This is a genomic window from Pseudomonas sp. PAMC25584 (assembly GCF_058135675.1).
On record NZ_CM176870.1, the window covers coordinates 804,628 to 914,855 of the forward strand.

A 110,228-nucleotide genomic window follows, 5' to 3' on the forward strand; every position below is an offset into this window, starting at 1 on the left:
TGGTGGGGATTGTGATGATGTCCCAGGTCGGCAGCTTCGCGCTGATTTTGCTGGCGGCGGCGTTGATCGGGATCGGTTCGTCGACCTTTCACCCGGAGGCGTCCCGCGTGGCGCGGCTGGCGTCGGGCGGGCGTTATGGCCTGGCACAGTCGACGTTCCAGGTCGGCGGCAACGCGGGCTCGGCGTTCGGCCCGTTGCTGGCGGCGGCGATCATCATTCCGTTCGGCCAGGGCAATGTGGCCTGGTTCGGTCTGTTCGCGGTCTTTGCGCTGGTGCTGCTGTATGCGATCAGCCGCTGGTATCGCACGCACTTGAGCCTGTTCACGCTCAAGGCCGGCCAGGCGGCGACGCATGGGCTGTCGAAGCAACGCGTGATGGCGGCCCTGGTGGTGCTGGGGCTGCTGGTGTTTTCCAAGTACTTCTACATGGCGAGCATCACCAGTTACTTCACGTTTTACCTGATCGAGAAGTTCGACCTGTCGGTGGCCAGCTCGCAGTTGCACCTGTTCCTGTTCCTCGGCGCGGTGGCGGCGGGGACGTTCTTTGGCGGGCCGATTGGCGACCGGATCGGGCGTAAGGCGGTGATCTGGTTTTCGATCCTTGGCGCGGCGCCGTTCACGTTGTTGATGCCCCATGTGGACCTGTTCTGGACCAGCGTGCTCAGCGTGATTATCGGCTTCGTCCTGGCCTCGGCCTTCTCGGCGATTGTGGTGTACGCGCAGGAGTTGGTGCCGGGCAATGTGGGGATGATCGCCGGGGTGTTCTTCGGGCTGATGTTCGGTTTTGGCGGGATCGGTGCGGCGCTGTTGGGGCACGTGGCGGATAGTCGCGGCATCGAGTACGTGTACCGGCTATGCGCGTTCTTGCCGCTGTTCGGGCTGCTGGCGATCTTGCTGCCGCGCACGAAAAAGGCTTGATACGGTTGGGCAGATATCCCTCTCGCCCAACGGTTGCCAGCGAGGCTGGACTACGGTTGTAACGGGGTGCGCGTGGCGCGCTTTAGGTGTTCGCGCGCCCGTGACAGGCGTGAGCGCACGGTGCCGATCGGAATGTCGAGGGCGTCGGCGGTGTCCTGATAGCTGCCGTCGGTTTCCAGCGAGGCGTACAGCGTTTTGCGCATCTCGGTGGGCAGGTCCTTGATGGCGACCAGGGTTTTTTCCAGGCGGCGGTTGACCTCGAACTCCCAATCCAGGTTCTGGCTGTCTTCCTGGCCGTGCCACAGCGCTTCATCGAATTCGCAATGCACCGGTTTGGCATACATGCGCCGGAAGTGGTTGCGGATCAGGTTCTGCGCAATGCCGCACATCCAGGTGCTAAGGGTTGCCTGGCCGCTGAAACGCTCCCTGTTGCGCCAGGCCTCCAGGTAGGTCAACTGCAGAATATCGTCCGCATCTTCCGGGTTGAGTACGCGCTTGTGTATGAAGCGCCGGAGCTTCTTTTGCTGATCGTCCGTCAGGTGGAGCATGAATTGAGGCGAGCCGCCAACAAGGTGAGCTAAAGCACCAATAGGGATATCCATGATTTTTTCCTCAGGGTGGACGCGATCGAAATGGTTTCGATGGGAACCCCTTTAGCACCGGCTGTGCCAAACAGAAAAAATTCACAACGTGTTGATTTATATAAATAAATATTTTTTGCTTGGAGGGTTTTGTGCGGTTTTTTGCAAAAGCCTGGGTAGGGTTGTGCCGGTAATTTCAAAACCGCGCATAGAGGAAATTTGTTGGAACCGTAAAGCCTGCGTTTGCCACATAGGGACACAAACTCTACGTCCTGGCCCGCCCCATGAAAGTCGAATCGCTCAACGATGTGCAACTGATCCAACGCGTGGAACAACCGCGCGTCAGCGCTGGCCAAGCAGCGGCTGCGGCGACAGGGCTCGACGACATCGCCCAGATTTTCAATCAGGAAGTTGCGCTTAACAGCCAGGCGTTGAACCGCCGCGCGATGGGGGTGGCCGTGCCTGCCGTCGAGCAGCTCGCGCGGATCTACGATCAATTGGGCCACCCGGCCCAGGAGACCATGGCGTCAATGGCGCGCCGGGTGCGTTCACAACTGATGCACAAAGTCAGCGCGGACAAGTTGCTGGCGCTGACCGGCGGCGACCCGGCGCGCGCATTCGTGGTGCTCAAGCATGTGGCGGCGCAAGCGCAAGCCGAAGTGCGCGTTAGCGAAGAGGCCTTGGCGCAAGAGGCGATTGATCGGTTGCGGGTGCGCTTCAAGGGGGAAATCCAGGCCGGCCTGAACATTGCCTTTGCGCTGGAGCAGGCCGCTGGCAATCCGCAAGAGCGCCAGGCCGTGCGTTCGCTGTATTACGCCAGTGTGGTCACGCGCCAATCCCTGGCAACGATGATGCAATCGTTGTTAGGCCTGTTCGGCGGTGACCGCTTCGCTGACGGCCTCAATGTGATGCGCCGGGCCCTGGCTGATGACATCGCCGCGCATTCGCCCTCGGTGCCCACGGCGCAGTTGCGCACGTTGCTGCTGGGGCTGCAAAGCTGCGCTCAGTTGGGCGGGGCGTTAGCCAATTGCCAGGCATTGCTGCAGCGCCTGAGCACCGATGAGGATTCGGTGAGTCTGTTGCAGCGCCTGCTGGGGTACACCGCCACGGGTGTCGATTCGGGCGAGGTATTGCGCCTGGCCGAAGACCTCGGTGGCGAGCTGGCGATCGGCCAACTGGTGTCCCTCAACGGCCTGTACCCGGTGATCCAGCGCCTGCCTCAGAGCTTGTGGCGTGACAGCCGCGGGCGCCAGGAGGCCTTGCACAAATTCTTGTTGGTGATGGACGAGTTCACACGGGTGGAGCGGGGCGACGCCCATATTGCCAGCGAATTGAGGGGCAGCGCATGAAGGTGCTGGCGACCATCAACGCTGTGCTGCTCAAGGTGGCGCGGCGTGCCGAGGTATTGGGCGCGGTGGTGGTCATGGCCATTGTGTTTATCTTTATCGTGCCGTTGCCGACCTGGCTGGTGGATATTCTGATTGCGCTGAATATCTGTATTTCCTGCCTGTTGATCGTGCTGGCGCTGTATTTGCCCGGGCCGTTGGCGTTCTCTTCCTTCCCCTCGATTTTGCTGCTGACCACCATGTTTCGTCTGGCGCTGTCGATTGCCACCACGCGTTTGATTTTGTTGGAGCAGGACGCGGGTGACATCGTGGAAGCGTTCGGCAACTTCGTGGTGGGCGGTAACCTGGCGGTGGGGCTGGTGATTTTCATGATCCTGACGCTCGTCAACTTCCTGGTGATTACCAAGGGCTCGGAGCGGGTGGCCGAAGTGGCGGCGCGCTTCAGCCTCGACGCGATGCCGGGCAAGCAGATGTCCATCGACAGCGACCTGCGTGCCGGTTTGATCGACGGCGGCCAGGCGCGTGACAAGCGTGAGCAGTTGGGCCGCGAGAGCCAGTTGTTCGGCGCAATGGACGGCGCGATGAAGTTCGTTAAAGGCGATGCGATTGCCGGGCTGGTCATTGTGGTGATCAACCTATTGGGCGGTTTTTCCACCGGGATGTTCCAGCACGGCATGAGCGCTGGCGACTCGATGGCGTTGTATTCGGTGCTGACCATCGGTGACGGCCTGATTGCGCAAATTCCCGCGCTGCTGATCTCGCTGACCGCCGGCATGATCATCACCCGTGCGGCACCGGATGGGCGCAAGGGTGCCAGTAACATGGGCGCGGAAATTGCCCGGCAGATGACCAGCGAACCCAAGAGCTGGATGATCGCGTCGGTGGGCATGCTGGCTTTTGCCGCCTTGCCGGGCATGCCTACGTTGGTCTTCATCCTCATTTCGATGATGACGGGCGGCCTCGGTTATTACCTGGCGCGTCAACGCCAGCGCGAGGAAGAGCCGCAAGCGGAAGCCACCGATGTGGTTCGCCCTGAAGACAACGGCGACGAAGATTTGCGCGGGTTCGATCCGTCGCGTCCCTACCTGTTGCAGTTTTCACCGGTTCTGCAAGGTTCGCCCGAGGTCACGGAACTCATCCACGGGATTCGCCAGGCGCGCAATGCGATGGTCGCCAACATCGGCCTGACGCTGCCACCGTTCGAGGTCGAACTCGTCGCCTCGCTGGCCGACGATGAGATGCGTTTTTGCGTCCACGAAGTGCCGATGATCAAGGCGTCGGTGGTCATGCTGGTGGCGGTGGAACGCAAGGCGCTGGCAGATGAGCCGGCCCACGCGGTGCAGGGGTTGGCCGAGCGCGACGAGCAGGACTGGCTCTGGCTGCCGCCCGACGATCCGCTGCTGGATGACCCGCAGTTGGAACGCTTCAGCGCAACCAGCCTGATCATCGACCGCATGAAGCAGGCCATGATGCTCAGCGGCCCGCAGTTTCTTGGGATTCAGGAGAGCAAGGCGATCCTCGGCTGGCTTGAGCACAACCAGCCGGAGCTGGTGCAGGAGCTGCAGCGGATCATGCCGCTGTCGCGCTTCTCGGCGGTGCTGCAGCGCCTCGCGGGTGAAGGTGTGCCGTTACGTGCCGTGCGCCTGATTGTCGAGTCGTTGATCGAGTACGGTCAGCATGAACGTGAGCCGGACGCCTTGGCGGACTACGCGCGCATTGCGCTTAAATCGCAGATTTTCCACCAGTACAGCGAGGCGGACGGCCTGCATGCCTGGCTGTTGTCGCCGCAGACCGAAAACGTGCTGCGCGAGGCGCTGCGCCAGACCCAGACCGGGGTGTTCTTCGCCCTCGACAACGACAGCAGCGCTTCGTTGGTCAACCTGCTTAACCAAGCGTTTTCCGTGCGGCCCAAAAGCAAGAGCGTGATGTTGGTGGCCCAGGACCTGCGCAGTCCCTTGCGCACGTTGCTGATTGAAGAGTTCAGCCATGTACCGGTGCTGTCGTTTGCTGAGCTGGGGAGCGCCTCCAAGGTCAAGGTGCTGGGGCGCTTTGACCTGGGCCAGGACGAGCTGATGCGAGGAGCGGCGGCATGAGCGCAACCTGCATACCCGCGCCAGGGAGGACGTGCTGATGTTTGAGCTGCGCGTGCTGGAAGGTTTGAATCAGGGCGCTGCGTTGCCGTTGTTTGGCGAGCAGTGGAGCCTGGGTTGCCACGCTGACGCGGATCTGCTGCTGACCGACGCGGGAGTGGTCGAGCATCACGCGTGGCTGCGGCTGATCGACGGGTTCTGGTCGGTGCAGGCTGAAGCCGGGCTGTTGCAAAGCAGCAGCGGGCAGGCGCTGGCACAGATCGCCGACCTGGCGCTCAATACGCCTTTTTCGCTGGGCAGCATTCGCCTGTGCGTCGCCTTGGTCGATCAGCCTTGGCCCCGGGCGGCAGCCCCGCAGGCACCCGCGGCAGCCGAGCCGCGCCGCGAGGTGCCGGCAACGCTGGTGTTGTCGGCCATCCCGCCGTTTCAGCAGAAGCGCCTGATCAGTCTGGTGCTGGCGTGCGCGGTCATCATCGTGGCGGTCGGCATGGCGTCCACCGGCGAGCATGAGGCCCAGGCATCGTTGATGCCCGTCGTGCCGCAAAAGCCCGACCTCGCCTCGCCGTTCGAAGTGCGCCAGCAGTTGCTCAAGATGCTCGGCGAACGCGAGCTGGACCATCGGATCAGCTTGCAGGTGATCAATGGGCAGATCGCCCTCAATGGCGATGTGTCCCAGCAGGAGGTGGAGCTCGTCGCGCGCATGCTCAGCCGTTTTGGTGAACAGTTCGATACCGCCGTGCCGGTGATCAGCCGTGTGCGGGTACGTGACAACGTCCTGCCGTTCAAAATTTTGCAGATCATCGGCGGGCCGAGCGGCCATGTGGTGCTGGAACACGGCGATCGCTTGTTCGTCGGCGATGAAGTGGATGGCCTGCGGTTGGTGCTGATCGACAACAGCAAGGTGGTGTTCGACGGCGCGCAACGCTATGAGGTGCACTGGTGAGCGGCACGGTGCAGGAGCGTCTCGACGCGTGGCAATTGATTCAGTCCCAGGGGCTGGCCCGTTTCGCGCCCGTGTCGATGCGCGGTCGTATCCAGCGCGTCAACGGCATGCTGCTGCAGTGCCGGCTGCCCCAGGCGCGTATCGGTGATCTGTGCCAGGTCGAAAAAAATCCCGGTGATTACATGCTGGCCGAAATCATCGGGTTTGATCAGCAGGATGCGGTGCTCAGTGCCCTGGGCAATCTGGAGGGCGTGCGCGTCGGCGCCGCAGTGGAGCGCCTGGGTGTGCCGCACCGGGTGCGGGTCAGTGATGAACTGTTGGGCCAGGTGCTGGATGGTTTTGGTCGCCCGATCGCAGGCGAGGGGCCCAGTGCGTTCGTCGAGGCGGATACGCCCGACGCGACCGCGGTGTTGTGCGAGGCGCCATTGCCCACGGAGCGCCCGCGCATCAGCCGCGCGTTGGCCACTGGCGTGCGCTCGATCGATGGCCTGCTGACGTTGGGCGAGGGCCAGCGCGTCGGGCTGTTTGCCGGCGCCGGTTGCGGCAAAACCACCTTGTTGGCCGAGATCGCCCGTAACGTGGAGTGCGATGTGATTGTGTTCGGCTTGATCGGTGAGCGGGGACGGGAATTGCGTGAATTCCTCGACCACGAACTGGATGATCAATTGCGTGCCAAGGCCGTGTTGGTGTGCGCCACGTCCGACCGCTCCAGCATGGAACGTGCGCGGGCCGCGTTCACGGCGACCGCACTGGCCGAAGGTTTCCGGCGCAAGGGCAAGCGCGTGTTGTTGCTGATCGACTCCTTGACCCGTTTCGCCAGGGCCCAGCGCGAAATCGGCCTGGCCGCCGGCGAACCCTTGGGCCGTGGTGGTTTGCCGCCCTCGGTGTACAGCTTGTTGCCGCGCTTGGTGGAGCGCGCCGGGTTAACGCGCGAAGGCGTGATCACCGCGATCTACACCGTGCTGATCGAGCAGGACTCGATGAGCGATCCGGTGGCCGATGAAGTTCGTTCGCTGCTCGACGGCCATATCGTGCTGTCCCGCAAGCTGGCCGAGCGCGGCCACTACCCGGCGGTGGATGTGTTGGCGAGCCTTTCGCGAATTTTGAGCAACGTTGCCGAGCCTGGGCACATCCAGGCCGGTACGGCGTTGCGTCGCCTGTTGTCGGCTTACCAGCAGATCGAGCTGATGCTCAAGTTGGGCGAGTACCAGCCCGGTAACGATGAGCTGACCGATCTGGCCGTGGACAGCCGCCAGGCGGTGGATGGTTTCTTGCGCCAGGACTTGCGTGAGCCCTCGCCGATCGCCACGACCCTGGATCACTTGATGGAGCTGACTGCCTATGTCCCTTTCTGAAGTCTTGTCGGGTGAAATCGACACCTTGCGGCGTTTGCGTCGCTACCGCGCAGACCGCGCCGAGCGTGCGCTGCGCGAGGCCAAGCGAGCGCAGCAAGCGCTGGTCGCGCATATCCAGCAGGCCCAGGCGACGCTTGAGCAAACGCGCCTGGAAGAAGCCCGGCAATGCGCGCAGCTGTTGAGTGAACACCAGGGGCAGGTGTTGACCTTCAAGGCGCTGAAAACCTGGAGCGCCAAGGAGCACGACTTGTCGGCCGGCACCCGCCGCGAAGAAAGCCAGTTGAAGGACCTGCAAGGGCAGCGCGAAGAGCAGGCGGCGCAGGTCGGCAGTGCGCAAAAACAGGTGACGTTGTGCCTGCGCCAGGTGGAAAAAATCCAAGAACTCTCCCATTTACTGACGCAGGAACCGCTATGAACCACGTTTCCGTCATCCCGCCTGAACGCCTGAACCTGCGTGAGTTTCGGCTAGATCGTGTACCGGTGATCGACGCCGTGGTGCCGTGGGAGGACCGGCGACTGTTTGCCCAGTTGTTGAATGATGACAGCCACGACGCGGGCCAATGGCCGTCCCTGGCCGGAATCAAGGCTTCAGGCGATATCTCCCTGGTCGATGCGTTGAGCGAGCGATTGGTTTCGCGGATTGACGGCGCTTCGCAGTGGCCGCTGACGGCGGTCTTGTACTTGCCGCACCTGGGGCGGATTGACAGCCGCATCGGTCGAGAGCAGGGCGTCTGGACGATTGAATTGCAGGCGGAGCGCGAGAGCACGACACGCTGGCTCAGCGGGGTACGGCAGCAGTCTGAGCAAAGGCTTGCCGAGAGCCTGGCGCGGCCGGTCAGCCTGCGCTTAACCCACACGGCGCCGGCATGATGATGCCCGCTCTGGCGTTGCCCACGGTCAAGGGCGATGTGGCGGCGGCCCGGCAGCGCTTGGGGCGTGGATTGCGTATGCCGTATCAGGTTGGCGAGCTGCGTGGCGAGTTACGGCTGGAGCCCGGCACTGCCCCCGTGGGCATCCAGCCGCTGTGTTTCGAAACCGCCTGCGGCGTATTGGGGTTCAGTGAGCCGGGGCCGCAATTCAGCTTGCTGGGCGAATGCCCGGTGACGTTGGCGCAGGCGGGCAACGATCCGGACTCCTGGTTCTGGGCCTTGTTTCAGCATCATTTGAGCGCCCAGGTGCGGGCGCTGTTGGGGCATCTGCGGCTACTGCCCTCTGCGCGGCCTTTGAACTTCGGTTGCCGGCTGTGCGTGACGCTCGGCGCGTCCCACGTCGTGGGCTATTTGTGGCTGTCGGCGCAGAGCTTTCTGGCGTTGTGCGAGGCGGGGGCATGGCGCCGCATGGCCAGCCCGATGCCGGCGCGTTTTCAGTTGGCGCTGCCCGTGACGATCGGGCGCCTGCGCGTTCCCCTCAGCCAATTGCGCGGCCTGCGGGCCGGCGACGTGCTGGTGTTCGAGCAAGCGTTTTTCCAAGCCCATGGCGAGGGTCATGTGCAGGTCGGCGGCCACCGTCTGTGTGTGTTTATTGATGATGAATCTGGGCCTATCTGCCTGACCCTTACTTCGATCGAGGAAGCGCCTTTGGAAGAGGATTTTGCAACACCGCCCTACTCGGGGCATGAAGACGACACGCCGGTGATGGATGTCTTTGGGCATGAGCCGTTCGATGAGCTGAGCATGGCGCTCAATGTGCGATGTGGCACGCTCAACCTGACCCTCGGCGAGCTGCGCAACCTGGCGCCCGGCGCGGTGCTGGGCATTTCCGGGTATGCGCCGGGCATGGCCGGGTTGTATTACGGCGACCGCCCGCTGGGCGTGGGGCAATTGGTGGAAGTGGACGGGCGCTTGGGGTTGCAGATGTCTCGTGTGATCTTTTCCCGATGAGTTTTCAAGGGATAGACCCGATTGTTCTGGCCATGTTCGTGGGCGCATTGTCGTTGATGCCCATGCTGTTGATCGTCTGCACCGCGTTCTTGAAGATCGTGATTGTGCTGATGATCACCCGCAACGCGATCGGTGTGCAGCAGGTGCCGCCGAGCATGGCCATCAACGGCATCGCGTTGGCGGCGACCCTGTTCATCATGGCGCCCGTGGGGTATGAGATCGCGGAGGTCGTCAAGGTAACGCCCCTGGACTTGAGCAACGTGAGCATGCTTCAACAGACCGGGCTTGAAGCGGTGCAGCCGTTGCGGGCTTTTATGGTCCGTAACAGTGACCCGGACATCCTCACCCACCTGCTGGAAAACACCGCGCGCATGTGGCCGCCGGCCATGGCGCAGGAGGTCCAGCGTGAAGACCTGATCCTGCTGGTCCCGGCGTATGTGCTGTCGCAGTTGCAGGCGGGGTTCGAGATCGGGTTCCTGATCTACATCCCCTTTATCGTGATTGACCTGATTGTCTCCAACCTGCTGCTGGCGCTGGGTATGCAAATGGTCTCGCCCATGACCATTTCGCTGCCGCTCAAATTACTGCTGTTTGTGATGGTGTCCGGCTGGTCGCGGCTACTGGACAGCCTGTTCCTTTCCTATCTCTGAGCTGCCTATGGAACCGATCGTACTGTTCAAGCAGGGCATGCTGCTGGTGGTGGTGCTGACGGCGCCGCCGCTGATTGTCGCGGTGATCGTGGGCGTCCTGACGTCGCTGATCCAGGCGTTGATGCAGATACAAGACCAGACGCTGCCCTTCGGTATCAAGCTGGTCGCCGTTGGCATCACGCTGGTGGTGACCGGGCGTTGGATTGGCCTGGAGTTGGTCCAGTTAATCAACCTGACGTTCGACATGATCGCCCGTTCGGCCTTGAGTTGAGGCGTGCCCATGCTGCTCTATCTTGATTTTATGCCGAGCCTGCTGATTGGCATGGCTCGCATTTACCCCTGCGCTTTTCTCGTCGCGGCGTTCTGTTTCCAGCACATTCGCGGCATGCCCAGGCACGCCGTGGTGATGGTCATGGCGTTGATGCCGGCGCCGGGTATTCATGCGGCGCTGGCGGGCCAGGAGCTCTCCGCGATGATGTTGGGCGCGCTGGTGCTTAAGGAGGCGATCCTCGGTTTTTTGCTGGGCGTGTTGCTATCGATGCCGTTCTGGATGTTCGAGTCGGTCGGGGCGCTGCTGGATAACCAGCGGGGGGCATTGGCCGGTGGCCAGCTCAACCCATCGCTGGGTCCCGACGCTACGCCGATAGGGCATCTGTTCAAGCAACTGGCGATTTTTTTATTGATGGTCAGCCTGGGCCTGGGATCGCTGACCCAGGTGATCTGGGACAGCTACCTGATCTGGCCGCCTACGGTGTGGTTTCCGTTGCCGGCGGCCAATGGCTTCAGTGTGTTTGTCGAACTGGTCGGCGACACCTTCACCCACATGATGCTGTACGCCGCGCCCTTTATCGCCGTGCTGCTGTTGCTCGAGTTCGGCGTCGCGCTACTGGGGATCTACAGCCCGCAACTGCAGGTGAGTACGCTGGCCCCGCCGATCAAGTGCCTGGCCGGCATTGGTATTTTGCTGCTGTATTTCGCGCTGCTGCAGGACTTGATCGTCGGGCGCATGGCGCTGCTCGGTGACCTCAAGCACTTCCTGGGCCTGCTGTTCAAGGGGCCTTGGGCATGAGTGACTCGGGGGAAAAAAAACACCCCGCCAGTGCCAAGAAACTGCGTGACCAGCGCAAGAAAGGCCAGGTCGCCCAGAGCCAGGACGTGGCCAAGTTGCTGGTGCTGACGGCCTTGAGCGAGATCGCTTTGTTCACGGCCGACACCAGCATGCAGCGCTTCCAGCAGATGATGGAGCTGCCGATAGCGCGAATCGGGCAACCGTTTGTGCGTGCCCTGGAAGAGGTGCTGACGGAGGCGTTGGTGGTGTTTTTCTCCTTCGGCCTGATGATGGTCGGGGTCGCGATCGGGGTGAAGTTGATCAGCAGCTGGATGCAGTTCGGGCTGCTGTTCGCCCCCGAGTCCCTGAAGCTGGACTTCAATCGTGTGAACCCGCTGACCCAGCTCAAGCAGATGTTCTCCGCCCAGTCCCTGATGAACTTGTTGATGGGCATCGGCAAGTCATTGCTCCTGGGCTTGATCCTCTACGTGGTGATTCGCCCTTCACTGAGCGCCTTGATTAATCTTGCCAACAGCGACCTGCAAACCTACATCCTGGCGCTGATCGCACTCTTTCGATATTTGTTGCATGCGTGCCTGGGGCTGCTGCTGGTGCTGGCGCTGATCGACCTGACGTTGCAGAAGTACTTTTTTGCCAAGCGCATGCGCATGACCCAGGTCGAGGTCGTCAAAGAGTACAAAGACATGGAGGGCGACCCCCACGTCAAGGGCCAACGACGCTCGTTGGCCTATCAGTTGGCCCAGGAAGAACCCAAGGTCAAGCTGCCCAAGCTGGAAGAGTCCGACATGCTGGTGGTCAACCCGACGCACTTTGCCGTCGCGTTGTATTACCGCCCTGGCAACACACCGCTGCCCAAACTGGTGGCCAAGGGCACGGACGCAAATGCGCGCAAGTTGATTGATCGAGCCAAGGCTGCCGATGTCCCGGTGATTCAGTGCGTGTGGCTGGCGCGCACGCTGTACGAGGAAAAACTGGGGGCGAGCATTCCTCGCGAGACCTTGCATGCCGTGGCGTTGATCTACCGGACCTTGCGCGAGCTTGACGATGAGGCCAAGCGTGAAACCCTCGAGTTGCCGGAGTTGGAGCAGCGCTGATCAGCGGCTGGCGAACCCATCCAAGGCTTCAAGGTTGGCCAGCGACAGCAACCGGCTGAGGATTTGCTCCACGGCCTCACGCTGGGCGGGCAGGGCGTGCCAGATGGTCAGTGCGCCCTGGGTATCGAGGTAGATATAACAGCCGTCAAACGCCATTGCCTGATCGAAGCGGCGCTCCAGCACGCGTTGCAGTTGCCCGGTTTGCAAGGCTGCCTGGGTGATTTTCAAGGCCAACCCCGGGCGGGCGTTGGCAGGCTGTGTGTGCAGGGAGATGCCTAGGCACAACGGCAGGTGAGCGGCATCGCCGCTCACCAGGCTATCGAAGAATGCCCGCCGATGCCGCTCATCGTCAGGCACCCTCCCGGCGTTCATCGCTCCAGTGACACCGTTTGATAGTCCGAACGCTCCCCGGACGGGCCGGGTTCGACGCGCATCTGTGGCGGCCACCAGATCACCATCTTATCGCTGGTCGATTGTGGGCGTGAGCAGGAGTCCCCTTTGCAGGTCGGGGTGCAACCGCTGATGAACAACACGGCAGTCATCAGGGTGGCGCACAACAGTCTTGGGTTCATGGCGTGGTCTTCCGGGTTGGCGTGAGCAGGGATGGGCGCGGCACACTCAGGTGTTCATCCTTCACCACGGGGCGCATGGCGATAAACACTTCGGCTTCTTCACCCGGCTTGAGCCAGGCGCGCGGCCAAACGGTGACCGCAAGGGTCTGGCTGTTGCTGCATTCCTTTTCATCGATGCGCACATTGCGCTTGTACTGGTTGCGCAGCACCACGACGGCCACGTTGAACTGCGGGCCGGTGTACCACTGGCTGCGCTCGCTATTGAGCGCCAACAGCTCGCGAGGGGTACACAACGTATTCAACGCCAGCGGCATCGCTGCGGCCTTGAAGGCCTTGGGCACTTGGCCGCTGACCAGATGCGCCAGGGTGCTGGTGATTTCGTTGCGGTTGATCACCGGCTGATGCGGCTCCATGCGTCGTGCCAGGGGTTTTAGCGCGGCTTGCAACTCGCTTTGGTCAGCTTGAGGCAAATACCGTGATGGGTCGGACTGATCGCCGATCACGCGCGGGGTGAGAATGAACAACCGTTCGCGCCGGTTGTTCTGGCGTTCCGTCGAGGAGAACAGCGCTTTGCCGAGCAACGGAATATCGCCCAGCAAGGGGATCTTGTTTTGCCTGTCCGCACTATTCGTCACATGGAAGCCACCCACCACCAGTGAGCGTTTTTCCGCCATGACGGCCTGGGTGCTGATCTTGCCTCGACGCACATCGGGGCCGAAGCGTTCGGGGTTGGACTCGTCGAAGTTACCGTCTTCGATATCCACCGCCAGATGGATCTGATGGCCGCCGCGGCTGGTGATGACACGGGGCACGACCTGGAAGCTGGTGCCGACGGTGATGGGCAAGATGGTCGCGTTTTCGCTGCCGGCCGTCAGGTATTGGGTGCGGTTGAAATCAATCACCGCCGGTTGGTTTTCCAGGGTGAGCACCGACGGGTTGGAGACCATGGTTGCCAGCCCGCGAGCTTCCAGGGCGCGCACGTCGGCGTAAAAGCGCTCGCGATTTTCGATCGACAATTGTGATGAGGTGCCGGGTGCCATGTTGACGGCGCCCCGGAAGCGACTGTTTTGAAACCCCCAGTTGACGCCGAATTCGCTTAATTGCGAGCGTTCGATGTCGAGGATGATTGCGTCGATTTCCACCAGCTTGCGCGCCACATCGAGCTGACTGATCAGGTCGCGGTACATCCCCTGACGCTCCGGCAGGTCATAAATCAGAACCGCGTTGTTGCGCACGTCGGCCTCGACGCGGATTCGGCTGGGGTTGACCGGCGCCCGGGAAGTCACCGATATGCCGGCGTCCACCGGCCCGGTGGGCGCGGGGGTGCCGAGCATTTGCCCCAGCAGCGGGTTGCTCAGACGCGGGAACGCAGGCGCCAGCGGCGCGGGCTGGGACTGCGCTGCGGAGCGTTGAGCCATGCCGGTGAGCATCGTGGGATTACGCGGGTCCAGCAGCCCGCGCAGCATGGTGGCGACGCCTGGGAGGGTGATTCTTTCGTTGCGGTATTCAATTTGGCGGTCTGCGGCATTGGCGAACTTGAGCGGGTAGTTCAACACGCTCTGCTTTTCGTCCGGGGAGCGGCGCTGGCTGCTGAACTGCTTGATCTGTTCGATATAGCGCCGGGGACCGGAGACCAGGACGACGCCGTCCTCCGGCAATTCACCCCAGCCAAAACGACTGTCGAGCAGGCCGATATCGGTCAGTGCTTGCTTGAGGTCGGCAATGGTTTCGGACGACACCTCCAGGCGTGCGGACTCCTGCTGATCAAGGGTGCTGATGTGCAGGGTGTTGTTGTAGAGATACCACTGGAAGCGGTGCTCTACGCCGAGCCTGTCGAGCAGCGACTGCGGGGTATTGGCGCGTATCTTGCCATTGACGTTGCCCTCCAGCAGGCCCTCGATCTGAAGTTGGGTGCCAAATGTCTGGGCAAAATCCTCGAGGACTTCACGCAGTGGCTTGTACTGGGCTTCATAGGCGTATGCCGTGTTCTTCCATTCTGCGGGGATGGCGGCGAGGGCGTATTGCGCCGGGGCCAGCAAGCAGGTCAGGGCGATCAGGCACCGCCAATCGGCGCGTCTGGATGAAGTTTCAGGCGGGTCAATGCGCAAGCTGTCGCGCTTGTGGTTCTTGTTGTGCATAGAGGCTTCTCTGATTAGTACAGCAACGAACGTAGGGAGGTGGGGTTGCGTTGAGGCGCCGCTCTGTGAAGGCGCGCGACGGTGGCGCGCCAGGTATCGCGTTGGTTGAGCAGGGACTCGAGACAGCGCTGCAGTCGCTGTTCGTCGTGCCTGTCATGCAGGCAATGCAGCAGCCAGAGCGCACCGCTGGCTGGCGCCTGAGCGAGAGCGCCCTGAAAGTGATCCAGGCTGACCTCGCCCACTCGCAGCCAGGTCATCAGCAGTGATTTGTCTGGGCGAAGTGGGGTCAGCTGAACACTTAGCAACAGGCTGTTCGAACAATGACGCAGGACAATTTCGTCATTGTTTTCGAATAACCTTAACTCTCCAGTGCCACGTCTCAAGCACTCGGCCAGCAGCGCGTTCAATTTACTGTCCGCTGTCCAGGCCGGACTTCAGGAGCATATGTTTGACGCGGGTGTGTTCATTGAAGACGTATTCGGAGGTTCGATGCTTGGCGACGAGATCGAAAAAAAACGCCATGTCTTCGTCCGCCCCGGAATTGCTTTCTACTGCTTGGTTGAGGTCTCTTTTAACCACCCGTGCGTCGTTTAGAAGCCGATGGGTATAACCGTCGTAATAGTTCATGGAATTACTCCGTTGGGATGTCCTCCTTGTTGGTTTGTATGTCGAATTGGTTCCATGGCTGGCCATTTATATTTCATTAAGTGTGTTTAAAGCCCATCGTTTGAATGGCTGTCGTCAGGCTTCAGGAAGAGGTTGACCAAGGACGTCCAGTCGATCCGAAAGTCCCCCTCTTCGGTATTCAATATGAGCGATTGCGGTTTGATCGTATTGTCGGCGCGCAGTGTCCAGTGCGTACTGCCGCGGTTGGCCAGGCAGGCCCGCACCGCCTCCAATTCGAGCGGATGGCAAACCAATGCGGCCTTGACCGCTGGCACATGGCTCGCCAGCAACTGCTTGATCAGGGCCGCCATGCGTTGGGGGGCGGGGGTGTCTTCAAGCAGCAGGTGAATGGCCTGGTTGGCGATGGCGGTGGCGTATCGTTCAAGGTTGTCACACAAGGCCTGACGCTCGATTTCCCAGCGTTTGAGTTGCGCGTTGGCACGTTGCCATACTTGCAGGCTGGCTTTTTCGAGCAGCTCTTCACGCTGGGCGTGTGCGGCCTTCAGCAATTGCCTGGCCTCGGCCTTTGCCTGATCCACCACACTGCTGGCCTGTGTGTAGCTCGCCAGTGTTTCGCAAGAGATCATGCTCCCCGGCAGGGGCGGCGCGCCCCCTGGCGAGTTGATTTTATATCGACATAACATCGTTAATCTCCGTGCCCCTCTGAGGCCGCAGCACTGCCGTTCCTGTTCATCGCGCCAATACGCCACACCACGGCATGCCAAAGGGTGTCGAGGCGGCTATGGGAGTCACCGAGCGAAAGCGCCTTTTCTTCCAGATCCAAAATACGCCGGCGAGGAAAGCGCAACCTGACGCGCTGCCAGGTGGCCGGCGTGACCCAGGCGCGGAGCAATTGCAGCGGGTCATTGTCGGGCTGCACCATATCCAGGGGCAGGGCCTTGGACAGTCTGTTGCACCACTGCCGATGGTTGTCATCGAGTGCTGTTGCATAGGCGGGACGGCAGATGCCGTCAATCAGTGCGAGCCCCAGGTCGAGTTGATTCGCTGAGGCGAGTGCCAGTTGCAGGAGTGCGGGATCGGGCATTGGCGGCAGGCAAGGGGCCACGCCATAAGGTGTGCCCGCGACGACCTGCCGGCTGCGATGCAGCTCAGTTAGCGCGGCGTGTTGATCGAGGGTTTTCCAGTCTTCGTGGGCACACAACCAAGGCGTGGACCACCATTGGGCCCATGAGAGATTACTCATTGCGTGCATGGACAGGCGCATCCAGGGATGGGCCGTCCGGCAGCGCGTGTGCGGCTCGTTGTGTGCGTCTATGCCAGAACACGCCCCCCGCAACCATCAGCGCCAAGGCGATCAATGCGAATATCACGCTGGCCCGCCAAAAACCGATGTCATCTCCTGGCACCAGGAAAGGCCCGAAGTAAGCCAGTTTTTGCTGCTCCAAATAGGCGGTTGCAGGCACGAAGACGACAGTCAGTTTTTGCGGGTTTTCCACCGCTGCGGTCATCCCCGGGATACTGCTCGCAACCATCCTGCGCACACGGGCCCTGATGTTGTCGGGGTCGAGTCGGGGGTCGTGTTTGATGAACACCGAGGCGGATGCGGGTTGTACGGGTTCTCCCGGAGCGACGCGTTCGGGCAGCACCACGTGTACGCGAGCCACGATGACCCCATCGATGTTCGATAACGTGGTTTCCAGCTCTTGGGACAAGGCATAGATGTAGCGTGCGCGCTCTTCAAGCGGCGTAGAGATAACGCCTTCTTTGCGAAAGGTGTCGCCCAACGTCGCGCGCGCGACCCGAGGGAGGCCGGCGGCCTCCAGGGTTCGCACGGCGCGGCCGATATCGGTGGCGTTGACCACCACGACAACGCCATCTTTCGCGGGAACTTTGGTAGCGCGGATATGTTTGTCCGCCAGTTCCGCAACGACCTCATTGGCCTCCTGTTCGGTTAACTGGCGATGAAGTTCGACACGGTCACTGCAGGCATTGAGCAAGAATGAGAGCGACAGGATGACGAGGATTAGCAGCGGGCGAGTCATCTTGGCCTACTGCAAGTTGCTGATTTTATCGATGCACTGCGCGGTTTTACCGACGCTCTTCGATAACATATGCGTCAGCAGGAGTGCATCGGAAAGTTGGCCTGGATATTTTCGCGCCTCCTCCAGTTTGTTCTTGCTGCTCAATGCACGCAGGCTTTTGGTCATACGCTCAGTCACGGAATTCAGCTTGCCTGCGGCCTCGGAAAGCATGTTCTGTGGCATCGCATGATTGATCGCCGTACTCGGGAGTGAGGAAGGCGTGAGCGTTGAGTTGAAAAAGTTTACATCGGTGGCCGAGGTAGATGCCTCCAGTGTTCCGGAGGCGCCAGGGAGTTGATGGGTTTCAGTCGAGCGGATGCTTCCTATCATCATGTTGCCCCTGTTAGATAAGGGTTAGAAGATGAGCGTGTTTAGGGTTGTTGCTGACAACGCTCGTGGCGGTGTGACCTTCCCGGCATAGCCTGTCGGGAAGGCCAGCAAAGGTTCAGCTATTACAGACGGAGCATGTCAGAGGCTGCTTTAATACCGCTGGTATTAGCGTTCTCTGCCGCTCTAAAAGCGTTTTTTACGCCGTCTTTGCGCTTCTTTGCTTCTGCAGCATCTATACCCGCATCTGCTTGTTCAGCAGACATGTCGCCACCGTTAGCGCCAGCATAGGAGGCGCCAGAATACGAGCCAATCGAACCGATAGTCATGTTTTTTTCTCCGTACTTAACGTTAGTCTCACTAGAGTCAGCGATATATAAAAGACGCGGTTGCATACCTATATCGCTGTTCCATAACGTATGTGGCTCAAGTGGTTCATGCGTTCCATGTGTTGCGGGAGGGTATGTTTCAAAAAATGTAATTGCGTACAGTCGGGGCGTGGGGTCTCAGCTTAGTGATATTCCCAAATGCTTTATTCGGTGGTAGAGCGTTCGCTTGGCGACGCCTAACGCTATTGCCACACTGTCCACACAGTGGTCGTGTTGACGAAGCGACTCTTCAATCAGCGATTTCTCCATTTGTTGTAATCGCGTCTTTAGGTTCATTTCAAGGTCATGTCGGTTTATTACCGCTGCTGAGAGCGGTGGCAGGCCCAATACGAAACGCTTGGCCGTCGAGCGCAGCTCGCGCACGTTGCCTTTCCATGGATGGCACAGCAGTTGTTGTAATAACTGCTTGCCGGGAGGCGAAGGTGCGGCGAGCCGGAAGTGCTCGGCCTCTTGCTCAATCATGCTCAGGAACAAGGGAATAATCCGCTCTCGTCGATCCCGCAAGGCCGGAAGGTGGATATTGACGACATTCAGGCGAAAGTAGAGGTCGCGTCGGAAGGTGCCTTGCTCGACCATGTCGTGCAAGGCTTGCTGGGCCGATGCGATTACACGCATGTCTACCGGGATAAATCGTGTGGAACCCAGGCGTTCGACCCCGCGCGACTCCAATACACGTAACAGCTTGGCTTGCAGTGACAGCGGCATGCTGTCGATTTCGTCGAGGTAGAGGGTGCCCAGATGGGCGGCTTCGACAAACCCCGCCCGCGATTGCATGGCGCCCGTATAGGCGCCGCTGTTGACGCCGAACAATTGGCTTTCGGCAAGGGTTTCCGGGATGGCTGCACAGTTAACTGCAACGAAGTTTCCTTTGCGACGGGACAGGTGGTGTATGCGTTGCGCCAACGTATCTTTACCTGTGCCGGTTTCTCCCAATAGCAGAATGTCGATATCGAGAACGGCCGTGTTGTTGACCGTCATTTCGATGACCGGGCAATCGCTAAACGCCATGTCCGTTATAGGAGCGTTTTCGCAGAGCGTCGACATAGTGTTGTGCTCCGATACTGTTGCCACTTCAGGAGGGCTATTAACCTATGGGCCGGCACGCAGTTAAACAGGAAACCTTAGTGTTGTCATGATGCGCTGCTTGAGCAGTAGAGGCGGTCGGGTATTTGAATCGCAAGAACTTTAAAGTTGCAAGGGCTGCTTGGGGTAGTTGCCCGTTGTTAGCGTAAGATAAATCTTAGAGTGATGAAGAATAGTTGGGAAGTTTGATGGGTGTGCAGATATGTTGCGGTCTGTGTTCTAAAATTCTTGTTGTTTTATAATGTGTGGCGATGTTTCGCATCTATTGATGCATCGCCCTTTATAGCGCGGCTTCTACCGCAATCAACGTTTGCACGTTAAATGAACCGGCTAGACAGCCCTCTACCTGCACAAAAACTCACCCGGGCTGGCCCTCCTCACTCCGCACATTGATAGCCATTAAAAAAAACAGCCCTTTGGCACCGATAACATCGTTTCTCGGGCGCACGGCTTTTCAATATATTGGCCGCCAGATCCGGTTAATGACTCACCATTCACCACACTCAGTGCGAGCCGTCTTAATGAACAATAAACCTGACAGCGCAAGGCTTGAAAATGCCGGAGCGGGGACCCGAGCGGTCTGGGCAGGGGAGCAAGTCAGGCACCCCTACAATGCCACTCAAACACCTATCGTGGTCAGTGCCGCTTACGGTTACGACGACATCGACGTCTGGTACGACGTTGCTCTGGGCAAGGCTCCGGGCTTTATCTACAGCCGCATGAGCAACCCGACGGTCGAGACCCTCGAAGCAAAAATCCGCGAGTTGGAAAATGCCGAGTCCGCCGTGGCCTTCAGCAGTGGCATGGCGGCGATCAGCAGTGTGCTTTACACCTTCCTGGCCCACGGCAATCGTGTGGTGTCCACTAAGGACAGCTATGGCGGCACCAACAAGATTTTCGAAGAGTTCCTGCCGCGCATGGGCGTGGCGGTGAGCTTGTGCGAGACGTTCGATCACGAGGAGATCGAGCGTGAAATCGCCAAAGGCTGCCAGTTGGTGTACCTGGAAACACCGACCAACCCGACCCTGAAAATCCTCGATATCCAGCGTCTGGTGGCTGCGGCCAAGCGCGTCGGTGCCGTGGTGGTAGCGGACAACACCTTCGCCACGCCGCTGAATCAAAACCCGCTGGCGCTGGGCGTGGACGTGGTCATCCACAGCGCGACCAAGTTCCTCAGTGGCCATGGCGATGTGCTCGGTGGCCTGGTATGTGGCAGCGAATCGTTGATGGAAAAGGTGCGTCATTACCGCGAAATCAACGGTGCGACGCTCGATCCCTTCTCGGCCTACATGATCATCCGCGGCATGAAAACCCTGGTGCTGCGTCTGCGTCAGCAGCAACACAGTGCCCGCGCCCTGGCAGAGTTCCTTTGCACCGAACCGTTGGTGGCGTCGGTGAATTATCCCGGCTTGCCCCGCCATCCGAACCACGCCGTGGCGTGTGCGCAAATGTCCGGTTTCGGCGCCATCGTCAGTTTTGTCCTGGTCGGTGGCATGGACACGGTCAAGGTGCTGTTGCCGCGCCTGCGCTTTGCTCACTGCGCGGGCAATCTGGGTGCGGTGGAAACCATTTACGGCCCGGCTCGGACCACCAGCCATGTGGAAAACACGCTGGAGGAACGTCTGGCCCTGGGGATCTCCGAAGGGCTGGTACGCGTCTCCGTCGGCATCGAAGACACCGATGATTTGCTCGACGATCTGCAGCAGGCGTTTGCCTTTGTCAGGCATTCACGGGATGAACAGCTACCAGCAAGCAATCAGCCCTCAATCAATGAACCGTGCACTGAGGTAGCCAGTTGAAGTTTTAACGTTACTCCCTCACGACAGGGCCGTCAGTGAGGCGTTCATGAAGCGGAATAATAATAAAACCCAGTGGCGACATTTTTTGACTCTGCCCCGTAACTCTACGCAGACGTTAAGGCGTGCCTTGCCACCTTTCATGAGAACAACCATGTCCATAGAAGAGCAACAACTCAACCCGCGTGCCGGTTTCAAACAGGAAATGCAGACGCGCCATATTGTCATGTTGGCATTGGGCGGCGTGATTGGTACCGGGCTGTTTCTCACGTCCGGATACACCGTTAACCAGGCCGGTCCGTTAGGTGCGGTCATTGCTTACATCATCGGCGCACTCATGGTCTACATGGTCATGATGTGCCTGGGCGAGTTGGCGGTGCAGATGCCGGAAACCGGCTCCTTCAGCACCTACGCTACGCGCTTTCTCGGCCCGGGTACCGGCTACACCGTGGCCTGGCTGTATTGGCTGACGTGGACCGTGGCCATCGGCTCGGAATTCACCGCCGCCGGTATCCTCATGGTGCGCTGGTTCCCGGACACGCCGGTGTGGATCTGGAGTGCGCTGTTCGCTGGCGTGGTGTTCCTGACCAACGTGATCTCGGTGCGTTTGTTTGCCGAGACCGAGTTCTGGTTGTCCTTGATCAAAGTAGTGACGGTGGTGGTGTTCCTGATCATCGGCGGCGGGGCGATTCTCGGCCTGTTGCATATCGATCAGGCGCACAGCACTGGCCTGGGTAACTTCACCCGCGAGGGCTTGTTCCCCACCGGTTTCATGTCGATTGCCATGACCCTGTTGGCGGTGTCCTTCGCCTTCTCCGGTACGGAGTTGATCGGTATCGCTGCCGGTGAAACCAAGGACCCTCAGCGCAATGTGCCGCGGGCCATTCGCACGACCGTGTTGCGTCTGGCGATCTTTTTCGTCGGCACCATCTTCGTCCTGGCGACGCTGTTGCCCCGCGAGCAGGCCGGTTTGGTGGAGAGCCCGTTTGTCACGGTGTTCACCTACATCGGCATTCCTTACTCCGCCGACATCATGAACTTCGTGATCATCACGGCGCTGTTGTCTGCGGCCAACTCCGGGTTGTACGCGGCCTCGCGGATGCTCTGGACCTTAAGCGACCAGGGCCACCTGCCTAAGCAGTTCTCTAACCTGACCCGCATGGGGACGCCGTTGAATGCCATCGTATTGAGCATGTTCGGCGGCGGTGCCTCGTTGCTCAGCAGCGTGTTTGCCGCTGACACCGTCTACCTGGCGCTGGTGTCGATTTCCGGGCTGGCGGTCGTGGTGGTGTGGATGAGCATCGCCGCGAGCCAGATCGCATTCCGCCGTCACTATGTGGCCAATGGCGGTGATGTCCGCGACCTCAAGTTCCGCGTCCGGGGTTATCCGTGGGTGCCTCTGGGAGCGCTGGTCTGCTGCAGCCTGGCCTGCGTCGGGATCGCTTTCGACCCCGAGCAGCGGGTGGCGCTGTACTTCGGTTTGCCATTCATCGCCTGGTGCTACTTCGTGTATTACATTACCCGCAAGAGCCGCGAGCGACGCTTGTCGCTTGCCCCCTTGGCACAACCGTCCGATGCATTCTAGACAGGGTGGGCAAGCGTGCTCGGTGCGGGGGGCGTCAATGAGGTCCAGACCATGAAGCAAAAGCCGTTACCCCCATTGAACTGGCTGCGGGCATTCGAGGTGTCTGCCCGCTGTCTGAACTTTACCCACGCCGCCGAGGAACTGTTTTTGACCCAGGGCGCGGTCAGCCAGCAGATCCGCCAATTGGAAAGCCATCTGGGGGTGGCGCTGTTCAAGCGCTTGCCCCGTGGCTTGGGGCTGACCGAGGAAGGCCAAGCCTATCTGCCGGTGGTGCAGGATGCGATCACTCGGCTGGCGGTGGGGACCAACGAGATTTTTGGCCAGCACAAACGCCGGCCGATCAAGGTGCGTGGCAGCCTGGCGTTTTTCGTCCATTGGCTGGCGCCCAAACTGGTCGACTTTCGTCAGGCCCATCCCCATGTCTACATCCGCTATATCAGCAACATTTGGGTCAAGGAGCTGGATGGCGAAGACGATATGGAAATTCGCTGGGGTCATGGTCAATGGCCCGGCCTGGTCTCGCAACGGCTGACCTGGGACACCTTGTTTCCGGTCTGCTCGCCCGCCCTGATGGCGCGCTCGCCGCTGAAGGTCGCGGCCGACGTGGCCCAGCATCCGTTGCTACATGTTCTGGGTTACGAAGAGGGCTGGGGTTACTGGTTGAACATGGTCGGAGCGGACACCGTCGATTCGTCGACCGGCATGCAGTTCGACACGCTGATCTGCACCTTGCGCATGGCCGAGTTGGGGCAGGGGATTGCCCTGGCCCGCTCCTCGATGGTCGACGAGATGCTCCAGGACGGGCGTCTGGTTGAACCCTTCGCCCAGCGCATCGAAGCCAGCGAATCGTTTTATCTGGTACGCGGTTCGGGGGCCGACCAGCATCCCGACGCGGTCATGTTTTCTACCTGGCTGGTCGAGCAGGCACATCGTTACAAATGAATGGCCGGGGTCAACCATGCACTATGTGAGTACACGAAGTTCGGCCATCCAGGTCGATTTCGAAAAGGTCGTGTTATCCGGCATTGCCGAGGACGGCGGACTGTTCGTGCCCTTCGAGTTGCCGCTGTTCGAACCCCAGGACATGGCCAATTGGTCGATCTTGCCGTATGACGAACTGGCCTTTCGGGTCATGAGTCCGTTTGTGGGTGGGGCCATCCCTGACGTGGATCTCAAGCGCATGCTTAAAGAGGCGAGCCGCCGCTTCAGCCATCGCTCCGTGGCGCCCTTGCATCAGGTCGACCGCAACGAGTGGGTGCTGGAGCTGTTCCACGGGCCTACCCGTTCCTCGAAGGATTTTGCCGCCCAGTTGCAGGCGCAGTTGGTGCAGTATTTTCTGCACAAACGCCGGCGACGCGCGGTGGTGCTCGGCGCTACCAACGGTGATACCGGGCTGGCGGCCATCGAGGCGTTCAAGCACTGTAACGACACCGTCGTGGTGGTGTTCTATCCGGCGTCCGGCGTACCACAGAATCAGTTGCAGCATCTGCAGGCGGTGGCTCACCCGAATGTCCACACGTTCGCGGTCAACGGTAGCTTCGATGAGTGCCAGACCATCGTGAACCGGCTGTTCCGGCAGTGGCCATGCACGCAGCATGAGGCAGTCAGTTTCAACTCCAGCAACTGGGTCAGTGTGTTGGCGCAACTGGTGTTCTATTTCCACGCCGTGCTGCAACTGGGAGGCGCTCAGCGTCTGATTGGTTTCAGCGTGCCCGCCGCGAGTTTTGCCGAGGTCTATGCCGGTTACATTGCGCAGAAAATGGGCCTGCCGATCACCCAGATGATCGTTGCGACCAATCAGAACGACGCATTGCATCAGTTGTTTCTGAAGAACCACTACTCCAGGTTGCGAACCAACAAGACGCTGTCGCCGGCCATGGACCTGTCGATTTTTTCCAACCTTGAACGTTTCCTCTGGGAGCTCTACGGGCATGACGATCAGGCGGTGAGCGCGCTGATGGCCGCGTTCGAATCCAGCGGCGAGATGACCATCGCCAACGAGTGCTGGTTGCAGGCGCGGATGATCATCGACTCCTACGCGGTCAGCGATGACGAAACCCTTCAGGAAATGACCTCGCTGTACCGTGACACCGGTTACGTCATTGATCCTCACACCGCCACCGGCGTCCTGGCAGCTCGACTGTACCGGCGCAGCCTGGTCGCGCCGATGGTCACCCTGGGGGAAATTTCACCGGCCAAATCAGCCGTGCTGCTCGGCGAACTGGGGATCGGCGCGCCGGCGCCACACAGCCCGCTCGCGGAGCCGGGACCGGCACAGCATTACCGGATTCAACCGGACGACCTCGACACCATCCATCAGCTGCTCGGCGCGCTGTGACGGCGTTGCCACAGGAGGTCAAGTGAAGCGCATTCTGGACCCGCTCGATGAACGTATCATCGCCGAGCTGCGGCTCAATGCCCGGGCGGCCCACGCCGAGCTGGCGACCAAGGTCAATCTGTCGCGCAATGCCGTGCGCCAACGGATCGAACGGCTCGAGCGCGACGGTGCGATACAGGGTTATACGCTGCGCACGGGGGAGGGGCGACAAGCCTCTTCGAGCATCAATGCGGTGATTTTTGTCTATCGCTATGACCGCATGCGCGGCGCGGATGTGCTGCAGGCCTTGCGGGCAATACCGGAAGTCATCGCGTGCGATGTCATGAGCGGCGAGTTCGACCTGATGCTGCGCGTCGGCGCTGCGAGCCCGGAGCGAGTGCATAAGGTCTGGAATGAAATCTCCGCGCTGCCGGGAGTGGAAAATACGGTGACTTCATTCGTTTTATCGTCTGTCGTCTAGCCGGTTTTTTGCTGTGAAAAAGTCAACCTCGGTTGGCTTTTTTTATGCCCGGACGCTTTGCCCAGGCACTGGTCAAAACGCCCATGAAATAGAGCAAATTGGCATATTTCACTGCCGAGGGCGTGTGCCTAATCTAGTGCCAACAACCCATCACCCAGATCAAGGGCAATAAGAATATGACTGAATACAAACTGGCGCTGGTCGGCTTCGGTGGTGTCAACCGGGCGTTGGCTCAGCTGATTGCCGAACGTAACGACAGCTGGAAAAACGAACTGGGTTTTACCCTGAAAATCGTCGGCGTCACTGATCTGTTCCTCGGTTCGGTGATCGGTCGCGACGGCTTGGATGCCGCGCTGCTGGCCAATCTTCCGGCGGTCAAGGGGGCCTTCGCGCAACTGCCGGGTGGCGAAGCCGATGCCCTCAACGAAGCGGTGATCAAAGAGTCCGGTGCGGACATCATTGCCGAAGCGACCTTTACCAACCCGGTGGATGGCGAGCCGGCGACTTCGTTCTGCCGCTGGGCGCTGGAGAACGGCAAACATGTGGTCACCACCAACAAGGGGCCGATTGCCCTGCACGGTGGCGAGCTGAAAGACCTGGCCCAGCGCAATAACGTCGCCTTTGAATACGAAGGTTCGGTGATGAGCGGCACACCGGTGATCCGCCTGGCCAGGCAGTTGCTGGCGGGCAGTTCGGTTGTCGGTTTCGAGGGGATTCTCAATGGCACATCCAACTTCGTCCTGACCCGCATGGAAGGCGGCCTGGGTTTTGCCGAGGCGGTCAGCGAGGCACAGGCATTGGGGTATGCCGAAGCCGACCCAACGGCGGATGTCGAGGGGCACGATGTGCGTCTGAAGGTGGTGATTCTGGCCAACGAGCTGCTGGACGCCAAGCTGAACGTCAACGATGTCAGTTGCAGCGGGATTGCCTCACTCGGCCTTGGCGACATCGAAAAAGCCCGGCAGGACGGGGCACGCTGGAAGCTGATCGGCGCGGCTACGCGGCATGCCGATGGTTCGGTCAGTGCCAGTGTCGAGCCGCGCCGGTTGAACCATGATCATCCGCTGGCCGCTATTTGCGGCGCCACCAATGCCGTGTCGTTCGCCACCGATCTGCTCGGCGCGGTGACGGTTTCGGGGCCGGGAGCTGGGCGCACGGAAACAGCGTTTGCGTTGCTGTCGGACATCATCAGCATCCATCAGTCTGTTGCGCACAACTAGGAGAACGCCTGTGAATCTATCGAGTCTTGCGCGGGCTGCCGTGGCGCCGCACATCGAAGTCTTCAACCCCTTTGACGGGACCGTTGTCGGGACCGTCGCGGATGTTTGTGCATCGCAGGTTCCGCAGTTGCTGGTGCAGGGTCGCAGCGGTGCGCAAGCCTGCGCCGCACTGCCGCGTCATCGTCGGGCACGCATTCTCGAACAGGCCGCCTTGCACATCGAACGCGATGCCCCGGCATTTGCCCGGCTGATTGTCGAAGAAGCCGGCAAGACCCTCAAGCAGGCGGAAAAAGAGGTCAAACGCTGCGTCAACACCCTCAAACTGTCTGCCGAAGAGGCCAGGCGCAATGCCGGGGAAGTGGTGCCGTTCGATGCCTATGAGGGCTCCGAGTCGCGCCAGGGCTGGTTCTCTCGCGAGCCGCTGGGCCTGATCGTCGCGATCACCCCGTACAACGATCCATTGAATCTGGTGGCGCACAAGCTCGGTCCGGCCATTGCCGGCGGCAACGCCGTGATTCTCAAACCGTCTGAGCTGGCGCCGTTGTCGGCGATCAAATTGGTCTCGTATCTGGTTGAGGCCGGGTTGCCCGAGTCGGTGGTCACCGTCGCCACCGGCGGCGCGGAACTGGGCAAGGCCTTGGTCGCCTGCCGTGAGGTGCGGATGATTTCCTTTACTGGCGGCTTCGTCACCGGCGAGCAAATTGCCCGCACGGCCGGCCTGAAGAAGCTCGCCATGGACTTGGGCGGCAATGCGCCGGTGATCGTCATGGCGGACTGCAACCTTGCGGCCGCCGTCGACAGTTGCCTGTCCGGGGCCTTCTGGGCGGCGGGACAGAACTGCATCGGCACTCAGCGCCTGCTGATCCAGGCCTCGATCTACGAGCTGTTCCGCGAGCACTTCGTCAGCCTGGCGCAGAAACTGGTGACCGGCGACCCATTGCTTGCCAGCACCGACATCGGCCCGATGATTACCCCCCAAGCGGCGCAGAATGCCGAGCAGGTGGTAAACGAAGCGTTGAAGGAAGGTGCCCGGTTACTTTGCGGCCACCGGCGCCAGGGCCCGTGCTACGCCGCCACCGTGCTGGAAAACGTCGATCATGCCAGTCGCCTGTGGCGCAACGAAGTGTTTGCCCCAGTGGTCGTGTTGCAGCCTTTCGAAACCTTCGAGGAGGCCATCGCGTTGGCCAATGAACCCGAATACAGCCTGCACGCGGGGATCTTCACCAATGACCTGGCGACGGCGATGAGTGCGGCGCGGCGGATCGAGGCGGGTGGCGTGATGATCAACGACTCGTCCGACTATCGTTTTGATGCGATGCCGTTTGGCGGCTCCAAGTACGGCAGCCTCGGCCGGGAAGGCGTGCGCTTTGCCTATGAGGAAATGACCCAGCCCAAAGTGGTGTGTCTGAACACCTTGGGTTAAGCGATTCACGGCAAATAAAATGAGGTCGTTTGGCATTGGGAAGGTCTGGTCACCCGCCCAATGCTTTTTTCTAGCATTAGCCATGCATTATCTGCCGCGTCGCACGGGCACCTCCCGGTGGTTCTTGTTATCCTGGCTGCCCTCTTTCATGGACGAATACCGAGACAAGCCATGGCTAACCTCACCCCGTCACGCCTCGGGAAGATGCTTCAGGGGCTGCTCTTTGCCCTGATTGGTATCAGCTTGTTGGGCATTGCTGTCAATCTCACGCTTGAACGACGCGAATTCCTCGCCCACGCACAGACCGCCGATGGCATCGTCAGTCGCTTGAATGCCGGTGGTTCGCATCCTGAGATCGCCTTCACCACCCGCAGTGGTGAAAAGATTTCCTACCCCCAGGGCGGCTTTATTTTTGGCTATCAGCAGGGTCAGCCGGTGCGGGTGTATTACCTGCCCGAGCAGCCGGCCAGTAGCGCCATGGTCGATACCCCTGCCGCACTGTGGGCCACTCCCGGGTTACTCGGTTGTATAGGGCTGCTGTTCACCCTTGCCGGCCTGTTAAGGGGCATCCGTCCGCGCGGTCGCGGCGCAGTTCATTCACATAAAGGACTTTGAACGATGAGCTACAACATCCCGATCCCACTCAATGCCAGTCGCTGGCAGTATCAGACCGCAAGCGGTGGCGGTCTGACCGTAGCCCTGGTGGCCGGCAGTGGCGGTTCGATCATCCTGCGTTCGCCCCAGGGCGAGAACGTCAGCTACCGCTACGGCGGCGTCGGAGTGGGGATCGGATTTGGCGCGCGCCTGCCGCGTTTCGGCAAGATCAATATCCAGGTCAAGGGTAAGAGCGTAGCGGCAGCCGGTGCGGCGGAGGCTTTTCCCAGCACTGGCATGGTGTTTGTCAGCGACGCCCTGGTCGGCCGTGACCTGACCAGTGACGACATCACCGGGCCTTGCCTGTATACCGAAGTGGGGGCGGGGCTGGTGGTCGGCGGTTCGGCCATGGCGCTTTTGTTCGGGCTTGATCCCAAGCTGCTCGCGTTGGCGGCGGTTCTAAGCTCCAACCCGGCGACCTCGCTCATTGCCTCCGCCACGGTCAACCGGCAGTTGCTGCAGTCGGCCAAGGGCGCGGTAGTCATGGCCGGCATGAACGCTGGCGTGCAGGCCGGTGGTGGCGCCGTGATCAGCATGGGCTATCTGTTCTAGTCGCGCAGAGCGGGTCGATATAGCGCCCACAAAAAAGCCGCGAATAAACGCGGCTTCTTTGATTCCGACAACGCTTAGACGTTGAAGCGGAAGTGCATCACATCGCCATCTTTGACGATATATTCCTTACCTTCCAGGCGCCATTTCCCGGCTTCCTTTGCACCGGCTTCACCCTTGTACTGGATGAAGTCGTTGTAGGCGATCACTTCGGCGCGGATAAAGCCTTTTTCAAAGTCGGTGTGGATCACGCCGGCAGCCTGTGGCGCGGTGGCGCCGACCTTGACGGTCCAGGCGCGGACTTCTTCGACACCGGCGGTGAAGTAGGTTTGCAGGCTGAGCATTTCGTAACCGGCGCGGATCACGCGGTTCAGGCCAGGCTCTTCCAGGCCCAGGGCCTCGAGGAACATGTCCTTTTCTTCGCCGTCATCGAGCTCGGCGATTTCCGCTTCGATCTTGTTGCACACCGGCACCACGATCGCGCCTTCTTCGTCGGCGATGGCCTTGACCACGTCGAGCAGCGGGTTGTTCTCGAAGCCGTCTTCGGCGACGTTGGCGATGTACATCACCGGCTTGGTGGTCAGCAGGTGGAAGCCCTTGACCACGGCCTTCTCGTCAGCGCTCATGGTCTTCATCAGGCTGCGTGCCGGCTTGCCCACAGTGAAGTGAGCGATCAGTTGCTCCAGCAGGCCTTTCTGGACCACGGCGTCCTTGTCGCCACCCTTGGCGTTACGCGCAACTTTCTGCAGTTGCTTCTCGCAGCTGTCGAGGTCGGCGAAGATCAGTTCCAGGTCGATGATCTCGATGTCGCGTTTCGGGTCGACGCTGTTGGAGACGTGAATCACGTTCTCGTCTTCAAAGCAGCGGACCACGTGGGCGATGGCATCGGTTTCGCGGATGTTGGCCAGGAACTTGTTACCCAGGCCTTCGCCTTTCGACGCACCGGCCACCAGGCCGGCGATGTCGACGAATTCCATGGTGGTCGGCAGGACGCGCTTGGGGTTGACGATCAGCGCCAGTGCATCCAGGCGCGTATCCGGCATCGGCACGATACCCGTGTTGGGTTCGATGGTGCAGAAGGGGAAGTTCTCCGCCGCAATACCGGACTTGGTCAGCGCGTTGAACAGGGTGGATTTGCCGACGTTGGGCAGGCCGACGATGCCGCAATTGAATCCCATGGTGTTTCCCCTCGGAAAAGAGTCAGGCCTTCTGGCTGTGCAGGTTTTTCATCGCGCGGTTCCATTCCCCGGCGAGGATATCCGGCAGCACGCCGAGGGCAAAATCGATGCAGGCATCGAGTTTTTCCTGTTCGGCGCGTGGCGCACGACCCAGGACGAAATTTGAAACCATACTGGCAACGCCTGGGTGGCCAATGCCGAGCCGCAGGCGGTAAAAGGTATTCTGATTGCCCAACTGCGCGATGATGTCGCGCAGGCCATTGTGCCCGCCATGCCCGCCGCCTTGCTTGAGCTTGGCAACGCCGGGTGGCAGGTCCAGTTCGTCATGGGCCACCAGGATCTCTTCGGGTTTGATCCGGAAGAACCCCGCAAGCGCCGCGACAGCCTGGCCGCTGCGGTTCATGTAGGTGGTGGGAATCAACAGACGAACATCCTGACCCTGATGCGAAAAGCGTCCGGTCAGGCCAAAATACTTGCGATCGGCCACCAGGTTTACACCTTGGGCGTGGGCGATGCGCTCAACAAAAAGGGCCCCCGCGTTATGCCGGGTCTGTTCGTATTCGGCGCCTGGATTTCCCAGGCCAACGATCAGTTTAATGGCAGTCACGACAGGGGCCCTTCCTTTGGAGTTGTGGATAACATTGCCGACCTGAGTGCGGCGAAAGTGGACGACAAGAGATCATTTACTCAAGAGTAAACGCCGCGTTATCGCCCGCTTTCTCGCTACGTTTCGGTCCGCGATGTTTCCTCAAGCTCCGGCAATACAGAGTGAATTACTCTGCAGCGCCTTCTTCAGCTTCTGGAGCAACGCGTGGAGCGTGAACGTTGGCAACCGCTTTGTCATCACCGTGAACCAGTGCGACAAACTCAACGCCTTTAGGGGCTTTGAGGTCGGACAGGTGGATGATTTCGCCGATTTCCATAGCCGACAGGTCGACTTCGATGAACTCAGGCAGGTCTTTCGGCAGGCAGGTCACTTCGATCTCGGCAACAACGTGCGAAACTTCGCCGCCTTTCTTGATCGGAGCTTCTTCACCAACAAAGTGCACAGGCACGATGGCGGTCAGTTTCTGGCCGGCAACGACGCGAACGAAGTCAGCGTGCAGCACGTGGCCTTTAGCTGGGTGACGTTGCAGCGCCTTGATGATGACGTTCTGCTTGGTGCCGCCGATGTTCAGCGAGATGATGTGGCTGTAGGCCGCATCGTTTTCCAGCAGTTTGGCAACTTCTTTAGCCAGCATGCTGATGGATTCAGGGGCTTTTTCGCCACCGTAAACTACAGCTGGAACCAGGCTTGCGAGACGACGCAGGCGGCGGCTCGCACCTTTCCCCAGGTCGGAACGCACTTCAGCATTCAGAATAAATTCGTTCATGTTGTATCTCCAAAATAACCACATTCGCCCCAGCGTTTGCGACCAGCGCTAAAGGCGATATGGGCAAAAAAGCCCCGCCCCAACAATATGCTGGGGCGGGGCGCTTTTCGTCAGTGAGGTGATCCGTTGGTTTGACCCTTAACGGAACATCGCACTGATCGATTCTTCGTTACTGATGCGGCGAACCGCTTCGGCAACTACCGGTGCGATATCCAGTTGACGGATACGCGAACAGGCTTGAGCAGCAGCGGACAACGGGATGGTGTTGGTCACCACCAGTTCGTCCAGCATTGAGTTCTCGATGTTCTCGATCGCTCGGCCCGACAGCACAGGGTGCGTGCAGTAGGCGAAGACTTTTGCCGCACCGTGCTCTTTCAAGGCTTTAGCCGCGTGGCACAGGGTGCCGGCGGTGTCGACCATGTCATCAACCAGAATACAGGTACGCCCTTCGACATCACCGATGATATGCATCACTTCAGAGTGATTGGCTTTCTCGCGGCGTTTGTCGATGATCCCGAGATCAACGCCCAAGGATTTGGCAACAGCCCGTGCACGCACGACGCCACCAATGTCCGGGGACACGATCATCAGGTTTTCAAAGCGCTGGTCTTCGATGTCATCCACCAATACGGGGGAGCCGTAGATGTTATCTACCGGAATATCGAAGAACCCCTGGATTTGGTCAGCGTGCAGGTCAACCGTGAGAACACGGTCGATGCCTACCACGGTGAGCATGTCAGCCACGACTTTCGCGCTGATAGCCACACGTGCGGAACGCGGACGGCGATCCTGACGGGCATAACCAAAGTAAGGGATTACAGCTGTGATTCGAGTCGCTGAGGAGCGGCGGAAGGCATCAGCCATCACGACGAGTTCCATCAGGTTATCGTTGGTCGGAGCGCAGGTCGGCTGAATAATGAAGACGTCTTTACCGCGAACGTTTTCATTGATCTCGGCGGTAATTTCGCCGTCGGAGAACTTACCGACAGAGATGTCACCGAGAGGGATATGCAGCTGACGAACGACACGTCGAGCCAGATCGGGGTTGGCGTTCCCCGTAAAGACCATCATCTTGGACACGCGCAGTACCTAGAGGCTGAGGGTAACCTGGATGAGTAAAGGAAAATGGCAGGGGCGGCTGGATTCGAACCAACGCATGGCAGGATCAAAACCTGCTGCCTTACCGCTTGGCGACGCCCCTGTATCTGTTGCAACGAGTACCCAGTACTCGGTTCCTTTTAGAGCAGACTTTGCAGCTTGCGATGCAACATCGAAACGTTGCTTCCTTTTGCCACAAACCCTGTAAGGGTCTCTGTAAGAAGGGCCGAGACTTTATCAGCTTCAGCTTTGTTTGGGAAGCCCCCAAACACACAACTTCCAGTGCCGGTTAATTTTGCTTCGGTAAATTTACCTAACAAACTCAAAGCGTTACGTACTTCTGGGTAACGCCTTGCTACAACCGGTAAGCAGTCATTTCGACTGTTTCCCTTGGGAACGGGGCGCACTTTAATGGGAGGAGAGTTACGTGTCAACAGCGGATCTGAAAAAATTTCTGCTGTACTTACAGATACTTGCGGGACAAGCACGACATACCACGGCTCTTCCGGGTATTCAGGGGTGAGTTTTTCCCCCACACCCTCGGCAAAAGCAGCGTGCCCGCGCACGAAAACCGGGACGTCGGCACCCAGGGTCAGGCCCAGCGTGGCCAGGCGATCGAGGTCCCAGCCGAGCTGCCACAAGTGGTTCAGACCCAGCAGTGTGGTCGCGGCATTCGAGCTGCCGCCACCGATGCCGCCGCCCATGGGCAGGACTTTATCGATCCAGATGTCGATGCCGAGCGTGCAGCCGGATTGTGCCTGAAGTTTTTTCGCGGCCTTCACGATCAGGTTGCTGTCGTGGGGCACGCCTTCGAGTTCGGTGTGCAGTCGGATCACGCCATCGTCGCGTAGGGCGAACGTCAGTTCATCGCCGTAGTCGAGAAATTGAAACAGCGTCTGCAACTCGTGGTAGCCGTCTTCGCGGCGACCCAGAATGTGCAGCATCAGATTGAGTTTGGCCGGGGAGGGCAGGGTCAGTTTCTCTACGCTCACGTTATTGCCCCAGCTTGCGCGGTTGCCAGTCCTTGATCACCAGCGTGACGTCAAGGTCGGTGCCGTGCAGTTTGATCCGTTCAGGCAGCCAATAACCGCTCTGCTGCACGTAGCTCAGGTATTCGACCTTCCAGCCGTCCTGTTCCAGGGACGCCAGGCGGCTATCGCCATTGAGGCTCAGGCGGCTTTTGCTGTCAGGTGCGGGCAAGCCGCGTACCCACCATACCAGGTGCGACACCGGCAACTTCCAGCCGATCTGCTCTTCCAGCAGCGCCTCCGGGGAGGCGGCTTCGTAGCGACCCTGGTTGGCCACTTCGAGGCTGACTTGCCCCGGTCGGCCGGTCAGGCGGGCGGCGCCTCGACCCAACGGGCCGGACAAGCGGATATCGAAGTAATCCTGGCGTTGCAGCCAGAACAAGGTGCCGCTGCCGGAATCTTTCGGCGCACGCACCCCGACTTTTCCTTCGATCTGCCAGCCATCAATGCTGCTGAGCTGTGCCTTGTGCTGTTTCCATTGCGCCGGGCTGCCCTGGCCTTCAACGGATTCGCGGGCGCCAAAGCCCGCACAACCGGCGAGCAAGGCGATGAAGCTGAAAACAATAAAGTGGCGCAAGAACATAAACTTAAAGGGTCTCGGAACCGGTCAGGCGCTTGATGGTGCTGCGCAGGATGGGGCTTTCGGGTTGTTCCTTGAGGAACTTTTCCCAGATTTGTCGGGCTTCGCGCTGTTTGCCGTTGGCCCAGAGCACTTCGCCCAGGTGTGCAGCGACTTCCTGGTCGGGGAAGCGCTCCAGCGCCATGCGCAGCAGGCGCTCAGCCTCGTCCAGGTTGCCCAGGCGGTAATTCACCCAGCCCAGGCTGTCGAGTACGGCCGGGTCTTCCGGGTTGAGCTTGTGGGCCTGTTCGATCAGCACCTTGGCTTCGGCGTAACGCGTGGTGCGGTCGGACAAGGTGTAACCCAGGGCATTGAGCGCCATGGCGTTTTCCGGATCGCGCTTGATGATCAGGCGCAGGTCCTTTTCCATCTGTGCCAGGTCATTGCGTTTTTCCGCCTGCATCGCGCGGGTGTAGAGCAGGTTCAGATCGTCGGGGTATTGCAGCAAGGCTTGTTGCAAGACTTTCCAGGCGCGCTCGCCCTGATGGTTGGCCGACAAGGTCTCGGCCTGGATCAGGTACAGCTGGATCGCGTAGTCCGGTTCAGCCTCGCGGGCCGCAGCCAGGCGTTTTTCCGCCTCGTCGGTACGACCGTTGCTCATCAGGATGTCGGCCTGGCGCAACTGGGCGGGCAGGTAATCGTTGCCGGGACCGACCTGGGCGTATTCGAGCAGGGCGGCCTGGGGGTCGTTGTTTTCTTCGGCGACGCGGCCGAGGTTCAGGTGCGCCGAGTCCACGTGGCTTTCGCGCTCGATCAACTCTTCCAGGTAGCCCTTGGCCTCGTCCCAGGCCTTGGCTTCCAGGCACACCAGCGCCAGGGAGTAGCGCAATTCGTCATCGTCCGGGTATTGCTGGACCAGGTTGGCGAACTGCACTTTGGCGTCCTCCATGCGGTCCTGCTCCACCAGCGTGCGCGCGTAAGTCAGGCGCAGGCGCTTGTCGTCCGGGTATTTCTTGATGCTTTTTTCCAGCAGCGGAATCGCTTCTTTGCCGCGATTGAGGTTCTGCAGCAGGCGGGCGCGCAGCAAGATCGGCGCAATCTCGCCTTCTTCCGGCGGGTTCTGTTCGAGCAGCTTCAGTGCGGCTTCGGCTTCGTCGTCCTGTTGCAGCAGCAAGGCCTTGCCGAACACGAGCTGGCTGTTCTTCGGGTGTTTTTGCAGCAGGCGGTCGAAACTCTTCATCAGCCCGTTGCGCGTGTCCGGGTCGGTGTCGGCCGCCGACAGCGCAAGAAAGTCGAAATGAGTGTCGCCCTTGCCCTGCAGGACTTTCTCCATATAGGCCATGGAGTCGTCATAGCGCCCGGAGCGCGCCAATTGAATGGCCGCCGCCCGTTGGGCTTCCAGATCGTCCGGCGCGTTTTTCGCCCAGATCAGCGAAGTGTCCAGTGCGGCCTGATCGGCCCCCAGGTACTCGGCGATGCGAAACGCCCGCTCCGAGATGCCCGGATCTTGCGTATTGATGGCCTGGGTCACGTAGTTATCCAGCGCAATATCGAAACGATTGCGCTGGCCGGCCAGTTCTGCGGTCAGCAGGCTGTACACCGTTTCTTCGCTGAACGAGGAGTAAACCTTGGGCTTTTCAGGGGCTGGGGTGCTCTCTTCCACCGGCGGTGTACCGTCCGGCGACACGGGGGCCATGGCCTGGCAGCCGTTGAGGAAGACAAAAGCAAGGAGCAACGCGGAGGATCTATTCATATAGGAAGAGGACGACTTACCTGCGGTCGGATCATCATGACACAAGCCTTCGGCCAAACATAACCGAGTCTCAATGGATGCCTTTATAGGCACGACGCATAGGGACAATAGACGACGGTGGTTGTTCTGAATCTATCGAAGTAGGACAATTGTCGGCTTTCCGACATCATCAGCGATATTGAATGGCCTTCCTTGCACTCGGTATTAACCACAAAACTGCCTCCGTAGACGTGCGCGAGCGCGTGGCGTTTACGCCTGAGCAGTTGGTTGAGGCCTTGCAGCAGCTCTGCCGACTCACCGACAGCCGCGAAGCTGCGATCCTTTCGACCTGTAATCGCAGCGAGCTTTATATAGAGCAGGAGCATCTTTCAGCGGATGTCGTACTGCGCTGGCTGGCCGATTACCACCATTTGGACGTCAACGACCTGCGCGCGAGCGCTTATGTGCATGAGGACGATGCGGCAGTTCGTCACATGATGCGTGTGGCGTCCGGTCTCGATTCGCTGGTATTGGGCGAGCCGCAGATCCTCGGCCAGATGAAATCCGCCTACGCCGTGGCGCGTGAGGCTGGCACTGTGGGGCCGCTGCTGGGGCGCCTGTTCCAGGCCACGTTCAATTCCGCCAAGCAGGTGCGCACCGACACTGCCATCGGGGAAAACCCGGTGTCCGTGGCATTTGCCGCCGTCAGCCTGGCCAAACAGATTTTCAGCGACTTGCAGCGCAGCCAGGCCTTGCTGATCGGTGCCGGTGAGACCATCACCCTGGTCGCCCGCCACCTGCACGACCTCGGCGTGAAGCGTATCGTCGTCGCCAACCGTACCCTGGAGCGTGCCAGCATCCTGGCCGAACAGTTCGGCGCCCACGCCGTGCTGTTGGCGGACATCCCGGCCGAACTGGTGCGCAGCGACATCGTGATCAGTTCTACCGCCAGCCAGTTGCCGATCCTGGGTAAAGGCGCGGTGGAAAGCGCGCTGAAGCTGCGCAAGCACAAGCCGATCTTCATGGTCGATATTGCCGTTCCCCGCGATATCGAGCCGGAAGTCGGCGAGTTGGACGACGTTTACCTGTATAGCGTCGACGATCTGCACGAAGTGGTCGCCGAAAACCTCAAGAGTCGCCAGGGCGCGGCCCAGGCCGCCGAGGAAATGGTCAGCGTCGGCGCCGAAGATTTCATGGTGCGCCTGCGCGAACTGGCGGCGGTGGACGTGCTCAAGGCGTATCGTCAACAGGGCGAACGCCTGCGCGACGAGGAGTTGAGCAAGGCCCAGCGTTTGTTGGCCAATGGCGGCAACGCCGAAGACGTGCTGATGCAACTGGCCCGCGGCTTGACCAACAAATTGCTGCACGCCCCCAGCGTACAACTGAAAAAACTCACTGCCGAAGGCCGCCTCGATGCGCTGGCCATGGCGCAGGAACTCTTTGCCCTCGGTGAGGGCGCGTCAGATAGCTCTTCGGATAAAAAACCGCAATGAAAGCGTCACTGCTCAACAAACTGGACGTGCTCCAGGACCGTTTCGAAGAACTGACCGCCTTGCTCGGCGACGGCGAGGTCATCTCCGATCAGACCAAGTTCCGTGCTTATTCCAAGGAATACGCCGAAGTTGAGCCCATTGTGGTCACCTACCAGAACCTGTTGAAAGTACAGGCCGACCTTGAAGGCGCCCAGGCGCTGCTCAAGGACAGCGACCCGGACATGCGTGAAATGGCCGTGGAAGAAGTCCGTGAGGCCAAAGACAAATTGGCCGAGCTCGAAGGCGACCTGCAACGCATGCTGCTGCCCAAGGACCCCAACGACGGGCGCAACGTCTTCCTCGAAATCCGCGCCGGCACCGGCGGCGACGAGGCGGCGATTTTCTCCGGCGACCTGTTCCGCATGTATTCGCGTTATGCCGAACGGCGCGGCTGGCGCATCGAGATCCTGTCCGAGAACGAGGGCGAACACGGCGGCTATAAAGAAGTCATCGCCCGCGTCGAAGGCGACAATGTGTACGGCAAGCTGAAATTCGAATCCGGTGCGCACCGCGTGCAGCGGGTGCCGGCCACCGAATCCCAAGGCCGTATCCACACCTCGGCGTGTACCGTGGCGGTGTTGCCCGAGCCGGACGAGCAGGAAGCCATCGAGATCAACCCGGCGGACCTGCGCGTCGACACCTACCGTTCATCCGGTGCCGGTGGTCAGCACATCAACAAGACCGACTCGGCGATCCGCATCACGCACTTGCCGTCGGGCATCGTGGTGGAGTGCCAGGAAGAGCGTTCCCAGCACAAGAACCGGGCGCGGGCCATGTCCTGGCTGTCGGCCAAGCTGAATGACCAGCAGACCAGCGCCGCCGCCAACGCGATTGCCAGTGAGCGCAAACTGCTGGTGGGTTCGGGCGACCGTTCCGAGCGCATCCGCACCTACAACTTTGCCCAGGGCCGGGTCACCGACCACCGGGTCAACCTCACGCTCTACTGCCTGGACGAGATTCTCGCCGGTGGCATCGACGCGGTGATCGAGCCATTGCTCGTCGAATACCAGGCCGACCAATTGGCGGCGATAGGTGAATAAATGACCATCATCGCCAGCCTGCTCCGCGCCGCCGAGCTGCCCGACTCGCCCACCGCACGCCTGGACGTGGAGCTGTTGCTCGCGGCTGCCCTGGGCAAGTCCCGCAGCTACCTGCACACCTGGCCGGAAAAAATCGTCAGCAGCGAAGCCGCGCTGACCTTCGCCGATTACCTGCAACGCCGCCGCGCCGGTGAGCCGGTGGCCTATATCCTCGGCCAGCAAGGCTTCTGGAAGCTGGACCTGGAGGTCGCGCCCCACACGCTGATCCCACGCCCGGACACCGAACTGCTGGTCGAGGCGGCCCTGGAATTGTTACCCGCAACGCCGGCCAAGGTGCTCGACCTCGGCACTGGCAGCGGTGCCATCGCCCTGGCCCTGGCCAGTGAACGCCCGGCCTGGCACGTCACCGCCGTCGACCGCGTACTCGAAGCCGTGGCCCTGGCCGAACGCAATCGCCAACGCCTGAACCTGCACAACGCCACCGTGCTCAACAGTCATTGGTTCAGCGCGTTGCAGGGCCACACCTACGATCTGATCATCAGCAACCCGCCCTACATCGCCGCCAACGACCCGCACCTGGTGGCTGGCGATGTGCGCTTCGAGCCGGCCAGTGCGCTGGTAGCCGGTCATGATGGGTTGGACGACCTGCGCCTGATCATCGCCGACGCGCCAGCGCACCTCGCTGCTGGCGGTTGGCTGTTGCTGGAACACGGTTACGACCAGGCCGCAGCGGTGCGTGACCTGTTGCTGAGCCAAGGCTTTGAAGGCGTACACAGCCGCATCGACCTCGGCGGCCACGAACGCATCAGCCTGGGACACCGGCCGTGCTGACCGATCAGGAGCTGTTGCGCTATAGCCGACAGATTCTGTTGCAGCAGGTCGACATCGACGGCCAATTGCGCCTGAAAAACGCCCGCGCCTTGATCGTCGGCCTCGGCGGCCTGGGCGCGCCCGTGGCGCTGTACCTGGCGGCCGCCGGTGTCGGCGAGTTGCACCTGGCAGATTTCGACACCGTCGACCTGACCAACCTGCAACGCCAGATCATCCATGACACCGACAGCGTCGGCCTGAGCAAGGTCGATTCGGCCATCCGCCGTCTGAGCGCGATCAACCCTGAGGTCAAACTGCTCACTCACCGGACTGCGCTGGATGCCGATTCCCTGGCGGCGGCGGTGGCGGCGGTGGATGTAGTGCTCGATTGCAGCGACAATTTTTCCACCCGCGAAGCGGTCAACGCCGCCTGCGTGGCCGCCGGCACACCGTTGGTCAGCGGCGCGGCGATCCGCCTGGACGGGCAACTGTCGGTGTTCGACCCGCGCCGCGCCGACAGCCCGTGTTACCACTGTATATACGGGCACGGCAGCGACACCGAACTGACCTGCAGCGAAGCCGGCGTGGTTGGCCCGCTGGTCGGTCTGGTGGGCAGCCTGCAGGCGCTTGAAGCGTTGAAATTGCTCGCCGGTTTCGGCGAGCCCTTGGTCGGACGCTTGTTGCTGATCGATGCCTTGACCACACGTTTCCGTGAGTTGCGCGTCAAGCGCGACCCCGGTTGCAGCGTGTGTGGGACGCACCGTGGTTAAGGATGCACCGATCGGTGTGTTCGACTCCGGCATCGGCGGGTTGACGGTGCTGGAGGAAATCCAGCAACTGTTGCCCCATGAGTCGCTGCTGTACGTCGCCGATTGCGGGCACATCCCCTACGGCGAGAAAACCCCTGACTTTATTTACGAGCGTTCGCACCGGGTCGCCGAGTTTTTCCGCGAGCAGGGCGCGAAGGCCTTTGTGATTGCCTGCAACACGGCGACCGTCGCCGCCGTGGCCGATTTGCGCCAGGACTACCCCGACTGGCCGCTGGTGGGCATGGAGCCCGCCGTCAAACCCGCCGCCGCCGCGACCCGCAGTGGCGTGGTCGGTGTGCTCGCCACCACTGGCACCCTGCAAAGTGCCAAGTTCGCCGCGTTACTCGACCGTTTTGCCACCGATGTGCGGGTGATTACCCAGCCGTGCCCGGGCCTGGTAGAACTGATTGAAACCGGCGACCTGGGCAGCCCGGCCCTGCGCCAGCTATTGCAAGGCTATATCGATCCGCTGCTCAGCGCCGGTTGCGACACCATTATCCTCGGCTGCACCCACTACCCCTTCCTCAAGCCGCTCCTGGCGCAGATGTTGCCCCCCAGCATCAGCCTGATCGACACCGGCGCCGCCGTGGCTCGCCAACTCAAGCGCCTGCTGGGCGAACGCGATCTGCTGGCCACCGGCAAGCCGGAGCCTGCCCAGTTCTGGACCAGCGGCGATGTGTATCACCTAAGAAATATCCTACCGACACTATGGAAACATCCCGGAGTTGTGAGAAGCTTCTGCTCGTGAAAATTTCGTGAATTTTCGCCGTTAGACGCTGAACGTCTGGCACTGCGTTGGCTTCTATAGGTGAGATTGTCTGTGTAAAACCCTATAACTTCGATCGGAAAGGATGTTTCTATATGAAGCGCTTGTTCTGTTTGGCTGCGATTGCAGCCGTTGTGGTGGGACACTCTTTTTCGGCGCAGGCCGCCGGTCTTGAGTTTGGCCTGGGGGCCACCAGTGATTCGACGCTCACCTATCGATTGGGGCTGACGTCGGATTGGGACAAGAGCTGGATGCAGAGCGACGTCGGTCGCCTGACCGGCTATTGGAGTGGCGCTTACACCTATTGGGAAGGTGATCACCGTGCAGGCGCGAGCAGCCTGTCGTTCTCGCCGGTGTTTGTGTACGAGTTCGCCGGGGAGTCGGTAAAGCCTTACATCGAGGCCGGGATCGGGGTGGCGGCGTTTTCCCGCACGCGGCTGGAAGACAACAACCTTGGCCAGGCTTTCCAGTTCGAAGACCGCCTGGGCTTCGGTTTGCGCTTTAACGGCGGGCATGAAGTGGGCATTCGGGCGTTGCATTATTCCAACGCCGGAATCAGCGACCATAACGACGGCGTAGAAAGCTACTCGTTGCACTACACGATGCCGCTGTAACTTCAGAACCCTGCAAAACCCTGTGGGAGGGAGCTTGCCCCCGATAGCGCAGTGTCAGTCGCAGAATTTGCCAACTGACCCACGGCTATCGGGAGCAAGCCCCCTCCCACATTGAGATCAGCGGTAAGCCGTCGCTATCCCTTCGCGCTCGGTCAGGCATTCCGGTGCGCCCATCTCGAACTCCCGGCAAATCAGCGGCCGACGCTCATAAATCGTACACATCATCGTGTTGCGATCCAGCGCCGCGCACCAGCCGTCGTCCAGGCGCAGCATGACTTCGCCGCCCCAATCATCGGTGTCGATATAGCGCTCGGGCACGCCCGTGTCGGTGATCAGCATGACTTCCAGCTGGCAGCAGCAGGCCGCGCACGTCGAGCAGGTGACGACGGGGTCGGTGATTTGGGTATGGGGGATGTTGGTCATAGGCGCGCAGTGTAAGGCAAGCGGGTGCCGCAGGTGTGAAAGGGCTGACAGACGTTAACGGGCCAGCCGCTGCAATCCGACGAATAGCAGCGCCCACAGCGGCGCCAGGCCGGCCAGGGTTGGCGTCACGCCGTAACCGAACTGCACCCCCGCCAGTTGACTGCCCGCGTAATAAGACAGCGGCCCGCCGAGTGCCCCGAGCAGCGCCGCGCGCCACCAGGGGCGAGCCGTCCAGGCCAGGCAATGGCGCAACGTGGTGGCCAGCAATGCCCACAGCAACATCAGCCAAAAGGGAATCAGCGGGCCCGGCTCACCGAACTGGAATACCCCTGCCGCACGTAGCGCGCTATCCAGCAGCGTGCCCGCGAGCATCACGCCGACGATCAGCGCGCCGTCCTCGGCCCACGAACTGATCCACAGCAGGTGGAGCGCCAGGACGGCCAGTCCGACCAATAACCATGCGCTGTCGCCGCCCAACACGCACGCAAACCAGCCGCACTGGAACAGCACGGCATTCGCCAGCGGTTTAAGCACTGAAACGCCCGAGCAACGGCGGGTTGATGGCTGCCGGCTTGGCCAGCAGCAACTGCGCGGTGCCGATGGTGCGCTCCATAAAGCCGCCTTCGCAGTAGCACAGGTAAAACTCCCACAACCGCAGGAAGTATTCGTCGTAGCCCAATTCCATGAGGCGGCCGTGGGCTCGGCGAAAGTTCTCATGCCACAAGCGCAGGGTTCGCGCGTAATGCAGGCCGAAATCTTCCATGTGCAGCAGGTTCATGTCGGTGTCGCGGCTGACAATCTGCAGCATGTTCTGCACAGAGGGCAGGGCGCCGCCGGGGAAAATATAGCGCTGGATAAAGTCGACGCTGTTCTTGGCCTGTTCAAAGCGTTGCTCGCGGATGGTGATGGCTTGCAGCAGCATCAGGCCATCGCTCTTGAGCAGGTGGGCGCACTGTTTGAAGTAGGTCGGCAGGAAGCGATGGCCCACCGCTTCGATCATTTCGATGGACACCAGCTTGTCATATTGGCCGCTCAGGTCTCGGTAGTCCTGCAGCAACAGCGTTACCTGGTCTTGCAGCCCCATGTCGCTGATGCGTTGCTGGGTGTAGATAAACTGCTCCCGGGACAAGGTCGTGGTGGTGACCTTGCAGCCATAGTGGCGCGCTGCATACAGCGCCATGCTGCCCCAGCCGGTGCCGATCTCCAGCAGATGGTCGGTGGGTTTAAGCGAGAGTTTCTGGCAGATGCGCTCCAGTTTGTTCAGTTGCGCCTGTTCCAGGGTGTCTTCGGGGCTCAGGAACTGCGCCGCCGAATACATCATGGTCGGGTCGAGGAATTCTTCGAACAGATCGTTGCCCAGGTCATAGTGAGCGGCGATGTTTTTCTGTGAACCCTTGCGCGTATTGCGGTTGAGCCAATGCAAGCCTTGGGTGAACGGCCGCGCCAGTTTGGCCAGGCCACCCTCCAGTGCGTCGAGTACTTCCAGGTTGCTGACCATCACACGCACCACCGCAGTCAGGTCCGGGCTGCTCCAATACCCGTGGATAAACGCTTCGCCGGCACCGATTGAACCGTTGGCCGCCACCAGCCCCCACACCGCCGAATCGAGGATCTGGATTTCCCCCAGCAGGTGCGCTTCGCGGGCGCCGAACACTTGGCGTTCGCCGTCCTCGACCAGCACCAACTGACCGTGGCGCAATTGGCTGAGTTGACGCAACACGGCCTTGCGCAGCAGTGCGGTGGTCACGCCGTTGACGTTCAGGCGGTTGGCCTTGACCGATAAGTTAGGGGATTTCATGGCGGCGATCCTTGGTGTACCCGACTGCGGTGCGAGAGGCGCCATCGGCGGCCTGATGGGGGAAAATCGGTGTGCGTTTGAGCAACAGGCGCAGGGCCTGCCAATAAATCGCCAGGCAGGTCTTGGCGGTCATCCAGGGGAAGCGCCACAGGTAGCGGTGCAGGCTGGCGCGGTTGAGCGTTTCCTGGTGCAGGCTCAAGGTGGCGTCGAAGACTTTTTGATCGCCCTGCCAATCGGCCATGTGTACGCCAAGCCTGGCAGCGGGCGGGCTGAAGCTCATGCGGTATTCCAAGTCGCGCGGCAGGAACGGCGACACATGAAACGCCTTGGCCACGGCGAAATGCTGATGTTCACCCGCGTCCAGCGCCAGGGCCGGCAGCACGTAGTGATAGCGTTCGCGCCATGGGGTGTTGGTCACTTCACACAGGATCGCGGCCAATTGTCCGTCGGCCTCGAAGCAGTAGAAGAAACTCACCGGGTTAAAAGCCAGGCCCCAACTGCGGGCCTGGGTCAGTAGGCAGATAACGCCCTGGGGGGTGCGCCCCAGCGCCTTGCCGACTTCCTGGCGCACGGCATCGGTCAAGCTCATACCGTGGCGCGTGAATTCACGCAGGTAATCCTGCTGGCGAAAGCCGAAGGCGGCCAGGCGACCGGCGCCGGCCAGGGGCGAGAGCCCGAGCACTTCGTCCTGTTCGCTTAAGTCCAGGTACAGCAAGCCGATGCGGTAACGAAAGGCATGGGCCTTGGGCGCAAACCGTCGATGGGCGATCCAGCCGCTGTACAGGGCGCTGTTCACAGGGCTTCTCCAAGCGCGCGGGCCACGCGCAAGGCGCTGACCACGCCGTCTTCATGGAAACCGTTGGCCCAATAGGCGCCGCAATAGTAGGTGTGCTGCGCGCCGCACAACTCTTCCCAGCGCGCTTGCGCGGCCACGGCCGCCAGGCTGTATTGCGGATGGGCATAGGTGTAGCGGGCGAGGATCTTCAGCGGGTTGATCATTGACGTTTGGTTGAGGCTGACGCAAAAGGTCGTGGCGCTGTCGATGCCTTGCAGGATGTTCATGTCATAGGTCACCGCCGCCTGGGTCTGCGCGTTGCCGCTGAGCCGGTAGTTCCAACTGGCCCAGGCCAGTTTGCGGTCGGGCAGTAGGCGCGTGTCGGTGTGCAGCACCACGTCGTTGTCGGCGTAGGGCAGGGCGCCGAGGATCTGCTGCTCGGCGCTGCTCGGGTCGCCCAGCAGGGCCAGCGCCTGGTCGCTGTGGCAGGCGAACACGACTTTGTCGAAGGCTTCGGTGCCGGCGGCGCTGTGGATAATCACGCCGTCTGCGGCGCGCTCGACCCGATGCACGGGGCAGTCGAGGCGAATATGTTCACGAAAGCCGCGGGTCAGGGGTTCGATGTAACTGCTTGAGCCGCCCTCGATCACGCACCATTGCGGGCGGTTGCTCACCGACAGCAAACCGTGGTTCTTGAAGAAGCGCACAAAAAACTGCAAGGGGAAACCGAGCATGTCCGCCAGCGACATCGACCAGATCGCCGCGCCCATTGGCACGATGTAATGCCGGATGAATCGCGGGCCGTAGCCGCCGGCGTCGAGGTAGTCGCCCAGGGTCATGTCGGCGCTGATGCGTTGCGCTTGCAGGTCCAGCGGCGCCTCGCGGTTGAAGCGCAAAATATCGCGCAACATGCCCCAGAACCCTGGCGACAGGAGATTGCGCCGCTGGGCAAACAGGCTGTTGAGGGTGTTGCCGTTGTACTCGAACCCGGTGCTTTGGTCGCACACCGAAAAACTCATCTCGGTGGGTTTGAACGTCACGCCGATCTGCCCCAGCAGGCGGATGAAGTTGGGGTAGGTCCAGTCGTTGAATACGATAAAGCCGGTGTCCACCGCATAGCGTTTACCCTCGACGGTCACGTTGACCGTGTGGGTGTGCCCACCAATGCGGTCGCCCGCTTCGAACAGGGTGATGTCGTGGCTACGGCTGAGCAGGTAGGCGCTGGTCAGTCCGGCAATACCGCTGCCGATAATGGCGATCTTCACAGGTCGTCCTTTTTCGGCGGCGGGCTACGCAGCATGCGTTTGCCGATGATCAGTTGCGCGCGATTCGGCAGTTTCGACAGCGGCCACAGGGTGGCGATGAGCATCGCCGGGAAGGCGATCTCCAGCGGACGCTTGTTCAGCTTGGCGAAGATATACCGTGCCGCCTTGTCGGCAGACCAGCTCATGGGCATCGGGAAGTCATTGCGCTCGGTCAGCGGCGTGTCGACAAAACCCGGGCTGATCACGGTGACGTCGATGTTTTCCGGCGACAGGCTGATGCGCAGGGATTCGAACAGGTAGCGCAACCCGGCCTTAGACGCGCCATAGGCTTCGGCGCGCGGCATCGGCAGGTAGGTCACGGCGCTGGCCACGCCCACCAGGTGCGGCGTGCGCCCGGCGCGCAACAGTGGCAGCGCGGCTTCGATGCAATAACTGCTGGCGAGCAGGTTGGTGCGTACCACGTGCTCGATGATCGACGCGTCGAATTGCTTGGCATCGACATATTCACAGGTGCCAGCGTTGAGGATCACTGTGTCCAGCGCCCCCCAGACCTGGGCGATGTGTTCGCCGATTTCGCGCACGGTCTGGCTGTTGGTCAAGTCGCCGGCCACGATCAGCACTTGGCCGGGAAAGCGTTGGGCGAGCGCTTGCAGCGGGCCTTTGGTGCGCGCACTCAGGGCCACGTGGGCGCCGCTGTTGAGCAGCTCCACAGCGAGGGAGGCGCCGATGCCACTGCTGGCGCCGGTCAGCCAATAACGACGGGCTGGTGTGAGGCTCATCCGATTCTCCTTTTCAGCCAACTGACCACACGGCCGACGACCGGCAAGTGTTCGTAAAGCATCGCGCCGGCATCGAAATAATCCCGATGGCGGTACACCTTGTCGCGCCACATCAGGTGCGAGCAGCCTTCCACCCGGATGACCTTGCCCTTGGCCAGGCGCGGGTGGCAAAAGCTCATTTTCCAGCGCAGGTAACCTTCGCCTTCGGCGACCTGGTCGAAGCCGTGGAAGTCGAAGCGCAACTGGCTGACGTTACCGTACAGCTGCGCGAAATACTGGTGCAGCGCCGTGAGCCCATGCACGTCGTGCAGCGGGTCGGTGAAGGCGATGTCCTTGCTGTACAGGCTGTCGAGCAGGTGCAGGTTGTGCTTGTCCAGAGAGGCAAAGGCCTGGGCGAAGCGGCGCAGGAAGTCACTCATATTCGGCTCCCACTGCTTGGCGCGACGGCAGGCTGCGGAACGCCGCCAATGCCCGTTCGCGGGAGTGTTTCAGGTCGACAATCGAACGCGGGTAATCGGCTACGCCGAACAGGCCGCCGGCAGCCTGCGGGTCGTGTACGTCCTTTTTATTCAGCGCCGCCAGTTGCGGCAGCCAGTGCTTGATGAACACGCCGTCGCCGTCGAATTTTTGCGACTGGCTCAGCGGGCTGAAAATCCGGAAATACGGCGCCGAATCGGTGCCGGTCGAGGAGCTCCACTGCCAGCCGCCATTGTTGGCCGCCAGGTCGCCGTCGATCAGGTGGCGCATGAAGAAGCGCTCGCCTTCGCGCCAGTCGATCAGCAGGTTTTTGGTCAGGAACATCGCCACCACCATGCGCAGGCGGTTGTGCATCCAGCCGGTGTCCAGCAGTTGGCGCATGGCGGCGTCGATGATCGGCAAACCGGTGCGTGCCTGCTGCCAGGCGGCGAGGTCCTTGGGCGCGTCGCGCCAGGCCACCGCCTCGGTTTCGGGGCGGAAGGCGCGGTGACGGGACACCCGCGGGTAGCCCACCAGGATGTGCTTGTAGAACTCACGCCAGAGCAGTTCGTTGATCCAGGTGATTGTGCCGATGTCGCCGCTTTCGAACTCGCCCTGGTTGCTCTGTAACGCGGCATGCAGGCACTGGCGCGGCGAAACCACGCCCGCCGCGAGGTACGCGGAAAGCTGGCTGGTGCCGGGCTTGGCCGGGAAGTCGCGTTCGTCCTTGTAGTAGCTGATCTGCTGCTCGGCGAACGCGTCGAGGCGGCGGCGCGCTTCGTCTTCACCGGCGGGCCAGAGGGCGCGCAGCGTCTCGCTCGGGGCTTCGAAACCGTCGACCTGTTGCGGCACCGGGTCGCTGTTCAGCGCGAGGGCCGCTTGAGCCTTGGGCGTTGCCACCAAGCGCGGCACGGCGCTGTGCAGGCGCGCGTAGCAGACCTTGCGGAACTGGCTGAATACCTGGAAGTAGGTGCCGGTCTTGGTCAGCACGCTGCCGGGCTGGAAAAGCAATTGGTCCAGGTAACGGTGGAAGCTCACGCCTTCGGCTTCCAGGGCCTTGGCCACCGCCGCATCGCGACGGCTTTCGTGGATGCCGTATTCCTCGTTGACGTGTACCGACTCGACCGACAGTTCCCGGCACAGTTGGCCGAGCACGGCGGGCGCCTGGTCCCAGGTCGGGGCAGAGCGGATCAGCAAGGGAATATTCAGTGCGCCAAGGGCCTGGCTCAAGTGCTGCAGGTTGCGCAGCCAGAAGTCGACCTTGCACGGTGCGTCGTCGTGGGCCAGCCATTGCTGCGGGGTAACCAGGTACACCGCCGCCACCGGGCCGCGCTGGCTCGCGGCGGCCAGGGCGGTGTTGTCATGCAGGCGCAGGTCGGTGCGCAGCCAGATCAAATGCATTTAAAGAAGTCCACGCTGGATCAGTATCTGGTGAGCCGACAATGGGTCTTCGGCGACGAACAATTCAGGGATATCGCCGGTCAATACCGTCAACTCGGCCTGGTGGATGCATACCGTTGGGCCGACGATCAATTTTGGGCAGCGGATGCCGCCCAGAAGTTTTGCGAGTGCCGACAGATGGAGTGCCTGGCTCGAATACAGCAGCACCGCCCGTGGTTGCAGGTGCTCCACCGCCAGCGCCAGTTCGCCGGCTGGCAGCGGCCAGTCGAAGACTTCCACCGGGCAATCGGCGCTGCTGGCCAGCCACGCGCTGAGCCACAGGTGCGGCTCCAGCGGCAGGTCGGAATGATTCACCAGCAGCAGCGGCGCACCCTGCAGTTGGCGATTGTTGTGATAGATCCGCGCGCCGAACTTGCTGCGCAACCAGGACAGGAAGAACACCCGTTCCATCTGCGCGCCGAATTGGCCCTGCCAGCGTTGCTCCAGTTCGCTGAGCAGCGGCAGCAGCAGTTGTTTGCACAGGGTGCGCGGCGGGTAGAGCGCCATGGCCTGGTTGAAGGCGTCGTCGACCCGGCGTTCGGCCAGTTCGCTGATCGCCTGCACCAGGGTCTGGCGCAGGGTGTGCCATTCGTTTTCGACGGCGTCGGGGGCGACGTGCGCGGAGTCGATCAGGTTTTTCACCTGACTGACCGGCACGCCGCGATTGAGCCAGGTGAGGATGGTGTTGATGCGTTGCACATGGTCGTGGCTGAACAGCCGGTGGCCCTTGGGCGTGCGCTGCGGCACGATCAGGCCATAGCGGCGTTCCCAGGCGCGCAGGGTCACGGCGTTGACGCCGGTCTGGCGCGCCACTTCACGAATCGGCAGCCAGCCGTCTTCGAGGGCTTGGACGAGATCTTCGCCGGGGTCGTCTTGCATGGCTGCTGTCATGAGGCTTTTCATGGTTTAGATCGCATTACGCAGGCTGAGATTTTCCGGGTGCGGCTGCAAGTAGGCCTGCTGCGCGATGTAGCGGTCCGGGTGGAGGCGAAAGTGGTGCTTGAGCAAGGTCAGCGGCACCACCAGCGGCACGATGCCTTGGCGGTATTGGCCGATCACGGTTTGCATTTCCTGCTTATCGTCGGCGCTGATGGCCTGCTTGAGGTAACCGCTGATGTGTTGCAGCACATTGGTGTGGGTGCCGCGGGTGGCGCACTTTTTCAGCCCGCTCATCAGCGCGCTGAAATAATCGGCGCCCAGCGCGTCGAGGTCCTCGCCCCTGGCCATGCTGCCGAGCAGGTTGCCGAGGCTTTTGTAATGCGCCGGGCTGTGGGCCATCAGCAGGTACTTGTAGCGCGCGTGAAAAGCCAGCAGGCGATGGCGGGTCAGGCCTTCGCCGAGCAATTGTTGCCAACTGGCGTAGACGAAGACGCGGGTCAGGAAGTTTTCCCGCAGCACCGGGTCATTCAGACGACCGTCTTCTTCCACGGGCAGGTTGGGGTGGCGTGCGCAAAAGGCCTGGGCGTAGATGCCACGCCCGCCGCCGTCCACCGGTGCGCCGTTTTCACGGTAGACCTTGACCCGTTCCAGGCCGCAGGACGGCGACTTTTGCATAAAGATGTAGCCGCTCAGGTCGGTGTGCTCGGCGGCCATCTTTTCGCCGTATTCGCCCAGCGGCGCAGTGACATTCAGTTCGCGATGCACGGTGCCGACGGCTTGAGGGGCTGCGGCATCGCCCACCAGGCGAATGGTTTCCCGAGGAATACCCAGGCCGATAGCCACTTCCGGGCACAACGGCAGAAAGTCGAAGTACTCGGCGAGCACTTCGCTGCAGAGTTGCGATTGCTTATGGCCGCCGTTAAAACGCACGTTCTCGCCCAGCAGGCAGGCGCTGATACCAATCTTCGGCTTGATGGACGTGGTGCTGGACATGGCCAAACCTCTGCAAGATTCCTGTACAAATAAATAACCGTGTACAGCTAAACATCATCATAGGTCTGATGCTGTACAAGTCAAATATTTTGTACAAGTATTTGCGTGAAGGCTATTTCCAGCCGATTCGCCAGTCCTCGGCGTTTTGCAGGGTTTGCCAGGGCAGGCGTTCACCGCGCTTGGTCATGACGGCTTGCAGCTCGATGTCGAGCACGGTGCCTTCTTCATCACAAAACAGTTCGGTGACCAGGAAGTGTTTTTCCTTGTTGCGCGGGTGTGCTGCTGTCCACTTCGACAGCAGCAATTTGGTCGGGTTGATGCGGTTCATTGCAGGTGCTCGATCAAGCGTCGCGCGGCTTCCTGGCCACTGAGCCAGGCACCTTCGACGCGGCCCGACAGGCACCAGTCGCCACAGACGTACAGGCCCAGGTCGGCGTCAGCCAGCACGCCGAATTCATGGGCGCTGGACGGTCGTGCGTAAAGCCAGCGGTGCGCCAGGCTGAACGAGGGCGCAGGCATCGCGCTGTGCAGCAGTTCGGCGAAGGCACCGTGCAGGTGCTCGATCACCGCTTCCTTGGACAGGTCCAGGTGCTCCTTGCTCCAGGCGCTGGTTGCGTGCAGCACCCAGGTGTCGAGGGAGGCGTCGCGCCCCGGTTTGCTGCGGTTGCGCGCCAGCCAATCGAGCGGGCTGTCTTGCACGAAGCAGCCTTCCATCGGAGTTTCCAGCGGCTTGTCGAAGGCCAGGGCGATGGCCCAGGTGGGGTCCATCTTCACGCCGGCGGCGGCACTTGCCAGCTTCGGTGCGTCGGCCAGTAGGGCGGTTGCTTGCGGGGCGGGGGTGGCGATGATGACGTGGCTGAACGGACCGTGGTTGCCGCCGTCGGCGTCCAGCAGGTTCCAGTGGTGTTTGCCTTGGAACACTTCGGTGATACGGCAGCCGAACTGCACCGGCAGGTCGTCGAGCAGGGCGCGGGTGATGGCGCTCATGCGCGGCGTGCCGACCCAGCGAATCTGTTCGTCGGGGGAGGGCGTGAGTTGGCCGGACTTGAAGTTATACAGCTGTGGCTTCCATTGCTCGGCCCAGCCGTTGCTTTGCCAGCGTTGCACTTCGTTGACAAAGCGCCGGTCGCGGGCGGTGAAGTACTGGGCGCCCATGTCCAGTGCGCCGGCGTCGCTGCGCTTGCTGGACATGCGGCCACCACTGCCGCGGCTTTTATCGAAGAGTTGTACAACGTGCCCGGCGTCTCGTAACGCTCGGGCGGCGGAGAGACCGGCGATGCCGGTGCCGATGATCGCGATGGGGACAGTCATGGGAGGCCTCGTTTTACCGTTGGGTACAGACTACGCCGACACCAATAGCTGTACAATATTGTTTTTTGGTATAAGTTTTGGCGTACCTGATCGTTTGGCATGACCTATGGTTAAAGCTGAGGCTTAAATCAATGTCACGCCCGATTACAAATGATCCCTGCATATAAAATAGACCAGTGATCGGTGGCGAACGTTACATGAGGAAGATCCCATGCACATTTTGCTGACCGGCGGTACCGGCCTGATCGGCCGTCAACTTTGCCAACATTGGCTGACGCAAGGGCATCGCCTGACGGTGTGGAGCCGTCACCCTGAACAGGTCGCCAGGTTGTGTGGCGATGCGGTGCGCGGTGTCGCCAGCCTGCAAGAGGTTATCGGCCCGGTGGACGCGGTCATTAATCTGGCCGGCGCGCCGATCGCCGATCGCCTCTGGACGCATAAACGCAAGGCGCTGCTGTGGAGCAGCCGCATCAGCCTGACCGAAACCCTGCTGGCATGGCTGGAAAGCCTGGCGGAGAAACCGGCGGTGTTGATTTCGGGTTCTGCCGTGGGTTGGTACGGCGACGGCGGCGAGCGTGAACTGACCGAAGCCAGCGGCCCGGTGCAGGACGACTTCCCCAGCCAGTTGTGTGTCGCCTGGGAAGAAACCGCCCAGCGCGCCGAAGCCCTGGGCATTCGCGTGGTGCTGGTGCGTACCGGGCTGGTGCTGGCGGCCGAGGGCGGCTTTTTGTCGCGGCTGTTGCTGCCGTTCAAGCTGGCACTGGGCGGGCCGATCGGTAGTGGTCGGCAGTGGATGCCGTGGGTGCATATCAACGATCAAATCGCGCTGATAGATTTTCTTCTGCACCAGCGCGACGCCAGCGGTCCCTATAATGCCTGCGCGCCGCACCCCGTGCGTAACCGCGAGTTTGCCAAGACGTTGGGCCAGGTGTTGCACCGCCCGGCGTTCATGCCCATGCCGGCCTTCGTGTTGAAGGTCGGGTTGGGTGAGTTGTCCGGCTTGTTGCTGGGCGGCCAGAAGGCTTTGCCCGAGCGCCTGTTGGCGGCCGGTTTCACTTTCCAGTTCACTGAGTTGAAGGCGGCCTTGGACGACTTGTCCGGCCGCCTCTAAAGATAGGATGTTGCATGACGGATCACGCGTTGTTACTGGTCAACCTGGGGTCACCGGCGTCTACTTCGGTGGCCGATGTGCGCAGCTACCTCAATCAGTTCCTGATGGACCCTTACGTGATCGACCTGCCGTGGCCGGTACGGCGCTTGTTGGTGTCGCTGATTCTGATCAAGCGCCCCGAGCAATCGGCCCATGCCTATGCTTCGATCTGGTGGGAAGAGGGCTCGCCGCTGGTGGTGCTCAGCCAGCGCCTGCAGCAGCAGATGACCGCGCAGTGGACCCAGGGCCCGGTGGAGCTGGCGATGCGTTATGGCGAGCCGTCCCTTGAAACGACCCTGATGCGCCTGGCCGCCCAGGGGATTCAGAAGGTCACCCTGGCGCCTTTGTACCCGCAGTTCGCCGACAGCACCGTGACCACGGTGATTGAAGAAGCCAGGCGGGTGGTGCGCGACAAGAAGCTCAAGGTGCAGTTCTCGATCCTGCAACCGTTCTACGATCAGCCGGAATACCTCGATGCGCTGGTGGCGAGCGTGCGGCCCTATGTGGAGCAGGACTACGATCACTTGCTCCTGAGTTTCCACGGCCTGCCCGAGCGTCATCTGACCAAGCTCGACCCTACCGGCGCGCATTGCTTCAAGGATGCCGATTGCTGCCGCAACGCCTCGCCGCAGGTGCTTGCCACGTGTTACCGCGCGCAGTGCTTCAGCGTCGCCCGCAACTTTGCCGAGCGCATGGGCCTGCCGGACGGCAAATGGTCGGTGGCGTTCCAGTCGCGCCTGGGCCGGGCGAAGTGGATCGAACCTTACACCGAGGCACGCCTGGACGCGTTGGCTCAGCAAGGCGTGAAAAAGCTGCTGGTGATGTGCCCGGCGTTCGTCGCCGACTGCATCGAGACGCTGGAAGAGATTGGCGATCGCGGGCGGGAGCAATTTCGCGCAGCGGGCGGCGAGGAGTTGGTGCTGGTGCCGTGCTTGAATGACAGCGAGCACTGGGCGGTGGCGCTTAACACCCTGTGTGAGCGCGCGCCGGTGGCACTGTAAGGTGGGAGGGGCTTGCTGCCGATAGCGGCCTGTCAGGCACTGGATGAGGTGACTGTTGTACCGCTATCGGGGGCAAGCCCCCTCCCACAGGTGAAGGTTCAGGGCCACGGTGACGTTGTCTGTGCCGTTGTAATGCGCCAGCAGGTTATTCTTCTTCCTTCACCGGCGCAGGCGGTGGGCGCAGGCCGATTTCCGCCGAAAGATTGAGCTCTTTACCGTTGCGCATCACCTGGATCGTGACCTTGTCGGTCGGCTTGATCCGCGCCACTTGGTTCATTGACTTGCGGCCATCACCGGCCGGTTCGCCGTCGATGTTGAGGATCACATCCCCCAATTGCAGGCCGGCCTTCTGTGCAGGGCCATCGCGGAAGATCCCGGCGACCACGATGCCCGGGCGTCCGGTCAGGCCAAACGACTCGGCCAGTTCCTTGGTCAGCGGCTGCACTTCGATCCCCAGCCAGCCGCGGATCACCTGGCCGTGCTCGACGATCGACTTCATCACTTCCATCGCCAGCTTGACCGGGATCGCAAAACCGATGCCCTGGGAGCCGCCGGACTTGGAGAAAATCGCCGTATTGATGCCGGTCAGGTTGCCGTTGGCATCCACCAGTGCACCGCCGGAGTTGCCGGGGTTGATCGCGGCGTCGGTCTGGATGAAGTCTTCGTAGCTGTTGAGGCCCAACTGGTTACGCCCGGTGGCGCTGATGATGCCCATGGTGACTGTCTGGCCGACGCCGAACGGGTTGCCGATGGCCAGCGCGACATCGCCGACCCGCAGTCCTTCGGAGCGGCCGATGGTGATGGCGGGCAGGCTTTTCAGGTCGATCTTCAACACCGCGAGGTCGGTTTCCGGGTCGCTGCCGACGACGCGAGCCAGGGTTTCGCGGCCGTCGCGCAGGGCCACTACAATCTGGTCGGCACCGGTGGTCACGTGGTTGTTGGTGAGGATGTAGCCTTCCGGGCTCATGATCACACCGGACCCCAGGCTCGATTCCATGCGCCGCTGCTTGGGACTGTTGTCGCCGAAATAGCGGCGGAACTGCGGGTCTTCGAACAGAGGATGCGCCGGCTTGTTGATGACCTTGGTGGTGTACAGGTTGACCACCGCAGGGGCCGCGATGACCACGGCGTCGGCATAGGTCACCGGGCCTTGCACCACCGCGTTGGTTTGCGGGGCCTGTTGCAGGTTCACATCAAGGCTCGGTAAGCCCACCCACTGGGGGAAACGCTGAATAATCAGCATCGCGATCAGCACGCCAGCCAACAATGGCCACCCAAAAAAACGCAGTGCCTTGAGCATCAAGTAAGTCCTGACAGGTTGCAGGGGGCGGGAGAGCGCCCATAATGTCGCGCATTATACGAGGCTGCGAGCGCCTCGGAACGGGATATTTAGGAGTCTTTTATGGCCGTTGCTTTGAGCACCCTCGTCGAGGAAGCGGACCGCTACCTTGGCAGCGCAAAAATTGCCGATTACTGCCCCAATGGCCTGCAGGTCGAGGGGCGCCCGCAGGTGATGCGCATCGTCAGCGGCGTCACCGCCAGCCAGGCATTGCTGGACGCCGCCGTTGAAGCCCAGGCCGACCTGGTGCTGGTCCACCACGGTTATTTCTGGAAGGGCGAAAACCCGTGCATCACCGGCATGAAGCAGCGCCGCCTGAAGACCCTGCTCAAGCACGACATCAGCCTGTTGGCCTACCACCTGCCGCTGGACCTGCACGCCGAGGTCGGCAACAACGTCCAGCTGGCTCGGCAGTTGGACATCACCGTCGAAGGCCCGCTGGACCCGGCCGACCTCAAGATCGTCGGCCTGGTCGGCTCCCTCGCCGAACCGCTGTCGCCGCGTGACTTCGCCCACCGCGTGCAGAGCGTCTTGGGGCGCGAGCCGCTGTTGATCGAAGGCAGCCAGATGATCCGCCGCGTCGGCTGGTGTACCGGTGGTGGCCAGGGCTACATCGACCAGGCGATTGCGGCCGGCGTCGACCTTTACCTGAGCGGCGAAGCCTCCGAGCAGACCTTCCACAGCGCCCGCGAAAACGACATCAGCTTTGTCGCCGCCGGCCATCACGCCACCGAGCGTTACGGGGTGCAGGCATTGGGCGATTACCTGGCGCGGCGTTTCGCCCTGGAGCATTTGTTTATCGATTGCCCCAACCCGATCTAACGAACACCTCCAATAACTGTGAGAGGGGGCTTGCTCCCGATAGCGTTGGTTCAGTCAATGAATGCGTTGAATGGCACACTGCAATCGGGAGCAAGTCGAATCGTCGCACCGCCACTCCCACATTTGACCGCGTTCGGCCGGCCATCGCCGCCAAACCTCGGGGCATATCCATATACCGTTTCGATCTAGCTGGCGCCCTGAATAGAAGCAGGTGCTGTGCTAGCATGCCTCGCTCGAACACGGCCCGCTGGCCGTCCATAAGATCGTTTTTCCGTGAGTAGCCATGGTCGACAAACTGACGCATCTGAAACAGCTGGAGGCGGAAAGCATCCACATCATCCGCGAGGTCGCCGCCGAGTTCGACAACCCGGTGATGCTCTACTCGATCGGTAAAGACTCCGCCGTGATGCTGCACCTGGCGCGCAAGGCGTTCTTCCCGGGCAAGCTGCCGTTCCCGGTGATGCATGTCGACACCCAGTGGAAATTCCAGGAGATGTACACGTTCCGCGACCGCATGGTTGAAGAACTCGGCCTGGACCTGATCACCCACGTCAACCCGGACGGTGTGGCGCAGGGCATCAACCCGTTCACCCACGGCAGCGCCAAGCACACCGACATCATGAAGACCGAAGGCCTCAAGCAGGCTTTGGACAAGTATGGTTTCGACGCCGCGTTCGGCGGTGCCCGTCGCGATGAAGAAAAGTCCCGCGCCAAAGAGCGCGTGTACTCGTTCCGCGACAGCAAGCACCGCTGGGACCCGAAAAACCAGCGCCCGGAGCTGTGGAACGTCTACAACGGCAACGTCAACAAGGGCGAGTCGATCCGTGTGTTCCCGCTGTCCAACTGGACCGAGCTGGACATCTGGCAGTACATCTACCTGGAAGGCATCCCGATCGTACCGCTGTACTTCGCCGCCGAGCGCGATGTGATCGAGAAGAACGGCACGTTGATCATGATCGACGACGACCGCATCCTCGAGCACCTGTCCGACGAAGACAAAGCCCGAATCGTCAAAAAGAAAGTACGTTTCCGTACCCTTGGCTGCTACCCGTTGACGGGCGCGGTGGAGTCCGAAGCCGAGACGCTGACGGACATCATTCAGGAAATGCTCCTGACGCGAACTTCCGAGCGCCAGGGCCGGGTCATCGACCACGATGGTGCCGGCTCGATGGAAGATAAAAAACGTCAAGGCTATTTCTAAGGGGCTGTCATGTCGCATCAATCTGATTTGATCAGCGAGGACATCCTCGCCTACCTGGGCCAGCACGAGCGCAAGGAAATGTTGCGCTTCCTGACCTGTGGCAACGTCGACGACGGCAAGAGCACCCTGATCGGGCGCCTGCTGCACGACTCCAAGATGATCTACGAAGATCACCTGGAAGCCATCACCCGCGATTCGAAGAAGGTCGGCACCACCGGTGACGACATCGACCTGGCGTTGCTGGTCGACGGCCTGCAGGCCGAGCGTGAGCAGGGCATCACCATCGATGTCGCCTACCGCTACTTCTCCACCGCCAAGCGTAAATTCATCATCGCCGACACCCCTGGCCATGAGCAGTACACCCGCAACATGGCCACCGGTGCCTCTACCTGTGACCTGGCGATTATCCTGGTCGACGCGCGCTACGGCGTGCAGACCCAGACCCGTCGCCACAGCTTCATTGCCTCGTTGCTGGGCATCAAGCACATCGTGGTCGCCATCAACAAGATGGACCTCAACGGTTTCGACGAAGGTGTGTTCGAGCAGATCAAGGCCGACTACCTGAAGTTCGCCGACGGCATCGCCTTCAAGCCGAGCACCATGGCGTTCGTACCGATGTCGGCGCTCAAGGGCGACAACGTGGTGAACAAGAGCGAGCGTTCGCCGTGGTACACCGGCCAGTCGCTGATGGAGATCCTCGAGACCGTCGAGATCGCCAACGACCGCAACTACACCGACCTGCGTTTCCCGGTGCAGTACGTCAACCGTCCGAACCTGAACTTCCGCGGTTTTGCCGGCACCCTGGCCAGCGGCATCGTCCATAAGGGCGACGAAGTCGTGGTGTTGCCGTCGGGCAAGAGCAGCCGCGTCAAATCCATCGTCACCTTCGACGGTGAACTGGAGCACGCAGGCCCAGGCCAGGCCGTGACCCTGACCATGGAAGACGAGATCGACATCTCCCGTGGCGACCTGTTGGTGCACGCCGATAACATGCCGCAAGTGACCGACGCCTTCGACGCCATGCTGGTATGGATGGCCGAAGAACCGATGCTGCCGGGCAAGAAATACGACATCAAGCGCGCCACCAGCTACGTGCCGGGTTCCATCACCAGCATCGTGCATCGTGTGGACGTGAACACCCTGGCCGAAGGCCCGGCAAGTTCGCTGCAGTTGAACGAGATCGGCCGGGTCAAGGTCAGCCTCGATGCCGCCGTCGCCCTGGACGGTTACGCGAGCAACCGCACCACCGGCGCGTTCATCGTCATCGACCGCTTGACCAATGGCACTGTGGCCGCGGGCATGATCATCGCGCCGCCGGTTGTCCACGGCAGCGCCGCGCAGCACGGCAAGTTGGCCCATGTGGCCACCGAAGAGCGTGCCCAGCGTTTCGGCCAACAGCCGGCAACCGTGTTGTTCAGCGGCCTGTCGGGCGCCGGTAAAAGCACCTTAGCCTACGCGGTTGAGCGCAAGTTGTTCGACATGGGCCGTGCAGTGTTTGTACTCGATGGCCAGAACCTGCGTCACGACCTGAACAAAGGGTTGCCGCAGGACCGTGTCGGGCGTACCGAGAACTGGCGTCGTGCGGCTCATGTCGCACGCCAGTTCAACGAAGCCGGCCTGCTGACCCTGGCCGCGTTCGTTGCGCCGGATGCCGAAGGGCGTGAACAGGCCAAGGCGCTGATCGGTGCCGATCGCTTGCTGACGGTCTACGTGCAGGCTTCACCGCTGGTGTGCGCCGAGCGTGATCCGCAAGGCTTGTACGCGGCCGGTGGGGATAACATCCCTGGCGAGTCCTTCCCATACGACGTGCCGTTGAATGCCGATCTGGTGATCGACACCCAGGCCCTGTCGCTGGAAGACAGCGTCAAGCAAGTGCTGGAGCTGTTGCGTCAGCGTGGGGCGATCTAAACCTCGCGGCCACAAAAAAAGCCCGCCACCGAGTGATCGGTGGCGGGCTTTTTTACATTCTCAAGATCGGGCTTGGTCAAATGTGAGAGGGGGCTTGCTCCCGATTGCAGAGTGTCAGTCACTGCATCGGGTGACTGAAGCACCGCTATCGGGGGCAAGCCCCCTCCCACATTTTGATCAGTGGCGGTCTGGATAATCTGTGTGAAGTTGGCTGAGAAGCGCATCCTTCTCTTCCCACAACCGATTGATCCAGCCCTGGAACGCCAATCGATATTCCCCGTCCTGCTCATAATTCTTGCCAATGAACTCAGGCGGGATCGGCACTTCTTCGAACCGCACCACCACGTCCTGCACATTCCCGCACAACAAGTCCCAGTAGCCGGGGCGCCCGGCGGGGTAGTGGATGGTCACATTGACCAATGACTTCAACTGCTCACCCATGGCATCCAGCACAAACGCAATACCGCCGGCCTTGGGCTTGAGCAAGTAGCGAAAGGGCGAGTTCTGCTGTGCATGCTTGCCCGGCGTAAAGCGTGTGCCTTCGGCAAAGTTGAAAATCCCCACCGGGTTGGCGCGAAACTTCGCGCAGGTCTTGCGGGTGGTTTCCAGGTCCTTGCCTTTCTTCTCCGGGTGTTTTTCCAGGTAGGCCTTGGAGTAACGCTTCATGAACGGAAAGCCCAATGCCCACCAGGCCAGGCCGATCACCGGGACCCAGATCAGCTCCTGCTTGAGAAAGAACTTCAGCGGGCGAATCCGTCGATTGAGCACGTATTGCAGCACCATGATGTCGACCCAGCTCTGGTGGTTGCTGGTCACCAGATAAGAGTGCTGGTAGTCCAGCCCTTCCAGGCCTTTAAGGTGCCAGCGGGTGCGCCGCACCAGGTTCATCCACGCGTTGTTGTTGCTGATCCAGGCTTCATGGGTGTGGTTCATTAGCCATTCGCTGAAACGCTTGGCGAACGGCAGTGCCTTGAACAGCGCGACGATGAACAGGAACGAACACAGCAGGATCGTGTTCAGCGCCAACAGCAACGACGCGATCACCCCGCGCACGGCGGCAGGTAGAAAATCCAGCATTTAGATCTCCATAGGTCGGTTGGCGGCTTGGATCGCGGTCAGCGCGATGGTGTACACAATGTCGTCGACCTGGGCGCCGCGCGGCAGGTCGTTCACTGGTTTGCGCAGGCCCTGGAGCATCGGCCCCAGGCTGACGCAATCGGCGCTGCGTTGCACCGCCTTGTGGGTGGTGTTGCCGGTGTTCAGGTCGGGGAATACGAAGACCGTGGCCTTGCCCGCCACCAGGCTGTTGGGTGCCAGTTGCCGGGCGACGGTTTCGTTGGCGGCGGCATCGTATTGCAACGGGCCGTCGATCAGCAGCGAGCTTTGCTGTTCATGGGCGAGCAGGGTGGCTTCGCGGACTTTTTCCACTTCTTCGCCGCTGGCCGATTCACCGCTGGAATAGCTGATCATCGCCACCCGTGGCGTAATGCCGAACGCCGCCGCCGAGTCGGCGCTTTGCAGGGCGATTTCCGCCAGTTCGGCGGCGCTCGGGTGCGGGTTCATCACACAGTCGCCGTACACCAGCACCTGTTCGGGGAACAGCATGAAGAACACCGACGACACCAGGGTGCAGCCCGGCGCGGTCTTGATCAGTTGCAGGGCCGGGCGGATGGTATTCGCGGTGGAGTGGATAACCCCGGAGACCAGGCCGTCGACTTCATCGAGCGCGAGCATCATGGTGGCGATCACCACGGTGTCTTCAAGTTGCTGTTCGGCCATCGGCGCGTTGAGGCTCTTGCTCTTGCGCAACGCGACCATCGGTTCGACATAACGCTCGCGGATCAGGTCCGGGTCGAGAATTTCCAGGCCTTCGGGCAATTCGATGCCGTGGGCGCGGGCGACCGCTTCCACGTCCGTCGGCTTGGCCAGTAACACGCAGCGGGCAATGCCGCGGGCCTGGCAGATCGCGGCGGCTTGCACGGTCAACGGCTCGCTGCCTTCGGGCAAGACGATGCGCTTGTTGGCGGCCTGGGCGCGCTGGATCAACTGGTAGCGGAACACCGCCGGTGACAGGCGCATCTCCCGTGGCGTGCCGCAGCGTTGGTGCAGCCAGCGCGCATCGAGGTGGCTGGCGACGAAATCGGTGATGATCTCGGCGCGCTCGCGGTCATCGATGGGGATTTCCTTGTTCAGGCTGTTGAGCAGGTTCGCTGTCTCGTAGGAGCCGGTACTTACCGACAGCACCGGCAGCCCGGCCTGAAAGGCGCCTCGGCAGAGGTCCATGATGCGCGGGTCGGGCAGGGTGTCGCTGGTCAGCAGCAGGCCGGCCAGGGGTACGCCGTTGATCGCGGCCAGGCTGACGGCGAGGATGATGTCGTCGCGGTCCCCCGGTGTCACTACCAGCACGCCCGGCTTGAGCAGTTCCACGGTGTTGCGCATGGTGCGGGCGCAGATGATGATTTTGGTCATGCGCCGGGTTTCATAATCACCGGCGTTGAGGATCTGCGCGCCCATCAGGTCGGCGACGTCGCGGGTACGCGGCGCATTGAGTTCGGGCTGGAAAGGAATGCAGCCGAGCAGGCGGAAATCCCCGCTGCGCAGCAACGGCGAATGCTCCTTGAGGCGCGCCGAAAAGGCTTCCATGCTTTCATCGGTGCGCACCTTGTTGAGGATCACACCGAGCACTTTCGGGTCTTTCGGGCCGCCGAACAGCTGGGCCTGCAGTTCCACGCGGCCGGAGAGTTCGGTGAGCACTTCGTTTTCCGGCGCCGAGACCAGGATCACTTCCGCGTCCAGGCTCTTGGCCAGGTGCAGGTTGACCCGCGCCGCATAGCTGGCGCTGCGGGTCGGCACCATGCCTTCGACGATCAGCACGTCCTTGCCCACGGCGGCCTGCTGATACAGGGTGATGATTTCTTCGAGCAACTCGTCGAGCTGGCCGTCGCCGAGCATCCGCTCGACATGGGCCAGGCCCAGAGGCTGCGGCGGTTTGAGGCCATGGGTGCGAGCGATCAGCTCGGTGGAGCGTTCGGGGCCGGTGTCGCCGGGGTGCGGCTGGGCAATCGGTTTGAAGAAGCCGACTTTCAGCCCGGCACGTTCAAGGGTGCGCACCAGCCCAAGGCTGATGGAGGTCAGACCCACACCAAAATCGGTGGGCGCGATAAAAAAAGTCTGCATGCGAATTCTCTGGAGGTGCATGGCTTCGGTGGCGCTCTATGGTTGAGTGCCTACCGGGAATCAGGCGCCAAGGTTATCGTTATTCGCGCTCCTGCGCACACCAGCCGCAGGCAAAGGGCTGGCCTATTTTTTCCAGGCGGTGTGCGGGGTCGAGTACCCAGGTGCGCGATTGCCAGGGCGGCTGGTGGCGCAGGTGTTGGGTGTGGCCGCAGGACAGCTCGGCAACCCAGTGCCCGTCGTCGTCCTGGTGGAATCCGAGGATGACGGCGACCGTTGATCGACCCCGTCCGTCCGGGTTCTGTTCGCTTTCGGGCAAATCCTTGTTTAGACTTGTCCGTTCTTCATTCTTATGCAAAAGGTCTCGCCCCATGACGATCGCCGCTAACAAGGCAGTCTCCATCGACTATACCCTGACCAACGACGCTGGTGAGGTCATCGACAGCTCAGCCGGCGGCGCGCCGCTGGTCTACCTGCAAGGCGCAGGCAACATTATCCCGGGCCTGGAAAACGCTCTGGTCGGCAAGAGCGTCGGTGATGAACTGACCGTTGTCGTAGAGCCTGAAAATGCTTACGGCGAATACTCCGCCGAACTGGTCAGCACCCTGAGCCGCAGCATGTTCGAAGGTGTCGACGAACTGGAAGTGGGCATGCAGTTCCACGCTTCCGCGCCGGACGGCCAAATGCAGATCGTGACCATCCGTGACCTGGACGGCGACGACGTCACCGTCGACGGTAACCACCCTCTGGCAGGTCAGCGCCTGAACTTCCAAGTGAAGATCGTGGCCATCCGCGAGGCTTCCGAGGAAGAAGTCGCCCACGGCCACGTGCACGGTGAAGGCGGTCATCACCACTGATTGATGTGTTGATCAGGTGGTAGCCAAAACGCCCCGACTGGTTCGGGGCGTTTTTTTTGTGCGCGCAATAAAGAACAGCGATTTATTGCGCCCAAACAAAAATGCCCCGGACCTTTCGGTACGGGGCATTTCTTAACTGTTACGCAGGTAAACCGGCGTGGCAGTTTATCGCTTAGGCTGCAACAGCAAGGTTCAGAGCCTTGATGTGGCCATTCAAACGACCTTTATGGCGAGCAGCTTTGTTCTTGTGGATGATGCCTTTATCGGCCATGCGGTCGATAACTGGCACAGCCAGAACGTAAGCAGCTTGAGCTTTTTCAGCGTCTTTTGCGTCAATGGCCTTAACTACATTCTTGATGTAGGTACGAACCATGGAACGCAGGCTGGCGTTGTGGCTGCGACGCTTCTCAGCCTGTTTTGCACGTTTTTTGGCGGAAGGTGTGTTGGCCACCGTCGAGCTCCTCGAAAGACTTTTTAGGAAATAGCAAACAAAATAGGCCGCGAATCATGCCGATGAGTTGATGGGTTGTCAAGGGCGGCTGATGCGAACTGCTGAGTGGTCGATCTGAAGAGGCGGGTGATTTATTTCCGGCGCTTGACCTGTAAACTCGCGAGCTTTGGCGCTGTGCTGTTGCAGGCGCGCAGTATCGCATAAGTAGGCGCGTAGTTCGCCTGCTCTTTATCTATAGGCGCAAACTCTTTCAATGAATCTGCTCAAATCGTTGGCTGCCGTCAGCTCAATCACGATGATCTCCAGGGTTTTGGGGTTTGTGCGTGACACCCTGCTGGCGCGCATTTTTGGCGCCAGCATGGCCACGGATGCGTTCTTTATTGCCTTTAAACTGCCCAATCTGTTGCGGCGGGTCTTCGCTGAGGGCGCGTTTTCCCAGGCGTTCGTGCCGATCCTGGCGGAATACAAGACGCAGCAGGGCGAGGAGGCGACCCGCACATTTATCGCCTATGTCTCGGGCCTGCTGACCCTTGTGCTGATGCTGGTGACCCTGGTTGGCATGCTCGCCGCGCCCTGGGTGATCTGGGCCACGGCGCCCGGGTTTGCCAATACGCCGGAAAAATTCGCGCTGACCACTGATCTGCTGCGGGTGACTTTCCCCTATATATTGCTGATCTCCCTGTCCTCCCTGGCCGGCGCCATCCTCAATACCTGGAACCGTTTCTCGGTGCCGGCGTTCGTGCCGACCCTGCTTAACGTCAGCATGATTATTTTTGCGCTGTTCCTCACGCCCTACTTCGATCCGCCGGTCATGGCCCTGGGCTGGGCGGTATTGGCCGGTGGCCTGGCGCAATTGCTCTACCAACTGCCGCACCTGAAAAAGATCGGCATGCTCGTGTTGCCGCGCCTGAACCTCAAGGACACCGGCGTCTGGCGCGTGATGCGCAATATGCTGCCGGCGATCCTCGGGGTGTCGGTCAGCCAGATTTCCCTGATCATCAACACCGCGTTTGCGTCGCTGCTGGTGTCCGGTTCGGTGTCGTGGATGTATTACGCCGATCGCTTGATGGAGCTGCCGTCCGGCGTCCTCGGCGTGGCCCTGGGCACGATTTTGCTGCCGACGCTGGCGCGTACCTACGCGAGCAAGGACCGCCAGGAATACTCGCGCATTCTCGATTGGGGTTTGCGCCTGTGCTTCGTGCTGGTGTTGCCGTGTTCCCTGGCGCTGGGAATCCTGGCCGAGCCACTGACGGTGTCGTTATTCCAGTACGGGCAATTCAGCGCGCACGATGCCTTGATGACCCAGCATGCGCTGATCGCCTACTCCGTCGGTCTGCTCGGCATCATCGTGATCAAAGTGCTGGCGCCGGGTTTCTACGCCCAGCAAAACATCCGCACGCCGGTGAAGATCGCGATCTTCACGCTGATCGTCACGCAGTTGCTCAACTTGGTGTTTATCGGCCCGCTGGCCCACGCCGGCCTGGCCTTGGCCATCAGCGCCGGTGCCTGCATCAATGCCGGCCTGCTGTTTTACCAACTGCGCAAACAGCAGATGTTCCAGCCGCAATCGGGCTGGGGGATATTTGCCCTCAAGCTGCTGGTGGCGGTGGCGATGATGTCGGCGGTATTGCTGGGCCTGATGCACTTCATGCCGGCCTGGGATCAAGGCCATATGCTCGAGCGCTTCCTGCGCCTGGGCGTGCTGGTGGTGGCGGGCGTGGTGGTGTACTTCGGCATGTTGCTGCTGCAAGGTTTCCGCCTGCGGGATTTCAATCGCAAGGCGCTGGGTTAGAGGGTTTGCCGCGATAAAACCGGTGTTTTATCGATTCCATCCGTTTTGCCCTGCGCTGTTGCCTGTGATCCGGGGCCGGGTGTGGTTATAATCGACCACTTTATGAGCAAGAAGCGCGTTATGCAGCTGGTTCGAGGTCTCCACAACCTGCGCCCCCAGCATCGGGGCTGCGTCGCCACTATTGGCAACTTTGACGGTGTACACCGTGGCCACCAGGCTATCCTGGCCCGGCTGCGCGAGCGTGCGGTCGAGTTGGGCGTGCCCAGCTGCGTGGTGATTTTTGAGCCACAGCCGCGGGAATTCTTTACCCCGGAAACGGCACCGGCGCGCCTGGCCCGCTTGCGCGACAAGCTGCAACTGTTGGCGGAGGAGGGCGTGGACCGTGTGCTGTGCCTGGCCTTCAACCAGCGTTTGCGCAGCCTCAGCGCCGCCGAGTTCGTCGACCGTATCCTGGTGGATGGCTTGGGCGTGCAGCATCTGGAGGTCGGCGACGACTTCCGCTTTGGGTGTGACCGGGTCGGCGATTTCGATTTCCTGCAACACGCTGGCGTGACCCAGGGTTTTACCGTCGAAGCCGCGCAAACCGTCGAACTGGACGGCCTGCGCGTGAGCAGTACCCAGGTGCGTAATGCCCTGGCTGCCGCCGACTTCGCCTTGGCTGAGCGTTTGCTCGGTCGCCCGTTCCGCATTGTCGGGCGGGTATTGCACGGCCAGAAGCTGGCGCGCCAACTGGGCACGCCAACCGCTAACGTGCAGCTCAAGCGCCGTCGTGTGCCGCTGACCGGGGTTTACCTGGTGAGTGTCGACATCGACGGCCAATCGTGGCCGGGAGTCGCCAATATAGGCGTCAGGCCCACGGTTGCAGGTGATGGCAAGGCCCACCTGGAAGTTCACCTTTTGGATTTTGCCGGGGATTTATATGACCGGCGTTTGACGGTGGTTTTCCACCAGAAGCTGCGTGAAGAGCAGCGTTTCGCCTCCCTTGAGGCGTTGAAAACGGCGATCAATGCGGATGTCGCCGCCGCCCGTGCCCTAGCCGCACCTAGCGCCCATCGCTAACCGAAGAGCCTTAAATGACCGACTATAAAGCCACGCTAAACCTTCCGGACACCGCCTTCCCAATGAAGGCCGGCCTGCCACAGCGCGAACCGCAGATCCTGCAGCGCTGGGACAGTATTGGCCTGTACGGAAAGTTGCGCGAGATTGGCAAGGATCGTCCGAAATTCGTCCTGCACGACGGCCCTCCTTATGCCAACGGCACGATTCACATCGGTCATGCGCTGAACAAAATTCTCAAGGACATGATCATCCGCTCGAAGACCCTTTCGGGTTTCGACGCGCCTTATGTCCCGGGCTGGGACTGCCACGGCCTGCCGATCGAACACAAAGTCGAAGTGACCCACGGCAAGAACCTGGGCGCCGATAAAACCCGCGAACTGTGCCGTGCCTATGCCACCGAGCAGATCGAAGGGCAGAAGTCCGAGTTCATCCGCCTGGGTGTCCTGGGCGACTGGGCCAACCCGTACAAAACCATGGACTTCAAGAACGAAGCCGGTGAAATCCGCGCCTTGGCCGAAATCGTCAAGGGCGGTTTCGTGTTCAAGGGCCTCAAGCCCGTGAACTGGTGCTTCGACTGCGGTTCGGCCCTGGCTGAGGCGGAAGTCGAGTACGAAGACAAGAAGTCCTCGACCATCGACGTGGCCTTCCCGATCGCCGACGACGCCAAGCTGGCCGAGGCCTTTGGCCTGGCAAGCCTGGCCAAGCCGGCCGCCATCGTGATCTGGACCACCACCCCGTGGACCATCCCCGCCAACCAGGCGCTGAACGTACACCCGGAATTCACCTACGCCCTGGTGGATGTCGGTGATCGCCTGCTGGTGCTGGCCGAAGAGATGGTCGAGGCCTGCCTGGCTCGCTACGAACTGCAAGGTTCGGTGATCGCCACCACCACCGGCACCGCGCTGGAGTTGATCAATTTCCGTCACCCGTTCTACGACCGCCTGTCGCCGGTGTACCTGGCTGACTATGTTGAACTGGGCGCCGGCACCGGCATCGTTCACTCCGCTCCTGCTTACGGCGTAGACGACTTCGTGACCTGCAAGGCTTACGGCATGGTCAACGACGACATCTTGAATCCGGTACAGAGCAACGGTGTTTATGCGCCGTCCCTGGAATTCTTCGGCGGCCAGTTCATCTTCAAGGCCAACCAGCCGATCATCGACAAGCTCTCGGAAGTCGGCGCGCTGCTGCACACCGAGACCATCAAGCACAGCTACATGCACTGCTGGCGCCACAAGACCCCGCTGATCTACCGCGCCACCGCGCAGTGGTTTATCGGAATGGATAAAGAACCGACCAGCGGCGACACCCTGCGTAACCGCGCGATCAAAGCCATCGAAGGCACCAAGTTCGTCCCGACCTGGGGCCAGGCGCGCTTGCACTCAATGATCGCCAACCGTCCGGACTGGTGCATCTCCCGCCAGCGCAACTGGGGCGTGCCGATCCCGTTTTTCCTCAATAAGGAAAGCGGCGAGTTGCACCCGCGTACCGTCGAACTGATGGAAGTCGTGGCCCAGCGCGTTGAGCAGGAAGGCATCGAAGCCTGGTTCAAGCTGGACGCCGCCGAGCTGCTGGGCGACGAAGCGCCGCTGTACGACAAGATCAGCGACACCCTCGATGTGTGGTTCGACTCCGGCACCACCCATTGGCACGTGCTGCGCGGTTCGCACCCGATGGGTCACGAAACCGGCCCGCGCGCCGACCTGTACCTGGAAGGTTCGGACCAGCACCGTGGCTGGTTCCACTCCTCGCTGCTGACCGGTTGTGCCATCGACGACCACGCACCGTACCGCGAACTGCTGACCCACGGTTTCACCGTCGACGAAAACGGCCGCAAGATGTCCAAGTCCCTGGGCAACGTGATCGCGCCGCAAAAGGTCAACGACACCCTGGGCGCCGACATCATGCGCCTGTGGGTCGCCTCGACCGATTATTCGGGCGAGATGGCCGTGTCGGAGCAGATCCTGCAGCGCAGCGCCGATGCCTACCGTCGTATCCGTAATACCGCACGCTTCATGCTGTCGAACCTGACCGGTTTCAACCCGGCCACCGACATCCTGCCGGCCGAGGAAATGCTCGCCCTGGACCGTTGGGCCGTGGACCGTACCCTGTTGCTGCAACGCGAGTTGCAGGAGCACTACGGTGAATACCGCTTCTGGAACGTCTATTCGAAGATTCACAACTTCTGCGTGCAGGAGCTGGGCGGTTTCTACCTCGACATTATCAAGGACCGCCAGTACACCACCGGCGCTAACAGCAAGGCGCGCCGCTCGGCGCAGACCGCGCTGTATCACATCTCCGAAGCGTTGGTGCGCTGGATCGCGCCGATCCTGGCCTTCACCGCCGACGAACTGTGGGAATACCTGCCGGGCGAGCGTAACGAGTCCGTGATGCTCAACACCTGGTACGAAGGCCTGACCGAACTGCCGGCCGACTTCGAATTGGGCCGCGCATACTGGGAAGGCGTGATGGCGGTGAAGGTTGCCGTGAACAAGGAGCTGGAAGTCCAGCGTGCGGCCAAGGCCGTCGGTGGCAACCTGCAAGCCGAAGTCACCCTGTTTGCCGAGGAAGGCCTGAGCGCCGACCTGGCCAAGCTGAGCAACGAACTGCGCTTCGTGCTGATCACCTCCACTGCGAGCCTGGCGCCATTCGCCCAGGCCCCGGCGGACGCCGTGGCCACCGAAGTACCTGGCCTGAAGCTCAAAGTCGTCAAATCGGCCTTCCCCAAGTGCGCCCGTTGCTGGCACTGCCGTGAAGATGTCGGCGTGAACCCTGAGCATCCGGAAATCTGCGGTCGTTGCGTCGACAACATCTCTGGTGCTGGCGAGGTTCGCCACTATGCCTAACGCCAGTCGTTTCGGACGTCTTGGCTGGCTCGTATTGAGCGTGCTGGTCCTGGTCATCGACCAGGTCAGCAAGGCTCACTTCGAGGGCACCCTGGAGATGTTCCAGCAAATCGTGGTGATCCCGGATTACTTCAGCTGGACCCTGGCCTATAACACCGGCGCGGCGTTCAGCTTCCTTGCCGATGGCGGCGGCTGGCAGCGCTGGTTGTTCGCCCTGATCGCCGTGGTGGTCAGTGCGGTGCTGGTGGTCTGGCTCAAGCGCCTGGGTCGCGATGACACCTGGCTGGCCATCGCCTTGGCACTGGTGCTGGGTGGTGCACTGGGCAACCTGTACGACCGCATCGCCTTGGGCCATGTGATCGATTTCATTCTGGTGCATTGGCAGAATCGCCATTACTTCCCGGCGTTCAATTTTGCTGACAGCGCCATCACCGTCGGTGCAATCATGCTGGCACTCGATATGTTCAAAAGTAAGAAAACCGGAGAGACCGTTCATGACTGATCAGGTATTGGCTGAACAACGCATCGGCCAGAACACGGAAGTCACCTTGCATTTCGCATTGCGCCTGGAGAATGGCGACACGGTCGACAGCACGTTCGACAAATCCCCGGCTACCTTCAAGGTGGGCGATGGCAACCTGCTGCCGGGTTTTGAAGCGGCCCTGTTCGGCTTCAAGGCTGGCGACAAGCGCACCCTGCAGATCCTGCCGGAAAACGCCTTTGGCCAGCCCAACCCGCAGAACGTACAGATCATCCCGCGTTCGCAGTTCCAGGACATGGACCTGTCGGAAGGCCTGTTGGTGATTTTTAACGATGCGGCGAATACCGAGCTGCCGGGTGTGGTCAAAGCCCTCGATGATGCGCAAGTGACCATCGACTTCAACCACCCGTTGTCCGGTAAAACCTTGACGTTTGACGTAGAAATCTTCGACGTTAAAGCGCTCTAACCGACAACGCGGTTCAAAATGTGGGAGCGGGCTTGCTCGCGATTGCTGACTGACATTCAGTAAATCTGTTGGCTGATACACCGCTATCGCGAGCAAGCCCGCTCCCACATTTGCCCGCGTCGTTATATAGAGATCAGCCGCGCCCGCGGTTGCAATGATCCAATTTCTTGCGCTGCAAGACACGAGGCACAGCATGCAAATCAAACTCGCCAACCCCCGTGGCTTCTGCGCCGGCGTGGACCGGGCGATCGAAATCGTCAACCGCGCCCTGGAAGTCTTCGGGCCGCCGATCTACGTGCGCCATGAAGTCGTCCACAACAAATTCGTGGTCGAAGACTTGCGCGCTCGCGGCGCCATCTTTGTCGAAGAACTCGATCAGGTGCCGGACGACGTCATCGTAATCTTCAGTGCCCATGGCGTATCCCAGGCGGTACGTACCGAAGCGGCAGGCCGCGGCCTGAAAGTATTCGATGCCACCTGCCCGTTGGTCACCAAGGTGCATATCGAAGTCGCGCGCTACAGCCGCGATGGCCGTGAATGCATCCTGATCGGCCACGCCGGCCACCCGGAAGTCGAAGGCACCATGGGCCAGTACGACGGCAGCAACGGTGGCGCGATCTACCTGGTGGAAGACGAAAAAGACGTCGCCAGCTTGCAGGTACACAACCCTGAGCGTTTGGCCTTCGTCACACAGACCACTTTGTCCATGGATGACACCAGCCGGGTGATCGATGCCCTGCGCACACGCTTCCCTGCGATCGGCGGCCCACGCAAGGACGACATCTGCTACGCCACGCAAAACCGCCAGGATGCGGTCAAGCAACTGGCCGATGAATGTGATGTGGTGTTGGTTGTCGGCAGCCCTAACAGCTCCAACTCCAACCGCCTGCGTGAACTGGCTGAACGCATGGCCACGCCGGCGTACCTGATCGACGGCGCCGAGGACATGCAGCGCAACTGGTTCGATGGCGTCGAGCGTATCGGCATCACGGCGGGCGCCTCGGCGCCGGAAGTCCTGGTGCGCGGCGTGATCCAACAGTTGCAGGCCTGGGGCGCCACAGGTGCCGATGAGTTGGCCGGTCGTGAGGAGAACATCACTTTCTCCATGCCCAAGGAGCTGCGGGTTCGTTCGCTGCTCTGAGTCCCAGGGTGTCGAGCGAGCCCTGGCATAATGCCTGCTCGGTTTTATCTCGGCGCAGGCTGATGCGCCCGCTGGGGGCCAGCACTACTTGAAACAGGCTTTGTGCCTGGTCCGTGGCGCATACATGCACGGTGCCGGCACGAAAGCCCCCGCCAGCAAAGACCGGCTCGCCTAGCCCGCTGAAGCGTACCTGGCTCCTGACCGGTCCATTGCCCACGATCTGCACGCGCCCATTGTCCTGGTGCTCCAGCAGCACGGGATTATCGTCGTCCAGATGGCCGCGCCCGCTCAGATCCACGATCACCCGCCAGCCTCGGCTCCAATCATCGTCCACGGCATGCATGACTACCGTCCGGTTGCGTGCGATGGCTTCGGTGCGCGCATAGCGCAGGCCGCCAACCAACGACTGGGCAGCGCTTTGTCGCTGCTGGGATTCCAGCAAGCCCCTGAAACTGGGTACCGCCAACTGCGCAAGGATGCCGCTCAGGATAAGCCCGAGCAGTAGCTCGATCAGTGTGAAACCTCGCTGTGTCATGTGCCGTCCCTCCGTGGACGTGATGGATTTTCAGATGGCATGCCTAGGTATAGCGTCCAGCTCGTGGTGTTGAATGCTGGCCTTTATGTCCAAAGTATTTCCCTTTGTTCCGGGAGCAGCGCAGGCCAAAAACCGGCGCTAGTCTTGGGCCGCACAGCAGGGTTTTCCTGCTTTTTTTCCTGCCTTCGATAGGGATGACGACGGTAATGCTTGCTTGCCCGACTGCCTTTTTTCGACCTTTAACTGCCCACCACCAAACCGGCATGACCCTGATCGAGGTGGTGGTGGCGGTGCTGATTCTCGTGATCGGCCTGTTGGGGGTCGCGGTGGTCCAGCTCAACGCGCTCAAGTACACCGACAGCTCGCGGATGGCCAGCCAGGCGAGCTTTATCGTCTACGACATGCTGGACCGTATTCGCGCCAACTCCGGCGCCGACTACTCGTGGGCGCGAAGCGAGCGTGCGCCACCGTTCACGTCGACGGCCAGTGTGCGTGACCTCGACCTGCACGATTTCGAGGCCAATATCATCGGTTTCGCCGGCGATAGCGGCAGTGGCTCGGTGGTCGTGCGTGCCAATGAAGTGATCGTCAGCATCAGTTGGGATGACGCCAGGGGGGCAAAAAATGCAGGGGCGAGGGAAACGTTCACGCTCACCAGTCGCGTCGCCGACGAATCGCAGGTGATGCAATGAAGCGGCGGGTGCTGGGTTTCAGCTTGCTGGAGTTGTTGCTGGCATTGACGCTTGGGCTGGTGCTGAGCCTCGGGGTCAGCCAAGTCGCCATCAGCGCTCGAACGACCCATGCCAGCCAGCAGGCCGCCATGCTGCTGCAGGATGATGCGCGGTTTGCGCTCGGCAAACTGATTCAGGACATTCGCCTAGCGGGCATGTTTGGTTGCCTGGATACGGCGTTGATCGAAGGTGCGCCGTTGGCCTTCGAACGGCCCATCAGTTGGAGTGCCACGGGCGCTTCAAGGTCGCTGACCCTGGTTAGCGCCGAGGTCGGTGAGGACGGCGGCAAGCCGGATTGGACTGTGTTGTCCGACTGCTCAGGTTCCGCCCACGCTTATGCCGGCACCCCACCCCCTGCTGCGCCGGGGCAGATACGCTTTGCGATACGTCAGCTTACCTACACCTACGAGGCTGGCCAGTTGAAAGTCAGCACCCCGGCAGCTCCGGCCAAGACAGTACTGGTGGACAACGTGCAGGCGTTCGAGATCAGTTTCGGCGTGGCGGCCAAGCCTGACTCGACGCATGTGGTGCGATATGACCCCGGCCCGGCCGACGAATCGCTGATACGCAGTGTGCGCATCCTGTTGACGCTGCAAGACCCGGCAGGGTTGGTGAAGGCGCAAACCTGGAGCGTGGTTGCGGCGCTGCGTAACCGGCTGGGGTAGGGCGACCATGGCGCTGTTTCGCATTGTTGAACGACGGCAGGCGGGCATGGTGCTGCTGATCAGTCTGGTGTTCCTGTTGTTGCTATCGCTGATCGGATTGTCTTCGATGCAAGGTGCGGTGTCCCAGCAGAAGGTCGCCAGCAGTGTCTGGCACCGCAACCAGTCGCTGCAAAGTGCCGAAAGTGGCCTGAGGCTGGGGGAGGCGAGTGTGCGTCAGGCCGGTGGTGCGGGGCCTGTGTGCTCGTCGATCATCACCTGCGCGCCGCCGCGCGAGTCGTCTTCGGTGATAAGCCCTGGAACCCATCCCGTTTCGGCGGTGAACTGGGTTGCCATGAGCGGCGGTCTCTACGCTGTTCAAGCGCTCGGGCCGGCGGTGGGGCTGGTTCACTTGCCCCCGCAGATGCCGGCAATGGTGTATCGAATCACGGCGGTGGGGCTCAGTGGCCAGTCGCGCACGGTGCTGGAGGCCATGTATGCAAGGGTGGATGAAGGCGGGCGCTCGCGGTTTCGGCGAGTGATGTGGCGGCAACTTTATTAAGGAGCAGTGCAATGGGCATGGATAGCCAGGGTTTTACGTTGATTGAATTGCTGATCGCCGTAGCGATCATCGCTGTGCTGGCCGGTATCGCTTATCCGGGGTATGTCGGCCATGTAAACAGGGCCTACCGCGCGGAAGTTGTCGTGCTGTTGACCGAGCACGCTCAGCATCTGGAGCGGTATTACACGAAGAACGCCAGTTTTATTGATGCAAGCGGCGTCAGCGTTGGCAATGATCGCTATAGAATCACTGCAGTATTGAACCCTCAGGATTTCAGCCTGCTGGCCACACCTGGCGTCGACTCTGTCATGGCGGGCGACGCGTGCGGGGCATTCAGCCTGACCAGTTCCGGTGTGCGAACCAATCCGGGAGCGGCGCCGGGAATGTCACGCAAGGCGTGCTGGGGGCAGTGATGGGTGTGCTGAATGAGTGGGCGCCGAGTGCGCTTTTCCCTTTTTATCGGCTGGATCAAATGATGGCTAAGCAACAGCGAGTGGTGGTTGTCGGTGGCGGAGTAATCGGCTTGTTGACGGCGTTCAATCTGGCGACCCAGGGGCAGGCGGTCGTACTGCTGGAGCGCTCGGAGCTCGGGCAGGAGTCCTCGTGGGCAGGTGGCGGCATTGTCTCGCCACTGTATCCATGGCGCTACAGCCCGGCGGTCACGGCTTTGGCCCATTGGTCCCAGGACTTTTATCCACAACTGGCCGAGCGCTTGTTTGCTGATACCGGCGTTGACCCTCAGGTTCACACCACCGGCCTCTACTGGCTGGACCTGGAAGATGAAGCCGACGCATTGGCCTGGGCCGCGCGCGAAGGGCGACCATTGAGCAAGGTGGCTGTGTCGGCCGTCCATAATGCGGTTCCGGTGCTCGGCGGTGGCTACTCCCAGGCGATCTACATGGCGAATGTGGCGAATGTGCGCAACCCGCGCCTGATCAAATCCCTCAAGGCGGCGCTGCTGGCGCTCCCTGGCGTGACGGTTCACGAGCAGTGCGAAGTTGACGGGTTTGTGTTGGACGGCGACAACGTCGTCGGGGTGAATACGCCCACTGGGCCGGTTCTTGGTGATCAGGTCGTGCTTGCTGCGGGTGCCTGGAGTGGGGAATTGCTGGGCAAACTGGGATTGTCACTGCCGGTTGAGCCGGTCAAAGGCCAGATGATTCTGTACAAATGCGCCTCGGACTTTCTGTCGAGCATGGTCCTTGCCAAGGGACGTTATGCGATCCCCCGTCGTGACGGGCACATTCTGATTGGCAGTACCCTGGAACATCAAGGGTTCGACAAGACGCCGACCGAATCGGCGCTGGAGAGCCTGAAGGCTTCGGCCGTGGAGTTGATTCCCGCCTTGGCGGATGCCGAGGTGGTGGGCCATTGGGCGGGCCTGCGGCCAGGCTCGCCGGAAGGTATTCCCTACATCGGCCCGGTCCCTGGTTTCAACGGGCTGTGGCTCAATTGCGGGCATTACCGCAACGGCCTCGTGCTGGCGCCTGCGTCCTGCCAGTTATTCGCCGATTTGCTGCTGGAGCGCACGCCGATCATCGACCCGGCACCCTATGCGCCGGCAGGTCGGATCAACGTTGGATAGCTTTCGGCCCTTGTTCCAGGTGCGCCTGGGTGCAATACCATTCTTGCCGTGAGCTCAGTGCTCGGTCCTGCGGCAGATGCACGCCGCAGTGGGCGCAGCGCACCATCGGCGTGGCGTCGGGTTCGCCGGAGCGCTGCTGTTTGATGGCCGGGTTTTTGAATTTGCGCCAGAACCATACCGCAGCAGCAATGACGGCAATCCAGAACAGTAGACGAACCATGATGGGTAGTTTCTCGACAAGGAATGCGCCAGTTTAGCCAAGGACGCGGCAGGCGCACAGCGCAATAATGCTTGCGCATAAAAAAGGGAGCCCCGAGGGGCTCCCTTTTTACATTGCGTCGAATGATCAGTCGAACACGCCGAAGGTCATGTAGCTGAACCACGAGCGATCCTGGTTGTTGCCCAGGGCTTGGGGGGCTTCTTCTTCGATCACATTGCCATTTTCATCATGGGGCTTGAGGTCCGCAGGGATGGCTTCCTTGGCGTCCTGGTACTGCTTGATCACGTCCTGGTTGGCGCGGGTTTCGCCCGGCGGCAGCGGTGGGCGGGATTCGATGAGGCCCAGGGTGTACTTGCTCAGCCACGAATGGTTGTCGGCTTCGGCAACCTGAGGTACGAACTGGCCGTCTTGCAGGCTTGGGTGGTCCGGGTAGTTGAGTTTCAGGGTTTCCAGGCTGGTGGTCGCCAGGGCGTCCAGATGCAGGCGCTGGTAAGCCTCGGTCATCACCGCCAGGCCGTCACCCACGGAAGGGGTTTCCTGGAAGTTTTCCACTACATAGCGACCACGGTTGGCAGCGGCCACGTAGGCCTGACGGGTCAGGTAGTAGTGAGCCACGTGGATTTCGTAGGCGGCCAGCAGGTTGCGCAAGTAGATCATGCGCTGCTTGGCGTCCGGCGCGTAGCGGCTGTTGGGGTAGCGGCTGGTTAGCTGGGCGAACTCGTTGTAGGAGTCGCGGGCAGCGCCCGGGTCACGCTTGGTCATGTCCAGCGGCAGGAAGCGCGCCAGCAGGCCCACGTCCTGGTCGAACGAGGTCAGGCCCTTGAGGTAGTAGGCGTAGTCCACGTTCGGGTGCTGCGGGTGCAGGCGGATAAAACGCTCGGCGGCGGACTTGGCAGCTTCCGGCTCGGCGTTCTTGTAGTTGGCGTAGATCAGCTCGAGCTGTGCCTGGTCGGCGTAGCGTCCGAACGGATAGCGCGACTCCAGGGCCTTCAGCTTGGCTGTGGCACTGGTGTAGCTATTATTGTCCAAGTCTTTTTGAGCTTGTTGATAAAGCTCGACTTCGCTCAGGTTTTCGTCGACGACTTCCTTTGTTGACGAGCAAGCAGCAGTCATGGCGAGGATGGCGATCAGCAGCAGGTGTTTCACTTGCATGGCGGCTTGCGTCCCTATGACGGCCGCTGTCTTGGGCGGGGCCGTCCTGTTATGATGAGCGCCCCGTTGAAAGCATCGGGGCAAAAGACGCCGTATTTAACCACAAGCGCGCAGCCGAAACCAAAGGCTGTGCCACGCCTAGTCTGAGCATGTCCGATAAAATTGAACTTCGCGCAGAGGTGCCGTCCGAATTGGGCGGCCAACGCCTCGATCAAGTCGCCGCACAATTATTCGCTGAGCACTCGCGCTCGCGCCTTTCCGCCTGGATCAAAGACGGCCGCCTGACTGTGGATGGAGCGGTTATCCGCCCGCGAGACATAGTCCATGGCGGTGCGATTCTTGAGCTGACTGCCGAGCAGGAAGCCCAGGGAGAATGGGTCGCCCAGGACATCGAGCTGGACATCGTCTATGAAGACGACGACATCCTGGTCATCAACAAACCCGCAGGCCTGGTGGTTCACCCGGCGGCCGGGCACGCTGATGGCACCTTGCTCAATGCCCTGTTGCACCACGTGCCGGACATCATCAATGTCCCGCGCTGCGGCATCGTACACCGCCTGGACAAGGACACTACCGGCTTGATGGTGGTGGCCAAGACCATTCAGGCCCAGACGCAGCTGGTTACACAGTTGCAGAGTCGCAGCGTCAGCCGGATTTACGAGTGCATCGTAATCGGCGTCGTGGTGGCGGGTGGCAAGATCAACGCGCCTATCGGCCGTCACGGCCAGCAGCGCCAGCGTATGGCGGTGATGGAAGGCGGCAAACAGGCCGTTAGCCACTACCGTGTGCTGGAGCGTTTCCGCTCCCACACCCATGTGCGGGTCAAGCTTGAAACCGGCCGTACCCACCAGATTCGCGTACACATGGCGCACATCAACTTCCCGTTGGTCGGAGATCCTGCCTACGGTGGTCGCTTCCGTATTCCGCCAGCGGCCAGTGTCACCATGGTTGAATCGCTGAAATCCTTTCCGCGCCAGGCGCTGCATGCGCGTTTCCTGGAGCTGGATCATCCGACGAGCGGTAAGCGGATGAGCTGGGAATCGCCTCTGCCGGACGATTTGGTCTGGTTGCTGTCGCTACTCAAGCAGGATCGCGAGGCATTTGTCGGGTGAGTAACTGGCTGATTCCTGACTGGCCCGCGCCGGTTCAGGTCAAGGCCTGCGTCACCACCCGTGCGGGCGGCGTCAGCCTGGCGCCGTTCGACAGCCTCAACCTGGGCGATCACGTCGAGGACAGCCCTGAGGCTGTGCTTGAGAACCGCCGTCGCCTCACCGAAGCCTTTCATATCCAGCCGGCGTGGCTGTGCCAAGTCCACGGAGTGAGCGTGGTCGAGGCCGACCCCGGGCGCATTGCCGAAGCCGATGGCAGTTGGACCAGTACGCCGGGCATCGCCTGCACCTCCATGACTGCTGATTGCTTGCCTGCGCTGTTCTGCAACCGCGCCGGCACGCGCGTCGCCGCCGCTCATGCGGGTTGGCGTGGCTTGGCCGCAGGCGTGCTGGAAGCCGCAGTCGAAAGTCTGGAAGCCGAGCCTGCCGACATACTAGTCTGGCTGGGCCCGGCCATTGGCCCGCAAGCCTTCGAAGTCGGCCCGGAAGTGCGGGAAGCGTTCGTGCAGCAACTGCCGGGCACCGCCCAGGCCTTTGTGCCCAGCCGCAATCCCGGCAAGTTCATGGCCGACATCTACCAACTGGCTCGTCTGCGCCTGGCCGCACGCGGTATCACTGCTGTTTATGGTGGCGGGCTCTGCACTGTGAGCGATCCGCGCTTCTTTTCTTATCGTCGCAGTCCACTTACGGGTCGGTTCGCCTCCCTTATTTGGCTGGAGCGCTAGACTCTTCTGATCTACGTCAATAGTTGGAAGCTTGAATCTCCCAGAATCGACCACATCTATAGTGCTATCTGGCAGGTTTCTTCATTCAGGATGTGTTTGTAGCTCCGGCCTGCTCAAAAGGAAGGTGACTAATGCGTATTGATCGTTTAACCAGTAAATTGCAATTGGCCTTATCCGACTCCCAATCCCTGGCGGTTGGCCTCGACCACCCGGCCATTGAGCCCGCGCACTTGATGCAGGCGCTCCTGGAACAGCAAGGTGGTTCTATCAAGCCCTTGCTGATGCAGGTGGGCTTCGACGTCAACAGCCTGCGCAAGGAGTTGAGCAAAGAGCTCGACCAACTGCCGAAAATCCAGAATCCTACCGGCGACGTGAATATGTCCCAGGATTTGGCGCGCCTGCTCAATCAAGCGGACCGTCTGGCCCAGCTGAAGGGCGACCAGTTCATCTCCAGCGAGCTGGTGTTGCTCGCCGCCATGGACGAAAATAGCAAGCTCGGCAAATTGTTGCTGGGCCAGGGCGTGAGCAAAAAAGCCCTGGAAAACGCCATCAACAACCTGCGTGGCGGCGAAGCGGTGAACGACCCCAACCACGAGGAGTCGCGCCAGGCCCTGGATAAATACACTGTCGACCTGACCAAGCGCGCCGAAGAAGGCAAGCTTGACCCGGTGATCGGCCGTGACGACGAAATTCGTCGCACCATCCAGGTTCTGCAGCGTCGCACCAAGAACAACCCAGTGCTGATCGGGGAGCCTGGCGTGGGTAAAACCGCGATCGCAGAGGGCTTGGCCCAGCGCATCATCAACGGTGAAGTGCCAGACGGCCTGAAAGGCAAGCGTTTGCTGTCCCTGGACATGGGATCGCTGATCGCCGGCGCGAAATTCCGTGGCGAGTTCGAAGAGCGCCTCAAATCCCTGCTTAACGAGCTGTCGAAGCAGGAAGGGCAGATCATTCTGTTTATCGACGAACTGCACACCATGGTCGGCGCCGGTAAAGGCGAAGGCTCGATGGACGCTGGCAACATGCTCAAGCCTGCCTTGGCGCGGGGCGAGTTGCACTGTGTCGGTGCCACTACGCTCAACGAATACCGCCAGTACATCGAGAAGGATGCGGCCCTTGAGCGGCGCTTCCAGAAAGTGTTGGTGGAAGAGCCGAGCGAAGAAGACACCATCGCGATCCTGCGCGGCCTGAAAGAACGTTATGAGCTCCACCATAAGGTGGCGATCACTGACGGCGCGATCATTGCGGCGGCTAAATTGAGCCATCGCTATATCACCGACCGGCAACTGCCCGACAAAGCCATCGACCTGATCGACGAAGCGGCCAGCCGTATCCGTATGGAGATCGACTCCAAGCCGGAAGTGCTCGACCGTCTGGATCGGCGCCTGATTCAGCTGAAAGTCGAATCCCAGGCACTGAAAAAAGAAGAGGACGAAGCGGCGAAAAAACGCCTGGAAAAACTCCAGGAAGAAATCCTCCGTCTGGAACGCGAGTATTCGGACCTCGAGGAAATCTGGAACGCGGAAAAAGCCGAAGTACAGGGTTCGGCGCAGATCCAGCAAAAGATCGAGCAGTCGCGCCAGGAGCTGGAAGCCGCACGCCGTAAGGGTGACCTGAACCGCATGGCCGAGTTGCAGTACGGGGTGATCCCGGACCTGGAGCGCAGCCTGCAGATGGTCGACCAGCATGGACACAGCGAGAACCAATTGCTGCGCAGCAAGGTGACCGAGGAAGAAATTGCCGAAGTCGTCTCGAAGTGGACCGGTATCCCCGTGTCGAAAATGCTCGAAGGCGAGCGCGACAAGCTGATGAAGATGGAAAGCCTGTTGCACCAGCGCGTGATCGGCCAGGAAGAGGCGGTGGTCGCGGTGTCCAACGCGGTGCGGCGTTCCCGTGCCGGGTTGTCCGACCCTAATCGTCCGAGTGGCTCGTTCATGTTCCTCGGCCCGACCGGTGTGGGTAAGACCGAGCTGTGCAAGGCCTTGGCCGAGTTCCTCTTCGATACCGAAGAGGCCATGGTACGGATCGATATGTCCGAGTTCATGGAGAAACATTCCGTGGCTCGCCTGATCGGCGCCCCACCGGGCTACGTAGGCTACGAGGAAGGCGGTTACCTGACCGAAGCGGTACGGCGTAAGCCTTACTCGGTGATCCTGCTGGATGAGGTCGAGAAGGCCCACCCGGATGTGTTCAACATCTTGCTGCAGGTGCTGGAAGATGGCCGGCTGACGGACAGCCACGGGCGTACTGTGGATTTCCGCAACACGGTGATCGTGATGACCTCCAACCTGGGCTCGACACAGATCCAGGAACTGGTGGGTGATCGTGAAGGCCAGCGCGCCGCTGTGATGGATGCGCTGACCTCGCACTTCCGCCCGGAATTCATCAACCGGGTCGATGAAGTGGTGATCTTCGAGCCGTTGGCACGGGATCAGATCGCGGGTATCACCGAGATCCAGTTGGGTCGTCTGCGCGGCCGTCTGGCCGAGCGCGAGCTGTCGCTGGAGCTGAGCCGCGAGGCGTTGGACAAGCTGATCGCGGTCGGTTACGACCCGGTGTATGGCGCACGGCCATTGAAGCGTGCGATCCAGCGCTGGATCGAAAACCCGCTGGCGCAGTTGATTCTGTCGGGCAGCTTTATGCCAGGCACCAGCGTCAAGGCCACGGTGGAAAACGACGAAATCGTCTTCCACTGAGTCCAGCCCATAGGGCTATAAAGGGAAGGCCTCGCATTGCGAGGCCTTTTTTTTCGATAGGGCGTTGAACTGTAAGGCAAAGACTTGTAAAGTGCGCCCCGCAGCAACGTCAGCCCACGGGTTTCTTCTCCCCAAGAAGAAATCAGAAAGAAGCGCAAATCATTGTCTTAAAAGCAATTTAAAGGGTTGACAGGGGTTTTTAAGATTGTAGAATAGCGCGCCTCAGAGACGCTAACGTAGCGATACGGAAGGGTCGAAGAGAAGGTTACATCGCAGTAAAAGTTGTACATTTGAAATGTGTAGTTCCGTGATAGCTCAGTCGGTAGAGCAAATGACTGTTAATCATTGGGTCCCAGGTTCGAGTCCTGGTCACGGAGCCAATTTCAAAACCGGGGTATAGCGCAGTCCGGTAGCGCGCCTGCTTTGGGAGCAGGATGTCAGGAGTTCGAATCCCCTTACCCCGACCATTTTTGGGTCGTTAGCTCAGTTGGTAGAGCAGTTGGCTTTTAACCAATTGGTCGTAGGTTCGAATCCCACACGACCCACCATTTTTGAGACCAGTTAGCGCTGGAATCAGATCTTAAGATCAGCGGCCAAAAGCCTTGATCGCAGAAGGCGGCTGAGAGGTCGCCTTTTTTTACCGGGGTATAGCGCAGTCCGGTAGCGCGCCTGCTTTGGGAGCAGGATGTCAGGAGTTCGAATCCCCTTACCCCGACCATATTAAAAATCCTCGTATCGAAAGATACGGGGATTTTTTTTGCCTGAAATTATCTCAAATCCAACACAAAACTAATGTGGGAGGGGGCTTGCTCCCGATAGCAGTGTGTCAGCCACTCATTATTTAGCTGACTCACTATCATCGGGGGCAAGCCCCCTCCCACATTGACCGCGTGTTTAGTGAAGTTTGAGACGTGGCTCGGTTCCGCGCCCAATCCGGCTGCCCAGCATCAGCATTGCCGTGCGGAAGACGCCATACAGCGCCATTTGGTGCATGCGGTACAGCGACACATAGAACATCCGCGCCAGCCAGCCCTCCAGCATCACGCTGCCTGTCAGGTTGCCCATCAAGTTACCCACCGCCGAGAAGCGCGACAGCGAGATCAGCGAGCCATAGTCGGTGTACTTGTACGACGGCAGGTCCTTGCCTTCGATCCGCAGTTTCAACGATTTGGCCAGCAATGAAGCCTGCTGGTGCGCAGCTTGGGCCCGTGGCGGTACGTTGCGGTCGGTGCCGGGTTGTGGGCAGGCGGCGCAGTCACCGAAGGCGAAGATGTTTTCATCGCGGGTGGTTTGCAGCGTCGGCAGCACCTGTAGTTGATTGATGCGGTTGGTTTCCAGGCCGTCGATGTCCTTGAGGAAGCCCGGCGCGCGGATGCCGGCGGCCCACACTTTCAGGCTGGCCGGAATCACTTGGCCGCTGCTGGTGATCAGTGCGTCGGCCGTCACTTCGCTGACCGCCGAATTGGTCAGCACCGTCACGCCGAGCTTCTCCAGGGTTTTATGCACAGGCCCGCCGATCCGCTCCGGCAGGGCAGGCAAGACCCGTGGGCCGGCTTCGATCAGGGTGATGTGCATGTTTTCCGGTTTGATCCGGTCCAGTCCATAGGCCGCCAGTTCATGGGCGGCGTTATGCAGCTCGGCCGCCAGTTCAACCCCGGTGGCGCCGGCGCCGACGATGGCGACGCTGATTTTTTCGACCACGTCGGTTTGCCCAGCATGGGCGCGCAGATAGTGATTGAGCAGTTGCTGATGGAAGCGCTCCGCCTGTTTGCGCGTGTCGAGGAACAGGCAGTGTTGCGCCGCGCCTTCGGTGCCGAAGTCGTTGGTGGTACTGCCGACCGCGATCACCAGGCTGTCGTAGTCGAGCACGCGTGCAGGCACTAGCTCGCGGCCTTCTTCGTCGAGGGTCGCGGCCAGTTGGATTTTCTTCTGTTCACGGTCGAGCCCGCTCATGCGCCCCAGCTGGAACTCGAAGTGGTTCCATTTCGCCTGGGCGACATAATTGAGTTCGTCTTCCGAAGAGTTCAGGGAGCCGGCGGCCACTTCGTGCAGCAGCGGTTTCCAGATATGGGTCAGGTTGGTGTCCACCAGCGTGATGCTGGCGCTGCCGCGCTTGCCCAGAGTGTTACCCAGGCGGGTAGCCAACTCCAGGCCGCCGGCACCGCCGCCGACGACAATAATACGATGGGTCATGGGGATATCTCGCAAGGCTAAAAAAAATCGGAGCAGTTACCCCCGCGAGCGCCAGGCAGCTCATAGCGTCAGGTAACTCAAAAGGCGGCTCAGCAGGCCGAGCCCGATCACCACCACCAGCACCACGCCAAGGAGCAGCCACGGCCGGAAAGGCTTGCGCTCGACTCGGTTCTGGGAGAGTTGCAGGTACTCTTCGACATGCTGTTGGTCGTCGGGGTTCAGGCGGCTGGTCATATAAGGCCTCGTCAGGTAGACGTTGCAAAAGGGCGCCACGTTACAGTCAGGCGGTTGGCGATATCGCCATAAGCGTAGCCTGTGCCCGAGTCATAGGCTGATGCCTACGTCGAACACGATGCTGCGGCCCAGATTGTTGCGCAAGAAGTCCGGCGCGTCCGGGTGGGCGAACAGCACCCGGGCAAACGTCGGTCCCACCAGCGACAGCGAGCGCCAGCCCTGGCGCAGGTATTCGGTGGGCGGCGGGAAATGACTGTTGAGGTCCAGCACCTCGCGCTTGAGGCTGGCGAAGGCGACGAGATCCAACTCGCCCAGGTCCATCCCACGTTCCTTGTAGTTGTGCGCTTTTTTGCGCAGGGTCGGCGCCAGGCGCAGCAGGAATTCATGGGCCGGAATCCGCCGTGGCTTGGCTTCGCGCCTGACCAGTTGGCTGAGGGAGAATGCACTGCGTCGGCGCAGCAATTCGTCGCGCCATTCGTCGTTCAGGCGGCGTCCCTCGTCCAGCACGAAAAACACCTCGAAACTGGCGTCACGAAACAGCACGTCCGGCGGTTCTTGCCCGGCGGCATGAAACTCTTCGGCGCGGTACGGCACGTTCAGGCCTTGCAGCAGGCGCTGGCAGACCCAACGCTCACGCTCCCATTTGCGGGCATTGGACAGGAACGCATTGGCTTGTTCGGCTGCTACGGTGAGCAGGCGCAAATAATCTGAGTCATCCATGCGTGCAGCTTAGCGCCCAAATGTGATGTTAAAAACAAACTCTATCGCGAAAGGATAAAGTCTGCTGGTCACTATTTTGTATCTTGTTATCATGAGAAACAATCATGCTAAGCTGATGTACGAATTTCAGAGCGCGCGCTCCTATCAACGTCAGCGGTGTTCTCTAGATCCCATCATTTTTTGGCAGGATGCCCTGATGAGTTTTGAGTCGGCCCACTTCGTCCAGGTGCCTCCAGAGAAATTGCGCGGCTTCTTCGCGGCGGCCGGACTCGATGAGGTCGAGCAACTGGATGTGTTCCTGACATTGCGTCACAAGGCGACTGCGATCGATATTCGCTTTGTAGCCCATGAAACGCCGGAGCTGGTTCTGCTGGCGCAGGGCATCAATGAAAAAGACATTCCCCGAGCACTGCACGATCAGTTCGTGAAATTGGGCGCCGATCTGGAACAGTTGGGCGCGGGACAGCGTGTTGATCCCCCCATCAATCAGGGCCTGTTGCTGCTGCCTGGCGCTGGCAAATGCGGCTTGGTTTACCTGATAGCCGGGTTCGAGCAGGGCGGCTGGCTCGATAGCCATGCGGAAGCGGTAGCTCTGGATGTGAGCCTTCGTGTTATGCACGAAGTCTTTGAGCTCCCATCCTTGCCCCGGTTTGCGCTCCACCATGGCTTCGCCAGCCAGTCTGTTCAACACCTTGAGCAATTGCCCTCGGGGCACTTCGTAACGCCGCAACAGCTGAGCTTCGAAAAAGTGGCTAGGTATTTCGCCAGCCAAAACGTCGTCGACTACGCGAAGATAAAAGTCTTCGAAAGGGTCGCTGGCGAGAGGGAATGCGGATGCCTGGATCTCCCCGGCGTCTTGTTTCAGAAAGTAGCCGCGATTGGGCTCTTGGGTCGCAAGATTCCACTCGGCAAGCAAGGCAAACACTCGTCGGATAGGCGAGCGCGAAACACCCAGCGCTTGCGCGAACGTCTGCTCGCGCAAGGGCTCACCGGCCCGCATCGACCTGGCGCGAAGCATGTCGATGACGTGCGGCGCCAACTGCAAGGCAAGGTCTTTCTTGATCACAGGCTCTCTCTCGAATGGTCGGCGTCAGTCTGTTCCTATCGGGGCCGGGCCCCCTATCGAACTGGGGTGGGAAAATACCATACCAAGCCGCGCCGAGTGTCTGCGCCAAAGGCACAGGCACGTGTTGAACAACCTTTGTGAAGCTCCTTTCCAGGACGGATACCTGCCCTCTGCTTAAATTCAACGCTCACCTTGGCTTTCAATTCAATGAATTGCCATTCCTGCAACGCATCGAAGCCGCCGCCGCCGCTGGTTTTCGCGCGGTTGAATTCCCGTCGCCTTATGAGTTCGACGCGAGCCTGCTGGCTGATCACTTGGGTCAACACAACCTGCCGTTGATTCAATTTGCTGCGCCGACCGGCGTGACCAAGGGCATCGCGGCGTTGCATGGCAAGGAAGATGATTTTCGTAGCGGCTTGCTCCAGGCCGCCAGCTATGCAAAGGCGCTGGCGTGTTCGGACGTCCACATCATGTCGGGCATTACCACTCAGGATGACGCGGCGCTCGTGTACGGCGGAAACCTGGAGTACGCGGTGAAATACCTTGAAGACCAGGGTTTGCGTCCACTGATCGAAGTCATCTGCGTGCAGGAAATGCCGGGCTATTACATGTCCGACTTCAGCAAGGCGCAGCAAGTTCTGGAGACTTTTCCGAGTGTCGGGCTGATTCTTGATCTGTACCACGCCCAGCGCCTGACGGGAGACGCGGCTGATGTCCTGGCTCGTTTTTATGAGCGAACCGTTCATGTGCAAATCGCCGACTGTCCGGGTCGTCACCAGCCGGGGACGGGGAACATGGACGTCTGCGCCTTGTTCACAGCACTAGAGCAACGCGGTTATCAGGGATGGATCGGCTGTGAATACCGTCCTACCGGCCTCACGGTTGAAAGCCTGGATTGGATCAAGCGGTTCAGTGGTTAGTTAGCGATGCGTAGAAGGCGCGACTAAAGGCGGCGAGTGTGTCCTCGGAGACAGCGTCCTCTTGCCGCTCCCATCCATTCAGACCTTAGAAAGTCCCTGCGCTAAAGCCCGGTGTAGACTGTCGACTCGACGTTCTCCCAAGCATGAGGTGTGCAGTGAAGTTTTTCGCAGTGCTGGTGTTGAGCCTGTTGCCCGTGTGGGCCCAGGCGGTTGAAGTGGGTGAGCGCGTGGCACCCTGGACGCTGCTGGATCAGTTCGACCAGGCTTACACCCTGGATGACCAGGCACAGATCTTGTTAGTGGCCCGTGGCATGGATGCCGCCAAGCTGGTAGACGCGGCCCTGCAGGGCCAGCCCAAAGGCTATCTTGAAGCGCGGCATGGGGTGTTTGTCGCGGATATCCAGCGTATGCCTCGGCTGGTCGCCAAGCTGTTCGCGGTGCCGGCCATGCAGTCCTACAACTACCGAGTCATGCTGGACCGGGACGCACGCATCGCTCCGCGTTATCCCGCGCCTGTGGATAAAGTGCTATGGCTGCAATTGGATAACGGCAAGCTGACCGCGCGCCACGAGTATGGCTCTGCTGCTGAGCTGCGTGAGGCACTGGAGCAGGTGAAACTGTGATCAGTGCGGCGGTGCTGGCGCCGCAAACCCTCAGCATCGGCTGGCTGTTGTACGCGCCAGTGCTGCTATGGGCGATCCTGCGTTCGCCATGGGTCGAGCTGTTTGCTGACCGGCGGCGTCAGCACTTGCTGTTCGGTACGGTGTTCGCGTTATTCATGCTGTGGTTGGTGAGGCGCGACTTCGATACGGGGGTCTCCTACCACTTTATCGGCATGACGGCCGTGACCCTGCTGCTCGACTGGCCGCTGGCAATCGTCGGCGGTTTTGCCGCGCAGATGGGCTTGCTGTTACTGGGCCGCCAGGACCTGGCCGCAGTGGGTATCAACGGTCTGCTGTTGATCGTGCTGCCGGTGTTGGTCACTGAAATCTGCGCGGTGTTTGTCGAGCGGGCACAACCGCGCAACCCCTTCGTCTATATCTTCTGTTCCGGTTTTTTTGCCGCCGCATTGTCGGCCTTGCTCTGCCTGTTGGCAGGGCTGGGGTTGCTGTGGTTCGACGGGCGTTTCGCGATGCCGGAATGGCTCGAGGATTTTGTCGGTTACCTGTGGCTGATTATCTTTCCCGAGGCCTTCATCAACGGCATGGTGATCAGCGCCCTGGTGGTGTTTTGCCCGGAATGGCTGGAGACATTCAACCGCACCCGTTACCTCTCGGCGCCCTGGAAAGATGACGATTCGCAGACTTGACCCAGATCAAATCGCGCCCAGCTTGGCTGGCCCATGCTTTGTGAAACTTTTCCTGAGCAAGGTGGGAGCGCGGATCATGAGTGTGTATGAATGGGCACGTCAGGAGTTGCACAGAAGCCAGGACGCGGCACAAGAAATCGGTTTTGACCCAGGCTTGACCTTGCGCGCGATGCTCAGCGCGGTGGTGCAGCAGAGCAAGGGTGTGCGCAGTTTCGAAGACCTGGCCGACGAGCTGCAATACCTTGCAGAGAACCTCGACGACCAGCAGGAATATGCCTTTATGCGGCCTTAGTGGCGCGGTGGCAGATCTTCGGAAAACAGCTCGTCTTCGGCGTCCTGATCTGCGGGGATCTTATGTTCCTCAGCGGCCCAGGCACCCAGGTCGATGAGTTTGCAACGGTCCGAGCAGAACGGCCGGTTGGGGCTGGTCGCGTTCCATTCCACGGGGGCGCCGCAGGTTGGGCATTCGACGGTCAAGGGTTGGCTCATGATCGGCCTCCACGCAAAGTAAGGTAAAAGTGGTGCAGTCGCTCGACCTCGCTGTGCAACCAGGCGAGGTCGCGGTCATTGACCAGCACGTCATCGGCATGGCTCAGGCGGTCTTCGCGGCTGGACTGGGCCTTGAGTATCGCCTGCACCTGTTGTTCGCTGATGCCGTCGCGCTGCAGGGTACGCTGAATCTGCACGGATTGCGGCACGTCGATCACCAGGATGCGCTGGGTCATACTGTACTGGCCGGATTCGATCAGCAGCGGCGATACCAGGATCGCGTAAGGCGAGCGCGCACGCGCCAGGTGGTTGCGAATCTCCTCGCCAATCAACGGGTGCAGCAAGGCTTCCAGCCAGCGGCGCTCTTGCGGCACTTCAAAGATCAACTTGCGCAATGCGGCGCGGTCCAACTGGCCGTCGGGCTGCAGCACGCTGGCACCGAAGTGTTCGACAATACTGGCGAGTGCCGGCCGGCCAGGCTCGACCACCCAGCGGGCGGCGTGATCTGCATCTACCAAGTCTACGCCGAGGTCGCTGAAGTGCTGGGCCGCAGCGCTCTTGCCGCTGCCGATGCCGCCCGTAAGGCCAAGAATCCAGGGTGTTGCAACAGGAGTGGTCATCTGAAACCGACAGACTGCAAATAGAAGTCGGTTATTTGACCACCCCAGAGCACGGCAATCCAGCCGGCAATTGCCAGATAGGGACCAAACGGCATCGGCGCAGAGGCCTGGGTCTTGCTCCGGCGCAGCAGGATCAGCCCGCCGCACACGCCCGCCAGCGATGAGATCAGCAACGTCATCGGCAGGATTTGCCAGCCGCCCCAGGCGCCGAGCAGCGCCAATAACTTGAAGTCGCCGTAGCCCATGCCGTCCTTGCCGGTGGCCAGCTTGAACAGCCAGAACACCGTCCACAGGCTCATGTACCCGATCACCGCGCCCCACAGTGCGTCGGGCAGGGGCACCAGCAACTCAACACTGTTAAGCATCAGCCCCAGCCACAACAGCGGCAGGACCAGTACGTCGGGCAGCAGTTGGTGGTCCACGTCGATCAGGCTCATTGCCAGTAAGCCCCAGCTCAATAGCATCACCGCGCCGGCTTGCCAGCCAAAGCCGAAATGCCAGGCCACCACGGCCGAGATCACTCCGCACGCCAGTTCAGTAAAGGGATAACGTGCACTGATCGCTTCGCGGCAATGTGTACAACGGCCCCGGAGCATCAGGTAGCTGAGCAGCGGGATGTTTTCCCAGGGCCGAATCGGCTGATTGCAGTGCGGGCAGCAGGAATTGGGCTGCATCAGGTTGTAATCCGGCCCGACGGGGTCGCCGGGCAAACCGAGCACCTCATGGGCCTGTGCGCGCCATTCGCGTTCGAGCATTTTCGGCAGGCGCCACACCAGCACGTTGAGGAAACTGCCCACGATCAGGCCCAGCACCAGAGCCATGACGACAAAGGCCCACGGCTGCTGGCTCAGCAACAGGTTCAAAATGCCGTACCGAGTTGGAAGACCGGCAAGTACAGGGCGATTACCAGGGCGCCGACAATCCCTCCGAGCACCACTATGATCAGCGGTTCCATCAGGCTGGTGAGGTGGTCGACCAGGTTGTCGACGTCAGACTCGTAGTGGCTCGCGACCTTTTCCAGCATGTGCTCCAGGTTGCCGGATTCTTCACCAATCGCCGTCATCTGGATCGCCATGCCGGGAAACAGGCCGCTGGAGGCCATGGATCGGTTCAACGGCATGCCTGTGGATACATCGTGACGCATATGCTCGATAGCCTGTTTGAATAGCTGGTTGCCGGCAGCGGCGGCCACTGAATCCAGGGCCTGTACCAACGGCACTCCGGCCGCGAAAGTAGTCGAAAGCGTGCGGGCGTAACGGGCGACTGCCGACTTTTTCAGCAGTGTGCCTGCCAGGGGCGCTTTCAACAAACCGGCATCCAGCCAATGGCGAAAACCAGGCGATGCGCGATAGGCCTGGCGCAACCCGAAACCTCCCGCGCCCAGGCTGAGCGCCAGCATCCACCACGCTTGTTGCAGGAACTCGGACAAGGCAATCACTTGCAGGGTAAAGCCGGGCAGCTTGCTGTCGACGCCGGCGAACAGGTTCTGGAACTGCGGCACCACATGGATCAGCAAGAGACTGCTGACAAGGCTGGCGACGGCGATGACGGCAATGGGGTAGGTCATGGCTTTCTTGATCCTGGCCTTGAGCCGCTCGCTCTTTTCCAGGTGAACCGCCACTCGCTCCAACAGGGTTTCCAGGGCGCCGGCCTGCTCACCTGCTGCCACCAGGTTGCAGTACAAATCATTGAAGTAACGCGGCTGTTTGCGCAATGCCGACGCCAGGTTATTGCCGGCGCCGATCTCCTGTTTCAAGCCATTTACCAGCCTGTACAGGTGGCGGTTGTCGAAGCCTTCGCTGATGACGTCGAAGGCTTGCAGTAACGGAATGCCGGCCTTCAGCAGCGTCGCCAACTGGCGGGTGAACAGGGCAATATCCGCCGGTTTGATCGGCGGAGTGAGGCTTGGCAGGCCGCGAGATTGCTTGCGCACGCGGGCAGGGAAAATCCCTTGCTGGCGCAGTTGTGCCTTGATCAGCGCGAGGTCGTGGCCGATGGCTTGCCCGGTCACCCTGCGTCCCTGGCGGTTGATGCCTTCCCAGGCGTATGTCGTGGAAGCGTTGTTCATGTCTCTGTTCCGCACACAGGTTGTCGAATCTTTATAGCGTAGTCAGGTGACGGATTCGGACTGCTCGGCGTTCAACGATAAAATGTCAGATTGTGCGTCTTCTACGCGATTGGCCGCTCGTGGGTGAGTACACTGGCGCGGCTGCACAATACGGGGCGCAGGACGCGCCTTGTCATGGGTTTTATTCTGGAGAGCAATGTGATGCGTCAGAAAGGTTTTACTTTGATCGAGTTGTTGATCGTCGTGGCAATCATCGGCATTTTGGCCACCATTGGCTTGCCCATGTACACCACGCACCAGGCCAAGGCCAAGTTCACGGCGGGGTTGGCTGAAATCACAGCGTTGAAAGCCGGCTATGAGGATGTATTCAACCAAGGCACGGCGCCTACCGTGCCATTGATCGGTGGCACCAGCCCGACGGCCAACTGCAAAATTGATGTGACTGGGGATGTCGCCACCGGCGCCGGTTCCATCGGTTGCGAAATACTCGACGCCCCGGCACCGATACTGGGCAAGACCATCACCCTGACGCGCAGCGCCACCGCCGGCTGGAAATGCACCACGACGGCAGAGGCCAAGTACGCCACCAAAGGGTGTGGCGCCGACGGGGCATGACTGCTAAACCCTCCACACGGACGTAAAGGTGGCTGATGTCGTTATCCCCGCAGCAGCGCGATACTACTTTCCTGATGATTGCGGCGTGCTTGCTCGCGCTGGGTATCTGCGCACCGTTCAGCGGGCATGACTGGCAGCGCGCGATTCAGGTGGCCATGTGCCTGTGCGCGGTGGTGTATGGGCTGACGGTCGTCCCCGTCGAGCGTCTGGTGGACCGGCCGACGGCGCTGGGCCTGGCGCTGATCGTTGTGCTGGGCCTGGTGTCATCGGCACTGGCCCATCAGCCGCTCTGGGCCTTCACCGAGGTTGCGCTGTTCATCAGTTGTGGGGCGATTGCCGTCGCGGTTGCCCTGCTGCGCCGGCACGCGGGTGAGCCTTTGGACCGCGTGCTGATCCTGATTGTGGTGCTGCTGTGCCTGATCAAGTCGATCCAATACCTGTACGCAGGCGCGCTCGCCTTCACCAGTGGCGCGCGGGTTGTTGATCCGGACTCTTTGCTGTCCGGGTTTTCCAACAAGCGCTTCTACGGTCAATTCCAGACCTTCACCCTGCCATTGCTGGCGCTGCCTTTGCTGATGCCCAAGGTCTCCCGTTCGGTGCGCGGCGCGGTGTTTGCGTTGCTGTGTGTCTGGTGGTTGATTGCGATCAGCGGCGGTACTCGTGGCACCTGGCTAGGCATGGCGGTGGCGGGTGTGGCGTTGGCACTGCTCGGGCCCTGGGGGCGACGCTGGTTGGCGTGGCAATTGGCCGCGGTGTGCGGCGGCTTGATGCTGTATGCGGCGTTTTTCACGCTGTTGGCGGGCGTTCTGGGCGTTGAGGTCGGGAGTGGCGTCAGCGATCGCCTCACCACTTCGCTGTCGGGGCGTGGCCCGATCTGGTTGCAGGCCTGGCACATGATCGTCGAGCGTCCGTGGCTGGGGTTTGGGCCGATGCACTTCGCGGATATCGCCAACCCGATCGCCGCGCATCCGCACCAGGCGATCCTGCAATGGGCCAGCGAGTGGGGTGTCCCATCGGCCCTGTGCGTGGTTGTTTTGGCGTGGCGCGGCGGCTGGGCCACCCTCGGCGTACTACGGGCGCGTGCCTGTTCCACTGAACGTGCGGACGTGCTGCGCGGGTGCCTGTTCGCGGCGTTGCTGGGTGCGCTCACGCAAGCGATGGTCGACGGCGTCATCGTGATGCCCAACTCGCAGGTCTGGTTGGCGCTGGTGGTGGGCTGGCTGATGGCGCTGCATGTGTGGCGCGCCCCTCCTGGCGCGTCGCTGCCATGGGCCTGGCGAGGGTGGCGAGTGGCGGGTGTACTGTCCGTTGGGTTGCTGGTGTGGGTCGTGATGCGTGATGCGCCGCACATCAAGCAAGCCCAGCAAGATTACCTTGAGGACGGCAACCAGCACCTGCAGCCGCGCTTCTGGGCCCAAGGGGTGATTGCCCTGCGACGCCAGTGAGTTGCCGGACGCCCGATGCGGTGCTAGCTTTAGCCCACCGCCCGTGTAGCTCAGCCGGTAGAGCAGCGCACTCGTAACGCGAAGGTCGCAGGTTCGATTCCTGTCTCGGGCACCAAGGCAACACCGTTTTCAGATGATCCCAGAATGGTTCTGAAGGCCAGGCGAGTCGGCATTCATGCCCGCTCTTTTGTATCTGCGCAACCTTGATGACCCAGATGCATCCCCATTCCTAGATCTAAGAGAACAACATGACCACGACTGAAATGACCCAGGAAGTTCGGCACCAAGCAGCCCTCGACAAATACCTCGAGGAATCGCCGCAGCTTAAAGAAGAGATCAAGGACCTGAGCGCTGACGATCAGCGCGACCAGCTCCAGTGGGCATTCGAGGACGAGGCCGAGAGCCAGGGTCTTCAGCCATGGGAACTGACCCTCAAGTACACCTCGACCGCGGACGAGTTCGAAGCCGCACGGCTGGTCTTGCACAAGGAGGCGGCTGAAGTGCTCGGCGTCGAATGGGACGAGTATTGCGAGATGAATAACCTGGTGGTTTGAACGGCTGTTGCAGGAGCCGGCAATCCGGCTCCTGCAACGAGTTTCAGAGGCTGAGGCGCATCGACAAGTCCACCGCCTTCACATCCTTGGTCATCGCGCCGATGGAGATGTAGTCCACCCCGGTTTCAGCGATGGGCAGCAGGGTGCTTTCGTTGATCCCGCCGCTGGCTTCCAGCTTGGCCTTGCCGCCGTTCAGGCGCACGGCTTCACGCATGTCGTCCAGGCTCAGTTCGTCGAGCATGATGATATCGGCGCCCGCCGCCAACGCTTCGCGTAATTCTTCCAGACTTTCCACTTCGACTTCCACCGGCTTGCCCGGGGCGATCTTGTGCGCGGCCGAAATCGCCTGGGCAATGCCACCACAGGCGGCGATATGGTTTTCCTTGATCAGGAACGCGTCATACAAACCGATGCGATGGTTGTGGCAACCGCCGCAGGTCACGGCGTATTTCTGCGCCAGGCGCAGGCCCGGTAGCGTCTTGCGCGTGTCCAGCAGCTTGACCTGAGTGCTCGCGACGAAATCCGCCAGGTACTGGGCGCGCGTGGCCACGCCGGAGAGCATCTGCAGAAAGTTCAGTGCGCTGCGTTCGCCGCTGAGCAGCGAACGTGCCGGGCCTTCGAGGTGAAACAGTGCCTGGTTGGGGCTGACGCGTTCACCGTCGGCCACCTGCCAATGCACCGCGACCTGTGGGTCCAGTTGGCGGAACACCGCGTCCACCCAGGCTGTGCCGGCGATCACAGCCGCATCGCGGGTAATGATCGAGGCCTTGGCCAGCCGTTCGGCCGGGATCAATTGCGCGGTGATGTCGCCGCTGCCGATGTCTTCCAGCAGTGCGCGGCGCACGTTGGCTTCGATTTCGGCGGTGAGGTCGGCAAGACGGAGATTCGGCATAACAGGCTCCACAAACAAAGTGCGGCGATTATAGGGGCAGTGTGCGTTTGAACCCAGTGGCCTGCTCATTTACAGCGTTATGACAGAGTTCACTGGCGCAACTCCCCTCATTTGCAAGATAATCTCGCGCCTTGCAATTGGCGTCATAGCTTTGACGTGCGGGTAAGCACCGGGTATACGCAGTGCCCAAAGGGGCCTGTCGCCGATCTTTGCCCAACCCACACCGCGGTTTCAGGAGGCCAGGATGCACAATGATGGAAAGGTGGTGCCGATCAATAAGGCACAGACCGCGCCATCGCCGCTCGCGCGGCTGCCGGTGGTGTTGCTGCAGGTTCGCGACAAAGCTGCGCAGCAACTGCAACAAGGTCTGCAGGAGCTGTTCGACAACGCTGACGACAGCCTGTTCGAAATGGCCGACAAGGCTCGTAACAACGTCGACCACCCTATTTTCTTTGAAGCCATGCGCGACCTGCGGCTCAAGCGCAAGAATTTCGAACGTGTGTTCATGGAGCAACTCTTCAAGGCCTTCGCCAGCCTGGGCGGGGCGGGGCGAGGTGAGCTGCAGATGGTGCCGGTGATGTCCTACGAGGCGCTCTCGGACACTTCACGTGGTGATGTGGAAAGAACCCTGGCGCTGGATGCCATGCTCGGGCGGGTGCGGCGACGTGACGGTCTGGCCCTGGAGCAACTGACTGCCCGTCTGAGTGCCTTGCTGGGCCGGTACATGGATGACCGTGAGAACCCCCTGGGCCCGGCGCGGTTGTGTGAATTCTTTCTGCGCGCGGGACGCAGTCTGGGCGTGGAGATTCGCGTCAAACTGATCATGCTCAAACTCTTTGAGAAATACGTGCTCAGCGACGCCGACCACCTGTACGCAGACGCCAATCAGTTGCTGGTCGCTACGGGCGTACTGCCTGAGCTCACGGTGGTGCCGGCCCGCCGCCCTGGTGGGCGCGTGGCGCGCGAGCATCAGCGTTCAGAGCGCTTGCCGGCGGCGGATCAACCGGTCGATGAAAACGGCCAGCCCGCCTTTGCCGAACTGCGTGAACTGCTGGCGGCTGTGCGGGGCAGCGTAGCGCCCACCCTGGAGGCCAGCGCCGAGCCCCAGCCCATCGCCACCCGCGATCTGCTGCGCCTGCTGTCCCATTTGCAGCAATACGTGCCGGAGCCGGACGTCGAGGATGACTTCGATCTGCGCAACCAACTGAAGCAACTGCTGACGCGTGTCAGCGTCAAGAGCGGCAAATCCAGAATCGTGGAAGCGTGCGACGAAGACGTGATCAATCTGGTCGCGCTGTTGTTCGAATTTATCCTCCATGACCACGCCGTCCCGCACGCCTTCAAGGCCTTGATCGCCCGCCTGCAGATCCCGGTGCTGAAACTGGCGGTGCTGGACAAGAGCCTTTTCAGCCGTGCCGGCCATCCGGCGCGGCGGCTGCTCAACGAAATCGGCAGCGCCGTCGTCGGTTGGAGCCCGGGTGAAGATTACCTGCGTGACGGCTTGTACCTGCGTATCGAGCAGGTGGTGCAGCGTCTGCTGAATGACTTTGCCGAAGACCCGGCGATTTTTTCCGAACTGCTGTCGGAATTCTCCGCGTTTACCGCTGACGAGCGCCGGCGCAGTGCGTTGCTCGAACAGCACACCCGCGACGCTGAGGCGGCACGCCTGCGTACCGACGCTGCCCGTCAGCGCGTGGCCGACGTGCTGAACCGGCGCTTGCTGGGCAAGGTCCTGCCACGGGCGGTGGTGCAGTTTGTGCAGCAGGCCTGGAGCCAGGTGTTGTTGCTGGCTAGTCTCAAGCACGGCGAGCAATCGGTGCAGTGGCAGACGGAGCTGCGCACCCTCGACGAGTTGATCTGGAGCGTGAGCCTGAGGGACGACACCGAGGCCGGGCGGCATTTGCTGGCGCAGTTGCCGGGTTTGCTCAAGGCGTTGCGCAACGGTTTGACCGGCGCGGCGTTCGATCCCTTCAGCACCCGTGAGTTCTTTGTGCGGCTGCAGGCCTTGCATGTTCAGGCGTTCGACGGTACGCAGACGTTGATCGAGGTGCGTGAGCCCTTCGTATTTGACCCTGGTTTGCCCGATGCTGCGCAAGACCTGGCGGCGGATGATCCGGACTTGCTCAAAGCGCGCCAATTGCGCATCGGCGTTTGGCTGGAGTTAGAGGCCCCCCCGGAAACCCTCCTGCGCTGCAAACTTAACACGATCATGGCGCCGGCCGATCGCTATATTTTTGTCAACCGCAGCGGGCTCAAGGTGCTTGAGCACAGCGCCGGCCAACTGGCCCAGGCGTTCAAGCGTGGCGTGCTGCGTATCCTGGACGATGCCCCGCTGTTCGAGCGTGCGCTGGCGACGGTGACGGGTAACCTGAGTCAATTCAATCGCGGCAAGTGATCGCAACCACAGGGCTGAACGCGGCATACTGGTCACAATTGGTCACACTCAAGGAACCTGTATGCAGTTGGACCCCGTCAGCGGTTGGTGCCAGGGTGTTCGTCATTGCCCTTCGCCCAACTTCAACGAGCGACCCGCAGGCGAAGTTTCGCTGTTGGTGGTGCATAACATCAGCCTGCCGCCGGCGCAGTTCGCCACCGGTAAGGTGCAGGAATTTTTCCAGAATCGCCTGGATGTCACGGAACATCCTTACTATGAAGGGATTGTTGACCTACGCGTGTCAGCGCATTTTCTGATTGAGCGCGACGGAGTGGTGACGCAGTTTGTGTCCTGCCTCGACCGCGCATGGCACGCCGGGGTTTCCAGCTTCGAGGGGCGCGAAACGTGCAATGACTTTTCCCTGGGGATCGAACTGGAAGGCACGGATGACCTGCCATTTACCGATGTCCAATATGCGTCACTGATCGACCTGACACGTCAGTTGCTGGCGACTTACCCGGGTATCACCCGTCAGCGCATTTGTGGTCACAGCGATATCGCCCCGGGGCGCAAGACCGATCCCGGGCCCGCTTTTGATTGGGTGCGCTTTCGCAGCGCCCTGCAGGATGGAGAACACGCACAATGAGTTTCCTAGTATTGGTGCTGGCGGTCTGGATCGAGAAGTTCTCGGCCTTGCGCCAAAAATTGCAGCGCGACGGCGGATGGCTGCGCGAACTGGCCAAATTGGAATCGAGCCCGCGCCTCGGCAAACAGCCCTGGTTGATTCTGGCGCTGCTGGTGGTGCTGCCGGTGGCCGTGCTGGCTCTGTTGCTGCTGGTGCTGGAACCCGTGGCATACGGCCTGTTGGCGCTGCCGGTACACCTGCTGGTGCTGATCTACAGCCTGGGGCGCGGTGATCTGCTGGCGGGGCTCGGCCCATTCCGCGATGCCTGGCGGCGCGGCGACCTGCAAGCCGCCGAGCATGTGGCCGAGCGTGACCTGAAGGTCGGTGCCGACAGTGGCGAGCAATTGCTGGAGCGTGTTCAGGGGCATCTCTTGTGGCAGGCCTACCAGAGCTTTTTTGCGGTGATTTTCTGGTATTTCCTGTTGGGCCCGGTCGCGGCCCTGGCCTATCGCCTGCTGGCGTTGGCCAGTGAACACAGCCAGAACCCTCTGGTGGCCGAGCGTGCCGGGCAACTGCGGCATGCCTTTGACTGGTTGCCGGTGCGCTTGCTGGCGGCCAGCTTTGCTTTGGTGGGCAACTTTGTCGCGGTCAGCCGTGTGATGCTCCACGAGCTGTTGAACTGGGACATCAGTGCCGCGCAACTGGTGGACAAAGTCGGCCTGGTGGCCGCTGAAATCCCGCCACCGGTGGTGGGTGCCGACGGCATCAACAGCCTGGATCGCCTATGGGAACTGCTGCTGCGCGCGGCGGTGCTGTGGTATGCCGGTTTCGCCATCTGGACCGTGTTGCCCTAGCGGTCACGGTCAATCCCTGTGGGAGCAAGCCTGCTCCCACAGCTCGTTAACTTTACGTTACAAAACTCCCTTTCGATTTGAGCTATACAAGCAGAGCGCCAAATAGTGGCTATCTGCCGCCGCCCTGCGCCTCAAATAAAAATAATAGGAAGGGAGTTCACCTGTGAAGAGCTTGCTCTATCCCGCCGTCGCGCTGATGAACCGCCTGAGCTTCGGCATGAAGTTCAGTTTGATCAGCGTGTTGTTCCTGCTGCCGATGCTGGCCACCAACTATTTCCTGGTGCGCGACTCCTGGCGTGAGTTCCAGGGCACTCGCATCGAACTGCAAAGCCTGGATTTGCTCGGCAGCAGCCTGGCCTTGCGCCGTGACCTGGAAACCCTCAACAACCAGGTGCAGATCAACGCGACCCTCGGCCAATCCGGTAAGGCGGGCGATCTGGAAGGCAGCATCAATACCCTGGAACACAGCGTGCTGGCGCGCCTGCAAGGCCTGCGCGCGATGGCGACAGACCCCGAACAAGTCGCCGCGTTCGACGCCAAGCGCGACGAGCTGGTCGCCGCCTTCAAGGCCCAGCAGCAGGAGTCGTCGCTGCTGAGCAAAAGTGCGCTGATCGGCAAGTTGCTGAACAAGGCGCAGATGCTCAGCCAGATCATCGCCAGCCAATCCGGCTTGAGCCGCGACCCGCAGAGCGATCTACGCCAGCTCAGCGAGCTGATCACCAGCGTCACCCCGCAGGTCACCCAGACGTTGGGCGAAGGGCGCGCAATGGGCGCGTACTCCCTGGGCCAGGGTTTTCTCAACTCGTCCTCCAGCACGCGTTTCGACGAGCTGTTGCAGCAGTTGGAAAAACTCCAAGCCGAATACGGCTTGAAGCTGCAGGACGCCCTGGGCTCCAGCAAACCCGCCCACGCGGCGCTCGACAGCCTGGCCAAGGCCAGCAACGCGAGCCTCAAGCAAGGCAGTGAACTGTTTGAAGAGCAGGTGGTGATGGCCGAGACCCTCGACGCACCGTGGCAGGGCTTCTACGAAGACGTGAGTCAATTGATGGCCCAGACCTACCAGCTCAATGAGGCCACCCTGGGCTTTCTCGGACGGCAGTTGGAACAACGGCTGACGCAAAACCGAACGCACATGCTGGTGCTGGTGTCGGCCCTGGCGGCGGTGTTTTTGCTGATCTTTTATCTGTACGCCGGTTTCTATGCCTCGACGCGCACGACGTTGCGGCGCCTGGGGGCGATGATGGACAAGGTGGCGGCGGGCGATATGACGGTCACGTTTGTCGCCCAAAGCCGCGACGAGTTGGGCGACCTCGGCCAAGTGTTCAATGGCACCGTGGCCAAGATCCACGACCTGATCGAGCGCGTCGGGCACACCGTCAGCCAGGTTGAATGGCAGGCCGGCCAGGTTGAGGTGGTCTCGGCCCGCAGTAACCAGGCGGTATCCGGGCAGCGCAGCCAGATCGAACAGGTGGCGACGGCCATGAACCAGATGTCCTCCACCGCCCAGGAAGTGGCGCGCAGCGCGGCGGCGGCGGTCAGCAGCGCGCATAGCGTCAACGATGAAACCGTCAGCGGCCGTGGCCTGGTGCAGTCCCAGCAAGGCAGCATTGCGCGGTTGGCGTCGGAGATCGACGAGTCGGTACGGGTGATCAATCAACTGGCCACCGACAGCCAATCCATCAGCAGCGTGCTGGAAGTGATCAAGAGCATCGCCGAGCAAACCAACCTGCTGGCGCTCAACGCTGCGATCGAAGCGGCCCGTGCCGGGGAGCAGGGCCGTGGTTTTGCGGTGGTAGCCGATGAAGTGCGCACGTTGGCCCGGCGCACCCAGCACTCTACCGAAGAGATCGAGCAGATGATCAGCCGACTGCACAGCGGTGTTGGCGCGGCGGTCAAGGCCATGGGCACCAGCCATGCGATGGCTGAAGGCACGGTGGGCCAGTCGGAAAAGGTCCAGCAGGCCCTGGAGAATATTCTTGGCGCCGTTGGCATGATCGTGGATCAGAACCAGCAGATTGCCGCCGCCGTGGAGCAGCAAACCGCTGTCGCCCACGATATCGACCGCAACATCGTCGAAATCAACCGCGCCGGCGAACACGCGGCCGACGGCGCGCATCAGACCGAAGCGGCCAGTCGGCAGTTGTCGCAGCAGGTGATCGAGTTGAAGCAACTGATCGGCGCGTTTCGGGTGTAGGCCGTAATCGTAGGATTAGTCTTTTACTGCTGTGGCGTTTGTCTTGATTTTGCGGCGCATCTTTTCTATCGGCGTGAATGGGTGAAAATTTGTTTCATCTGGTCACAGTCCCAAGGAGGCACGGCGATGATCGCTGTATTCGGCATCAGAGGGCACTGCGCCCGATGTGACATGACGTTTGAACTCAAGCCTTGGCAATTGAACGCGATTGCCATCGACGAGCCTTTTGAGTGCACGTATTGCCAGTCGGGCCTGCAGTTGCGTTGTCGCAAACAGTTGCGTCAATTTCGCGCCCTGGACCAGTGGGCGCTGGTTCGCCCGAGCATGATCATCCTGACCTGTGCGACCTTGCTGATGGCACTGGTGGCAGAGTGGGTGGGTTTGCTCAGTATGATCGAGCAGCTCAACCTTTCGCTGGTGGCGGTGCTGATCCATTTCCTGGTGTTGCGCTATGCCCGTCATCGGCAACGCATGACCCTGGACCTGCAGGTCGTCAGCCCGCTACCAATTGAACAGCTCGCACGCATTGCGTGTGCTCGCCTGCGCCAGCGATAACGGGCTGAGGCCCATGCGCTCGGCCAGCGCGGCGCAGATCTCGGGCAGGTGCTCCGGGCTGTTGCGCTGGCCGGGGTGCATGGCGGGCGCCATGTCCGGCGCATCGGTTTCCAGCACCACGGCCTCCAGAGGCAATTGCGCGAGTACTTTGTGCATGCGCAGCGCTTGCGGCCAGGTAGCGGCGCCGCCCAGGCCCAACTTGAAACCCAGCTTGATGTACTCACGCGCTTCTTCGCGGCTGCCGGCGAAGGCATGGATGATGCCGCCCCGTGGCAGGCGGATGCGCTTGAGGGTGGCGATCACGGCGGCATGGCTGCGGCGCACGTGCAGCAGGGCCGGCAGTTGGAAATCCACGGCCAGCTTGAGTTGGGCTTCGAACAGTTGCTGCTGGCGTTCGCGGTCGAGGTGTTCGAGGAAGTAGTCCAGGCCGATCTCGCCCACCGCGCACAATTGCCGGTGGCCCCGCAGGCGGGTCAGCCAGTCGCCCAGGGCTGTCAGGTCGGCGGGGCGATGCTCGTCGAGGTACACCGGGTGCAGGCCGAAGGCTGCGAACAAACCTTCATCGTCTTGCACCAGATCCCACAGCCGTTGCCAATTTTGCTGATACACCCCCAGCACCACCATGCGCTGCACGCCGAGTTGGCGGCTGTGCGCGAGGACTTGCCGGCGATCGCTGTCGAAGTCCGGGAAGTCCAGGTGGGTGTGGGTGTCGATCAGCTCCACGCTCACACCTCTTGAATACGCTGCTTGAAGGTTCGGCCAATGGCGTTTACGCCGGGTTGATACTGCTGCTCTTCAATCGCCGCCAGGGCCAGGCGCAGCGCGGTGTCGGCGATCAGTTGATGTTGCTGGGCCATGGCATTGACCGGCAGCGGCAGGAAATCCAGCAACTGGGTATCACCGAACGTGCCCAGGCGCAGCGGTCGCGACTTGAGCGGGAAGTCATGCAGTGCGTCGAACACGCCTTGCAGCAGCACGTAGGACGTGGTCACCAGCGCGTCAGGCAAATGCCCCAGACGCTGCAGCAATTGCTCCATCAACTGTCGGCCACAGTCACGACTGAACGCCTCGCCGTGTTCGACGATCACTTCACCGCCGAATCCGTGCAGCGCTTCACGGAAACCGGCGGCGCGCGCCTGGCTGATGCTCAGCTCGGGTCGCGCACCGATCAGCGCGATCTGCTTGGGCAGCGGTTGCAGCAGGCTGCTGGTCAGTTGCTGGCAGGCTTGGCGATCGTCGCTGACCACCGAGCAGAACTGCGCGGGGTCCATCTCGCGGTCGATGGCGATGACCGGCAAACCCTTGGCTTGCAGCTCGCGATAACTGTCATCGCTGGCCGGCAGGCAACTGGCAACGAACAGCGCGTCGCAGCGTCGGGCACGGAACAGTTGCAGCAACTGGCGCTCGCTATTGGCGTCGTCGTCGGAGCTGGCGATCAGCAATTGATAGCCACGCGCACGCGCGCCCTGTTCCAACAACTTGGCAATCCGTGCGTAACTGGGGTTTTCCAGGTCCGGCAGGATGAAACCCAAGGTGCGCGTATGCCGACTGCGCAGCCCGGCAGCCTGAGGGTTGGGGGTGAAGCCATGGGCTTGGACCACCGCACGCACGCGCTCGACGGTTGCACTGCTGATGCGTTGCTGTTCGGCTTTGCCATTGATGACATAGCTGGCGGTGGTCACGGACACACCGGCGAGACGGGCGATATCACTGAGTTTCAAACCGGGATTTCCTTGTTTTCTGGAGCTTGCCCCGACAGTTTGTCCAATCGTAACCGATTACTGCAGACGACCAATGTCTCAGCTCAGGTGCCGAGAGGGTCTTCAAGGATGCGCAATTAACGCGTAATCTGCCATGCATTCTAGATTAAACGTTTCAGCAGGCGTATTTTTGCGATGTTCGCCACTGAGTGATTGCTGCCAACCGACTGCTCAGTCAGTTTGTGCGTGAACGACTTTAGACTGATTTATTCAAAACAATACCTAGTGCGCCCGCCGCACTAACTAGGAGAACGGCATGCTTGAGCTCACCATAGAGCAGATATCCATGGGCCAGACGGCTGTGGATAAATCTGCTGCCTTGCACCTGCTCGCTGACAAGCTGGTGGCCGACGGCCTGGTCGCCGAGGGTTATCTCAGCGGCTTGCAAGGCCGTGAAGCCCAAGGCTCGACCTTTCTCGGCCAAGGTATTGCGATCCCCCACGGCACGCCCGAAACCCGCGACCAGGTGTTTTCCACCGGCGTGCGCCTGCTGCAGTTCCCCGAAGGAGTGGACTGGGGCGATGGCCAGATCGTCTACCTGGCGATCGGTATTGCCGCCAAATCCGATGAGCACCTGCGCCTGCTGCAACTGCTGACCCGCGCCCTCGGTGAAACCGACCTGGGCCAGGCGCTGCGCCGCGCAGCTTCCGCCGAAGCGTTGCTGAAACTGCTGCAGGGCGCGCCGCAGGAATTGGCGCTGGACGCGCAAATGATTGGGCTCGGTGTGTCCGCCGATGACTTTGAAGAACTGGTGTGGCGCGGCGCACGCCTGCTGCGCCAGGCCGATTGTGTGAGCAATGGCTTTGCCGCCGTGTTGCAGCAGGTCGACGCGCTGCCCCTGGGCGATGGCCTGTGGTGGCTGCACAGCGAGCAGACCGTCAAGCGCCCGGGCCTGGCGTTTGTCACCCCGGACAAACCCATGCGTTACCTCGGCCAGCCGCTCAACGGCCTGTTCTGCCTGGCCAGCCTCGGCGAAGCGCACCAGACCTTGCTGGAACGCCTGTGTGCGCTGTTGATTGAAGGGCGAGGCCAGGAACTCGGCCGCGCCACCAGCAGCCGCGCGGTGCTTGAAGTGTTGGGCGGTGAGTTGCCGCCCGACTGGCCCAGCGCCCGCATCGCCCTGGCCAACGCCCACGGCCTGCACGCACGGCCAGCGAAGATCCTCGCGCAACTGGCGAAAAGTTTTGACGGCGATATTCGCGTGCGCATCGTCGATGGCGCGGTGGGCGCCGTGTCGGTGAAAAGCCTGAGCAAGCTGCTTAGCCTCGGCGCCCGGCGTGGCCAGGTGTTGGAGTTTGTCGCGGAGCCGGCGATTGCTGGCGATGCGCTGCCCGCGTTATTGGCGGCGGTGCAAGAGGGGCTCGGCGAAGAGGTCGAGCCGCTGCCTGCCGCGAGTGCGCAAGCCGCCGTTGTGGATCTCGAACCGGCGCTCAGCGCGCCGCTGGCCGGTAGCCAGATCCAGGCCATCGCCGCCGCCCCCGGCATCGCCATCGGCCCGGCGCATATCCAGGTGCTGCAACCGTTCGACTATCCGCTGCGTGGCGAGTCCTCGAGCATCGAACGCCAGCGCCTGCACGCCTCACTGGCGGACGTGCGCCGCGATATCCAGGGCCTGATCGAACGCAGCCAGGCCAAGGCGATCCGCGAGATTTTCATCACCCACCAGGAGATGCTCGACGACCCGGAACTGACCGACGACGTCGACACCCGCCTCAAACAGGGTGAAAGCGCCGAAGCCGCCTGGATGAGCGTGATCGAAGCCGCCGCCAAACAACAGGAGTCGTTGCAGGACGCCCTGCTCGCCGAGCGCGCCGCCGACCTGCGCGACATCGGTCGCCGCGTGCTGGCGCAGTTGTGCGGTGTCGAAACCGTCCAGGAACCGAGCGAACCCTACATTTTGGTGATGGACGAAGTCGGCCCGTCGGATGTCGCACGCCTCGACCCGGCCCGCGTCGCCGGTATTCTCACCGCCCGTGGCGGGGCCACCGCCCACAGCGCCATCGTCGCCCGCGCCCTGGGCATTCCCGCGTTGGTGGGCGCCGGCCCGGCCGTGTTGCTGCTGGCCGCCGGTACGCCGTTGTTGCTCGACGGCCAGCGTGGCCGCCTGCATGTCGACGCCGACGCCGCGACCCTGCAACGCGCCACCGTCGAACGCGACACCCGTGAACAACGCCTGCAAGCCGCCTCGGCGCAGCGCCATCAACCGGCCCTGACCCGCGATGGTCACGCCGTGGAAGTGTTCGCCAATATCGGCGAAAGCGCCGGCGTGGCGAGCGCGGTGGAGCAGGGCGCCGAAGGCATTGGCCTGCTGCGCACCGAACTGATTTTCATGGCCCACCCCCAGGCGCCGGACGAAGCCACCCAGGAAGCCGAATACCGCCGCGTACTCGACGGCCTCGGCGGTCGCCCGTTGGTGGTCCGCACCCTCGATGTGGGCGGCGACAAACCGCTGCCGTATTGGCCGATCGCCGAGGAAGAAAACCCCTTCCTCGGCGTGCGCGGCATTCGCCTCACGCTGCAACGCCCGCAGATCATGGAAGCGCAGTTGCGCGCGTTGCTGCGCTCGGCGGATAACCGGGCGCTGCGCATCATGTTTCCGATGGTCGGCAGCGTCGATGAGTGGCGCGCGGCCCGGGACATGACCGAGCGCCTGCGCCTGGAAATCCCGGTGGCCGACCTGCAACTGGGGATCATGATCGAAGTGCCGTCCGCCGCGTTGCTCGCGCCGGTGCTGGCCAAGGAAGTCGATTTCTTCAGCGTCGGCACCAACGACCTGACCCAGTACACCCTGGCCATCGACCGTGGCCACCCGACGCTGTCGGCCCAGGCCGATGGCCTGCACCCCGCCGTGTTGCAATTGATCGACATCACCGTGCGCGCCGCCCATGCCCATGGCAAATGGGTCGGCGTGTGCGGTGAGCTGGCCGCCGACCCGCTGGCGGTGCCGGTGCTGATCGGCCTCGGCGTGGATGAGTTGAGCGTGTCGGCCCGCAGCATTCCTGAAGTGAAGGCGCGGGTGCGTGAATTCAGTCTGAGCGAGGCCCAGAGCCTGGCCCAACAAGCACTCGCGGTGGGTTCGCCCGCTGAAGTGCGAGCCCTTGTGGAGGCCGTGTAGATGGCAAGGATTTTGACCCTGACGCTGAACCCGGCGTTGGACCTCACGGTACGCCTGGCGCGCCTGGAACCCGGTGAAGTCAATCGCAGCGAGACGATGCTGACCCACGCCGCCGGCAAGGGCGTGAATGTCGCCCAGGTGCTGGCTGACCTCGGCCATCACGTCACCGTCGGCGGTTTTCTCGGCGAGGACAACCCCCAGGCCTTTGAGGCGCTTATCGCTCGCCGTGGGTTTGTCGATGCGTTCATCCGCGTGCCCGGCGAGACCCGTAGCAATATCAAGATTGCCGAACAGGGCGGCCGCGTCACCGATATCAATGCGCCGGGGCCGCAGGTCACTGAGCAGGCACAGCAAGTGTTGCTCAATCAACTCACGTTGATTGCCCCAGGGCACGATGTGGTGGTGGTCGCCGGCAGTTTGCCGCGCGGCGTCAGCCCGCTGTGGTTCCAAGGCTTATTGGAGCAACTGAAAAACCTCGGCTTGAAAGTTGCCCTGGACACCAGCGGCGAAGCCCTGCGCGCCGGGTTGAAGGCCAGCCCGTGGTTGATCAAGCCCAATACCGAAGAACTCGCCGAGGCCCTGGATTGCCCGACGGACTCCGTCGACCAACAGGCCCAGGCCGCCGAGCGTTTGCATGCCGAGGGCATCGAGCATGTGGTGATTTCCCATGGTGCCGACGGCGTGAACTGGTTCAGCCCCGGCACGGCGTTGCATGCCACGCCGCCGAAGGTCAGCGTCGCCAGCACCGTCGGCGCAGGTGATTCGCTGCTGGCCGGGATGCTCCACGGTTTGCTCGGTTTCGATGTGCCCGAAACGACCTTGCGCCGTGCCACGGCAATTGCCGCGATGGCCGTCACGCAGATCGGGTTTGGGATCAGCGATGACGCGCAGTTGGCGCGTCTCGAAAGCGGCGTCCATGTGCGCCCGCTGACAGAACAATAAGAGGGTTTGTGATGAATTTAGCCATTGTTACCGCCTGCCCGAACGGCATGGTCACCAGTGTGCTGTGCGCCCGTTTGCTTGACGCCGCCGCGCAGCGCCAGGGTTGGAGCACCAGCGTCGAAGTGGTGGACGTGCAGCACCCGGAACGCCAGCTGTCCCAGGCCACGCTCGATGCCGCCGAGTGGGTGTTGCTGGTCAGCAGCACGCCGGTGGATATGCAGCGGTTTGTTGGCAAGCGCGTGTTCCAGAGCACCCCAGCCCAGGCCTTGCAGGACGTCGAGGCCGTGTTGCGCCGTGGCGCCGAAGAGGCCCAGGTGTATGTCGCGAGCCAAGCCCCGGTGGCGACGAAACAGGCTCCGCGGATTGTCGCGATTACCGCCTGCCCGACTGGCGTAGCCCACACCTTCATGGCCGCCGAAGCGTTGCAGCAGACGGCCAAGCGCCTGGGCTATGAGTTGCAGGTGGAAACCCAGGGTTCGGTCGGCGCACGCACACCGTTGAGCCCGCAAGCGATTGCCGAGGCCGACGTGGTGTTGCTGGCGGCGGATATCGAAGTCGCCACCGAGCGCTTTGCCGGCAAGAAGATCTACCGCTGCGGCACCGGCATTGCCCTCAAGCAAGCCGAAGCGACCCTCAACAAGGCCCTGGCCGAAGGCGTCGTGGAAAGCGCGGCGAGCGGCACGGTGGCCAAATCGGAAAAAACCGGGGTCTACAAACACCTGCTGACCGGCGTGTCGTTCATGTTGCCGATGGTGGTGGCGGGCGGTTTGTTGATCGCCTTGTCGTTCGTGTTCGGCATCCATGCCTTTGAAGAAAAAGGCACCCTGGCGGCGGCTCTGAAAACCGTCGGTGACCAGGCCTTCATGCTGATGGTGCCGCTGCTCGCGGGCTATATCGCCTACTCGATTGCCGACCGCCCTGGCCTGGCCCCCGGCATGATCGGCGGGTTGTTGGCCGGTACGTTGGGCGCGGGCTTTATCGGCGGGATTGTTGCCGGTTTCCTTGCCGGTTACTGCGTCAAGCTGATCACTCGCGCGGTGCGCCTGCCGCAAAGCCTGGAGCCGCTCAAGCCGATCCTGATCATCCCGTTGCTGGCGAGCCTGTTCACGGGCCTGGCGATGATCTATCTGGTGGGTCCGCCAGTGGCGCGGCTGCTCACCGGCCTGACCGACTTCCTCAGCACGATGGGCACCACCAATGCTGTGCTGCTCGGCATCCTGCTCGGCGGCATGATGTGCGTTGACCTGGGCGGGCCGATCAACAAGGCCGCGTATGCGTTCTCCGTCGGCTTGCTGGCGGCGTCCAGCGGTGCGCCGATGGCCGCGACCATGGCGGCCGGTATGGTGCCTCCGATTGGGATGGGTATCGCGACCTTCCTGGCCCGGCGCAAGTTTGCCCAGACCGAACGCGAGGCCGGCAAGGCCGCGATGATTCTGGGCCTGTGCTTTATCTCCGAAGGCGCGATTCCGTTTGCCGCCAAGGACCCGCTGCGGGTGATCCCGGCCAGCATCGCCGGCGGCGCGCTGGCCGGCGCCCTGTCGATGTACTTCGGCTGCAAACTGGCGGCGCCCCATGGCGGCTTGTTTGTGCTGATCATTCCGAATGCGATGAACCATGCGCTGCTGTACTTGCTGGCGATTGTCGCCGGTAGCGTATTGACGGGGCTGGTGTACGCGCTGATCAAACGCCCGGAAGCGGTGGAACTGGCGGTCACCTCAGCCCAAGCCTGACGCAGATCCAAATGTGGGAGGGGGCTTGCCCCCGATGGCGGTGGATCAGTCAATTCATGGGTGACTGACACATCGCCATCGGGGGCAAGCCCCCTCCCACATTGCGATCTGCAGTGCCTTGAAGGCGGTGTCATATCCGCTTCATCCCTGCGTGTTCTAGTTTCCCTTTTGATACTCAAGAGGGCACTTGCATGAGCCACTTCGATCTCAGCCGCCGCCGCGTGATGCAAGCCGTCGGCGCCGGTTTGTTGTTGCCGGGGCTGGCGCCGGCGGTGATTGCCTCGGTCAAGGACCGGCCGCAACTCACCGATGGCGTGCAGTCCGGCGACCTGCTCGGCGACCGCGCAATGATCTGGAGCCGCAGCGACCGCCCGGCGCGGATGGTGGTGGAGTGGGACACCCGCAGTGTGTTCAGCAACCCCCGCCGATTTGTCTCGCCGCTGGCCGACACCCGCAGCGACTTTACCGCCCGTGTCGAACTCACCGGGCTGCCCGCCGACCAGGCGATTTTCTACCGTGTGCAGTTCGAGGATGCCCAGACCGGCGTCGCCAGCGAGCCCTGGTTCGGCCACCTGCGCAGCGTGCCGCAACAGCGTCGTGATATTCGTTTTGTGTGGAGCGGCGACACCGTCGGCCAAGGCTTCGGCATCAACCCGGACATCGGCGGCATGCGCATCTACGAAGCCATGCGGTTGCGCCTGCCGGACTTTTTTATCCACAGCGGCGACACCATCTACGCCGACGGCCCGGTGCCGGCGCAACTGACTACCGAGAGCGGGCGCATCTGGCGCAACATCACCACCGAGGCCAAGAGCAAAGTCGCTGAAACCCTCGATGAGTATCGCGGCAATTACCGCTACAACCTGCTGGATGAAAACGTGCGCCGCTTCAACGCCGAAGTGCCGCAGATCTGGCAGTGGGACGACCACGAGGTGGTGAACAATTGGTCGCCGAGCAAGCCGCTCGATGAGCGTTACCAGACCCGGGACATCAACACCCTGGTCGGCCGTGCGCGTCAGGCCTGGCTGGAATATTCGCCCATGCGTCGACAAAGCGCCGACGGCGGCGGGCGGATCTATCGCAAGCTCAGTTACGGCCCGCTGCTGGATGTGTTCGTGCTCGACATGCGCAGCTATCGCGGGCCCAACGATGACAACCTGGGCGGCGCAAAACCCTTCCTCGGCCGAGAGCAACTGGACTGGCTCAAGCGCGAACTCAAGGCGTCCCAGGCGCAATGGAAGGTGATCGCCGCCGACATGCCCATCGGCCTCGGCGTGCCTGACGGCGAAGTCAGCCCAGGTGTGCAGCGCTGGGAAGCGATCGCCAACAACGACCCCGGCCCGGCCCAGGGCCGCGAATTGGAAATCGCCGAGCTGCTCGGGTTTCTGCGCGCGCAGCAGGTGCGCAACCATGTGTGGTTGACGGCGGATGTGCATTACTGCGCGGCGCATCACTACCACCCCGATCGTGCAGCGTTCCAGGACT

113 protein-coding genes and 6 tRNA genes (2 of these 119 only partly in view) are annotated in these 110,228 nt (G+C 61.2%); 69 read left to right on the plus strand and 50 right to left on the minus strand.

Going from position 1 to position 110,228, the window contains the following annotated elements:
• Positions 1–917: the 3' portion of an MFS transporter gene (locus ACS5Q8_RS03545; RefSeq protein WP_465159835.1), read on the plus strand. It extends 280 nt beyond the left edge of the window; the window shows 917 of its 1,197 coding nt (coding positions 281–1,197); the start codon falls outside the window, past its left edge; the stop codon is at positions 915–917.
• Positions 918–967: 50 nt separating this feature from the next.
• Here the strand turns inward: ACS5Q8_RS03545 and ACS5Q8_RS03550 are convergent, their stop codons facing one another.
• Positions 968–1,519 carry an RNA polymerase sigma factor gene (locus tag ACS5Q8_RS03550; RefSeq protein WP_253393287.1) on the minus strand — a complete coding sequence of 184 codons (552 nt, stop codon included), beginning with the start codon at positions 1,517–1,519 and terminating at the stop codon, positions 968–970.
• Between the two features lie 263 nt (positions 1,520–1,782).
• On the opposite strand from ACS5Q8_RS03550, the gene sctW reads away from it, so the two are divergent.
• From sctW to sctU, 11 genes are read left to right on the plus strand one after another with little or no spacing between them, the layout of a single operon-like run.
• Entirely contained in the window at positions 1,783–2,847 is a 1,065-nt protein-coding gene (sctW, locus tag ACS5Q8_RS03555; protein ID WP_465159836.1) for a type III secretion system gatekeeper subunit SctW, read from the plus strand.
• Positions 2,844–4,937 carry a type III secretion system export apparatus subunit SctV gene (gene sctV, locus ACS5Q8_RS03560; protein WP_247405709.1) on the plus strand — a complete coding sequence of 698 codons (2,094 nt, stop codon included), beginning with the start codon at positions 2,844–2,846 and terminating at the stop codon, positions 4,935–4,937. The genes sctW and sctV overlap by 4 nt, the downstream gene beginning before the upstream one ends.
• 37 nt (positions 4,938–4,974) lie before the next feature.
• Positions 4,975–5,877, plus strand: a complete 903-nt coding sequence (locus tag ACS5Q8_RS03565) for an FHA domain-containing protein (RefSeq protein ID WP_465159837.1) — start codon at positions 4,975–4,977, stop codon at positions 5,875–5,877.
• On the plus strand, positions 5,874–7,232 hold the full coding sequence (locus tag ACS5Q8_RS03570; protein WP_276196408.1) for a FliI/YscN family ATPase: 1,359 nt from the start codon (positions 5,874–5,876) through the stop codon (positions 7,230–7,232). The genes ACS5Q8_RS03565 and ACS5Q8_RS03570 overlap by 4 nt, the downstream gene beginning before the upstream one ends.
• Positions 7,219–7,647 (plus strand): type III secretion system stalk subunit SctO, encoded by a 429-nt coding sequence (gene sctO / locus ACS5Q8_RS03575; RefSeq protein WP_465159838.1) that lies wholly within the window; start codon positions 7,219–7,221, stop codon positions 7,645–7,647. Before ACS5Q8_RS03570 ends, sctO begins: the two co-directional genes overlap by 14 nt.
• Positions 7,644–8,102, plus strand: coding sequence for a type III secretion system HrpP C-terminal domain-containing protein (locus ACS5Q8_RS03580; protein WP_276196409.1), 459 nt, complete (start codon positions 7,644–7,646; stop codon positions 8,100–8,102). The genes sctO and ACS5Q8_RS03580 overlap by 4 nt, the downstream gene beginning before the upstream one ends.
• A complete protein-coding gene (locus ACS5Q8_RS03585; protein ID WP_276196410.1) occupies positions 8,099–9,112 on the plus strand; it encodes a FliM/FliN family flagellar motor switch protein in 1,014 nt (337 codons plus the stop codon). Before ACS5Q8_RS03580 ends, ACS5Q8_RS03585 begins: the two co-directional genes overlap by 4 nt.
• Positions 9,109–9,762, plus strand: a complete 654-nt coding sequence (gene sctR / locus ACS5Q8_RS03590) for a type III secretion system export apparatus subunit SctR (RefSeq protein ID WP_276196411.1) — start codon at positions 9,109–9,111, stop codon at positions 9,760–9,762. The genes ACS5Q8_RS03585 and sctR overlap by 4 nt, the downstream gene beginning before the upstream one ends.
• Positions 9,763–9,769: 7 nt before the next feature.
• Positions 9,770–10,033, plus strand: a complete 264-nt coding sequence (gene sctS, locus ACS5Q8_RS03595; protein WP_276196412.1) for a type III secretion system export apparatus subunit SctS — start codon at positions 9,770–9,772, stop codon at positions 10,031–10,033.
• A gap of 9 nt (positions 10,034–10,042) precedes the next feature.
• Positions 10,043–10,831, plus strand: a complete 789-nt coding sequence (sctT, locus tag ACS5Q8_RS03600) for a type III secretion system export apparatus subunit SctT (RefSeq protein WP_276196413.1) — start codon at positions 10,043–10,045, stop codon at positions 10,829–10,831.
• Positions 10,828–11,925 (plus strand): type III secretion system export apparatus subunit SctU, encoded by a 1,098-nt coding sequence (gene sctU, locus ACS5Q8_RS03605; RefSeq protein WP_465159839.1) that lies wholly within the window; start codon positions 10,828–10,830, stop codon positions 11,923–11,925. Before sctT ends, sctU begins: the two co-directional genes overlap by 4 nt.
• Here the strand turns inward: sctU and ACS5Q8_RS03610 are convergent, their stop codons facing one another.
• The 3 genes from ACS5Q8_RS03610 to sctC are packed head-to-tail and all read right to left on the minus strand — an operon-like array spanning position 11,926 to position 14,635.
• Positions 11,926–12,297, minus strand: a complete 372-nt coding sequence (locus tag ACS5Q8_RS03610) for a transcriptional regulator (RefSeq protein WP_465159840.1) — start codon at positions 12,295–12,297, stop codon at positions 11,926–11,928.
• Entirely contained in the window at positions 12,294–12,497 is a 204-nt protein-coding gene (hrpT, locus tag ACS5Q8_RS03615; RefSeq protein ID WP_247406568.1) for an HrpT family type III secretion system protein, read from the minus strand. Before hrpT ends, ACS5Q8_RS03610 begins: the two co-directional genes overlap by 4 nt.
• Positions 12,494–14,635 (minus strand): type III secretion system outer membrane ring subunit SctC, encoded by a 2,142-nt coding sequence (sctC, locus tag ACS5Q8_RS03620; protein WP_465159841.1) that lies wholly within the window; start codon positions 14,633–14,635, stop codon positions 12,494–12,496. Before sctC ends, hrpT begins: the two co-directional genes overlap by 4 nt.
• 65 nt (positions 14,636–14,700) lie before the next feature.
• On the opposite strand from sctC, the gene ACS5Q8_RS03625 reads away from it, so the two are divergent.
• The gene (locus ACS5Q8_RS03625) at positions 14,701–14,901 is read left to right on the plus strand and encodes a hypothetical protein (protein WP_276196418.1); all 201 of its coding nucleotides are present in this window, start codon (positions 14,701–14,703) and stop codon (positions 14,899–14,901) included.
• A gap of 142 nt (positions 14,902–15,043) precedes the next feature.
• On the opposite strand, the gene ACS5Q8_RS03630 is transcribed toward ACS5Q8_RS03625, so the two are convergent.
• The 7 genes from ACS5Q8_RS03630 to ACS5Q8_RS03660 form a co-directional block, all read right to left on the minus strand.
• Positions 15,044–15,262 carry a hypothetical protein gene (locus tag ACS5Q8_RS03630; protein WP_276196419.1) on the minus strand — a complete coding sequence of 73 codons (219 nt, stop codon included), beginning with the start codon at positions 15,260–15,262 and terminating at the stop codon, positions 15,044–15,046.
• 86 nt (positions 15,263–15,348) lie between these two features.
• A complete protein-coding gene (gene sctL, locus ACS5Q8_RS03635) occupies positions 15,349–15,945 on the minus strand; it encodes a type III secretion system stator protein SctL (RefSeq protein ID WP_276196420.1) in 597 nt (198 codons plus the stop codon).
• A gap of 2 nt (positions 15,946–15,947) precedes the next feature.
• Entirely contained in the window at positions 15,948–16,514 is a 567-nt protein-coding gene (locus ACS5Q8_RS03640; protein ID WP_276196421.1) for a type III secretion protein, read from the minus strand.
• Positions 16,498–17,304 (minus strand): type III secretion system inner membrane ring lipoprotein SctJ, encoded by an 807-nt coding sequence (gene sctJ, locus ACS5Q8_RS03645; protein WP_276196422.1) that lies wholly within the window; start codon positions 17,302–17,304, stop codon positions 16,498–16,500. Before sctJ ends, ACS5Q8_RS03640 begins: the two co-directional genes overlap by 17 nt.
• Positions 17,305–17,310: 6 nt before the next feature.
• Positions 17,311–17,673: a hypothetical protein gene (locus ACS5Q8_RS03650; protein WP_465159842.1), complete on the minus strand. Its 363-nt coding sequence runs from the start codon at positions 17,671–17,673 to the stop codon at positions 17,311–17,313.
• A 122-nt stretch (positions 17,674–17,795) separates the two neighbouring features.
• Positions 17,796–17,999, minus strand: a complete 204-nt coding sequence (locus ACS5Q8_RS03655) for a hypothetical protein (RefSeq protein WP_276196424.1) — start codon at positions 17,997–17,999, stop codon at positions 17,796–17,798.
• A 177-nt stretch (positions 18,000–18,176) separates the two neighbouring features.
• Positions 18,177–19,103: a sigma 54-interacting transcriptional regulator gene (locus ACS5Q8_RS03660; protein WP_276196425.1), complete on the minus strand. Its 927-nt coding sequence runs from the start codon at positions 19,101–19,103 to the stop codon at positions 18,177–18,179.
• A 560-nt stretch (positions 19,104–19,663) separates the two neighbouring features.
• Between ACS5Q8_RS03660 and ACS5Q8_RS03665 the strand changes: the two genes are divergently transcribed.
• The 9 genes from ACS5Q8_RS03665 (at position 19,664) to ACS5Q8_RS03705 (ending at position 29,170) form a co-directional block, all read left to right on the plus strand.
• Positions 19,664–20,941: a cystathionine gamma-synthase family protein gene (locus ACS5Q8_RS03665; RefSeq protein WP_276196426.1), complete on the plus strand. Its 1,278-nt coding sequence runs from the start codon at positions 19,664–19,666 to the stop codon at positions 20,939–20,941.
• 151 nt (positions 20,942–21,092) lie between these two features.
• Complete coding sequence (locus ACS5Q8_RS03670) at positions 21,093–22,523, plus strand: amino acid permease (RefSeq protein ID WP_276196427.1); 1,431 nt, start codon at positions 21,093–21,095, stop codon at positions 22,521–22,523.
• Between the two features lie 51 nt (positions 22,524–22,574).
• Positions 22,575–23,465 carry a LysR substrate-binding domain-containing protein gene (locus tag ACS5Q8_RS03675; RefSeq protein ID WP_276196428.1) on the plus strand — a complete coding sequence of 297 codons (891 nt, stop codon included), beginning with the start codon at positions 22,575–22,577 and terminating at the stop codon, positions 23,463–23,465.
• Positions 23,466–23,481: 16 nt separating this feature from the next.
• Positions 23,482–24,861 (plus strand): threonine synthase, encoded by a 1,380-nt coding sequence (gene thrC, locus ACS5Q8_RS03680; protein WP_465159843.1) that lies wholly within the window; start codon positions 23,482–23,484, stop codon positions 24,859–24,861.
• Between the two features lie 22 nt (positions 24,862–24,883).
• Positions 24,884–25,321 carry an Lrp/AsnC family transcriptional regulator gene (locus ACS5Q8_RS03685; RefSeq protein ID WP_465159844.1) on the plus strand — a complete coding sequence of 146 codons (438 nt, stop codon included), beginning with the start codon at positions 24,884–24,886 and terminating at the stop codon, positions 25,319–25,321.
• A 176-nt stretch (positions 25,322–25,497) separates the two neighbouring features.
• Positions 25,498–26,541 carry a homoserine dehydrogenase gene (locus ACS5Q8_RS03690; RefSeq protein ID WP_276196431.1) on the plus strand — a complete coding sequence of 348 codons (1,044 nt, stop codon included), beginning with the start codon at positions 25,498–25,500 and terminating at the stop codon, positions 26,539–26,541.
• A 10-nt stretch (positions 26,542–26,551) separates the two neighbouring features.
• Complete coding sequence (locus ACS5Q8_RS03695) at positions 26,552–27,964, plus strand: aldehyde dehydrogenase family protein (protein ID WP_465159845.1); 1,413 nt, start codon at positions 26,552–26,554, stop codon at positions 27,962–27,964.
• 171 nt (positions 27,965–28,135) lie between these two features.
• Positions 28,136–28,579, plus strand: coding sequence for a DUF3592 domain-containing protein (locus ACS5Q8_RS03700; protein ID WP_276196433.1), 444 nt, complete (start codon positions 28,136–28,138; stop codon positions 28,577–28,579).
• Positions 28,580–28,582: 3 nt separating this feature from the next.
• Positions 28,583–29,170: a hypothetical protein gene (locus tag ACS5Q8_RS03705; protein ID WP_276196434.1), complete on the plus strand. Its 588-nt coding sequence runs from the start codon at positions 28,583–28,585 to the stop codon at positions 29,168–29,170.
• Positions 29,171–29,244: 74 nt separating this feature from the next.
• Here ACS5Q8_RS03705 and ychF read toward each other — a convergent pair whose 3' ends face one another.
• The 8 genes from ychF to ACS5Q8_RS03745 form a co-directional block, all read right to left on the minus strand.
• Complete coding sequence (ychF, locus tag ACS5Q8_RS03710; protein ID WP_426100761.1) at positions 29,245–30,345, minus strand: redox-regulated ATPase YchF; 1,101 nt, start codon at positions 30,343–30,345, stop codon at positions 29,245–29,247.
• 22 nt (positions 30,346–30,367) lie between these two features.
• Positions 30,368–30,952, minus strand: a complete 585-nt coding sequence (gene pth, locus ACS5Q8_RS03715; protein ID WP_017844407.1) for an aminoacyl-tRNA hydrolase — start codon at positions 30,950–30,952, stop codon at positions 30,368–30,370.
• 166 nt (positions 30,953–31,118) lie between these two features.
• Positions 31,119–31,718, minus strand: a complete 600-nt coding sequence (locus ACS5Q8_RS03720) for a 50S ribosomal protein L25/general stress protein Ctc (RefSeq protein ID WP_247397494.1) — start codon at positions 31,716–31,718, stop codon at positions 31,119–31,121.
• A 138-nt stretch (positions 31,719–31,856) separates the two neighbouring features.
• A complete protein-coding gene (locus tag ACS5Q8_RS03725) occupies positions 31,857–32,798 on the minus strand; it encodes a ribose-phosphate pyrophosphokinase (RefSeq protein ID WP_003208392.1) in 942 nt (313 codons plus the stop codon).
• A gap of 46 nt (positions 32,799–32,844) precedes the next feature.
• A tRNA-Gln gene (locus ACS5Q8_RS03730) sits at positions 32,845–32,919 on the minus strand.
• 37 nt (positions 32,920–32,956) lie between these two features.
• Positions 32,957–33,808 carry a 4-(cytidine 5'-diphospho)-2-C-methyl-D-erythritol kinase gene (ispE, locus tag ACS5Q8_RS03735; RefSeq protein WP_276196435.1) on the minus strand — a complete coding sequence of 284 codons (852 nt, stop codon included), beginning with the start codon at positions 33,806–33,808 and terminating at the stop codon, positions 32,957–32,959.
• Position 33,809: 1 nt separating this feature from the next.
• Positions 33,810–34,427 carry a lipoprotein insertase outer membrane protein LolB gene (lolB, locus tag ACS5Q8_RS03740; protein WP_276196436.1) on the minus strand — a complete coding sequence of 206 codons (618 nt, stop codon included), beginning with the start codon at positions 34,425–34,427 and terminating at the stop codon, positions 33,810–33,812.
• A gap of 4 nt (positions 34,428–34,431) precedes the next feature.
• Complete coding sequence (locus ACS5Q8_RS03745; protein ID WP_276196437.1) at positions 34,432–36,156, minus strand: tetratricopeptide repeat protein; 1,725 nt, start codon at positions 36,154–36,156, stop codon at positions 34,432–34,434.
• Positions 36,157–36,338: 182 nt separating this feature from the next.
• Here ACS5Q8_RS03745 and hemA point away from each other — a divergent pair, with 182 nt between their 5' ends.
• The 6 genes from hemA to ACS5Q8_RS03775 all read left to right on the plus strand — a co-directional run bounded on the left by hemA (position 36,339) and on the right by ACS5Q8_RS03775 (position 41,706).
• The gene (hemA, locus tag ACS5Q8_RS03750; protein WP_276196438.1) at positions 36,339–37,628 is read left to right on the plus strand and encodes a glutamyl-tRNA reductase; all 1,290 of its coding nucleotides are present in this window, start codon (positions 36,339–36,341) and stop codon (positions 37,626–37,628) included.
• Positions 37,625–38,707, plus strand: coding sequence for a peptide chain release factor 1 (gene prfA / locus ACS5Q8_RS03755; RefSeq protein ID WP_276196439.1), 1,083 nt, complete (start codon positions 37,625–37,627; stop codon positions 38,705–38,707). The genes hemA and prfA overlap by 4 nt, the downstream gene beginning before the upstream one ends.
• Complete coding sequence (prmC, locus tag ACS5Q8_RS03760; protein WP_443696720.1) at positions 38,708–39,538, plus strand: peptide chain release factor N(5)-glutamine methyltransferase; 831 nt, start codon at positions 38,708–38,710, stop codon at positions 39,536–39,538.
• Entirely contained in the window at positions 39,532–40,287 is a 756-nt protein-coding gene (locus tag ACS5Q8_RS03765; RefSeq protein ID WP_465159846.1) for a molybdopterin-synthase adenylyltransferase MoeB, read from the plus strand. Before prmC ends, ACS5Q8_RS03765 begins: the two co-directional genes overlap by 7 nt.
• Entirely contained in the window at positions 40,280–41,074 is a 795-nt protein-coding gene (murI, locus tag ACS5Q8_RS03770; RefSeq protein ID WP_276196442.1) for a glutamate racemase, read from the plus strand. Before ACS5Q8_RS03765 ends, murI begins: the two co-directional genes overlap by 8 nt.
• A 113-nt stretch (positions 41,075–41,187) precedes the next feature.
• The gene (locus ACS5Q8_RS03775) at positions 41,188–41,706 is read left to right on the plus strand and encodes an acyloxyacyl hydrolase (RefSeq protein ID WP_276196443.1); all 519 of its coding nucleotides are present in this window, start codon (positions 41,188–41,190) and stop codon (positions 41,704–41,706) included.
• Between the two features lie 117 nt (positions 41,707–41,823).
• Here the strand turns inward: ACS5Q8_RS03775 and ACS5Q8_RS03780 are convergent, their stop codons facing one another.
• The 12 genes from ACS5Q8_RS03780 to ACS5Q8_RS03835 form a co-directional block, all read right to left on the minus strand.
• A complete protein-coding gene (locus ACS5Q8_RS03780; RefSeq protein ID WP_276196444.1) occupies positions 41,824–42,129 on the minus strand; it encodes a YkgJ family cysteine cluster protein in 306 nt (101 codons plus the stop codon).
• Between the two features lie 54 nt (positions 42,130–42,183).
• A complete protein-coding gene (locus tag ACS5Q8_RS03785; protein WP_465159847.1) occupies positions 42,184–42,663 on the minus strand; it encodes a DUF2878 domain-containing protein in 480 nt (159 codons plus the stop codon).
• On the minus strand, positions 42,656–43,927 hold the full coding sequence (locus ACS5Q8_RS03790; protein ID WP_276196446.1) for an SAM-dependent methyltransferase: 1,272 nt from the start codon (positions 43,925–43,927) through the stop codon (positions 42,656–42,658). The genes ACS5Q8_RS03785 and ACS5Q8_RS03790 overlap by 8 nt, the downstream gene beginning before the upstream one ends.
• Positions 43,914–44,723 carry a DUF1365 domain-containing protein gene (locus ACS5Q8_RS03795; protein ID WP_276196447.1) on the minus strand — a complete coding sequence of 270 codons (810 nt, stop codon included), beginning with the start codon at positions 44,721–44,723 and terminating at the stop codon, positions 43,914–43,916. Before ACS5Q8_RS03795 ends, ACS5Q8_RS03790 begins: the two co-directional genes overlap by 14 nt.
• A complete protein-coding gene (locus ACS5Q8_RS03800; protein ID WP_443694222.1) occupies positions 44,720–45,967 on the minus strand; it encodes an NAD(P)/FAD-dependent oxidoreductase in 1,248 nt (415 codons plus the stop codon). The genes ACS5Q8_RS03795 and ACS5Q8_RS03800 overlap by 4 nt, the downstream gene beginning before the upstream one ends.
• A complete protein-coding gene (locus ACS5Q8_RS03805) occupies positions 45,964–46,746 on the minus strand; it encodes an SDR family NAD(P)-dependent oxidoreductase (protein WP_276196449.1) in 783 nt (260 codons plus the stop codon). The genes ACS5Q8_RS03800 and ACS5Q8_RS03805 overlap by 4 nt, the downstream gene beginning before the upstream one ends.
• Positions 46,743–47,165 (minus strand): nuclear transport factor 2 family protein, encoded by a 423-nt coding sequence (locus ACS5Q8_RS03810; RefSeq protein WP_276196450.1) that lies wholly within the window; start codon positions 47,163–47,165, stop codon positions 46,743–46,745. Before ACS5Q8_RS03810 ends, ACS5Q8_RS03805 begins: the two co-directional genes overlap by 4 nt.
• Positions 47,158–48,603 carry a deoxyribodipyrimidine photo-lyase gene (gene phrB, locus ACS5Q8_RS03815; protein ID WP_276196451.1) on the minus strand — a complete coding sequence of 482 codons (1,446 nt, stop codon included), beginning with the start codon at positions 48,601–48,603 and terminating at the stop codon, positions 47,158–47,160. Before phrB ends, ACS5Q8_RS03810 begins: the two co-directional genes overlap by 8 nt.
• Positions 48,604–49,533: a MerR family transcriptional regulator gene (locus ACS5Q8_RS03820; RefSeq protein WP_465159848.1), complete on the minus strand. Its 930-nt coding sequence runs from the start codon at positions 49,531–49,533 to the stop codon at positions 48,604–48,606. It abuts the gene before it with no gap.
• Positions 49,534–49,548: 15 nt separating this feature from the next.
• The gene (locus ACS5Q8_RS03825) at positions 49,549–50,514 is read right to left on the minus strand and encodes a YbgA family protein (RefSeq protein ID WP_276196453.1); all 966 of its coding nucleotides are present in this window, start codon (positions 50,512–50,514) and stop codon (positions 49,549–49,551) included.
• A 112-nt stretch (positions 50,515–50,626) separates the two neighbouring features.
• Positions 50,627–50,842, minus strand: a complete 216-nt coding sequence (locus ACS5Q8_RS03830) for a TIGR02450 family Trp-rich protein (protein WP_247407973.1) — start codon at positions 50,840–50,842, stop codon at positions 50,627–50,629.
• On the minus strand, positions 50,839–51,825 hold the full coding sequence (locus ACS5Q8_RS03835; RefSeq protein WP_276196454.1) for an NAD(P)/FAD-dependent oxidoreductase: 987 nt from the start codon (positions 51,823–51,825) through the stop codon (positions 50,839–50,841). The genes ACS5Q8_RS03830 and ACS5Q8_RS03835 overlap by 4 nt, the downstream gene beginning before the upstream one ends.
• 211 nt (positions 51,826–52,036) lie before the next feature.
• Here ACS5Q8_RS03835 and ACS5Q8_RS03840 point away from each other — a divergent pair, with 211 nt between their 5' ends.
• Together ACS5Q8_RS03840 and hemH are read left to right on the plus strand one after the other, a co-directional pair.
• A complete protein-coding gene (locus tag ACS5Q8_RS03840) occupies positions 52,037–52,936 on the plus strand; it encodes a TIGR01777 family oxidoreductase (protein WP_276196455.1) in 900 nt (299 codons plus the stop codon).
• Between the two features lie 14 nt (positions 52,937–52,950).
• Complete coding sequence (hemH, locus tag ACS5Q8_RS03845) at positions 52,951–53,976, plus strand: ferrochelatase (RefSeq protein ID WP_276196456.1); 1,026 nt, start codon at positions 52,951–52,953, stop codon at positions 53,974–53,976.
• 145 nt (positions 53,977–54,121) lie between these two features.
• Here hemH and algW read toward each other — a convergent pair whose 3' ends face one another.
• Entirely contained in the window at positions 54,122–55,276 is a 1,155-nt protein-coding gene (algW, locus tag ACS5Q8_RS03850) for a Do family serine endopeptidase AlgW (protein ID WP_247397884.1), read from the minus strand.
• Positions 55,277–55,378: 102 nt separating this feature from the next.
• Between algW and ACS5Q8_RS03855 the strand changes: the two genes are divergently transcribed.
• From ACS5Q8_RS03855 to cysN, 3 genes are all read left to right on the plus strand, one after another.
• Positions 55,379–56,137, plus strand: a complete 759-nt coding sequence (locus ACS5Q8_RS03855) for a Nif3-like dinuclear metal center hexameric protein (RefSeq protein WP_247397886.1) — start codon at positions 55,379–55,381, stop codon at positions 56,135–56,137.
• Between the two features lie 283 nt (positions 56,138–56,420).
• The gene (cysD, locus tag ACS5Q8_RS03860) at positions 56,421–57,338 is read left to right on the plus strand and encodes a sulfate adenylyltransferase subunit CysD (protein ID WP_010565604.1); all 918 of its coding nucleotides are present in this window, start codon (positions 56,421–56,423) and stop codon (positions 57,336–57,338) included.
• A gap of 9 nt (positions 57,339–57,347) precedes the next feature.
• Positions 57,348–59,246: a sulfate adenylyltransferase subunit CysN gene (gene cysN / locus ACS5Q8_RS03865; RefSeq protein ID WP_276196457.1), complete on the plus strand. Its 1,899-nt coding sequence runs from the start codon at positions 57,348–57,350 to the stop codon at positions 59,244–59,246.
• Between the two features lie 177 nt (positions 59,247–59,423).
• On the opposite strand, the gene yihG is transcribed toward cysN, so the two are convergent.
• The 3 genes from yihG to ACS5Q8_RS03880 form a co-directional block, all read right to left on the minus strand.
• A complete protein-coding gene (gene yihG, locus ACS5Q8_RS03870; protein WP_276196458.1) occupies positions 59,424–60,323 on the minus strand; it encodes a 1-acylglycerol-3-phosphate O-acyltransferase, YihG family in 900 nt (299 codons plus the stop codon).
• Entirely contained in the window at positions 60,324–62,423 is a 2,100-nt protein-coding gene (pta, locus tag ACS5Q8_RS03875; RefSeq protein ID WP_276196459.1) for a phosphate acetyltransferase, read from the minus strand.
• A gap of 79 nt (positions 62,424–62,502) precedes the next feature.
• Positions 62,503–62,793, minus strand: coding sequence for a DUF3565 domain-containing protein (locus ACS5Q8_RS03880; RefSeq protein WP_345894152.1), 291 nt, complete (start codon positions 62,791–62,793; stop codon positions 62,503–62,505).
• Between ACS5Q8_RS03880 and ACS5Q8_RS03885 the strand changes: the two genes are divergently transcribed.
• On the plus strand, positions 62,792–63,277 hold the full coding sequence (locus ACS5Q8_RS03885; RefSeq protein ID WP_276196460.1) for an FKBP-type peptidyl-prolyl cis-trans isomerase: 486 nt from the start codon (positions 62,792–62,794) through the stop codon (positions 63,275–63,277). The two genes, ACS5Q8_RS03880 and ACS5Q8_RS03885, sit on opposite strands and share 2 nt — an antisense overlap.
• 172 nt (positions 63,278–63,449) lie before the next feature.
• Here the strand turns inward: ACS5Q8_RS03885 and rpsT are convergent, their stop codons facing one another.
• Positions 63,450–63,728 (minus strand): 30S ribosomal protein S20, encoded by a 279-nt coding sequence (gene rpsT / locus ACS5Q8_RS03890; protein ID WP_029292043.1) that lies wholly within the window; start codon positions 63,726–63,728, stop codon positions 63,450–63,452.
• Between the two features lie 253 nt (positions 63,729–63,981).
• Between rpsT and murJ the strand changes: the two genes are divergently transcribed.
• The 6 genes from murJ to ispH all read left to right on the plus strand — a co-directional run bounded on the left by murJ (position 63,982) and on the right by ispH (position 71,513).
• Positions 63,982–65,520 (plus strand): murein biosynthesis integral membrane protein MurJ, encoded by a 1,539-nt coding sequence (gene murJ / locus ACS5Q8_RS03895; RefSeq protein ID WP_276196461.1) that lies wholly within the window; start codon positions 63,982–63,984, stop codon positions 65,518–65,520.
• 120 nt (positions 65,521–65,640) lie between these two features.
• Positions 65,641–66,579 carry a bifunctional riboflavin kinase/FAD synthetase gene (ribF, locus tag ACS5Q8_RS03900; RefSeq protein WP_247396700.1) on the plus strand — a complete coding sequence of 313 codons (939 nt, stop codon included), beginning with the start codon at positions 65,641–65,643 and terminating at the stop codon, positions 66,577–66,579.
• Between the two features lie 14 nt (positions 66,580–66,593).
• Positions 66,594–69,425, plus strand: a complete 2,832-nt coding sequence (ileS, locus tag ACS5Q8_RS03905; RefSeq protein ID WP_276196462.1) for an isoleucine--tRNA ligase — start codon at positions 66,594–66,596, stop codon at positions 69,423–69,425.
• A complete protein-coding gene (lspA, locus tag ACS5Q8_RS03910) occupies positions 69,418–69,927 on the plus strand; it encodes a signal peptidase II (protein ID WP_247396698.1) in 510 nt (169 codons plus the stop codon). Before ileS ends, lspA begins: the two co-directional genes overlap by 8 nt.
• Before the next feature lie 7 nt (positions 69,928–69,934).
• Positions 69,935–70,372: an FKBP-type peptidyl-prolyl cis-trans isomerase gene (fkpB, locus tag ACS5Q8_RS03915; protein ID WP_465160349.1), complete on the plus strand. Its 438-nt coding sequence runs from the start codon at positions 69,935–69,937 to the stop codon at positions 70,370–70,372.
• A 193-nt stretch (positions 70,373–70,565) separates the two neighbouring features.
• Positions 70,566–71,513 carry a 4-hydroxy-3-methylbut-2-enyl diphosphate reductase gene (gene ispH / locus ACS5Q8_RS03920; RefSeq protein WP_276196463.1) on the plus strand — a complete coding sequence of 316 codons (948 nt, stop codon included), beginning with the start codon at positions 70,566–70,568 and terminating at the stop codon, positions 71,511–71,513.
• Here the strand turns inward: ispH and ACS5Q8_RS03925 are convergent.
• Positions 71,467–72,048, minus strand: a complete 582-nt coding sequence (locus ACS5Q8_RS03925) for a GspH/FimT family pseudopilin (protein WP_276196464.1) — start codon at positions 72,046–72,048, stop codon at positions 71,467–71,469. The genes ispH and ACS5Q8_RS03925 overlap by 47 nt on opposite strands.
• Before the next feature lie 206 nt (positions 72,049–72,254).
• Here ACS5Q8_RS03925 and pilV point away from each other — a divergent pair, with 206 nt between their 5' ends.
• The 5 genes from pilV (at position 72,255) to thiO (ending at position 75,567) form a co-directional block, all read left to right on the plus strand.
• A complete protein-coding gene (pilV, locus tag ACS5Q8_RS03930) occupies positions 72,255–72,740 on the plus strand; it encodes a type IV pilus modification protein PilV (protein WP_426100753.1) in 486 nt (161 codons plus the stop codon).
• On the plus strand, positions 72,737–73,444 hold the full coding sequence (locus ACS5Q8_RS03935) for a prepilin-type N-terminal cleavage/methylation domain-containing protein (RefSeq protein WP_276196466.1): 708 nt from the start codon (positions 72,737–72,739) through the stop codon (positions 73,442–73,444). Before pilV ends, ACS5Q8_RS03935 begins: the two co-directional genes overlap by 4 nt.
• Positions 73,445–73,451: 7 nt before the next feature.
• Complete coding sequence (locus ACS5Q8_RS03940) at positions 73,452–73,982, plus strand: PilX N-terminal domain-containing pilus assembly protein (RefSeq protein ID WP_276196467.1); 531 nt, start codon at positions 73,452–73,454, stop codon at positions 73,980–73,982.
• 11 nt (positions 73,983–73,993) lie between these two features.
• Positions 73,994–74,395 carry a type IV pilin protein gene (locus ACS5Q8_RS03945; RefSeq protein WP_276196468.1) on the plus strand — a complete coding sequence of 134 codons (402 nt, stop codon included), beginning with the start codon at positions 73,994–73,996 and terminating at the stop codon, positions 74,393–74,395.
• Between the two features lie 62 nt (positions 74,396–74,457).
• Complete coding sequence (thiO, locus tag ACS5Q8_RS03950) at positions 74,458–75,567, plus strand: glycine oxidase ThiO (protein ID WP_276196469.1); 1,110 nt, start codon at positions 74,458–74,460, stop codon at positions 75,565–75,567.
• Here thiO and ACS5Q8_RS03955 read toward each other — a convergent pair.
• On the minus strand, positions 75,554–75,787 hold the full coding sequence (locus tag ACS5Q8_RS03955) for a PP0621 family protein (protein ID WP_253393346.1): 234 nt from the start codon (positions 75,785–75,787) through the stop codon (positions 75,554–75,556). The genes thiO and ACS5Q8_RS03955 overlap by 14 nt on opposite strands.
• A 126-nt stretch (positions 75,788–75,913) precedes the next feature.
• Complete coding sequence (locus ACS5Q8_RS03960) at positions 75,914–76,939, minus strand: outer membrane protein assembly factor BamD (protein WP_276196470.1); 1,026 nt, start codon at positions 76,937–76,939, stop codon at positions 75,914–75,916.
• 149 nt (positions 76,940–77,088) lie between these two features.
• On the opposite strand from ACS5Q8_RS03960, the gene rluD reads away from it, so the two are divergent.
• The 7 genes from rluD (at position 77,089) to ACS5Q8_RS03995 (ending at position 82,187) form a co-directional block, all read left to right on the plus strand.
• Complete coding sequence (rluD, locus tag ACS5Q8_RS03965; RefSeq protein WP_247396680.1) at positions 77,089–78,051, plus strand: 23S rRNA pseudouridine(1911/1915/1917) synthase RluD; 963 nt, start codon at positions 77,089–77,091, stop codon at positions 78,049–78,051.
• Positions 78,048–78,773 (plus strand): peptidoglycan editing factor PgeF, encoded by a 726-nt coding sequence (pgeF, locus tag ACS5Q8_RS03970; RefSeq protein ID WP_465159850.1) that lies wholly within the window; start codon positions 78,048–78,050, stop codon positions 78,771–78,773. The genes rluD and pgeF overlap by 4 nt, the downstream gene beginning before the upstream one ends.
• Before the next feature lie 131 nt (positions 78,774–78,904).
• Positions 78,905–81,469 carry an ATP-dependent chaperone ClpB gene (gene clpB / locus ACS5Q8_RS03975; RefSeq protein WP_465159851.1) on the plus strand — a complete coding sequence of 855 codons (2,565 nt, stop codon included), beginning with the start codon at positions 78,905–78,907 and terminating at the stop codon, positions 81,467–81,469.
• A gap of 304 nt (positions 81,470–81,773) precedes the next feature.
• Positions 81,774–81,849 (plus strand) — tRNA-Asn (locus tag ACS5Q8_RS03980).
• 10 nt (positions 81,850–81,859) lie between these two features.
• Positions 81,860–81,936 (plus strand) — tRNA-Pro (locus tag ACS5Q8_RS03985).
• Between the two features lie 5 nt (positions 81,937–81,941).
• A tRNA-Lys gene (locus ACS5Q8_RS03990) sits at positions 81,942–82,017 on the plus strand.
• Positions 82,018–82,110: 93 nt separating this feature from the next.
• A tRNA-Pro gene (locus ACS5Q8_RS03995) sits at positions 82,111–82,187 on the plus strand.
• Between the two features lie 176 nt (positions 82,188–82,363).
• Here ACS5Q8_RS03995 and ACS5Q8_RS04000 read toward each other — a convergent pair.
• The 4 genes from ACS5Q8_RS04000 to ACS5Q8_RS04015 all read right to left on the minus strand — a co-directional run bounded on the left by ACS5Q8_RS04000 (position 82,364) and on the right by ACS5Q8_RS04015 (position 85,682).
• A complete protein-coding gene (locus tag ACS5Q8_RS04000) occupies positions 82,364–83,662 on the minus strand; it encodes an NAD(P)/FAD-dependent oxidoreductase (protein WP_276196473.1) in 1,299 nt (432 codons plus the stop codon).
• 60 nt (positions 83,663–83,722) lie between these two features.
• Positions 83,723–83,896 (minus strand): DUF3094 family protein, encoded by a 174-nt coding sequence (locus tag ACS5Q8_RS04005; protein WP_016976295.1) that lies wholly within the window; start codon positions 83,894–83,896, stop codon positions 83,723–83,725.
• Positions 83,897–83,986: 90 nt separating this feature from the next.
• Positions 83,987–84,616 carry a DUF1780 domain-containing protein gene (locus tag ACS5Q8_RS04010; RefSeq protein WP_076016478.1) on the minus strand — a complete coding sequence of 210 codons (630 nt, stop codon included), beginning with the start codon at positions 84,614–84,616 and terminating at the stop codon, positions 83,987–83,989.
• Positions 84,617–84,779: 163 nt separating this feature from the next.
• Complete coding sequence (locus ACS5Q8_RS04015) at positions 84,780–85,682, minus strand: GntR family transcriptional regulator (protein ID WP_465159853.1); 903 nt, start codon at positions 85,680–85,682, stop codon at positions 84,780–84,782.
• Positions 85,683–85,852: 170 nt separating this feature from the next.
• On the opposite strand from ACS5Q8_RS04015, the gene ACS5Q8_RS04020 reads away from it, so the two are divergent.
• The 4 genes from ACS5Q8_RS04020 to ACS5Q8_RS04035 all read left to right on the plus strand — a co-directional run bounded on the left by ACS5Q8_RS04020 (position 85,853) and on the right by ACS5Q8_RS04035 (position 88,203).
• Complete coding sequence (locus tag ACS5Q8_RS04020; protein WP_426100827.1) at positions 85,853–86,602, plus strand: hydroxypyruvate isomerase family protein; 750 nt, start codon at positions 85,853–85,855, stop codon at positions 86,600–86,602.
• A 155-nt stretch (positions 86,603–86,757) separates the two neighbouring features.
• Positions 86,758–87,225 (plus strand): FAD/FMN-containing dehydrogenase, encoded by a 468-nt coding sequence (locus ACS5Q8_RS04025; protein ID WP_276196475.1) that lies wholly within the window; start codon positions 86,758–86,760, stop codon positions 87,223–87,225.
• A complete protein-coding gene (locus tag ACS5Q8_RS04030) occupies positions 87,222–87,911 on the plus strand; it encodes an energy-coupling factor ABC transporter permease (protein ID WP_426100747.1) in 690 nt (229 codons plus the stop codon). Before ACS5Q8_RS04025 ends, ACS5Q8_RS04030 begins: the two co-directional genes overlap by 4 nt.
• A gap of 76 nt (positions 87,912–87,987) precedes the next feature.
• Positions 87,988–88,203 (plus strand): hypothetical protein, encoded by a 216-nt coding sequence (locus ACS5Q8_RS04035; RefSeq protein ID WP_247396658.1) that lies wholly within the window; start codon positions 87,988–87,990, stop codon positions 88,201–88,203.
• Here ACS5Q8_RS04035 and yacG read toward each other — a convergent pair.
• Genes yacG through ACS5Q8_RS04055 form a run of 4 tightly spaced genes read right to left on the minus strand, consistent with a single transcriptional unit; the run spans position 88,200 to position 91,088 of the window.
• Positions 88,200–88,400 carry a DNA gyrase inhibitor YacG gene (gene yacG / locus ACS5Q8_RS04040; protein ID WP_276196477.1) on the minus strand — a complete coding sequence of 67 codons (201 nt, stop codon included), beginning with the start codon at positions 88,398–88,400 and terminating at the stop codon, positions 88,200–88,202. The two genes, ACS5Q8_RS04035 and yacG, sit on opposite strands and share 4 nt — an antisense overlap.
• Positions 88,397–89,020, minus strand: a complete 624-nt coding sequence (gene coaE / locus ACS5Q8_RS04045) for a dephospho-CoA kinase (RefSeq protein ID WP_465159854.1) — start codon at positions 89,018–89,020, stop codon at positions 88,397–88,399. Before coaE ends, yacG begins: the two co-directional genes overlap by 4 nt.
• Entirely contained in the window at positions 89,017–89,883 is an 867-nt protein-coding gene (locus ACS5Q8_RS04050; RefSeq protein ID WP_443693274.1) for a prepilin peptidase, read from the minus strand. The genes coaE and ACS5Q8_RS04050 overlap by 4 nt, the downstream gene beginning before the upstream one ends.
• A complete protein-coding gene (locus ACS5Q8_RS04055) occupies positions 89,880–91,088 on the minus strand; it encodes a type II secretion system F family protein (RefSeq protein ID WP_443693275.1) in 1,209 nt (402 codons plus the stop codon). Before ACS5Q8_RS04055 ends, ACS5Q8_RS04050 begins: the two co-directional genes overlap by 4 nt.
• A gap of 201 nt (positions 91,089–91,289) precedes the next feature.
• Here ACS5Q8_RS04055 and ACS5Q8_RS04060 point away from each other — a divergent pair, with 201 nt between their 5' ends.
• From ACS5Q8_RS04060 to ACS5Q8_RS04075, 4 genes are all read left to right on the plus strand, one after another.
• Complete coding sequence (locus ACS5Q8_RS04060; protein WP_276197897.1) at positions 91,290–91,703, plus strand: pilin; 414 nt, start codon at positions 91,290–91,292, stop codon at positions 91,701–91,703.
• Between the two features lie 35 nt (positions 91,704–91,738).
• Positions 91,739–93,148 carry an O-antigen ligase family protein gene (locus tag ACS5Q8_RS04065; protein WP_465159855.1) on the plus strand — a complete coding sequence of 470 codons (1,410 nt, stop codon included), beginning with the start codon at positions 91,739–91,741 and terminating at the stop codon, positions 93,146–93,148.
• A 39-nt stretch (positions 93,149–93,187) separates the two neighbouring features.
• Positions 93,188–93,263: transfer RNA gene (locus ACS5Q8_RS04070), tRNA-Thr, on the plus strand.
• Between the two features lie 133 nt (positions 93,264–93,396).
• Positions 93,397–93,702 carry a DUF6388 family protein gene (locus tag ACS5Q8_RS04075; RefSeq protein ID WP_276196482.1) on the plus strand — a complete coding sequence of 102 codons (306 nt, stop codon included), beginning with the start codon at positions 93,397–93,399 and terminating at the stop codon, positions 93,700–93,702.
• A gap of 43 nt (positions 93,703–93,745) precedes the next feature.
• Here the strand turns inward: ACS5Q8_RS04075 and nadC are convergent, their stop codons facing one another.
• Positions 93,746–94,594, minus strand: coding sequence for a carboxylating nicotinate-nucleotide diphosphorylase (gene nadC / locus ACS5Q8_RS04080; protein ID WP_426100741.1), 849 nt, complete (start codon positions 94,592–94,594; stop codon positions 93,746–93,748).
• Between the two features lie 244 nt (positions 94,595–94,838).
• On the opposite strand from nadC, the gene ACS5Q8_RS04085 reads away from it, so the two are divergent.
• From ACS5Q8_RS04085 to ACS5Q8_RS04105, 5 genes are all read left to right on the plus strand, one after another.
• The gene (locus tag ACS5Q8_RS04085; protein WP_443693281.1) at positions 94,839–96,989 is read left to right on the plus strand and encodes a DUF1631 domain-containing protein; all 2,151 of its coding nucleotides are present in this window, start codon (positions 94,839–94,841) and stop codon (positions 96,987–96,989) included.
• 61 nt (positions 96,990–97,050) lie between these two features.
• Positions 97,051–97,614 (plus strand): 1,6-anhydro-N-acetylmuramyl-L-alanine amidase AmpD, encoded by a 564-nt coding sequence (gene ampD / locus ACS5Q8_RS04090; RefSeq protein ID WP_276196485.1) that lies wholly within the window; start codon positions 97,051–97,053, stop codon positions 97,612–97,614.
• Positions 97,611–98,447, plus strand: a complete 837-nt coding sequence (ampE, locus tag ACS5Q8_RS04095; RefSeq protein ID WP_426100737.1) for a regulatory signaling modulator protein AmpE — start codon at positions 97,611–97,613, stop codon at positions 98,445–98,447. The genes ampD and ampE overlap by 4 nt, the downstream gene beginning before the upstream one ends.
• 163 nt (positions 98,448–98,610) lie before the next feature.
• The gene (locus ACS5Q8_RS04100; protein WP_465159856.1) at positions 98,611–100,641 is read left to right on the plus strand and encodes a methyl-accepting chemotaxis protein; all 2,031 of its coding nucleotides are present in this window, start codon (positions 98,611–98,613) and stop codon (positions 100,639–100,641) included.
• Positions 100,642–100,767: 126 nt separating this feature from the next.
• On the plus strand, positions 100,768–101,196 hold the full coding sequence (locus ACS5Q8_RS04105) for a hypothetical protein (RefSeq protein WP_426100735.1): 429 nt from the start codon (positions 100,768–100,770) through the stop codon (positions 101,194–101,196).
• Here ACS5Q8_RS04105 and ACS5Q8_RS04110 read toward each other — a convergent pair.
• Together ACS5Q8_RS04110 and cra are read right to left on the minus strand one after the other, a co-directional pair.
• Positions 101,143–101,919, minus strand: a complete 777-nt coding sequence (locus tag ACS5Q8_RS04110; RefSeq protein ID WP_426100733.1) for a TatD family hydrolase — start codon at positions 101,917–101,919, stop codon at positions 101,143–101,145. The genes ACS5Q8_RS04105 and ACS5Q8_RS04110 overlap by 54 nt on opposite strands.
• A gap of 2 nt (positions 101,920–101,921) precedes the next feature.
• Entirely contained in the window at positions 101,922–102,917 is a 996-nt protein-coding gene (gene cra, locus ACS5Q8_RS04115; protein ID WP_465159857.1) for a catabolite repressor/activator, read from the minus strand.
• A gap of 295 nt (positions 102,918–103,212) precedes the next feature.
• Here cra and ptsP point away from each other — a divergent pair, with 295 nt between their 5' ends.
• The 4 genes from ptsP to ACS5Q8_RS04135 form a co-directional block, all read left to right on the plus strand.
• Positions 103,213–106,071, plus strand: a complete 2,859-nt coding sequence (gene ptsP, locus ACS5Q8_RS04120; protein ID WP_276196488.1) for a phosphoenolpyruvate--protein phosphotransferase — start codon at positions 103,213–103,215, stop codon at positions 106,069–106,071.
• Positions 106,072–107,013 carry a 1-phosphofructokinase gene (gene pfkB, locus ACS5Q8_RS04125; RefSeq protein ID WP_465159858.1) on the plus strand — a complete coding sequence of 314 codons (942 nt, stop codon included), beginning with the start codon at positions 106,072–106,074 and terminating at the stop codon, positions 107,011–107,013.
• A gap of 11 nt (positions 107,014–107,024) precedes the next feature.
• Complete coding sequence (locus ACS5Q8_RS04130) at positions 107,025–108,743, plus strand: PTS fructose-like transporter subunit IIB (RefSeq protein ID WP_276196490.1); 1,719 nt, start codon at positions 107,025–107,027, stop codon at positions 108,741–108,743.
• 191 nt (positions 108,744–108,934) lie between these two features.
• Positions 108,935–110,228: the 5' portion of an alkaline phosphatase D family protein gene (locus tag ACS5Q8_RS04135; protein ID WP_465159859.1), read on the plus strand. It continues 248 nt past the right edge of the window; 1,294 of the gene's 1,542 nt are visible here — the first part of the coding sequence; its start codon is at positions 108,935–108,937; the stop codon falls past the right edge of the window.

Excerpts from the sequence above, each read along its gene's own strand:
- ptsP (WP_276196488.1), top strand. The coding sequence starts at position 103,213 with ATGCTTGAGCTCACCATAGAGCAGATATCCATGGGCCAGACGGCTGTG.
- ACS5Q8_RS04000 (WP_276196473.1), bottom strand. The coding sequence starts at position 83,662 with ATGACCCATCGTATTATTGTCGTCGGCGGCGGTGCCGGCGGCCTGGAG.
- ACS5Q8_RS03825 (WP_276196453.1), bottom strand. The coding sequence starts at position 50,514 with ATGTCCAGCACCACGTCCATCAAGCCGAAGATTGGTATCAGCGCCTGC.
- ACS5Q8_RS03810 (WP_276196450.1), bottom strand. The coding sequence starts at position 47,165 with ATGAGTGACTTCCTGCGCCGCTTCGCCCAGGCCTTTGCCTCTCTGGAC.
- ACS5Q8_RS03960 (WP_276196470.1), bottom strand. The coding sequence starts at position 76,939 with ATGCAAGTGAAACACCTGCTGCTGATCGCCATCCTCGCCATGACTGCT.
- sctR (WP_276196411.1), top strand. The coding sequence starts at position 9,109 with ATGAGTTTTCAAGGGATAGACCCGATTGTTCTGGCCATGTTCGTGGGC.
- sctV (WP_247405709.1), top strand. The coding sequence starts at position 2,844 with ATGAAGGTGCTGGCGACCATCAACGCTGTGCTGCTCAAGGTGGCGCGG.
- sctU (WP_465159839.1), top strand. The coding sequence starts at position 10,828 with ATGAGTGACTCGGGGGAAAAAAAACACCCCGCCAGTGCCAAGAAACTG.
- ACS5Q8_RS03675 (WP_276196428.1), top strand. The coding sequence starts at position 22,575 with ATGAAGCAAAAGCCGTTACCCCCATTGAACTGGCTGCGGGCATTCGAG.
- yihG (WP_276196458.1), bottom strand. The coding sequence starts at position 60,323 with ATGCTGGATTTTCTACCTGCCGCCGTGCGCGGGGTGATCGCGTCGTTG.
- hemA (WP_276196438.1), top strand. The coding sequence starts at position 36,339 with ATGGCCTTCCTTGCACTCGGTATTAACCACAAAACTGCCTCCGTAGAC.
- ACS5Q8_RS03835 (WP_276196454.1), bottom strand. The coding sequence starts at position 51,825 with ATGACTGTCCCCATCGCGATCATCGGCACCGGCATCGCCGGTCTCTCC.
- ACS5Q8_RS03885 (WP_276196460.1), top strand. The coding sequence starts at position 62,792 with ATGACGATCGCCGCTAACAAGGCAGTCTCCATCGACTATACCCTGACC.
- ACS5Q8_RS04130 (WP_276196490.1), top strand. The coding sequence starts at position 107,025 with ATGAATTTAGCCATTGTTACCGCCTGCCCGAACGGCATGGTCACCAGT.
- ACS5Q8_RS03630 (WP_276196419.1), bottom strand. The coding sequence starts at position 15,262 with ATGAACTATTACGACGGTTATACCCATCGGCTTCTAAACGACGCACGG.
- hrpT (WP_247406568.1), bottom strand. The coding sequence starts at position 12,497 with ATGAACCCAAGACTGTTGTGCGCCACCCTGATGACTGCCGTGTTGTTC.
- ACS5Q8_RS04075 (WP_276196482.1), top strand. The coding sequence starts at position 93,397 with ATGACCACGACTGAAATGACCCAGGAAGTTCGGCACCAAGCAGCCCTC.
- ACS5Q8_RS04085 (WP_443693281.1), top strand. The coding sequence starts at position 94,839 with ATGCACAATGATGGAAAGGTGGTGCCGATCAATAAGGCACAGACCGCG.
- phrB (WP_276196451.1), bottom strand. The coding sequence starts at position 48,603 with ATGCATTTGATCTGGCTGCGCACCGACCTGCGCCTGCATGACAACACC.
- ACS5Q8_RS03640 (WP_276196421.1), bottom strand. The coding sequence starts at position 16,514 with ATGCACGCAATGAGTAATCTCTCATGGGCCCAATGGTGGTCCACGCCT.
- ACS5Q8_RS03925 (WP_276196464.1), bottom strand. The coding sequence starts at position 72,048 with ATGACACAGCGAGGTTTCACACTGATCGAGCTACTGCTCGGGCTTATC.
- ACS5Q8_RS03940 (WP_276196467.1), top strand. The coding sequence starts at position 73,452 with ATGGCGCTGTTTCGCATTGTTGAACGACGGCAGGCGGGCATGGTGCTG.
- ampE (WP_426100737.1), top strand. The coding sequence starts at position 97,611 with ATGAGTTTCCTAGTATTGGTGCTGGCGGTCTGGATCGAGAAGTTCTCG.
- ACS5Q8_RS03820 (WP_465159848.1), bottom strand. The coding sequence starts at position 49,533 with ATGACAGCAGCCATGCAAGACGACCCCGGCGAAGATCTCGTCCAAGCC.
- prfA (WP_276196439.1), top strand. The coding sequence starts at position 37,625 with ATGAAAGCGTCACTGCTCAACAAACTGGACGTGCTCCAGGACCGTTTC.
- lolB (WP_276196436.1), bottom strand. The coding sequence starts at position 34,427 with ATGTTCTTGCGCCACTTTATTGTTTTCAGCTTCATCGCCTTGCTCGCC.
- coaE (WP_465159854.1), bottom strand. The coding sequence starts at position 89,020 with ATGACCACTCCTGTTGCAACACCCTGGATTCTTGGCCTTACGGGCGGC.
- ychF (WP_426100761.1), bottom strand. The coding sequence starts at position 30,345 with ATGGGATTCAATTGCGGCATCGTCGGCCTGCCCAACGTCGGCAAATCC.
- sctW (WP_465159836.1), top strand. The coding sequence starts at position 1,783 with ATGAAAGTCGAATCGCTCAACGATGTGCAACTGATCCAACGCGTGGAA.
- sctL (WP_276196420.1), bottom strand. The coding sequence starts at position 15,945 with ATGTTATGTCGATATAAAATCAACTCGCCAGGGGGCGCGCCGCCCCTG.
- nadC (WP_426100741.1), bottom strand. The coding sequence starts at position 94,594 with ATGCCGAATCTCCGTCTTGCCGACCTCACCGCCGAAATCGAAGCCAAC.
- hemH (WP_276196456.1), top strand. The coding sequence starts at position 52,951 with ATGACGGATCACGCGTTGTTACTGGTCAACCTGGGGTCACCGGCGTCT.
- pta (WP_276196459.1), bottom strand. The coding sequence starts at position 62,423 with ATGCAGACTTTTTTTATCGCGCCCACCGATTTTGGTGTGGGTCTGACC.
- ACS5Q8_RS03690 (WP_276196431.1), top strand. The coding sequence starts at position 25,498 with ATGACTGAATACAAACTGGCGCTGGTCGGCTTCGGTGGTGTCAACCGG.
- ACS5Q8_RS03945 (WP_276196468.1), top strand. The coding sequence starts at position 73,994 with ATGGGCATGGATAGCCAGGGTTTTACGTTGATTGAATTGCTGATCGCC.
- sctO (WP_465159838.1), top strand. The coding sequence starts at position 7,219 with ATGTCCCTTTCTGAAGTCTTGTCGGGTGAAATCGACACCTTGCGGCGT.
- yacG (WP_276196477.1), bottom strand. The coding sequence starts at position 88,400 with ATGAGCCAACCCTTGACCGTCGAATGCCCAACCTGCGGCGCCCCCGTG.
- cysN (WP_276196457.1), top strand. The coding sequence starts at position 57,348 with ATGTCGCATCAATCTGATTTGATCAGCGAGGACATCCTCGCCTACCTG.
- ampD (WP_276196485.1), top strand. The coding sequence starts at position 97,051 with ATGCAGTTGGACCCCGTCAGCGGTTGGTGCCAGGGTGTTCGTCATTGC.
- ACS5Q8_RS03935 (WP_276196466.1), top strand. The coding sequence starts at position 72,737 with ATGAAGCGGCGGGTGCTGGGTTTCAGCTTGCTGGAGTTGTTGCTGGCA.
- rluD (WP_247396680.1), top strand. The coding sequence starts at position 77,089 with ATGTCCGATAAAATTGAACTTCGCGCAGAGGTGCCGTCCGAATTGGGC.
- ACS5Q8_RS04065 (WP_465159855.1), top strand. The coding sequence starts at position 91,739 with ATGTCGTTATCCCCGCAGCAGCGCGATACTACTTTCCTGATGATTGCG.
- ispH (WP_276196463.1), top strand. The coding sequence starts at position 70,566 with ATGCAAATCAAACTCGCCAACCCCCGTGGCTTCTGCGCCGGCGTGGAC.
- ACS5Q8_RS04010 (WP_076016478.1), bottom strand. The coding sequence starts at position 84,616 with ATGGATGACTCAGATTATTTGCGCCTGCTCACCGTAGCAGCCGAACAA.
- ACS5Q8_RS03780 (WP_276196444.1), bottom strand. The coding sequence starts at position 42,129 with ATGACCAACATCCCCCATACCCAAATCACCGACCCCGTCGTCACCTGC.
- ACS5Q8_RS03650 (WP_465159842.1), bottom strand. The coding sequence starts at position 17,673 with ATGATAGGAAGCATCCGCTCGACTGAAACCCATCAACTCCCTGGCGCC.
- ACS5Q8_RS03580 (WP_276196409.1), top strand. The coding sequence starts at position 7,644 with ATGAACCACGTTTCCGTCATCCCGCCTGAACGCCTGAACCTGCGTGAG.
- ACS5Q8_RS03840 (WP_276196455.1), top strand. The coding sequence starts at position 52,037 with ATGCACATTTTGCTGACCGGCGGTACCGGCCTGATCGGCCGTCAACTT.
- ACS5Q8_RS04060 (WP_276197897.1), top strand. The coding sequence starts at position 91,290 with ATGCGTCAGAAAGGTTTTACTTTGATCGAGTTGTTGATCGTCGTGGCA.
- ACS5Q8_RS03790 (WP_276196446.1), bottom strand. The coding sequence starts at position 43,927 with ATGAAATCCCCTAACTTATCGGTCAAGGCCAACCGCCTGAACGTCAAC.
- thiO (WP_276196469.1), top strand. The coding sequence starts at position 74,458 with ATGGCTAAGCAACAGCGAGTGGTGGTTGTCGGTGGCGGAGTAATCGGC.
- murJ (WP_276196461.1), top strand. The coding sequence starts at position 63,982 with ATGAATCTGCTCAAATCGTTGGCTGCCGTCAGCTCAATCACGATGATC.
- ACS5Q8_RS03880 (WP_345894152.1), bottom strand. The coding sequence starts at position 62,793 with ATGGGGCGAGACCTTTTGCATAAGAATGAAGAACGGACAAGTCTAAAC.
- ACS5Q8_RS03610 (WP_465159840.1), bottom strand. The coding sequence starts at position 12,297 with ATGAACGCCGGGAGGGTGCCTGACGATGAGCGGCATCGGCGGGCATTC.
- ACS5Q8_RS03805 (WP_276196449.1), bottom strand. The coding sequence starts at position 46,746 with ATGAGCCTCACACCAGCCCGTCGTTATTGGCTGACCGGCGCCAGCAGT.
- clpB (WP_465159851.1), top strand. The coding sequence starts at position 78,905 with ATGCGTATTGATCGTTTAACCAGTAAATTGCAATTGGCCTTATCCGAC.
- ribF (WP_247396700.1), top strand. The coding sequence starts at position 65,641 with ATGCAGCTGGTTCGAGGTCTCCACAACCTGCGCCCCCAGCATCGGGGC.
- ACS5Q8_RS04105 (WP_426100735.1), top strand. The coding sequence starts at position 100,768 with ATGATCGCTGTATTCGGCATCAGAGGGCACTGCGCCCGATGTGACATG.
- sctS (WP_276196412.1), top strand. The coding sequence starts at position 9,770 with ATGGAACCGATCGTACTGTTCAAGCAGGGCATGCTGCTGGTGGTGGTG.
- ACS5Q8_RS03665 (WP_276196426.1), top strand. The coding sequence starts at position 19,664 with ATGAACAATAAACCTGACAGCGCAAGGCTTGAAAATGCCGGAGCGGGG.
- ACS5Q8_RS03550 (WP_253393287.1), bottom strand. The coding sequence starts at position 1,519 with ATGGATATCCCTATTGGTGCTTTAGCTCACCTTGTTGGCGGCTCGCCT.
- sctT (WP_276196413.1), top strand. The coding sequence starts at position 10,043 with ATGCTGCTCTATCTTGATTTTATGCCGAGCCTGCTGATTGGCATGGCT.
- algW (WP_247397884.1), bottom strand. The coding sequence starts at position 55,276 with ATGCTCAAGGCACTGCGTTTTTTTGGGTGGCCATTGTTGGCTGGCGTG.
- ACS5Q8_RS03955 (WP_253393346.1), bottom strand. The coding sequence starts at position 75,787 with ATGGTTCGTCTACTGTTCTGGATTGCCGTCATTGCTGCTGCGGTATGG.
- ACS5Q8_RS03775 (WP_276196443.1), top strand. The coding sequence starts at position 41,188 with ATGAAGCGCTTGTTCTGTTTGGCTGCGATTGCAGCCGTTGTGGTGGGA.
- ileS (WP_276196462.1), top strand. The coding sequence starts at position 66,594 with ATGACCGACTATAAAGCCACGCTAAACCTTCCGGACACCGCCTTCCCA.
- ACS5Q8_RS03655 (WP_276196424.1), bottom strand. The coding sequence starts at position 17,999 with ATGACTATCGGTTCGATTGGCTCGTATTCTGGCGCCTCCTATGCTGGC.
- ACS5Q8_RS03705 (WP_276196434.1), top strand. The coding sequence starts at position 28,583 with ATGAGCTACAACATCCCGATCCCACTCAATGCCAGTCGCTGGCAGTAT.
- sctC (WP_465159841.1), bottom strand. The coding sequence starts at position 14,635 with ATGCACAACAAGAACCACAAGCGCGACAGCTTGCGCATTGACCCGCCT.
- ACS5Q8_RS03585 (WP_276196410.1), top strand. The coding sequence starts at position 8,099 with ATGATGATGCCCGCTCTGGCGTTGCCCACGGTCAAGGGCGATGTGGCG.
- thrC (WP_465159843.1), top strand. The coding sequence starts at position 23,482 with ATGCACTATGTGAGTACACGAAGTTCGGCCATCCAGGTCGATTTCGAA.
- pfkB (WP_465159858.1), top strand. The coding sequence starts at position 106,072 with ATGGCAAGGATTTTGACCCTGACGCTGAACCCGGCGTTGGACCTCACG.
- ACS5Q8_RS03700 (WP_276196433.1), top strand. The coding sequence starts at position 28,136 with ATGGCTAACCTCACCCCGTCACGCCTCGGGAAGATGCTTCAGGGGCTG.
- lspA (WP_247396698.1), top strand. The coding sequence starts at position 69,418 with ATGCCTAACGCCAGTCGTTTCGGACGTCTTGGCTGGCTCGTATTGAGC.
- ACS5Q8_RS04055 (WP_443693275.1), bottom strand. The coding sequence starts at position 91,088 with ATGAACAACGCTTCCACGACATACGCCTGGGAAGGCATCAACCGCCAG.
- ACS5Q8_RS03855 (WP_247397886.1), top strand. The coding sequence starts at position 55,379 with ATGGCCGTTGCTTTGAGCACCCTCGTCGAGGAAGCGGACCGCTACCTT.
- ACS5Q8_RS04035 (WP_247396658.1), top strand. The coding sequence starts at position 87,988 with ATGAGTGTGTATGAATGGGCACGTCAGGAGTTGCACAGAAGCCAGGAC.
- ACS5Q8_RS03660 (WP_276196425.1), bottom strand. The coding sequence starts at position 19,103 with ATGTCGACGCTCTGCGAAAACGCTCCTATAACGGACATGGCGTTTAGC.
- sctJ (WP_276196422.1), bottom strand. The coding sequence starts at position 17,304 with ATGACTCGCCCGCTGCTAATCCTCGTCATCCTGTCGCTCTCATTCTTG.
- ACS5Q8_RS03670 (WP_276196427.1), top strand. The coding sequence starts at position 21,093 with ATGTCCATAGAAGAGCAACAACTCAACCCGCGTGCCGGTTTCAAACAG.
- ACS5Q8_RS03720 (WP_247397494.1), bottom strand. The coding sequence starts at position 31,718 with ATGAACGAATTTATTCTGAATGCTGAAGTGCGTTCCGACCTGGGGAAA.
- prmC (WP_443696720.1), top strand. The coding sequence starts at position 38,708 with ATGACCATCATCGCCAGCCTGCTCCGCGCCGCCGAGCTGCCCGACTCG.
- ACS5Q8_RS03745 (WP_276196437.1), bottom strand. The coding sequence starts at position 36,156 with ATGAATAGATCCTCCGCGTTGCTCCTTGCTTTTGTCTTCCTCAACGGC.
- cysD (WP_010565604.1), top strand. The coding sequence starts at position 56,421 with ATGGTCGACAAACTGACGCATCTGAAACAGCTGGAGGCGGAAAGCATC.
- pilV (WP_426100753.1), top strand. The coding sequence starts at position 72,255 with ATGCTTGCTTGCCCGACTGCCTTTTTTCGACCTTTAACTGCCCACCAC.
- ACS5Q8_RS04005 (WP_016976295.1), bottom strand. The coding sequence starts at position 83,896 with ATGACCAGCCGCCTGAACCCCGACGACCAACAGCATGTCGAAGAGTAC.
- ACS5Q8_RS03830 (WP_247407973.1), bottom strand. The coding sequence starts at position 50,842 with ATGAACCGCATCAACCCGACCAAATTGCTGCTGTCGAAGTGGACAGCA.
- ACS5Q8_RS03565 (WP_465159837.1), top strand. The coding sequence starts at position 4,975 with ATGTTTGAGCTGCGCGTGCTGGAAGGTTTGAATCAGGGCGCTGCGTTG.